Raw genomic sequence first — 111,071 nt, 5'->3', positions numbered from 1 at the left:
CGCACCGCCGCCGCCGGGATCGGCCGCACCGCGTACGCGGTCCTGCCCCTGCCCGACGGGGCCGACGAGTCCCGGGCCGTGCGGGTCGCCGCCAACCTCCTCGAACGGACCGGCCCGCTGAGCACGGCCATCGTCGGCGTCGGCCGGGCGGTCACCGGCTTGCCCGACATCGCCCGGTCCCGGGCCGACGCCGACCGCGTCCTGCGCGTCCTGCGCTCCCGGGGCGCGACCGGCACCGTGGCGGGCCGCGCCGACACCCACTTCGCGTCCCAACTGCTGCACCTCGCCGACCTGACCGCCGCCGACCCGCCCCCGGACGGCCCCTACCAGCGCCTCCTCGCCTACGACGCCGCCCACGACGCGGACCTGGCCCGCACCCTGGCGGCGTACCTCGACGCGTTCGGGGACACCCGGGTCGCCGCCGACGCCGTGCACGTGCACCCGAACACGTTCCGGTACCGGCTGCGCCGGCTCGCCGAGGTCGCGCGGCTCGACCTGACCGACCCGGAGGCGCGCCTCGCCGTGGCCCTCCAGATCCGCCTGCACCGGGAGAACCGGTGACCGCCCGGGTCCGGCGTCGCGGCGGGGACCGAGGTCCGAGCATGCTCGGTGGAACGCCGGGACCCGCCCGGGGCAGGTGTCGCGGCGGGGACCGAGGTTCGACCGTGACCGGTGGAACGCCGGTGACCGCCCGGGTCCTGCGTCGCCGGGACTGCCGATGACCGTCCAGATCCCGTGGGAGAACCGATGATCGACCTGTTGTTGCGCGGTGGCACCGTCCACGACGGACTCGGCTCGCCCGCCGTCACCGCCGACGTCGCGGTCACCGGCGACACCGTCACCGCCGTCGGCACGGACCTGGGCCCGGCCCGCCGCACCGTCGACGTCACCGGACTCCTCGTCACCCCCGGCTTCCTCGACCCGCACGCCCACTCCGACATGGTGCCGCTGATGGCCGACCCGCAGCCGTTCAAACTGCGCCAGGGTGTGACCACCGAGATCGTCGGCAACTGCGGCTACTCCTTCGCGCCGCTGTCCGCCGACGCAGCCCGGGAGGCGTCGGTACTGTTCGCCGACATCAGCGCCGGTGTCCCGGTGCGGGCCCGGACGTTCGCGGAGTACCTCGTGGCCGTCGCCGACGCCGGCCCCACCAACCACGTCGCCGCCCTCGTCGGCCACAACACCCTGCGCCTCACAGCCAACGGCATGGTCCGCAACCTGCGCCCCGGCGCCGCCGGGCACATGGCGCGCCTGGCCGCCGAGGCGTTCGAGGCCGGCGCGATCGGCCTGTCCAGCGGGCTCATCTACCCGCCCGGCTGCTACGCCGACACCGCCGAACTGACCGCCCTGGCCCGGGTCGCGCACCGCTGGAACCTGCCGTACGCCACCCACCTGCGCAACGAGGACAACGAACTCCTCGCGGCCGTCGACGAGGCGGTCACGATCGCCCGGGACGCCCGGGTCCGGCTCCAGGTGTCGCACTGCAAGATCGCGGGCCGACCGAACCACGGCACGGCCGGCGCGCTCCTCGACCGGCTGCGCGCCGCCCGGGCCGCCGGTGTCGACGTGCGGGGCGACCTCTACCCGTACCGGGCGGGAGGGACCTTCCTCGGCGCGCTCCTGCCCGCCGCCGCGCACGAGGGCGGGACCGGGGCGCTGCGCTCGCGGCTCCTGGACCCGGCCACCCGGGCGGCGTTGCGCGCGGCCGGCGGCCTGTTCGACCTCACCGAACCCGGGGACGTGCTCCTCACCGGCGGCCCGCACACCGGCCGCACCCTGGCCGACGTCACCGGGACCGGCGACGCCTGGGAGACGCTCTGCGACCTGGTCCTGGCCGACCCGGGTACCGGCATGGTCGTCACCCTGATGGCCGAGCGGGACGTCCGCGCACTGATGGCCGACCCGCTGGTGGCGATCGGCTCCGACAACGGCGTACCCGTCGGGCTCCAGCATCCCCGGACCTGGGGCTGTTTCCCGCGCTTCCTCGGCACCTACGTCCGCGACCTGGGCGTCGTCGACTGGCCGGAGGCGGTCCGCAAGTGCACGTCGGCGACGGCGGACCAGTTCGGGCTGGTCGGGCGCGGCTTCCTCGGCCCCGGCGCGGTGGCAGACCTGGCGGTGTTCGACCCGGACGCGATCGGGCACGGCGGCAGTTACGCCCAGCCGGACGTGACCCCGGGCGGGATGCGGTTCGTGGTGCTCGCCGGCCACGTGGTCATCGACGACGGCACCTTCACCGCCGAACGCCGAGGCCGGGTCCTACGCCCCGCCTAGCCCGTCCGCCGCACGGCCGGGAATCCGCCCCGCCGGCCCGGATGTCGGTCATCCCGTGCGCCGCGCTTGCCGAAAGCCCCGCGCATACCCGCTCCCGGGGCACACAGTGAAGGGGTGACCGCGCGACTGGACGCCTATGTCGCCGCCCTCGACCGGGCCGCCGCCCACGCCCGGGCCTGGCTGGCCTCGATGCCCGACCGCCCGGTCCCACCGAGGGCCACCGCCGACGAACTCCGCGAGGTACTCGGCGGCCCGCTGCCCGACGGCCCGACCGCCCCGGCCGAGGTCGTGGACCTGCTCGCCGAGCTCGCCGAACCGGGCCTGATGGCGATGCCCTCGGGCAGGTTCTTCGGCTGGGTGATCGGCGGGACGCTGCCGGCCGCCCTCGCCGCGGACTGGCTGGTCAGCGCCTGGGACCAGAACACCGGCATGCGGTACGCGACCCCGGGCACGGCGGCCCTGGAGGAGGTGGCCGCCGGGTGGATCCTGGAGGTACTCGGCCTGCCGGCCACCGCGGACGTCGGCTTCACCACGGGCGCGACGATGGCGCACTTCACGGCGCTCGCCGCCGCCCGCCAGCAGGTCCTGACGGCGGCCGGGTGGGACGTCGACCGGCTCGGGCTGACCGGGGCGCCCCGGGTGCGGGTACTCGTCGGGCGGGAGCGGCACGAGACGGTGGACCTGGCGCTGCGGTACCTGGGGCTCGGCGCCCCCGAGGTGGTGCCCTCCGACGGGCAGGGGCGGCTGCGGGTGGACGCGCTCGGGGACCTGCTCGGCGAGGGGCCGGCGATCGTGTGCCTGCAGGCGGGCAATGTCCACTCGGGAGCGTTCGATCCGGTGGGGGCGGCCACGGCGCTGGCCCACGAGCACGGCGCGTGGGTACACGTCGACGGGGCCTTCGGGTTGTGGGCCGCCGCCTCGCCGGGCCTGGCGCACCTGGTGGAGGGCCGGTCCGCCGTGGACTCGTGGACGACCGACGCGCACAAGACGCTCAACGTGCCCTACGACTGCGGCATCGCCGTCGTCGCCCGGCCCCGCGTCCTCCGCGACGCGATGGGCGTGCACGCCAGCTACCTGGTGCACGACGGCGGGGTGGGGGACCCCTTCGAACGGGTACCGGAGCTGTCCCGGCGGGCCCGGGGCGTCCCGGTGTGGGCGGCGCTGCGGTCCCTGGGCCGGTCGGGGGTCGCCGACCTGGTCGACGGGTTCGCCGGACACGCGCGGGCCATCGCGGCGGGGATCGCGGCCGTGCCCGGGGCGGAGATCCTCAACGACGTGGTGTTCACCCAGGTGTGCGCGGCGTTCGGGACCGACGGGCGGACCCGGGCGGTGACGGCGCGGCTGTTGGCGGACGGGGTCACGTGGATGTCGGGTTCGCGGTGGCACGACCGGGACGTGCTGCGGGTGTCGGTGAGCAACTGGTCGACGGACACCGCCGACGTGGCCGCGGCGGTGGACGCGGTCCGGCGCGCGGCAGGGGCCACGGGACCGTAGCGCGTCCGAGCGGCGGGCGGCTGGAAGGGTCGCTCGTGCGGCCAGGGCTCTCGAATCGTCCCGCGCAGGCGTCGTCGAGGACCTCGCACCTGCATCCGGGCAGGCCCTGGAACCCGGGCCGGGCCGTCGGACCTCAGGCGGTGTACCGGCGGAACAGGCGGATCGCCGGGTCGCCGCGCTCGCTGATCGCGGCGAGGCACCGCCCGGCCAGCTCCCGGCCCCGGGCCCCCACCCATGGCCGGGGCAGCAACTCGGGCGGCAGCAACGGATCGGGCTCCATCGCCCGGGTGTACGCGGCCGTCAGCTCCACGGCGGCCCCGAGCAGCTCCACCGGCGACCTCCCCCCGAGGCCGTCGAGCAGCCCCCCGGCGAGGTCGGCCAGTTCCGTGTACCGCCCGGCGATCTCCTCCAACGGCCACAGCCGGGCCGCCAACCGCCCGGGATCGCGCTCCCCGGCCACGCACAGGTCCGTACTCGTCAGCCGGGTGACCCCCGCCGCGACGCCCAACCGGTGCACCGTGGCGTCGACCAGGTCGTCCCAGTCGTGCGGGGACACGTACAGCCCGCCCTGGACCGCCGCGCCGCCCAGGTGGCCGAGGGCGTCGCGGAAGCTGTCGCGTGCGGCCCGGGACGTCTCCGGGATCGCGAACGCGACGAACCGCCAGCGCCCGTCCCACGGTTCCAGCCCCCGGTCCTGGCGGTGGGCGAACCGCACGAACCCGCTGTCGTCGCTGGTGGCGGCCGTGGCGCGCAGCAGGGCCCGGCGGCCCCGGCCCTCGTGGGTGTAGCGGCCCTCGGCGACGAGGCGCTTGACGCACAGCCGGACCTGCTGGTCGGTCATGCCGAGGGTGGCGGCCACCGCGTACAGCTCGCCGGCGTCGACCGTGTCGTCCTGTCGGACGAGCGCGTCGACGAGGGCCCGGGTCGCGATCACGGTCCGACCTTACGGCGCATCGTGGTCACGGCGCCGAATCCGAGGAGGCGGCGCAGGTAGGGGGTGTGTTCGGTGTGCCCGGCGACGAAGCCGTGCCGTTCGTAGAGGGCCCGGGCGCGGGGGTTGGCGTCGATCACGTCGAGGCGGATCCGGGTGTGGCCGAGGTCGCGGGCGACGGCGCCGATCTCGTCGAGCAGCAGGCCGCCGATGCCCTGGCCGCGCAGGGCGGGGTCCACGCAGATGCCGTCCATGACCAGCTCGCCGGGGGCGGCGTGGCGTTCGAGGACGGCGAGGAGCGCGACGCGGGGCAGGCCGCGCACCGGGCCGTACGCGCGGAGGACGTCCGGGGCGCCGCCGCCCAGCAGCGCCCGACCGCCGTGCTGGTAGCCGGCGACCGCGACGAGTGTCTCCCCGGCCATGACCGCCACCGCGCGGTCGGCGTGCAGGTGCGCGGCGAGGAACGCGGTGCCCCGGTCGGGCGGGGCGAGGGCGGGGCCGAGTTTGCGGCCGAACGCCTCCCAGTACAGCTCGGCGGCGCGGTGGCGGGTGTGGTCGGGCAGTACCCGGAGCAGCTCCATGCGTACAAGTCTAGTACGATCGTTTCCACAGCGATAGTTTTGGGGGCGCCATGTGGAAGAGAATCGTCCTCGGGGCGGTGGTCCTGGCGGTGCTCGTCGCGGGTGCCGTGGTCTACCGCAACACCTACGACCTGCGGGAGGAGAAGGTCACGATCGGCACCCTCGACGCTGTCCTCGCCCTGCCCACGAGCATCGACCGCCCCGTCGGCCTGGTGGTGTTCGTGCACGGCGACGGCCCGGTCGACGCCACCCACGACGGGTTCTACCGGCCGCTCTGGGAGGCCTTCGCCCGCGCCGGGTACGCCTCGCTGTCCTGGAACAAGCCCGGGGTCGCCGGCTCGGCGGGTGACTGGCTGGGGCAGACGATGGAGGACCGGGCCGCCGAGGTGGCCGGGGCGATCGCGTGGGCCCGGGCCCGCCCCGACATCGACGCCCACCGGATCGGCCTGTGGGGCGCGAGCCAGGCCGGCTGGGTCATGCCGAAGGTCGCCGCGCGTACCCCCGGGCTGGCGTTCGTGATCGCCGTGGCCCCGGCCGTCAACTGGCTCCAGCAGGGCAGGTTCAACCTGCTCGCCGAGCTGCGGGCCCGCGGCGCCTCCCCGGCCGAGGTCACGGCGGCCGTCGCGCGCAGCGACCGGGAACGCGCGCTCCTCGACGCGGGCGCCAGCTACGCCGACTACCGGCGCGAACCCGACGCCGACCCGGACCTCACGGCCGGCCGGTGGACGTTCATCACGCGCAACCACCGCTCCGACGCCACCGCCGACCTGACCGCCGCCGCGACGGTCCCGACCCTGCTCCTGCTCGGCGGCCACGACATCAACGTCGACGTCGCCGACACGGAGGCCGGATACCGCCGGACCCTGAAGAACCTTCAGGTCAGGCACTATCCGGACGCCACCCACGGCCTGGTCCCGAAGGCCCTGGAGGACTCCCCGGTCCGGCTGGTCCTCACCGGACTGTTCGCGCCCCGGTCGGTGTTCGCGACCGGCGTGCTGACAGACCAGACCCGATACCTCACAACCGTGACGGGTACCGGCTGAGCCGGGCCCGCACGCCGCGACCGGCCTCCGGACGGTGACCGGCCTCCGGACCGCGACCGGCCTCCGGACCGCGACCGGCCCTCGGCCGCGACGGCCCCCCTGACCGTGACCGCTCCTCGGCTCAGGTGTGGCCCTGCCGGAACCACGGCGGTCCCGGCGGGCTACGCGCGCACGAAGGCGCACAGCGGCGCGCGCACCCGCCAACCGAGCCTCAGGTACAGCGCGCGCCCGTCCCCGGTCGCGCCGAGCACGCCCCCGACGGCACCGCGTTCCATCGCGTGCCGGGCCAGGCTCGCCATCACGAGGCTGCCGAGGCCGCGCCGCTGGTGCGCCGGCTCGGTGACGATCTGGTCGAACACCACATTCCTCCGGGTACCGGCGACCTGCCCGCTCGCCGCCAGTTCCCCGGACGCGTCCAGCACCCGGGCGACGGTCACCGCCCCGGCCGGTTCGAGGTGCACCCGGTAGCCGGCCGGCGCGGGCGGCACGTCGGCGGTCAGCGTGGTACTCATCAGGTGGCACAGCTCGGCCTCCGCCCAGCGCGGCCCGAGGCTGGCCCGGACCTCGGCCGCCGGAGCGGACACCTTGACCCAGGTGCCGGGCTCGACGGGCGACGTGTCGATCGCCCGCAGCGCGGCCGGGTCGGCGGCGGGCAGCACGTAGCGCGCCACGTGGCCGGACAGGCCGACCTCGATCCGCTGGCCGCCGGGCACGGGCGTGACCGGCCCGACGCCACGGGAGGCAGCCCAGCCGTGCGCCCAGTCGCTCACCCAAGATTCGATCATGGCGCGATTGTAGGCACGGGTGGCCGTGCCGACCACGGCGGTGACCGACGCCCCGACCCGGCGGGCCGGCCGGTTCCGGGGCGGTGGGCGGGGGTCCACTCAGGGTCCGCGCCAGGGTTGTCCCGGATTTCCCGCAGCCCGGAACTCATAGACGATCTTGGCATGCGTTCACCACGAGCACTCTTCCTCGCCGCCCCGCTCCTCCTCGCCGGCTACGGCGTCGTCCGCCTGATCGGCCGCATGGACGACGCGTACGGCCCCGGCCCGGACTGGCAGGTCGCGCACGCCCTCGGACTGGCCGGGCTGCTGCTGTTCGCCCCGGTGGTCCTCGGCCTCGGCCGGATGCTGCCGGCCACCTGGTGGCGGACCGTCACCGTCGGCGTCACCCTGGCCGGGCTGGTCGCCATGGTCGTCCAGTTCGGGGTGGACATCGTGCAGGCGGCGCTGTCCGCCGACAAGGTGGAACTGACCGCGATGCAGCACGACTTCCAGGACCTCCCCGGCGTCGTGCCGGCCGTCTACTCCGTCGGTCCGCAGCTGTTCTTCCTCGGGCTGATCGCCCTGACCGTGCTGCTGGCCGTGGTCCGGCGCGCGCCCTGGTGGTGTCCGGTCCTGACGGTCGCCGGGGTCGCCCTGCCGCCGGTCAGCCTGGACCTGCTGCCGGTCTCGGGGCTGCTGTTCGCGGCCGCCCTGTTCGCGGTGGCCCACCGTAACCACCCGGCCGGCCACCGCGCCGGGCTCAGCACGTCGCGGCGGGCCTAGACCCCAGATGGTGGCGCGGTACGTGGGGACCGGTCAGCCGCCGACGTGGATCCCCGGCCGCCGCGCCTGGTCGGGTTCGCTGGACCGGATGATCTCGCGGACGACCGGGGCGGTGTCACCCCGGCCGAGGATGAGGTAGCGGAACAGGTGCCCGAGCGGGTTGCCCTCGGTCCACTCGAAGTAGGCGTGCGGCCGGACCCCGGTGGCGTCGCGGAGCGCGAGGAGGATCGCGGCGATGGCGTTGGGGGCGGCGGGGCTGTCGGCGCGCAGCACCCGGTACCCGTCGACGTCCACGCCACGGACCCGGAGCACGTCGCTGAACGTGGACGGGTCGATGACGTCGATCTCGAGGAACAGCACGTCGGCGGCGTGCGGCACGGGGTTCATGCCGCGTTGCGCGCCCTCCTTCTCGGAGTACTCGGCGACGTCGCCGGCCTGGCGCCGGTTCGCGATGACGTTGAGCTGGCCGTCGTGGGCGATGGAGTCGGTGACGAACTGCCGGGCGGCGTCGTCGAACTCGATCCGGTCGGCGCGCAGCTCGGTGGTGCGGGTGACCCGGGAGATCAGGGACACGACGATGATGCCGGCGATGAACACCGCCGAGATCGCGATCCCCGACGGCGCCTCGACGACGTTCTCCACCAGCGCGTACAGCAGGATCAGGGTCAGGGCGGTGAACGCGATCGCGGCCTTGACCTGGCGGCGCCGGGCGGCGGAGATGGTGACCGCGACAGCCCCGGAGACCATCATCGCGAGGATCCCGGTGGCGTAGGCGCCGGCCTGCGCGTCGACGTCGGCGCCGAACGCGATGGTGATCCCGACGCTGATCGCGGTGTAGACGATCACCACCGGCCGAACGGCCCGGCCCCATTCGGGGGCCATGCCGTAGGAGGGCAGGTAGCGGGGCACGATGTTGATCAGGCCGGCCATGGCCGACGCGCCGGCGAACCACAGGATCACGATGCTGCTGACGTCGTAGACGGTGCCCAGGCCCTCGCCGAGGAGTTCGTGCGCGAGGTAGGCCATGGCCCGGCCGTTGGCCTCGCCGCCCTTGGCGAACTCCTTGGCGGGGATGAGCACGGTGGTGAGGAAGCTGGTGGCGATCAGGTACACCGACATGATCAGCGCGGCGGTGGTCAGCAGCTTGCGGGTGTTGCGGATCCGCGCCTCCAGGCGCTCGGCGGCCGTCTCGCCGTCGGCGGCGACCAGGGGCATCATGCTCACCCCGGTCTCGAAGCCGGACAGGCCGAGGACCAGCAGCGGGAACGCGAGGATCGCCGGGCCGACGATGCCGCCGAACCCGCCGCCCGTGGAGGTGAGCGCGTCGGTCCACGCGGTCAGCGACGCCGGGTGCGCCACCAGGTGCACGACGCCGGCCACCACGACGACCGCGTTGAGGGCCAGGAAGACGGCGACCAGGGGGATCGCGACCCCGACGGCCTCGCTGAAGCCGAGCAGGAACACCCCGCCCAGGATCAACAGCAACACCACCGTGATGAGTACGGCGTGGCCGTGCAGGAACCCGGGCAGGTACGGGTTCTCCAGGGCGTGCACCGTGGCGTCGGCCGAGGACAGGGTGATCGTGATGATCCACGAGGTGGCGACGAAGCCGAGGAGTACCAGGACGAAGATCTTGCCGCGCCAGAACGGCAGCAGGTTCTCCAGCATCGACACCGAACCCTGCCCGTGCGGGCTCTCCCGGGCCACCCGCCGGTACATCGGCAGCATGCCGAACAGGGTCAGCGCCACGATCAGCAGGGTGGCCAGCGGCGAGAGGGCGCCGGCGGCGAGCGCGGCGATGCCGGGCAGGTAGGACAGGGTGGAGAAGTAGTCGACGCCGGTGAGGCACATGACCTTCCACCAGGCGTGCGGCTTGGCGTGGTCCTCGCTGGCCTCCGGGCCGACCGGCTGCACCCGGTGCTCCAGCAGCCACCGGCTCAACCGGCTCCCCGATCCGCCGTTGCGGTCCGGAAGATCCACCCGTGCCGGAATAGCGAACTCTGACCCGGTCTTCATGTGTCCCTCTCCCCAGCGTGCTCCGGCCGTAGACGGTAGCGCATACCGACCAGATCGGCGCCTGACCTGCACGGGTCGCGGGCGATCGGTGCGCCGTCGGGTGGTGGGAGTCGGCGCCGCCCGCCGCCGCGCGCCGGAGGACAGGTCCTGGCGCGGCGGCCGGCGCGGGTGTGGACGTCGCGGCGGAACACAATCGTGGTGGCCGCTCCCACCCGCTGTGCCCGGGTCACCCGCGGGGCGCGTACATGATGACGGCGACGCCGAGGAGGCAGATCGCCGCGCCGATCACGTCCCACCGGTCCGGCGCGAACCTGTCGACGACCATGCCCCAGGCGAGGGAGCCGGCGACGAAGATCCCGCCGTAGGCGGCCAGGATCCGGCCGAAGTGCGCGTCGGGCTGCAACGTGGCGACGAACCCGTACGCGCCGAGCGCCACGACCCCGGCGGCGATCCACAGCGCGCCCCTGTGTTCGCGCCACCCCTGCCAGACCAGCCACGCCCCGCCGATCTCGGCGAACGCGGCCAGGACGAACAGGAGCAGGGACCGGATGACCGTCACCCGTCCGACAGTATCCGCTGGCCCGGGCTCCGTCGGGTCAGCCGCGCAGGAGCCGGGCGAGGCGGTCCCAGGCCGGGGACGAGGCCTCCGGTTGGGCCGCCAGGCGGGCGATGGCCGGGTTGTGGACGGGCCGGGTCTCCGTCGCGCTGTGGTGCGCCGCGAACCAGGCGCGGGTCCGGTCGGCGAGGCCGGGGAGGCGGGGGTCGTCCGGCGACCAGTCGAAGGCGGCGTCGTGGTCGAGGTAGAGCGCGCGGAACCCGGGTTCGGCGAGCAGCCCGCGCTTCTCGGCGATCCACGCGTCGGCGTCGGCGGGGGAGGCGGTCCGCATCAGGATCCAACCGTCGCGTTCGAGGCGGAGCTGGCGCTCGCTGACGCCGAGTGCGCGCAGGTCGTCGAGGAAGGCGGCGACGTCCGGGGCGACGAAGAGCTGGTCGCCGCCGCGCAGCTGGGCGAGGTGGCCCCGGGTGCGCCGGAGTTCGGCGATGCGGTCCCGGAGGTCGCGGTCGATGGCGGTGATGGCCGAGGCGAGCGCGTCGGGGTCGGCGTCGAGAAGATCCCTGACCCGCGCGAGGGGTACGCCGGCCCCGGCCAACGTCCGAATCTTGACCAGGTCGACGGCGTGCCGGGCGGTGTACCGCCGGTAGCCCGACGCGTCGCGGTCGGGCTCGGCGAGCAGGCCGCGCTCGTGGTAGTGGCGGATGGCCTTGATGGTCACCCCGGCGTAGTCCGCGAGCCTGCCAATCGTGATCATGTCCGCCATCCTGCCACCCGGTTCAGGTCACCCGGAGACGCGCCGGGTGAGCCGGCCGCCGCCGTTGCGGAACCGGGCCCGGCCGTCGCGGAGGTCGTGGTAGGAGACGAGCAGCAGGCGCAGGTACCCGTCGAAGGTTTCCAGGGGGTATCCGGCCGGCGCGAACAGGCCGGGCCGGACCGGCACGTAGCGCTGTGGCGGGGCGGAGGTCTTGCCGCCGGCGAACTCCGTGAAGATCCGCTCCTGCGAGGCGTCCGCCGGCTCGTAGGTCATCCGCTCCTCGAGCTGGCCGTCCACGACGCTGACGTCGATCCGGAGCTGGTCGGAGCGGTAGGTACCCACGTAGGGACTGAGGTCGACCTCGGATTCCGACCCGGTGACCAGTGCGGGGATCTCGATGCCGAGGCGTTCGCGGAGTAGCCAGCACAGGAGCTGGTCCTGCAACAGGATCGCGCCCGGGGTGTTGCCGAACGCGGCGAAGACCAGGTCGTGTTCGGGTACGACGCACAGCAGGGAGACCCCGCCCGGGGAGGCGCCCGACATGGCCAGCACGGTGGTGTCGCCGAACGGGTACAGCACCCATCCCAGGCCGATCGGCGGGACGTTGGGGCTGGCCATGTCGAAGGCGACCTGCCGCATCAGCGCGGTCGACTCGGCGGACAGCACCCGCGTGCCGGTGGGGGACACGCCGCCGTCGAGGTGGGTGCGCCCGAAGGCGAGCAGGTCGGCGACGGTCCCGATCGGGGTGCCGCCCGCCGGACCCCACGTGTCGGGCAGCGTGAACATGCCGGTGGGCCGGGCGGCCATGGTCCCGGGGTCCAAGAAATGGCCGACGGCGGTGGACCGCAGGATGGCCTGGTCCGCCGAGGTGCCGGACCCGGTCATGCCGACCGGTGCGTAGACGTCGCGGGCCAGCAGGTCGGGGAACGCCAGGCCGGTCACCGCCTCCAGCAGGCGGCCGGCGATGATCATGCCGCCGTTGGAGTAGCTGAGCTGCTCGCCCGGCTCGAACAGGACGCCGTGGCCGGCCGCGAGACCCTCGACGTAGGACTTGAGGGCGCCGTGGCCCCGGGCGTCGGGGAAGTACAGGTCGGCGTCGATGCCGTTGGTATGCGCGATCAGGTGCCGGACCAGGATCCGCTCCGCCGCGCCCGGCACCGACAGCGCGAACTCGGGGAGGTAGCGCACGACCGGGGCGTCGAGGTCCAGCGCGCCCCGTTCGACCTGCCGCAGGACGAGGGTGGTGGTCATCACCTTGGTGACCGAGCCGTACAGGAACCCGGTGTCCTCGCGCATCGGCGCGCCCGTGGCCGTGTTGGCCACACCGTGCGCGACGACGACCCGCTCGCCGGCGTGGTGGACGCCGGCGACGAACCCGGGGACGTTGTCGGCCGCGCAGTAGGCGGCGACCTGCTGGCGGATCTGGGCTTCCACGGTGTGCAACGCGTTGTCGTTGTTCATGCGGACCATCGTCGAACCCTGCCCTTGGGGCAAGGTCAAGTCCCGCGTGCCGGCGGCGACCGACGGGTGCCATGGAGGCCGTCCGGCCCGCCGGGCTGTGTCGCCGCCGACATCCGACCGTCTTCACGTGAGGGACCTTCGGGTTGCCGTCGATATACTCATAATATCCGAATATATCGATTCAGATCGGAGGTCGAATATGGATCACTTTCCGGAAGAGCGGGAGAGACCGGACACTGAGGACGAGCTCAAGGAACAGCTGGTCACCCAGATCGACGCTGGATTCGCCGAACTGACCCGGAGGTACTGGCAGCGGCTGTACCGGCTGGCCCTGCGGATCGCGGCCAACCGGCACGACGCCGAGGACCTGGTCGCCGAGACCCTGCTGCGCACGTGGCGTTCACTGAGTACATATCCGGCCAGCCGGATCCGGGTGATGCGGATCTGGCCGTGGCTGGTGACCGTGTTGATGAACGTGTGGCGCAACGAGATCCGGCGCCGCAACCGCCGCCCGGCCGAGGTGCCGCTGGTGGTGAAGCTGCTCGACGTCAGGCCCGGCGCCCCGTGGCTGGTCGAGCAGGCGGTGCTGCGCGCCGAGGCGCACGAGGAGCTCGGCGAGATGTTGAGGACGCTGCCCACCGACCATCGTCGGGCGGTGGTGATGCGGTACGGCCGGGGCGACTCGATCGCCGACATCGCCGCGGCCCTGCGCTGCCCGGAGGGCACCGCCAAGTCGAAGGCGCTGCGGGGCCTGCACCGGCTCCGCCGACGGTACGCCGACCAGGCCGCCGGCGCCTGATCACAGCGAGACCTCGTCCCCGACGCGCAGGCCCCCCGGCCCGTCGGGGATCAGGTGTACGCCGAACAGCAGCTCCTGGTCGATGTTGCGGTGCCGGGCCAGTACCCGCAGAGGTTCGCGGCCCTTGATCCCGGTCTTCTGGTCGACCGTGGCGACCACGCAGCGCTCGGTGCGCCGCACCACCCGGAACGGCACGGTCCCGATCCGGACCGTCCGGCCGACCCAGGAGTCCTCGGCCCAGGGCTCGGAGCCGTCCAGCACGATGTTCGGCCGCATCTGCGCCATCCGGACCGCCTCGGCGGGGGTGCCGCGCGCGGCGATCAGCCGGTTCAGTTCGGCCAGCGAGGCCTCCGTGACCAGGTGCACCGGGAACGCGTCGGACAGGTTGATCCGGTCGGTGGGCAGGGAGAGTTCGGGGTCGGGTCGGCGCTGGTCGGGGTCCGCCAACCAGGCCAGGTCGACCGGTTCGCCGCAGAGCTTGCCGAACCAGGCCGCGGCGGGCTCGCCGGCCAGCAGCAGCCGCACCTCGCGCACCTCGGTCCTGATCAGGGCCGGCGCGCCGTCGCGGGGCGGGACGACCTCCAGGGGATCCAGGCCGGGCGCGGTCAGCGACAGCACCCCGTCGGCGCGGACCCGGACCCCGACGGTGGCGAGCGCGGGCACCTTGCGCTGGGTGACGAACTTGCGGTCGGGCGTGAGGACCATCCACCGCCGGTCGCCGGCCAGGCCCCAGGGCTCGACCTCCGCCGTCGACAGCGGCACCGCCCGGCAGGACTTGACCGGGTACACGAACAACGACGCGATCCGCAACACGAACCTCCATGGTCAGGCGAAGAGCAGGCGGACACCGAGGACGAGGAACAGCAGCGAGACCGCGAGCCGGGTCAGGTCGCCGACCGGCCCGCCGGTCAGCCCCGCCCGGACCCGCAGCACCAGTTCGGTCCACAGGCACAGCCAGACGGCCGCCAGGCCGAGGTGCACGGCGGCCAGCAGCGCGACCCGCCCGGTCTGACCCGGGCCGGGCGCGACGAACTGCGGCAGGAACACCAGCAGGAACAGCGCGACCTTCGGGTTGGCGAGCGTGGACAGCAGCCCCGCCGCCAACGGGGCCGCCGCCGGGAGCGGCCCCGCCGCCGGGGGCTCCGGGGCGCCCCGGCGGCGGGAGCGGACGAGTCCGTGCAGCCCCGACAGGCCCCAGAGCAGCAGGAGGACCGCCCCGCCGATCCGCAGGCCGGTCACCAGCGCCGAACCGCCCCGGGTCAGCAGGGCCAGTCCGGCGATGGCCAGCGTGGCGTGCACGACGCCGCCGGCGATCATGCCGACGGCGGCGAGCAGCCCCTCGCGGCGCCGGCCCGAACGGACCACCAGGCCGGCCACCAGGATGGTGTCCGGCCCCGGGGTCACGATTACCAGGCCGGACGCCGCGAGGAAGGCCGCAGTGATCACGACAGCTCCGACACCCTGCCGCTGGCGACGAACTCCCGCACGAGCCCGAGCACGGTGTCGGTCTCCTCGATGTGCCCGAAGGATCCGCTGCGTTCCAGCATCACCAGCCGCGCCCCGGGGGCGAAGTCGAGGAACTGGCGTTGCAGCGCCGGGTACAGCGCGCGGTCGAAGCGGCCGGCCAGGACCAGCAGCGGCACGGCCAGGTCGCCGAGCCGCCTGCGGAAGTCCGGGATCCGGGCCACCTCGCCCCCGACCATGAAGTCGACGTCCTCTCCGACGAAGACCGGATACAGCTCGGTGTTGCGGATGCCCGGCTCGTCGGGCAGCAGCGCCGCGTTGTCGGGATTGTGGAACCGGACCAGCCGGGCCGCCCGGCCGAACAGCGCTTGGAGCTCCGGATCCGTCGAGCGCAGACCACGGGCGCGGCCGGCCTGGATCTCGGCCCACGCCTCCGGGAACTGGGTGGCCAGTACCCGGTTGATGTTCGCGTGGTTGAGCTGCCACATCTCCGGGCTGTGCAGACTGTTGGCCAGGGTCAGCGTGCGGACCAGGTCCGGGTGGTCCAGCGCCAGGGCCTGGCCGAGCAGCCCGCCGTAGGAGAAGCCGTACACGTGCACCGGGCCGAGGCCGAGGGCTTCGACCAGCGCGGCGATGTCGGCGACGTCGTCGGCGAAGGTGATCTCGCGCGGGTCCCCGGGCCGGTCGGAGCGGCCCCGGCCGTGCAGGTCCACGTAGACCACCCGGTGGTCCGCCGCCAGCGGGGTGAAGAACGGGTGGAAGACCGCGTGCGAGCCGGCCGGGCCGAGGCCGGCCAGCAGCAGCACCGGCTCGCCCCCGCCCTCGGTCTCCACCCACAGCCGGTGCCCGCGGACCTCGACATGGGTACCGGGCGCGTGCGCGATGGCGGTCACGCCCGCCCCCCGACCAGGTCGTCGGACAGGGGACGGTACTCCACGGTGAACGGCGTCGAGTCGGGCAGGTCGAACACCGCGGTCACCCGCCGGCCGCACCGCACCGCCGGCACCCCGGCCCGCACGGCCCGGGTGACCGAGGTGGCCCGCTCGTGCCACGGGCACACCAGCCGGGTGGTGCCGGGCCGCAACGCCGCCAGGTGCAGCGGGCCGCCCCGGTGCGGGCAGGCGGCGGGCAGCACGAACTCGCCCGCCGTGGTCCTGGCGTACACATAGGGCTGTCCGTCGAGGACGACGCAGTTGCCCGCGCCGTCCGTCGACCAGGTCACGACAAGCACGCCCGGTAGTCTCCCACCGAGTGGATCTCGTAGACGCACTCCTCGGACTCGATGACGGCGCCGTGCAGCCGGTTGCGGTGGATCACGGTGCCCTGGCCGGCCTCCAGGATCTGGTAGGAGTTGAGGCCGCTGACGAAGCGCATCGTGCCGGACACGATGTGGCAGAGCTCGTCGCCGTCGTGCAGGTGGGTGTTGGACAGCTCGCCGCGCGGTTCCACCAGGTGCGCCACCGGCGCGCTGACCTTGCCGCTGGAGATCGCGGCCCACACCGGCTCGTGCAGGGCCTTGTTCGCCGGGCCGCCGTCCATCCAGCCGATCTGGGCGGCGAAGTCGGCGTCGGCGATCTCGTTGAGCACCTGGAACTCCTCGAAGCCCCGGACGATGTCGGCGATCACGCCCTCGCCGCACTGCTCGATGATCGGCCAGATCAGCTTCTCCAACGCCATCCGGCCGTGGTGCACGTCGATGTGCACGTGCTCGGAGAAGTACCGCACGTCCACGGTGTCGCCGAACACCTCGGTCAGCACCTCGATCGCCGACTCGCAGAAGTCGACCAGGGTGGTCTCGGTGTAGTACAGCGCGCCGAGGTACCGGAAGAAGTTCTCGTGGTTCTTGCCGAGGAAGTGGAAGTAGTTGTTCATCATCAGGCTGCTGTTCAGGTAGAACTGCCAGTAGTGGTGCGCGTCGGACCGTAGACCGACCGACTCTAGGGTGCGTTCGAACAGCTGGCTGTGCTTGGTGTCGTGCACGCCGTACCCGTACTCGTCAATGATGATCTTGAACCAGTCCGACTGCACGGCGCCGTAGTAGCCGAGCACGTTGCGGATCATGGGGGAGGCCTCGGACAGGAAGTCCGGCGCGAACTGGACCAGCCACATCTGCGCGGCCCGGACCGGATCCGTCGACTCCCGGATCGCGCGCGCCGCCGGCAGCGGCCCGGCCGGCTCCCGGGTCTCGAAGCGCTCCGTGAACGCGCGGAAGCTGTCCTTCGTCCAGGCCCCGGTGACCGCGACCTCCTCGTCGAGGAAGCCGAAGACGTGCTGCTCCAGGGCCGGCCGGATCAGCTCGCCGAGCTGGCGGTTGGAGGAACTGTAGAAAGCCGCGAAGTCGGCGCGCTTCTCGGCGAAACCGGACTTGGGCAGGAACATCAGGTCGGCCTCGTAGATCGAGGTGAGCAGCCGCTGGGCGGCGAGGCCGGAGTAGTCCAGGATCTCCGGCCGCGACAGCGTCGTGCTGAAGTCCAGGTGCGGCAGGACCTGCGGGCGCAGCTGGCGCCGGAAGGGGTTGTCCTCGTTGAGCCACTCCTCGTTGTCGAGGTACAGCGGGTTGACGGCGTAGCGGACCGTCATCTCGCGGAGCTGCTCAGCCGATAACGCGAACGGTTCGTAGGACGGCAGTTTGGAGGTCATGGGGCACTCCTCACGAAGTCGTTGGCCGGGCTGGCGGACAGGCTGGCGGACAGTCGCAGGTCGTCGGCGCACAGGGTCACGGACAGCTGGTCGCCGGCGGTGACCCGCACCGGGCTCGGGAACGGCACGAACGCCTGTTCCCAGTGCGAACTGCGGTTGTCGGGCGCGTTGGTGATGGTGACCCCCGAGCCCAGGTCCATCTCGAACCAGACCAGCAACCCGTGCGCCGGGCCGTCGAGGTCGGCGGTCAGCTCCACGGTCGCGGTGGGGTCGTCCGGCTTGCCGTCGAGCAGTTCGAGGGCCAGCAGCGCGGACGGCGCGGTGAGCTGGTGGAACGGCCGATCCCAGGCCCGCACCGGCACGTGCCGGCGGGAGGCGACCAGGTTCAGCAGCCGGATGTCGAAGCCGGCGACCGACTCCACGTGGTTCAGGCCGTACAGGGCCGGGCTGGACACCACCGTGCCGTGCAGGACACAGCGCGCCGGCAACAGGTCGCCGCCGGGGGCGAGCAGCACGTCCCGGGCGTGTGCCACGGTCGGCAGCAGGCCCTCGCCGACCAGACCGCAGTCGACGATCTCGGAGACGATCAGGTCGGCCCGCCGGGGCAGGTCCACACCGACCACCAGGTCCGTGGAGAACTTGGGCACCACCGTGATCCGGTGGCTCATGCCGGCCCGGGCGATGATCCCCCGGGCGATCTGGGCCAGCAGCGGGTTGGCCTCACAGGTGACGACCTGGCCCGCGCCGGCCCGCGCGGCCATCAATGCCAGCAGCCCGGTGCCGCTGCCGATGTCGAGCACGAGCGAGCCGGGCCGGACCCGCCGTTCCAGAGCCACCGAGTACGCCTCGGAGCGTTCCAGGTCGTTGAGCATCTCGAAATGCCAGCGGGGCAGGACGGACCCGCCGACCACGGCGATGACGTCCTCGATCGCCGTCTCGCCCCGGACGAGGCCGGCGAGGAGTGTGGTCATCTCGGCCGTCGAGGCCGCCAGGTGTGCCTGATGGGTTTGCAGAGCCGAGGCCAGTAGTCGGTCGGTCTCGGCCTCGTCTGCCGGAGAGGTACGGAAAGACGCCATGGGCTACTCACCTTCCTGTGGTCCGAGAGGCTCGGCCTGACAGACCACAGTGGAGGATGGTGATGTGCGTACAAGGATCAGAACCCCGAACCCCCGGCGGGGGATGCACCCGGGCCGGTAGCAAATCCGACCGACCCGGGCGCACGTCACCCGATGACGAGTTCCCGTTCCAGCTCGCGGATCGCCGCGTAGTCGGCCTCCAGCACCGCCGGCTCCGGGTGCGCCAGGACCACGAAGCCGAGCGCCAGACTGGCGAACAGGTCGTCGGTGGCCCGCACCAGGTCGCCGGTGCGCACCTCCACGGCGTGGAAGTGGTGACTGGGCAGGTCGGCGACCCGCTCCAGGATCTCCGCGTTGCGGACGACACCCGAGCGGGTGACCAGGAGGAACACCACCCGCATCTGCTGCCCCAGCGTGTATCCGAGGGGGATGTCGCCGCCGGCGCAGTAGCGGACCGTGCGGTCCACCTGGCTGTCCCCGGTGGCGACCCGGCAGAACCGGGGCTGCCCGCCGCCGTGCAGCCGCACCCCGGTCTCGATCAGCCGGGGCCCCTCGGCGGTCATCATCACCTCGGTGTGCGCCGCGCCGAAGCGGACGCCGAGCGCGTCGAGAGCCGCACTCGTGTAGTCGAGCAGCTCGGCGTCGCCCACCGGGTCGTACGGCAGCCAGTCCATGCTGTCGTAGACCGTGCCGCGCTTGCGGTACCGGCAGATGTCCACCACGGTGTGCCGGCCGTCGTGGCTGAACGTGTCCACCACGTGCTCGGTCCCGACCAGGTACTCCTGCACCAGCACCTGGTCGTTGACCAGGTCCAGCTTGTTGCGCTGGTGCAGCAGCCCGGAGAAGGCCCGCCGCCAGTCCCCGCCCGGACCGATCAGGGTCACCCCGTCGGTGCCGGCGCTCTTCGGCGGCTTGACGATCAGCGGCCGCCCGGCCAGGCCCTCGCGGGCGATCCAGGCCTCCGCCTCCTCCGCCGAGTCGGTGCAGATCTGCCGTACGGTCGGCAGGCCCGCCGCGACCAGCGCCTCCTGCATGGCGCCCTTGTGCCTGCGGGCAGCCGCGAGCTCCGGCGTGTTGCACCGCTCCGGCAGCACCAGCGGCGCCAGCAGGTCGGCGAGCTCCACCCCGCACTCGGTGCCGGGCAGCACGCACACCGGGTCCAGGCCGGCCAGCACCTCGGCGGTCCGGGCCACGTCGCCGTCGTGGGTGATGACGGCGTCGAAGTCCTCCGGCCGGTACGAGGCCGCGTACACCTCGGAGGGCTCCGGCGTCGACGTCACCGCGACCGGCATCAGGCCGGCCTCCCGGAACGCCGGGGCCAGCATGTTCCCCGAGGAGTACGGGTCGACGACCACCGCGACCTTCACCGCACCGCCCCCTCGGTCAGCAGCGCCGAGTGCGCGCAGAACCGGCGCCAGGCCTCCGCCGCGCCGGCACTGAGGCCCCGGGCCCGGATCGAGGAGTGCACCAGCCCGGGCTCCACCACCAGGGTGACCGGGATGCCCTGCTTCTCGAGCTGCTCGGCGTACTGCCGGGAGTCGACCAGCAGCGAGTCCAGCTCGGTGCCCATCACGTACGCGGGCGGCAGGTCGTGGAACTCGCCGTTGAGCAGCGGCGAGACGTACGGCTCCTCGGTGGTCGCCGGATCCGGGCAGTAGCAGGCGGTGTAGTACTCCATCTCGCCGCCGGTGAGCAGCGGCGCGTCCTCGCCGCCGGTCCGCCACCGGGCGAAGTTCAGCACCGGGCTGATCAGCGCGTGGCCCCGGATCGCGGGGCCGCCCCGGTCCCGGGACATCATGCACAGCACCACGGCCATGTTCGCCCCCGAACTCTCCCCGGTCACCACCACCTTGGCCGGGTCGAAGCCGTAGCGCTCCGCGCCCGCGACCAGTGCGACCAGCGCGCCGTAGCAGTCCTCCAGCGGCGCCGGGAACGGGTGCTCCGGCGCGAGCCGGTAGTCCAGCGCCACACTGATCAGGCCGGTGTTGGCGGCCAGTTCGGCGACCACCGAGTCGTGGGTCTCCAACGAGCCGACGACGAACCCGCCGGCCCGGATGTAGCAGATCACGCCGTCGCCGCGCAGGGTGTCGGGCCGGTAGATCCGGAACGTGTGCCCGTCGACGGTCTCGTCGACGCTGGTGACCCCGGCGGGCAGCGGGAACTCGAAGACGTCCTTCAGTCCGACGTACATGCTCCGCTGCTCGTCGAGGGGCAGCTTGTAGAAGTCCAACGGGATGGCGGCGTTGCTGCGGTCGATGAATTCTTCGATACCGGGCGCATACGTCATCTCAGCTCCATTGTCAGGCGATGGTTGAGGGTCAGACCCGGGTGAGGTCGCTGCGGTCGGCGTCGCGTCGCAGGCCCGCCCTGATGCCGCGCCGGACCAGCACCGGCACACACAGCGCGGTCCCCACGGCGCCGATCCACATCGCCGCCTCGAGTCCCCAGTTGGCGATGCTGAACGAAGCCAGCAGGCTCCCGACCGGGAGCATGCCCCAGACCAGGAACCGCTGGACAGAGTTGACCCGGCCGAGCAGAGCGGCCGGGGTGTGGGTCTGGCGGAGGGTGAGCGAGACCGGGCCGAAGGCCCCCTCGCCGATGCAGTGCACCACGCTGGCGACGACCAGCCCCACCGCGGAGCCCAGGCCGCCGAAGAGCGGCATGGCGATCAGGCCGGTGACCGAGGTAACCGTCCCGATCACGCAGGTGCGCGCCGTGCCCTGCCAGGCGACCAGCCGGACGGAGATCAGGTTGCCGATCGGGAACCCGAAGGCCGCCGCCCCGGCCACGATCCCGATGCCGACCGGGCCGAAGCCGAGCACGTCTTTGCAGTACAGCACCAGGATCGCCTCGACCATGCCGAGGAAGATCGTGTACGTCATGCCGCACAGGATCACCGGCTCCAGGATCGGGTTGGCGAACACGAAGGCCAGCCCCTCGCGCACGTCGCGCACCAGCCAGCCCCGGGCGCGCGGCGTCGGGTCGGGCCGGGGCTCGCGGTGCCGGATCAGCACCACGGCCAGCACGGAGACGGCGAAGCTGACCGCGTTGGCCAGCACCGCGCCCACCACGCCCAGGAACGCGATCACCGGGCCGCCGGCCATCGGGCCGAGCGTCTTGGAGACCGAGTCCGACAGGTACAGCTGCGTGTTGTGCTTGTGCAGCTCCTGAGGATCGGAGAACAGCGTCGGGGGGTACGAGGTGCACGCGACCTGGAAGAACACCGTCGCCGCGCCGGCCAGCAGTACCAGGCCGAGCAGCAGCGGGAACGTCAGCACGCCGGTCAGCGCCAGCACGCCGATCACCAGGAACGCGACGGTCTGCACCAGGTCGCAGCCGATCATCATCGAGCGCCGGCGCACCCGGTCCACGAAGGCGCCGGCCGGCAGACCGAAGAGGAGGAACGGAAGGTACAACGCGAACGGCAGCAGCGCGGCCTGGGCGACCGAGGTGTGCAGCACGGTGACCGCGAGCAGTGGTAGGGCCAGCACCATGAACTGGTCCCCGAACAGGCTGATCGACTGACCTGTCCACAGCAGTGCGAAATCCCGGCGGGCGCTCTGGGATGCCATAGAGATCCCTTCATCGGTCCAGATCGATGACAGGTTACCCTAGTCCGGACGTTTCGGGTCAGTCGAAAACAACGCGACACGCCCGGACTGACAGAAACTGGTCACCGTTGCCCGGCCGTCGGATGGCGTCGACCCTGCCGTCGACCGGAGTTCGTGCGGCCGCCACCGACCCGCCTGCGGGTTGTCGAGTGTGGCCCGATCGTCGTCGTGCCGGATGATCACAGGTACGCGGCCTCCGTCCACAGGTGCACCAGCGCGTAGGAACGGTACGGCGCCCACGCCCGGGCCCGGGCCGCCGCCGCTGCCTGGTCGAGTCCGAGGGCGCGTCGGGCGACGAGATCGCCGGGCGCGAAGGTGTCGGGATGCCGCAGCGCGCGGACGAGCAGGTAGTCGGCCGTCCAGGGGCCGATCCCGGGGATGTCGAGCAGCAGGCGCCGGGCATCGGCCACCGGGAGACCGTGCAGCAGCGGGCCGTCCGCCCACCGGCGCGACACCTCGTGGAGCGTCCGGGCGCGGGCCCGCGTGAGGCCGACGCACCGCTGGATCTCCTCGACGCCGAGCCGCGCCAGCCGTGCCGCGTCGGGAAAGGTCCTGAGGTCGCCGATCGGGTTGCCGTGGGCGGCGACGAGGCGGCCCGCGAAGGTGCGCGCGGCGGCCAGGGACACCTGTTGCCCGATGACGGTGGCGGCGACGGCCTCGAACTCGTCCGGATAGCCGACGATGCGCAGCCCCGGTCGGCGTTCGACCAGGGGCGCGAGGAACTGGTCGCCCGCCAGGGTCCGTTCGATCGCGTCCGTGTCCGTGTCGAGGTCGAACCACCGGCGGATCAGCGCCGCCGTGGCCCCGCCGTCCCCGACCGCGCGATCGGTGGTGACGGTCACCCCCTGCGGGTCGGGGACGACCGTGACCAGCACCGGCTCGCCGTCGATGGCGAGGGCACGCCGGTAGGCGGTGCCGTCGAGTACCTCCGCGCCCGGAATCGCGTGCGCCGCCAGCATGGCGAGCGCCGCCGTGTGGTGGAACGGCCCCCGTGCGGGGACGCGGAGGACGCTCATGCCGGCCAGACGCCGGAGCTACCACGGCGGTGGGAGCCGAGCAGGTGGGTGTCGACGATCCCGATCGCCTCCATCAGCGCGAACATCGTGGTCGGCCCGACGAACGCGAAACCCCGCCGCCGGAGCTCCTTCGACAGGGCGACGGACTCGGGCGAGGTGGTGGGAATGTCCTCGAACCGGTGCGGCCGGGGCGTCGACGTGGGTTGGAACGACCAGATCAGCGCCGACAGACCCATGTCCTGGCGGAGCTCGATGGTCGCCTGGGCATTGCGGATCGTGGCGACGATCTTCTGCCGGTTGCGCACGATGCCCGCGTCGGCGAGCAGCCGCGCCACGTCCTCCTCGTCGTAGCGGGCGACGGTGTCGGGGGCGAAGTCGTCGAACGCGGCCCGGAACGTCGGGCGCTTGCGGAGGATCGTCGCCCAGGACAGACCGGCCTGGAACCCTTCGAGACAGACCCGCTCGAACACCCCGCGTTCGTCGGTGACCGGCATGCCCCACTCGGTGTCGTAGTAGTCGCGGAGCAGCGGGTCGACGGACGCCCAGGCCGGACGGGCGCGACCGTCCTCGCCGAGGACGACGCCGGGGTCGACAGTGGTCTCAGTCATACAGGTCGCCGCTCTCTCAGTCGGTGATTCCGGTCATGCGCATCGTGATGTTGACGCGCCCGGTGTCCAGCCCGCAGCCGTCGGGCGCGGTGAAGGGGTGGATGCGGGTGACGCCGTGGTACGCCAGTCGGGAGGCACCACCGAAGACGAACAGGTCACCGGAGCGCAGTACCAGGTCGGTGTAGGGCTTTCCCCGGTTCTCGGTGTTGCCGAACCGGAAGGTGCACGCGTCGCCGATCGACAGGGAGACCACCGGCGCCAGGCTACGTTCGTCCCTGTCCTGGTGCATGCCGAGGCGGGCGGTGTCGTCGTAGTGGTTGACCAGCGCCGTGTCCGGCGTGTACGCCTCGACGTCCGCGCCGCTGTGGCCGGTCTCCTGTAGCGCGCGGCGGCCGAGCCGGACCATCCAGTCGGGGAACGGCAGCACCCGGGCCCCGTTGACGTCGGTGGCCTCGCGCGTGTATTTGTACGGCTGCCAGTGCCAGCCCAGACACACGGTGCGGACGGACATCTCGTGACCGCGGACCTTGGCCGCGCGGATCGGCACCGGCCCGAGGACCCAGTCCCGGAACTGGCCGACGATCCATGTCTGCTGGTCGAGGGTGAGCCAGCCGGGGATCAGGGTGGCACCTGGTCCGGGCTCGCTGGGCTCTCCCGGCTCGATGTCGGGTGTGAACAGCGTCATGCGGCCACGATCCGGCCGTCCGGGGCGAGGTGCCACGGGTGCCCGTCCCGGGTGACGCCGGCGATGCCCGACAGGTTGTGCGGCCCGACCAGGCCGAGTACGTCACTGTCGGAGACCGCGCCGGCGAGGAGTGCGCGGGCCGGTTTCCACGAGGTGGACCACAACAGCCGCCGGGTCATCTGCGCCCAGCCGACCGGCGGCCCGAGCATGATCCACAGGTCCGCCTCCGCCGCCGCGAAGCGGGTGGCCTGCCGGAGCCAGGAGGCCGCGACCTCGGGCCACGTGAGCCTCAGCGCGACGTCGCCTCCGGTACTTTCCCAGGCGTCCGCCAGGGTCCGCGCGGCGTCGAGTGTGCCCGGGTCGCGACCTGAACCGATCGCGATGGTCCGAGCACCACGGGCCCGGGCGGCGGCGACGAGGGCCGCCGTCTCCACGTCGGTGACCGATGATCGCGGCTGGACGTCGAGGTGGGAGCGCAGCAGGGGACTGGTCACGGCGTCCGCGCCTCCCCGCGTTCCGCCGCGAAGGCCGAGCTCACGCGGCGTCATGGAAGACGAGGGCGAGCGTGTGCCGCTCTCCCGACCGGATCGCGGAGACACCGTGCCGGACCGGGGCGGCGGACCAGCCCCGGGCCGACCGCACCGGACGGTCCCGGGTGGTGAACACGTAGCCGTGTCCGTGGGGGAGGAGGGTGGCCGTGCCCCGGGACTGCGCGCGGGGGCGCTGCTCCAGCAGCAGGAACTCGCCGCCGGTGTGGTCCACCCCGGGCTCGTTCAGGTTGATGACGACCTGGAGCGGGAACACGAGGTCGCCGTAGAGGTCGCGGTGCAGCGCGTTCCAGTCCTTCTCGCCGTACTTCAGCAGGATCGCCGTCGACTTGGTCTGGCCGGCGTCGTGGCACATCCGCAGCCACTCGTCCAGGGTGTCCGGCCACGGCGCCTTGCGGCCGAGCTTGGCCCACCAGTCGCGGGCGATCGGCAGCAGTCGCGGGTACAGCGCCTGCTTGAGTCGTTCGACCGGTACGGGATACGGGGCGTGGAAGTAGCGGTACTGGCCCTCGCCGAAGCGGTACCGGCCCATGTCGACCGTGCTGCGGAACAGCTCTCCGCTGTCGTAGAGCGCCCGGAACTCCACGGTCTCCTCGGGCGTCAGGAGCTGCGGCAGGAGCGCCCCGCCGTACTCGTTGATCTCCTCGGCGACGGCCGGCCAGTCGGCCGACTCGACGCGTCCGCGCCACGGGTCGGCCGACTGGTCCTTCCTGGTGGTCACGCCGCCGCCTCCAGTGCGAGCAGGGTGGTCTTGGCCTCCAGCCCGCCGAGGTAACCGCCCAGCGACCCGTCGGTGCGCAGCACCCGGTGGCAGGGCACCACGACCGGGAGCGGGTTGGTCGCGCAGGCGGTGCCGACCGCCCGGACGGCCTTCGGGTTACCGACCAGCTCGGCCATCTCGCGGTAGCTGAGGGTCCGGCCGTAGCCGATCTCCGGCAGGTGCCGCTGCACGAGCTGGCGGAATCCGCGGGACAGCGACAGGTCGAGGGTGAGGTCGAAGACCGTCCGCTTCCGGTCGAAGTACTCGGCCAGCTCGCGGGCCACGGGGTCGAGCCGCTGCGGGGAACGCAGGATGCGGGAGCTGACCTGGGCGGCCAGGGACTCCAGCACCCGGTCGTGGTCCTCCACGGCGAAGGCGACCCGGATCAGCCCTTTCGGGGTCGCGGCCAGGAGCAGCTCGCCGACCGGGCTGTCGACCGTCGTGTAGGCCACGTCGACCAGGCCCTCGGCCTCCGCCTCGGCCTCCAGTCGACGGTGCAGCATCGCCAGCTTCTCGGGGTCGATGGGCGCTGACAGGACGGCGAGGGTCTCGTCGGTGTTCGTGTCGTTCATGGTCCTGCTCCTTTCATGATCGCGCCCGGATAGTTCGTCTTGAGTTTCTTGAGGCCGTCCGCAGCGGCCCGCCGGGCCGCGTCGACGGTTCCGCCGAGGATCGCCGCGATCTCCGCGTAGGACATCCCGGCGAGATACCGGAAGGTGATCGCGTGCCGCTGCTTGTCCGGCAACTGACCGACGAACCCCCACACGTCGGCCTCGTCCGTGTCGGGGATCCCCAGCGCGGTCGGCGCGTCGGGAAGCTCGTCGACCGGCAGGGGGTTGCGCCGCGTCGCCCGGTGCACGTCGATCGCCTTGCGGCGGGCGATCGTGACGAGCCACGCTTCGACGTTCGCCGTGTCCGGCAGGTCCGGGTACGCGCGGAGCGCGGCGAGGAACGTCTCCGACCACGCGTCGTCGGCGTCGTGCACGCCCAGGACCGCACGGCAGACCCGCAGAACGGTGGCGCCGTGCCGCGCGACTACTGTCTCGAACGGTTGCTTCATCTTCATCCCATTGAGTACGGCCACGGTGAGTGCCACTGGAGGTCCGCTAGAACAATCTTCCCGCTCTGACCTGGGCGGGTTCCTCCAGTTCCAGCAGGGTCTGCTTCCGCTCCAGCCCGCCGGCGTACCCGGTGAGCTTCCCGGTGGCGCCGAGTACGCGGTGGCACGGGACGAAGACGCACAGCGGGTTGGCGCCCACCGCCTGGCCGACCCGTTGGGACATCGCCTTGTCGCCGAGGCGTTCGGCGATCGCGCCGTAGGTCGTGGTCTCGCCGAACGGGATCTCCGCCACCATGCCCCACACGGTGTGCTGGAAGGCGGCGCCGGCCGCGTGCAGCGGAAGGTCGAACTCGTGGCGCGTGCCGCCCAGGTACTCGTGGAGCTGCGTCGCCGCCATGGAGAGCAGCGCGTCGCCCTCGACGCCGACCTCGCGGCCGAACGCCTCCTGGCCGGGTCGGCGGGTGTGGTCCGGGAAGTACAGGCCGGTGATCGCGGTGTCGGAGGCGACGATCGTGACCTGTCCGAGCGTGGTGTCCACCACCGTGTGTCGCGCGTTCATTGCTCTTCCTTTCCTCCTGTGCCTGGAAGACGTCCCCGGAGCCCCGAACGTGAGACGAGCGCCGACATTCGTCGGGACGCTCGTCGGCGCGACCATGATCGGAGCCGGTCACGCTGGAAGGAGATCCCCCGAAGATCGCTCCCGGAGCACCGGTTTCCTCGCGGAGCACGTGATCTGCCATCAACGGTGAAATGCCCCACGAGGTTAGCAAGCGCCCACGCCGCGCCGAGGAGTCGACGACGCCTTCCTCGGCGGGGCGCCCATTGTGGTGCGGCGCGATTCGCCCGCCCGGCCGCCGATCGGAAGGATTAGGGTGGGCCCATGAGAGCGGTCGTGTACGACCACTACGGGCCGCCGGACGTGCTCCGGATCGAGAACATCCCCAAGCCCTCACCGAGCGCCGGCCAGGTGCTCGTCAGGGTCGCGGCGACCTCGGTCAACCTCAGCGACTGGGAGAACCTCCGGGGCACGCCGCTGTATGCGCGGATCGGCGGACTGCGCTCCCCGGCGCGCCGGATCCTCGGCTCGGACATCGCCGGTCGGGTCGACGCGGTCGGCCCGGACGTCACCCGGTTCCGGCCCGGCGACGAGGTGTACGGCGACAACCTGATGCTCAAGGGCGGCTTCGCCGAGTACGCGATCGCCCCCGCGTCGGCGCTGGCCCGCAAGCCCCCGGAGTTGACCTTCGCGGAGGCGTCGACGATCCCGCAGGCGGGTGTCATCGCGTGGCAGGGCATCGACGGCGTCACGGCCGGGCAGCGGGTCCTGATCAACGGTGCCGGCGGGGGTTCGGGTGCGTTCGCGATCCAGCTGGCCAAGCGGCTCGGTGCCGAGGTGACCGGCGTCGACAACGCGAACAAGCTCGAGTTCATGCGATCGGTCGGCGCGGACAGGGTGATCGACTACCGCAGCGAGGACTTCACCCGCTGCGGTCCGTACGATCTCGTCCTCGACATGGTCGCGCACCGGTCGGTGTTCGCCTACCGCCGGGCACTGGCCCCCGGCGGCCGTTACCGGTGCGTGGGCGGATCGGTGCGGACGCTGCTGCGGGTACTGACGGTCGGCTCGGTCGTCGGTCGGCTCACGCACCGCCGCCTGGGCGTGCTCGCCGTGAAGGAAGGTCCGGCGTACTTCGAACCGGTCGCCGAGCTCTGCGTGGCGGGTGAGCTCGACATCCACATCGACCGGACCTTCACCCTGGACGAGGTGCCCCGGGCGTTGGCCCGGGTGGGCGAGGGGCACGCCCTCGGCAAGGTCGTCGTGAGCGTGCACTGACCACGGGTCGGTAGGCGGGGAGACCGGCGCGGACCGGGGCTTCGGCGATGCCCGCCGGACGCCCGGCATATCCGTGTGCGGGCCAATTGTCGCACTATCAGTATTTCCTTCCTCCTGGAAGGCATTCCGGCGAGGGCCCCGTAGCGAAAACGTCAAGATTGCGGGCCGGGCCGTAGGGATCGCGTATGGACCCCTGTTTCGGGGTCCCACCAGGGGTTCTACTTCGTGGCGCGGTCGAAGGACGACCGTGGTCGGGCGGCGCTTCCGAGCTGCCGAGAACGACAAACTACGAAGAGGAGAAGCACGGTGCCTGATCTGGCGTACGTGGTGCTGACCGTGGCTGTGTTCGCGATCCTGGCGCTGGTGGTCAGGGGGGTCGAGAAGCTGTGAACGCTGTCAACCTCGTCGGCCTGGTCCTCGCTGTCGGGCTGGCCCTGTTCCTGGTGGCGGCCCTCCTGTTCCCGGAGCGTTTCTGATGGACACGACCACAGCCGGCGTGCTGTTCGTCGCCTCGCTGATCGCCGCACTGGTGATCTCCTACCGGTACTTCGGCGACTACATGTTCCGCGCCCTGACCGGCACGAAGCACAACGCGGTCGAGCGCGGCGTCTACAGGGCCATCGGCGCCGACCCCGCGAAGGAACAGACCTGGGGCACCTACGCCCGCAGCGTGCTGGCCTTCTCGCTGCTGTCGGTGCTGTTCCTCTACGCCTTCCAACGGATCCAGGACAAGCTGTGGCTGAGTCTGGGCTTCCCGCCGGTCAAGAGCGACCAGGCGTGGAACACCGCTATCAGCTTCATGTCCAACACCAACTGGCAGTCCTACTCCGGTGAGTCGACCATGGGTCACCTGGTGCAGATGTCGGGCCTGGCGGTGCAGAACTTCGTCTCCGCCGCCGTCGGCGTCGCGGTGGCCGTGGCCCTGGTGCGCGGCTTCGCCCGGAGCCGGTCGGACACCCTGGGCAACTTCTGGGTGGACCTGACCCGGGTCTGCCTGCGGGTCCTGCTGCCCGTGGCGGTGATCGGCGCGATCGTGTTCGTGGCCGCAGGCACGATCCAGAACTTCTCGACGGGTACCGACGTCACGACGCTCGCCGGTGCGACCCAGCACGTCACGGGCGGCCCGGTCGCCAGCCAGGAGGTCATCAAGGTACTCGGCACCAACGGCGGCGGCTTCTACAACGCCAACTCGGCGCACCCGTTCGAGAACCCGACGGCGTGGACGAACTGGCTGCAGATCTTCCTGATCCTGTTCATCCCGTTCAGCCTGCCCCGGGTCTTCGGCCGGATGGTCGGCGACCGGCGCCAGGGCCTCGCGATCGCGGCGGTCATGGGGATCATCGCGGTCGCCAGCACCGTCGGCGTCATGGCCCTGGAGACGCACGCCCCGGGCACCGTCCCGCAGGCGGTCGGCTCCTCGATGGAGGGCCGCGAGACCCGGTTCGGGGTGGCCAACTCGGCGACCTTCGCGGCGGCGACGACCCTGACCTCCACGGGCGCGGTGGACTCCTTCCACGACTCGTACTCCGCGCTCGGCGGCGGCATCCTGATGCTGAACATGCAGCTCGGCGAGGTCGCGCCCGGCGGCACGGGCTCCGGGCTCTACGGCATGCTCGTGCTCGCGGTCCTCACGGTGTTCATCGCGGGCCTGATGGTCGGGCGGACACCGGAGTACCTGGGCAAGAAGATCGGCGCCCGGGAGATCAAGTTCGCCTCGTTGTACTTCCTGGTCACGCCCTGCATCGTGCTGGTCGGCACCGCGCTGGCCATGTCCTCCCCGGAGCAGCGGGCGAGCATGCTCAACTCCGGGCCGCACGGCTACTCCGAGGTGCTCTACGCGTTCAGTTCCGCCGCCAACAACAACGGTTCGGCGTTCGCGGGCATCTCGGTGAACACGACCTGGTTCAACACCGCGCTGGGCCTGGCCATGGTCCTCGGCCGCCTGCTGCCGATCATCTTCGTCCTCGGCCTGGCCGGTTCGCTCGCGAGACAGAAGCCCACCCCGGCCTCCGCCGGCACGCTGCCCACCCACCGGCCGCTGTTCGTCGGCATGGTCGTGGGCGTGACCGTGGTGCTGGTCGCCCTGACCTTCCTCCCCGCCCTGGCGCTGGGTCCCATCGCCGAGGGGCTGTTCTAGACATGACAAGGACTCAGACACCCATGGCTGTCACCACTGCCGACGCGGCCCCGCACCAGGGGCGGGTCTCGGGCGGCCTGCTCGACCCGAAGCAGCTCTACAGGTCCCTGCCGGACGCGCTGCGCAAGCTCGACCCGCGCACCCTGTGGCGCAACCCGGTCATGCTCATCGTGGAGATCGGTTCCGTGTTCACCACGGTGCTGGCCATCACGGAGCCGAGCGTGTTCGCCTGGCTGATCACGATCTGGCTCTGGCTGACCGTGGTCTTCGCCAACCTGGCCGAGGCGGTGGCCGAGGGCCGGGGCAAGGCCCAGGCCGACACCCTGCGCCGGGCGAAGACCGACATGGTGGCCCGCAGACTGGTGGACTGGAGGCCCGGTGCGACCGCCGCCACCGAGGAGTCCGTCGCGGCGAATCTGCTCCAGCTCGGCGACCACGTCGTCGTGGAGGCCGGCCAGACCATCCCGGGCGACGGCGACGTCGTCGAGGGCATCGCCAGCGTCGACGAGTCGGCCATCACCGGCGAGTCGGCCCCGGTCATCCGGGAGTCCGGCGGCGACCGCAGCGCGGTCACCGGCGGCACCAGGGTGCTCTCGGACCGGATCGTCGTGCGGATCACCCAGAAGCCGGGGGAGAGCTTCATCGACCGGATGATCAGCCTGGTCGAGGGCGCGAGCCGGCAGAAGACCCCCAACGAGATCGCGCTGAACATCCTGCTCGCCTCGCTGACGATCATCTTCCTGATGGCCGTGGCGACCATGCAGCCCCTTGCGATCTTCGCCAAGGCCGCCTCCCCGGCCCTGGACTCCGCCGTCATCGACGGCGACGGCGTCACCGGCATCGTGCTGGTCTCGCTGCTGGTCTGCCTGATCCCGACCACGATCGGCGCGCTGCTGTCCGCGATCGGCATCGCCGGCATGGACCGCCTCGTCCAGCGCAACGTCCTCGCCATGAGCGGCCGGGCGGTCGAGGCGGCCGGCGACGTGAACACCCTGCTGCTCGACAAGACGGGCACGATCACGCTCGGCAACCGGCAGGCGAGCGACTTCGTACCCGTCGCGGGGGTTTCCTCCGAGGAACTCGCGGACGCAGCCCAGCTGTCGAGCCTGGCCGACGAGACGCCCGAGGGCCGTTCCGTGGTGGTGCTCGCCAAGACCCGGTACGGGCTGCGGGCGCGGGAGGAGGGGACCATGACCCACGCGACGTTCGTGGAGTTCACGGCGCAGACCCGGATGTCGGGGGTCGACCTGGCCGAGGACGCCGGGACCCGGCGGATCCGCAAGGGCGCGGCCTCGGCCGTGATGAAGTGGGTCCGCGACAACGGTGGGCACCCCACCGACGAGGTCGGCGCGGCCGTGGACGCGATCAGCGGCTCCGGCGGTACCCCCCTGGTGGTCGCCGAGTGCCGGCCGGGCCAGCACGCCCGCACCCTCGGGGTGATCCACCTCAAGGACGTGGTCAAGGCCGGGATGCGCGAGCGGTTCGACGAGATGCGCCGGATGGGCATCCGGACAGTGATGATCACCGGCGACAACCCGCTGACCGCGAAGGCGATCGCCGACGAGGCCGGCGTGGACGACTTCCTCGCGGAGGCCACCCCGGAGGACAAGCTCGCCTACATCAGGAAGGAACAGGAGGGCGGTCGGCTCGTCGCCATGACGGGGGACGGCACCAACGACGCTCCCGCGCTGGCCCAGGCGGACGTCGGCGTCGCGATGAACACGGGTACGTCGGCCGCGAAGGAGGCCGGCAACATGGTCGACCTCGACTCCGACCCGACGAAGCTCATCGAGATCGTCGAGATCGGCAAGCAGTTGCTCATCACCCGGGGCGCGCTGACCACGTTCTCGATCGCCAACGACATCGCCAAGTACTTCGCGATCATCCCGGCCATGTTCGCCGCCGTGTACCCGGGCCTCGACGCCCTCAACATCATGCGCCTGCACAGCCCGCTGTCGGCGATCCTGTCGGCGGTCGTCTTCAACGCCCTCGTCATCGTCGCGCTGATCCCGCTGGCGCTGCGCGGCGTGAAGTACGTCCCCGGCGGGGCCTCGAAGCTGCTCAGCCGCAACCTGCTGGTCTACGGCCTCGGCGGCATCATCGCCCCGTTCGTCGGCATCAAGCTCATCGACCTGCTCGTCCAGTTCATCCCGGGAATGTGACCATGAGACTGCCCACCTGGATCTCCGCCCACCTGGCGGCCCTGCGCGCCCTCGCGGTGTTCACCGTGGTGCTCGGCATCGCCTACCCGCTGCTGATCACCGCCGTCGCGCAGCTCCCCGGACTGAAGGCCAACGCCCACGGCTCGATCGTCGAACGCGACGGGAGGCCGGTCGGCAGTACCCTGCTCGGCCAGGCCTTCGACGGCCACCCCGGCTACTTCCGGTCCCGGCCCTCCGCCGCCGGTGCCGGCTACGACCCGACGGCCACCAGCGCCAGCAACCTGGGCCCCGAGAGCGTCGTGGACACCCTCGGCGACCCGGCGCTCGACCCGGACTCCACCGACGGCGACGGCGGCAAGCGGAGCCTGCTCACCCAGGTCTGCACCCGCAGCAAGGAGGTCGGCGAACGGGAGGGCGTGGACGGCTCCCGGCCGTTCTGCACCTCGGGCGGCCTGGGCGCCGTGCTCGCGGTCTTCCGGGCGGAGGGGCTCAACGGCCCGATCACCCGGGTCGTCAGCCTCAACGAGACCGCGACCCGCTACGACGCCGCGGCGAAGGCGCCGAGGAAGGACGAGGGCGTCAGGCCCTTCCTCGACACCTACCAGGGCGTCCGGGTCGAACTGGCCGTGTTCGGGGAGGACTACTCCAAGGGCGTCGTCACGCCGGTCCGGGGTGCGGCCCCGGACAAGCCCGCCGTGCCCGCCGACGCGGTCACCGCCAGCGGCAGCGGCCTCGACCCGGACATCACGCCGGAGTACGCGAAACTCCAGCTGGCGAGGGTCGCCAAGGCGCGCGACACCGACCCGGCGACCCTCGCCAAACTGGTCGACGAGCACACGACGGGCCGGGCACTGGGCTTCATCGGCGAGCCGGCCGTCAATGTGCTGGAGTTGAACCTGGCACTCGACCAGCGTTACCCGTGACGGAAGGGGGCGGCACCGTGACCCGCGGACAGCTACGCGTCTACCTCGGGGCCGCCCCCGGCGTGGGCAAGACCTACAAGATGCTCGAAGAGGGCCACCGCCGGCACGAACGCGGGACGGACGTGGTGGTCGGCTACGTCGAGACCCACGGCCGGGCGCTCACCGCGGCCATGGCGGAGGGCCTGGAGGCCGTACCCCGCAGGGACATGACCTACCGGGGCGCCGCGTTCACCGAGCTGGACCTCGACGCGGTCCTGGCCCGGGCCCCGCAGGTGGCCCTCGTCGACGAGATGGCCCACACCAACGTGCCCGGCTCGGCGCACGCCAAACGCTGGGCGGACATCGCGGCCCTGCTCGACGCCGGCATCTCCGTGATCACCACCGTCAACATCCAGCACATCGAGTCCCTCAACGACGTGGTCGAACAGATCACCGGCATCACGCAGCGCGAGACGATCCCCGACTCCGTCGTGCGCGCCGCCGAGCAGATCGAACTGGTCGACATGACCCCGGAGGCGCTGCGCCGCCGGATGGCGCACGGCAACATCTACCAGGCCGACAAGGTCGACGCCGCGCTCGGCAACTACTTCCGGCCCGGCAACCTGACGGCCCTGCGCGAACTGGCCCTGCTGTGGCTGGCCGACAAGGTCGACGACCAGCTGGAACGCTACCGGGCCGAACACGGCATCCAGCGCACCTGGGAGGCGCGGGAACGGGTGGTCGTCGCGCTCACCGGCGGCCCCGAGGGCGAGACCCTGGTCCGCCGGGCGGGGCGGATCGCCGACCGGACCAAGGGCTCGGACCTGCTGGGCGTGCACGTCACCCGGGGCGACGGCCTGACCGGCGCGGACCCGGCGCACCTCGCCCGGCAGCGCACCATGCTCGAGGACATCGGCGGCACGTACCACGGGGTCGTCGGCGACGACATCCCCCGGGCCCTGCTCGACTTCGCCCGGGGCGTCAACGCCACCCAGCTGGTCCTGGGCGCGAGCCGGCGCGGCCGGTTCGCCCAGATCCTGTCCCCGGGCGTCGGCGTCACCACCACGGCCGAGTCCGGCAGCATCGACGTGCACCTCGTCACGCACGAGCAGTCCCGGCGCGGCCGGCTCCGGTCCGCCCCCCGCGCGGGCGTGCCGACCCGCCGCCGGACCGCCGGCTTCCTGCTCGCCGCGATCGGGCTGCCGCTGATGACGGGCGGCCTGAGCCTCCTGCGCGACCAGCTCAGCCTGCCCAGCGACATCCTGCTGTTCCTCGCCGCCGTGGTCGGGGTCGCGCTCGTCGGCGGCCTGTGGCCGGCCCTCGCCGCCGCCGTGGTCGCCTCGCTCCTGCTGAACTGGTACTTCACCCCGCCGTTCCACGAGTGGACGATCTCCGACCGGGAGAACGTCCTGGCCCTCGTCGTGTTCCTGGTCGTCGCGGTCGCCGTCGCGGTCGCCGTGGAACTCGCCGCCCGCCGCACCACCGAGGCCGCCCGGGCCCGCGCCGAGGCCCAGATCCTGTCCACCGTCGCCGGCGGGGTCCTGCGCGGCGACCGGCCGCTCACCGCCCTGCTCGACCAGCTCCTGGAGGCCTTCACCCTGCGCGGCGTGACCCTGCTGGAACGCCGGCCGGACACCCCGCCGGGCCCGGACCGGCAACGCGACCCCGACGCCTGGCGGATCGTCGCCACCGTCGGCGGCCAGCCGTGCGGCGCGCCGAGCGAGGGCGATGTCGACGTCGTCGTGGACGACACCCTGTCCCTGGTTCTGTCCGGCCATCCCCTCGCGGCGTCCGACCAGCGGATCGTGGAGGCGTTCGCGGCCCAGGCGGCCGTCGCGCTGCGCCAGGAACGGCTCGCCGAACAGGCCGCCACCGCCGCCCCGCTCGCCGAGGTCGACCGGCTCCGGACCGCCCTGCTGCGCGCCGTCAGCCACGACCTGCGCAGCCCCCTGGCGTCGGCGACGGCGGCGGTCAGCAGCCTGCGCAGCACCGAGGTCGCGTTCAGCGAGGCCGACCGCGAGGAGCTGCTCGCCACCGCCGACGAGTCCCTCGAACGCCTCGGCCGGCTCGTGGAGAACCTGCTGGACATGAGCCGCCTGCAGGCCGGCGCGCTGGGCACGCGCCCGGAGGCCTTCGGGGTCGGCGAGGTGGTGCCCCGGGCCGTCGACGACCTCGGCGTGCGCTCCCTGGCCGTGGCGGTCCGCACCCCGCACGACCTGCCCGACGTGTACGCCGACCCCGCGCTCGTCGAACGCATCCTGGTGAACCTGCTCGCCAACGCCCTGCGGTACAGCCCGCCGGACCGGCCGCCGATGGTCACGGCGAGCGCGCACGCGGGCCGGGTGCAGATCCGGGTCATCGACCACGGGCCGGGTATCCCCGAGTCCGCCCGGGACCGGGTGTTCCTGCCCTTCCAGCGGTTCGGGGACCGCGACAACGCCACGGGGGTCGGCCTCGGGCTGGCGCTGTCGCGGGGGCTCGCCGAGGCGATGGGCGGGACCCTGGATCCGGAGACCACGCCGGGTGGCGGGCTGACGATGACCCTGAGCCTGCCCGCCGCCACGGCCGGGGGAGCCGCCGATCCGACCGGGTCCGGGGGGTCGGATGGCACTGTGCCCGGAGTCCCGGACGGCCCGGCCACGGCCGAGGGGCCCGCCTGACCCGGCCTGTCCAACTCGGCCCGCCTGTCCGCCGGGCCGGTCCTACCGGGGCGGCAGCAGCGAGAACCTGGTCCCGTCGGGATCGACCATCGCCACCCGGCCGGCCCCGTCCCGGCCGACACCGGCCCCCGCGCCGCCGTCCTTCGCGCCCAGCGACAGCAACCGGTCCACCTCGGCACGCTGATCCCCGCCGACCGGGGGAGCGAGGTCGAAGTACACCCGCTCGCGGCCCGTCCGGGGCTCCAGCGGCGGGCCGCCCCAGGTGACCTTCGGGCCGCCGTGCGGGGAGCGGATCGCGGTCTCCTGGTCCTGGTCCCAGACGAGCGGCCAGCCGAGCGCCCCGCTCCAGAAGTATCCGACGTCCTGGGAGCCGTCGCAGGCCAGCGCGCCGACGAACCCGCAGTCGGCGAGGAAGTTGTTGCCCGGTTCGATGACGCAGAACTCGTTGCCCTCCGGGTCGGCGAGCACCACGTGCCCCTCGTCCCCGGTCTGGCCGACGTCCGCGTGCTGTCCGCCGAGGTCGAGCGCCCGGGCGACCGTCTCGCGCTGGTTCTCCAGGGACGTACTCGTCAGGTCGAAGTGCATCTGGTTCTGGGTGACCTTGGGCTCTGTGGTCGGGACGAACCGGAGCCGGAACCCGGTGTCGTCGTTCGGCAGGAGCGTGACGCCGTCGGCCGGGTCCTCGGCCGGCTCCCAGCCCAGGAGCGCCGACCAGAACCGCGCGACCCGCGCGGGTTCCAGCGCGTCGAAGCAGACCGCGAACAGGTGACTCGTCATTCCCAACTCATTTCCGGACCGTCGAGGGTGCCTGGTCAGCCCCATGATCGGCAGCCTAGGGCGTGCCGGCGTCGCCCGCAGCCGAGTATCCGGCCGTTCACCATGGCCGGCTACCTTCGGCGCCATGGTCTTCCCGTACCGCGACCGTCCGCTGCAACTGGTGAAGGATCCCGACGGCAACAACTGGACCGTGGCCGTCGTGCGGGGCAACCAGTGGAGGTGCTGGCCCTGGATCCACGCCGCCTACCGGGATCCCGCCGACTCCGCGGTGGGGGAGCTGGGCTGCCTGTTCATGCCGCTGGCACTCCTCGGGGTGTTCCCGATGTGGGGCCGGTGGCTCTGGTACCACCTGACCTTCCGGACCCACCGGCTGGTGACCGTGCGGCCGGGCATCCGGGGCCGGACCGCGGCCCGGGAGGGCGCGGTCTTCGCCGACGTCTACCCGACCCGCGACCTGGCCAACCGCAGGGCCGACGCGCTCAGCGCCGACATCGAGGCCGGAAATCTCCCCGGGTGGTGGCCGGCCCGGTGACTGCCACTTGGTACCCAAAAAAGGGCTTTTGTCTGTCACGGCCACAGCGTCCTTGCCGGGCCAAACCCTGAAGCGCGAGCGGGGTACCCACCGCATCCGGCCCCCTGCCCCCGGGCCCGGCGGTAGCCTCGCAGGGGGGCCACGGGCATCGACGGTGCTGAGGAGACGCGACATGGACACCCAGAAGATCACCCCACATCTGTGGTTCGACACGGAGGCCGTCGAGGCGGCGGAGTTCTACTGTTCCGTGTTCCCGGACTCGAAGGTCACCCACGTGTCCACGCTGCACGACACGCCGTCCGGGGACTGCGACCTCGTCTCGTTCCGGCTGTGGGGCCAGGACTTCATGGCCATCAGCGCCGGGCCCGTGTTCCGGTTCAACCCGTCGGTCTCCTTCATCGTCGACTACGGCCCGCCGCACGTGGACCCGGCCGGGGCCCGGGAGCGGATCGACGTCGCGTGGGAGAGGCTGGCCGAGGGCGGCACGGTCCTGATGCCGCTGGACAAGTACCCGTTCAGCGAGCGCTACGGCTGGATCCAGGACCGCTACGGCCTGTCCTGGCAGCTGATGCTCACCGGCCCCGACGGCGACCCGCGCCCGCCGATCCTGCCGTCGCTGCTGTTCGTCGGCGACCGCTACGGCCAGGCCGAGGAGGCCGTCGGCTTCTACCTGTCCGTGTTCGGCGACTCCGAACAGGGCACGGTCGCGCGCTACCCCGGCGGCATGGAACCCGACCGGGAGGGCGCGCTGATGTTCGGCGACTTCCGGATCCTGGACCGGTGGTTCGCGGCGATGGACAGCGCGCACGAGCACGGCTTCACGTTCAACGAGGCCGTCTCGTTCATGGTCGACTGTGCCGACCAGGCGGAGCTGGACGGCTACTGGGCGAAGCTGTCCGCCGTCCCGGAGGCCGAACAGTGCGGGTGGCTCAAGGACAGGTTCGGGGTGTCGTGGCAGATCAGCCCCACGGAACTCGGGACCATGATGCGCGACGGCAGCCGGGAGCAGGTCGACCGCGTGACCCGGGCGTTCCTGCCGATGAAGAAGCTCGACCTCGAGGCCATCCGGCGGGCGTACCGGGGGGAGTGACCACGGGAGCGGCACTGGCTACGATGCGTGCCATGCTCCAGCCGCGCCACCTCCGGGAGAACGATCTCGTCGCGCTCGTCGCCCCCTCCGGCGCGGTCCCCGAACCCTGGGCCGTGGCGGCGGTCGAGGTGGTGCGGGGCTGGGGCCTGCGCGCCCGGCTCGGCGACAACGCGCTGAACCGCTGGACCCACCTGGCCGGTACGGACGCCGAGCGCCTGGCCGACCTGAACGCGGCGCTGCGGGACGAGGAGGTCCGGGGCGTGATCTGCCTGCGCGGCGGCTACGGTGTGCAGCGCATCGTGGACGGGGTCGACTACGCCGCGGTCCGGGCGGATCCGAAACTCGTGCTGGGCTTCTCCGACCTCACCGCCCTGCACGCCGCCCTGTGGCGCGAGGCCGGCGTGGCGAGCGTGCACGGCCCGACGGCCGCCCAGTTCGTCGAGGACGCCGACGCGCTCGGGGTCCGGGGCGCGCGGCGGGCGCTGATGTCGCCGGAGCCGGTCACCGTCGCGGCCGACGAGGCGGAGGACACCTTCGGGGTCCGGGTGGCCGGTACGGCGCGGGGCACGCTCCTGGGCGGCAATCTCACGATGCTGGCGGCGACGGCCGGTACCCGGCACGCGCTCGACCTGGACGGCGCGATCCTGCTGATCGAGGCGGTCGGCGAGGAGCCCTACCGGGTCGACCGGTCCCTCGTGCAGTTGAAGCGGGCCGGCTGGTTCGCCGGGATCCGGGGCGTCGCGGTCGGGCAGTTCGCCGGGTGTGTGGACGACGGAGGCCCGAGCGTCTCGGACGTACTCCTGGAGCAACTGGGTTCCCTGGGCGTACCCGTCCTGGGCGGCCTGCCGATCGGCCACGGCGACCAGCAGGTGGCGGTGGGGCTCGGGGTGCCGGCGGTGCTGGACGCGGGCGCCGGCACGCTCGTGGTGCGGGCCGCCGGCCGGTAGCACCGGCCATTGTGGACCGAATGGCCCGCGCCCCGGCCCGCGCTCCGGCATACTGATGGCAATCGATGACCGAGGTGAGGAGCTCCTGATGGGCAGAACCCTGGTACGCCTGCTGACCGTGACCCTGATTCTCACCGGACTGGCCACGCTGGGCGCGTCCGCCGTCCGTGCCGACCACCGGACCGTGGCGTACCCGAGCCAGGACTGCCAGGCCACGGAGGGGCCCATCCCGTTCTGGTGCTTCTGGGAGTAGCCGGCGCCGGGGTCCGGCGCCCGGGTGCCGGACCCTCAGGCCGCGAGCTGCCGCCGGTAGAACGCGATCTTGTCGTTCAGGTTGCGCTGCTGCCGGAGCAGGAGTTCCAGCTGCGCCTCGACCCCGCGCGCGTGTTCCTCCAGCAACCCGGTCCGCTCGGCGACCGTGTCGGCCCCGGCGCGCGCCAGCTCCGCGAACCGGCACATCCGGGCGATCGGCATCCCCGTGTCCCGCAGGCAGCGCAGCAGGCTGAGCCAGCCGAGGTCGTCGTCGGAGAAGACCCGCCGCCCGCCGCTGGTGCGGTCGATGTCGGCGAGCAGGCCGATCTTCTCGTAGTAGCGCAGCGTGTCCAGGCTGAAGCCGCTCTTCTCGGCGGCCTCCGAGGGCGAGTACCGGATCATGTGCCGGAGCCTACTTGACCTGGAGCGCGCTCCAGGTAGTTGGCTGGCGGACATGACACAGACGAGAACTCTCGGACGGAGCGGGATCGAGGTCTCCGCGGCGGGCTTCGGCTGCTGGGCGATCGGCGGGCCCTTCTGGGACGGCGAGCAGCCCCTGGGCTGGGGGAACGTCGACGACGACGAGTCGGTCCGCGCGGTCCGGCACGCCCTGGACCTGGGCATCACCTTCTTCGACACGGCCAGCGTGTACGGCGCCGGGCACAGCGAACGGGTCCTCGCCCGGGCGCTGCGGGGCCGGCGGGACGAGGTGGTGCTCGCCAGCAAGTTCGGGCCCAGGTTCGACGAGACGACCAAGCGGACGCTGGGGCAGGACGGCAGCGCGGAGTACATGCGGTCCTGCCTGGACGGGGTGCTCGCCCGGCTCGACACCGACCACCTGGACCTGTACCAGCTGCACATCAACGCCCTGCCCCTCGACGAGGCGCTCGACCTGGTCGACCCGCTGGAGGACCTGGTGGCCGCCGGCAAGATCCGCGCCTACGGCTGGAGCACCGACGACCCGGCCCGCGCCGCCGCGTTCGCCGGGGCCGGCCCGCACTGCGCCGCGATCCAGTTCGACCAGTCGGTGCTGCGCGACAACGCCGCGATGGTCGCGCTCTGCGAGGCGGCGGACCTCGGCGGCGTCAACCGGGGACCGTTGGCGATGGGGCTGCTCAGCGGCAAGTACCAGGCCGGGGCGGCGGTCGGGGCCGACGACATCCGGGGCCGCGCGCCGGAATGGCTCACGTACTTCGCCGACGGCGTGGCCGCCCCGGACTGGGCCCGCCGGGTCGACGCGATCCGCGACCTCCTGACCTCCGGCGGCCGGACCATGTCCCAGGGCGCCCTGGCGTGGCTGTGGGCGCGCAGCCCGCGGCTGATCCCGATCCCGGGGATCCGCACCGTCGCCCAGGCCACCGAGAACGCCGGCGCGCTCGCCCACGGCCCGATGGGCGGGGCCGAGTTCGCCCAGATCGAGGCCCTGCTCCGCCCGGACGACGGGCGGTGACCACCGCGCTCCTCGTCGTGGACGCCCAGAACGGGGCCCTCGACGCGACGTACGCGCGCGACGCGGTCGTGGCCAACATCGCCGACCTGGTGGCCCGGGCGCGCCGGGGGCGGGTACCCGTCGTCTGGGTCCGGCACTTCGACGCGCGGATGGTTCCGGGGAGCGCCGCCTGGCGGATCGTCCCCGAACTGGCCCCGCGCGACGGGGAACCGTCGGTGGACAAGGAACACGCCGACTCCTTCGACCGGACCACCCTCGACGCCGTGCTGTCCGGGCTCGGCGTCCGGCGGCTCCTCGTCGTCGGGGCCCAGACCGACGTGTGCGTGCGCGCGACGCTGGACGGCGCGCTGACCAGGGGATACGACACCCTCCTGGTCAGCGACGCGCACACGATGAGCGAACCGGCGGCCGGGAGCGCGCGCGAGGTCGTCGCGGCGACGAACCGCTCCCGTTCCCCCGCCACGGTCACCACCCGCGACACCCACTTTCCGGGTACGTGACGAGGCTGCCGGTACCCGTCTTCCCGGGTGTTGTGACAGGCCGAAATCGGTGGCGGCCAAGGCTTCGACCGCCTAACGTGGGCCGGGTCCGTCCAACCAGGAGGTAGAAGATGACGTGCATGGTCCTCGGCATGGTGGTTGTCCCGGCTACGACGTGCGGGCCGCACGCGATCTGATCTCCGCCACGTCCCGTGGCACCCCCGTCGGTTCCCCCGACGGGACGCGTGCGTTCGCCTCGTAGCGGTCCGCGGACCGGGTCCCCCGGTCTGCCCGTCGGCGCTGTTCCCAGCGCCACGTCACCGTGTACCGCACTCTTACGAGGAGCATTCGTGTCTTCCCCATCAGCCTTCCAGCCGCTCCCCGCGGCCGAGGGCGGACCCAGCAATGTCATCCGGCACAGCGGGACCGTTCTGCGTCCCGCGCAACCCTGGACCGCCACGGTCCACGCCCTGTTGCGGCACCTGGAGGACGTCGGCTACCCCGGCAGCCCCCGTGTGCTCGGCGGCGGCGTCGACGACCGCGGCAACGAGGTCCTGACCTTCATCGAGGGCGTCATCGAGCATCCGCGCACCTGGTCGGACGAGGCCATCTGGCTCGCGGGCGGCCTGCTGCGCGACCTGCACGCCGCCACCGCCTCCTTCCGGCCCCCGCCGGACGCGGCCTGGCAGCCGTGGTGGATGCACCGCGACGGACCGGGTGCCGTGATCGGGCACTGCGACGCCGGCCCGTGGCACACCGTCGTCCACGAGGGGCGGCCGGTGGCGTTCATCGACTGGACCCTCGCGGGCCCGGTCGACCCCCTCGACGAGGTCGCGATCTGCGCCTGGTGGCACGCCCAGTTGCACGGTGACGACGTCGCCGAACGCAACGACCTGCCCGACGCCGCCAGCCGCGCCCTGCACCTGCGGCTGTTCCTGGACGGGTACGGCCTGCCCGTGGCCGGCCGGGACGGGCTGGTCGACCGCATGATCGAACTGGCGATCCGGGACTGTGCCGCCGAGGCGACCCAGGCCCGGATCACGCCCGAGTCCGACGACCCGGCACCGCTGTGGTCGTTGGCCTGGCGGGCCCGCGCGGCGGCCTGGATGATCGGACACCGCACCATGCTGGAACGCGCGACCCGCGCGTAGCGCACCGTCGGGGCCGTCGACTCCACGTCGGCGGCCCCGACCATGCGTGGTTTCGGGGCAGCGGGCGGTGGTGGGTTCGGGCATCATGGTGCGGTGGCTGAGGTGTACCGGAACCGGTTCGAGGACGACCGCCTGTGGGACGACCAGGGCGTCGAGTGGTCGCGGGCACGCCCCCGGTGGATCCCCGAGCAGCGGATCCGGCAACTGATCCGCCGCGACCAGCGGGTGGCGGTTCTCGAAAGTGGTGGGGGCGAGGGTGTGTCCTGGCTGACCGCCGCCGAGGCGAAGGTCTTCTGGCACACCATCAAGGGGCACATCGAGGGACCGCCGGACGATCACGGGCTCGTCTACTCGGGGACGCTGTGGCGCTGTGAGGACCGGCTGCTGTTGGCCATCCAGGAATCCTGCTGAACGTCGGCCCGCCAGTCCGGTGCGCGGGTGTTCCACCGAACGTGGAGCCCACCAGTGCGGTGCGAACGCGTTCCGCTGAGCGTCGGCCCCGGGTGGCCCGGCTCGACTTCGCGCGGCCCAGCACGGCCCGGCGCTCCTCCGCGCGCCCCGGCGAAATCGGCTCGCCGGTCGGGCCGCCGTCGCCTACCGTGCCGGCATGGACATCCGCGAGTGCGCCGCCGAGGACGTCGACCGCCTGGAGGACTGGCGGCCCACCGGCCCGACCCGGGGGCACGCCGCCCGGTTCGCCCGGCACACGGCCGGGACCGGTACGTTCCTGGTCGCCTGGGCGGCGGACGGCCCGGTCGGCTCGTGCGAGGTGCTGTGGGACGGCCCCCGGGAGCCGGTGGTGCGCGCCGCGTTCGGGTGCCCGGAGGTCAACGGCCTGCAGGTCTGGCCGCCGCACCGGCAGGGCCACGGCGTCGGCACCGCCCAGGTCGCCGAGGCCGAGTCCCGGGCCCGGGGCCTCGGCCACCCCCTGATCGGCCTGGGTGTCGCCGACGACAACCCGCGCGCCGCCGCGCTCTACCTCCGGCTGGGCTACACCGTCACCGACCTCCGGTACGTGGACCACTGGCACTACCTGGACGACGCGGGGGTCCGCCACGACGAGGCCGATCCGTGCGGGTGGCTGGTCAAGCGCCTCTGACGGCCCCGGCGGCCACTCCCGGCCCCGGACCGTACCCGGCCTCCTCCACGGCCCGACAGGCTGGACGGAACCCGTGGCCACCACGCGGCGAGGGGCGAGCCGCCCGGCCCGCCCCCGTCTCAGTGTCTAACGCCCGCTCACGGCTCCAGGCCGAGTGCCAGGTACATCGTCGTCGGGTACTTCGGGTTGAACACGATCTCGTCCAACCGGTGGTACTGGTTGTGCGTGTGGGTCAGCGCGCCGGTGCCCGCGTGGTACCTGAACAGGTCCGTGCCGTAGTTGGCGTAGTTGTCGGCGTACACGAAGTACAGGACGTTGGCGTCCGTCGGGCTCGGGTACATCGGCACGTCGTTGGTGAGGAACACGCCCGTGGCCGGGTCGTGGTGCACGATGGCGGTGAAGTTGCGCCCGCCGTCGGTGGAGCGCCAGATCTGCCGGCCCTGGTCACCGTCGGAGTCGACCTGGCTGAGGTCGAAGCCCTGGGCGTAGACCACGTTCGGGTCGAGCGGGGAGACGGCGATCCGGTTGATGTTGACGCCGTAGAAGCTGTTCGGGTGGGTGGTGGCGTCCAGGGTCTGGACGTGGTTCCAGGTCACGCCGCCGTCGAAGGTGTTCCAGACACCCTCGCGGCTGACGCCGGCCACCGCGTGCAGCGGGTTCTTGACGTCGAACTCGACCTCGTTGACCGACTCGTTCAGGCTGAGGGCGATGGCCGAGCCGCGCGGGGTCCAGCTGTTGCCGCCGTTGGTCGACTCGAACAGCTGGCCGTCCTTGCGGGCGGCGTACACGTGCAGGCCGTTGGCCGGGTCGACGCCCAGCCCGATGAGCCCGATCTGGCCGTTCACCGGGGTCGACGCGGTCGGGTCGACGACCTTGGTGACGGTGGTGCCGGAGACCCGGTACACGGAGTCGTCGTTGCCCTGCGACCACAGGTACGCCCGGCCGCCCTTGGCCGCGGTGGCCTTGTGCATCCAGCCGTCGGCCAGGGTGTGGATCGCGGTCCAGGTACAGCCGGCGTTGGTGGACCGGTACACCTTCTTGGTCAGCGACCACGGGGACTGGACGGTCACCTCCTGGACCGCGATCAGCGTGTTCGCCGAGTCCAGGGCGGCGAGCCCCGAGGTGTACGTGATCGGGGTGGGCGCGGTGCTGGTCGCCTTGAGGGTGGTGCCCTCGTCGGTGGTGTAGGTCAGCGCGGCGGGGCCGGTGACCGTGGCGCAGGTCGGGTTGATCGTCCATGTGGTGGCCGCGGTGGCGGTCCCACCCGTCATGGACAGGATCGCCACGGCCGCGGTCAGCGTCGTGGCGAAGCCGGTCGCGAGCTTTCGCATCGGAATTTCCTACCCCCAGGTTGGTGGAGCGAGGCGTGGCCTCGTGGAACCATCCCAGTGTTGATCATGAAAAGCCGGGTGCACAGTGGACCGACCTCTTCAAGATCGTGATTGATCTCACGCCCGCCGGGGAATAGACGCACGCCAACGGTGACCGCACCAAAACCCTTACAGGACACCAGGTTGCGCCTCTGTTTCGGCACAAGTGGGCGCTGCCGGGAGTTCCGCGCGGAGCCCACGAACCATGATCTGAGGGGTACCGTCACCCGAGCGCCGCCGCCTTGCGCAGCAGCACCGCCCGCTCCCGCGCGTTGCCGCACAGCCGCGCCGCGAGCTCCAGCTCCGCCCGGGCCTCGCCGGTCCGCCCCAGCCGGGAGAGCAGCTCGCCCCGCACACTCGGCAGCAGGTACGACCCCGCCAGCCGGTCCGTGGCCACCAGCTCGTCCACCATGTCCAGCGCCGGCCCCGGCCCGTGCGCCATCGCGACCGCCACGGCCCGGTTCAGCTCGACGACCGGCGAGGGCGCCACCCGGCCCAGCGCCTCGTAGAGGAGCACGATCCGCTCCCAGTCGGTCTCCGGCACCGAGGCCGCCGTCGCGTGGCAGGCCGCGATCGCCGCCTGCAGCCCGTACGGGCCCAGGCCGCGCCCGACCGCCGTGGCCCGGGTGATCGCGGCCAGCCCCCGGCGGATCGCGGACCGGTCCCACCGCCGCCGGTCCTGGTCCTCCAGCAGCACCGCCTCGCCGTCGGGGCCGGTCCGGGCGGGGAAGCGCGCGGCCGTCAGCTCGAACAGGGCGAGCAGCCCGGACACCTCCGGCTCGTCCGGCTGCAACGCGGCCAGCATCCGGGCCAGCCGGATCGCCTCGTACGCCAGGTCGGTGCGCAGCAGGCGGTCGCCCGCCGTCGCCGTCGAGCCCTCCGTGAAGATCACGTACAGCACGCTCAGGACCCCGCCGAGCCGCTCGCGACGCTCCCCGGCGGGCGGCAGCTCGAACGGTACCCGCGCGGCGGCGATCGTCTTCTTCGCGCGGGTGATCCGCGCCTGCACGGTCGGCACGGGCACCAGGAACGCGCGCGCGATCTCCTCGCTGCCCAGGCCGCCGACCACCCGCAGCGTCAGGGCGACGCGGGCCTCGGGGGACAGTACCGGATGGCAGGCCACGAACATCAGCGCGAGGACGTCGTCGTCGACCCGGTCCGGATCCCACGGCAGGTCGGCCGACGGATCCGGCGGGGTCACGACGCCCGACGTCGCCCCACCCTCGCCGAGCTGCCCGGCGAGCAGGGCGTACCGCTCGTCGAGCGCCGACCGGCGGCGGAACCCGTCGATGGCCCGCCGCCGCGCGGTCGCGAGCAGCCAGCCCACCGGGCTCGCCGGCGCGCCCTCCCGCGACCAGGTGACCAGGGCCTCGGCCACCGCCTCCTGCGCGACGTCCTCGGCGAGTGCGAAGTCCCCGGTGTAGCGGGCCAGCGCGCCGACGATCCGCGCCGACTCGATCCGCCACACCGCCTCGACGGCCCGCCGCGCCGACTCGGCGCTCGGCGGGCCGCCCACGGCGTCGGGCATCAGAGCTGACCGGTCCGCTCGCGCCACGCCCGCTCCTTGATGATCCACTCGTTGTCCTGCGGGAACTCGTCGATGCTCGGTACCCGGCGGATCTCGGTCTTCGTGCCGGGGAAGGCCGGGATCCGCTTGGCCCACTCGACCGCCTCCTCCTTGGTGGCGACGTCGAGCAGGTAGAAGCCTCCGAACAGCTCCTTCGTCTCCCCGTACGGCCCGTCGGTGACCACCGGGGTCTCCCCGCTGTGGTCGACCACCACGCCCTGCGACGGGTCGTCCAGGCCCTCCGCCGCGACGAGGACGCCGGCCTTGATCAGCTCCTCGTTGAACCGGCCGATCGTGTTGAGCATCTCCTCGAACGGCGTCTCCATCATCTTCGCCATGGACTCGTCCGTGCCCCGCATGATCAACATGTACTTGGTCATCGTCGTTCTCCCTGTTCTCGTAGGTCGTCTCCCGACCTTCTCACTACCAGGTCGAACGGCGCCGCCCAGGATCGACACGACAGCCGAAATTTCTTTCGCGACCCTGTGACCAGCCATTCCGGCGCCCCGGCGCCCCGGTGGCCTGCCGGCCGGGTGGCCCGATGCCCCAGGCACGCGCGGGCTAGCGAGTCCGCCCAGGCAAGCGTCGACTACCGTGCCCCGTGCCCCGACGCCCCGACGCCCCGCGCGCTGAGGCGCGGACCAGGGCGACACGTTTGCCCCTCAGCCGCCCCGCGCGCGCAGGCGCGCATCCTTCAACCCCGAGCGTGAAGCACGAAGAAGCTCAGCCGCCCCGCGCGCGCAGGCGCGCAAAGAGGACGACGAGGCCGCACGTGATGAGCAGCTCAGCCGCCCCGCGCGCAGGCGCGCCGGCGGCTCGCGCCTCGACCCAGTGCCGGAGGTCGACATGTGACCCCTGCTCCCCGCGCACGCGAGCCTTCCGGGCACGCAGGGGCGTCGGGGACACGGGGTTACCCCTCAGCCGCCCCGGCGCCCCGCGCACAGGCGCGTAGTGCCATCGACACGGTGGGAGCGGGCCACGTGGCCCGGCGCCCCGCGCGTGCAGGCGCGGATCGGGCAGGCGGCGGAATGCGGCGACGGCCTTCCCCGGCGCCCCGCGCGCGGAGGCGCGGAGGCGGTCCGCACGTCGACCCGGTGCCGGAGGCCGACATGACCCTTGACCCCCCGCGCGCAGGCGACCCCCTTTCGAATGGTCGGGGGGCGCCGAGGTCTTCTTGACCCCCGCGCGCACAGGCGACCCTTCCGGGCACACAGAGGCGCATACTCGGAAACATGGACGAGAAGCAGCCAGGCGCCGCCCACGGGTACCCGGGTCTGCCCCAGACGCGGAACAGCGCGCTGACCCCGCTGGGCGAGATCGAACAGGCCGGCAAGATCGCCAGCGGCCTGTCCCGGACCTCCGGCTGGCGGAGGACGGTCGTGCGGATCGGGGTGATCCTGGCGATCCTCGCGATGCTGGTCCCCGCCGGCATCGGCGTCTACCAGGTGATCAGCCTCCGCTAACCGCCGCCCGGGCGCCGAGCCCGGCATCGAAGCGCCCCGTCGCGCCGTCGCCCCTGGGCATGAGGGGGCGTCCGGCGTCGTGTGCGGGCCCGGAGCCGTCCCGCCGTCAGTGCAGGAACAGGCACAGCGGATGCCCGGCGGGGTCGAGGACCACCCGCAGATCGGCCCGCCCCTGCGGCTCGGCCAACGTGCCGCCCACCGACAGGGCGAGCCGGACCGCGTGCTCCAGGGCGGCCTGGCCGTCCTCGTCGGAGTACCCCTCGTCGGTTTCCGCTCCGGGCGGGGTCACGCGCAGATCCAGGTGGATCATCTTCTGCTGCCGGTCGGGTTCCTCGGGCCACGTCGGGCGCTGGTAGCCGCCGGTCGCCTGGAACGACAGCCCGGTGCCGCCGCCCGGATCGCGCATCAGCACCCAGTCCGGTTCGACGTAGGTGGGCTCCCAGCCGAGGAGGCCGCCGTAGAACCGGGCCATCGCCCCGGCGTCGGGGCAGTCGAGATTCACGGTGCGGACGGCGATCGAGGGCGTCCCGGACATCGCTTCCTCCAGGCTGGGCGGCAGTCCTCCCGACCCTACGACAGACCTACGACACGCGCGGGCACCCGGGGCCGACCGCCCGCCACGACGGCAGGCGATCAGCGGGCCCCCATCCTCGGTGGCGACGGAACACCCCGGAAAGACCCATCAGAGGGGTACGCGGGCCGCGCGCGGCCTCCCCAGCAGCTCGCAGAACCGGTCGACCCCCACGTTCCCCCCGGAGATCACCACGCCGATCCGCCGCCCCGCCAGCGGCACCTTCCCGGCGAGCAGGGCCGCGACCCCGAGCGCCCCGGTGGGCTCGGCGACCAGTTTCATCCGGTCGAACAGGAATCCCATGGCCACCAGGATCTCCACGTCGTCGACCGAGGTCACGTCGTCGGCGAGCGCCCGGATGATCGGGAACGTCAGCTCCCCGGTGACCTCGCCCGTCACCCCGTCGGCGATGGTGCGCGGCACGTGGATCCGCACGGGCGTACCGGCGTCGAGGGATCTGCGGTTCTTGTTCCCGGCCAGCGACTCCACCCCGATGACCCGGATCCCCGGGGCCAGCGCCTTGACGAGGGTGGCGCAGCCGGCGAGCTGGCCGCCGCCCCCGAGGGGCAGGACGAGGGCGTCGAGCTCGCCGACCTGGTCGAGGAGTTCCACGGCCGTGCTGCCGGCCCCGGCGATCACGTCGGGATGGTCGTACGGCGGGATGACCGTGAGGTGCCGTTCGGCGGCGAGCCGCGCGGTGATCGCGAACCGGTCCTCGGTGTACCGGTCGAACGTCACGACCTCCGCGCCGTGGTCCTGGGCGGCCAGCAGCTTCAGTTCCGGGGTGTCGGTGGGCATCACGAGCACCGCGCGGGTGCCGACCATGGCCGCCGCCAGGGCCACCGCCTGGGCGTGGTTGCCGCTGGAGAACGCCACGACCCCGTGCCGCAGCGCCCCGGGCCCGAGCCGGGCGATCGCGTTGTACGCGCCCCGGAACTTGAACGACCCGGTGCGCTGGAGGTTCTCGCACTTGACGAACACCTCGGCGCCGACCCGTCCGTCGAGGGTGCGCGAGGTCGCCACCGGGGTGCGGTGCGCGACGCCGTGCAGGCGGCGGGCGGCGGCGTGGACGTGGTCGGCGGTGATGCTGACGCTCATCGGGTGGTGGCTCCGCTCGGGACAGGGGGACGGATGGTCGTGGCGAGTGCCCCGACGGCGGCGGTGCAGCCGACGCCGGTGACGATCAGCGCGACCCAGGGCAGGGCCGGCAGCCGCCAGTGTTCGGCGGCGCCCCAGAGGGCCCCGGTGCCGAGGTTGCCGAGGGTGATGCCGATGCCGGCCAGGGTGTTGTAGAGCCCGTAGTGGGTGGCGACGAGCCGGTCCCGGGCGAGGGCGACGATGGTGTCCATCTCGAACGGGTACGCCACGACGGTGCCCAGGGTCAGCACCACCGTGGCGGTGAGCAGCGGGACCACCGCCCACGCCTCGGACAGGTGCGCGGTCGCCGCGAGGGGCACGAACGCCGCGCCCATCAGCGCCAGCCCGAGGATCAGGGCCCGCGCGGACGTCATCCGCCGCCGGGCCCAGGCCGTGATCCGGACCTGTCCGGCGACCGCCACCACCGCGGACAGCGCGAACAATCCGCTGGAACCGAGGTCCCCGGCCGCCGGCCCGAGGACGTGCGCCGCCTGCAGGGGCAGGGCGAGGTAGATCTGCGAGGACAGCACGTAGGAGCCGATCATGGCCACGGAGAACAACAGGAAGGGCCGGTTTCCGAGTACCTGGCGCGCGTCCGCCCTGATCCCCACCCAGCCGGTCGCCCGGTCGGGGTTGGACTCCTCGCCGGCCCTCGACGGCAGGAAGCACACCTGCGCGACGGTCAGGGCGGCGAACACCAGGGCCGCGCCGAGACAGACGAGCCGGAAGTCCCCGAGGACGAGGGCGAGGCCGACCAGCGGCCCCGCGAGCATGCCGGCCTGGTAGAACACGTTGAACAGGGCGAACGCCTCGACCCGGCGGTCACCGGCCCCGGCGGCCACGTAGGCCCGGACCGACGGGTTGAACAGGGCCCCGGCCAGGCCGGTGAGCACCGAGGCCACCAGCAGCGGCGTCAACGTGTCCCCGAAGCCGAGCAGGGCGAAGCCGACGGTCCGCAGCACCAGGCCGGCGACGATCATCGCCTTGTAGCCGTACCGGTCGGCGAGCATGCCCCCGACGAGGAACATGCCCTGCTGGCTGAGGGTGCGCACGCCCAGTACCAGGCCGACGGTCCACGCCGCCATGCCGAGCCCCGAGGACAGGTGGTTGGCGAGGAACGGCATGAGCATGTAGAAGCCCAGGTTGATGCCGAACTGGTTGACCAGCAGCAGCGTGACGCACCGGTCGAACGACCGCACCTGCCGCCAGGTCCCCGTCACGGCCCACCCGGCGCCGCGACGGGGGCCGGTGGCCACGCGTCGGCGGCGCCGAGTCGCGGGTCGCCCACCGGGTCCACCACGGCGGCGCACCGCGTCCACCGGGTCACCTCCCGGTCGCCGGGATGCGCGATCTCCTCGGGCTCCGTCGCCGGTACGACGCCGAGCAGGCCGTGCCCGGCCGCGTACTCGTCGTTGTAGATCGTGTCCCAGTAGCGCTGCGGCCCGTCGGGGAAGACGGCCACGATCCGCTCGTGGGGCGGCCGGGTCCGGGCCAGCCAGTCGGCGACCAGCCCGACCGCGCCGACGCTCCAGCCGCCCGTCTCCCGCCGGGTCGCCGCGAGGTGCCGGCAGGTCCACACGGCCTCGGCGGGCGCCACCCAGTGCACCTCCGCGAAGTCGGGGTAGGCGACGTTGCGCGGGTAGATGCTGCTGCCCAGGCCCCGCATCAGCCGGCCGCGCGCGGGCTGGCCGAAAATGGTCGAGCCGACCGTGTCGACGCCGACGAGGCGCAGGTCCGGGAAGTACCGGCGCAGCACCCGGGAGATGCCGGCGCTGTGCCCGCCGGTACCGACGCTGCACACCAGGGTGTCGATCCGGCCGAGCTGGCCGACGAGTTCCAGGGCCAGCGCCTCGTACCCGGCGACGTTGTCCGGATTGTGGTACTGGTCGGGGCAGTACGCCCCCGGGTGCGCCGCCAGGTGCTCGCGGACCCGGTCGCGGCGCGCCTGCTGCCAGCCCCCGGTCGGGTGCGGTTCGGTGACGATGTCCACGGTGGCCCCGTACGCGCGCAGCAGGTGCCGCATCAGGGGTTCCATCCCCGGGTCGGCCACGAGGGTGACCGGGTGGTCGTGGACGATGCCCGCCAGGGCCAGTCCCAGTCCGAGGGTGCCGCTGGTCGACTCGACGATCGGCTGGCCGGGCGCCAGTTCGCCGCGCTCGCGGGCCCGGGCGACCATGTGCATGCCCGGCCGGTCCTTGATCCCGCCGGGGTTGTGCCCCTCCAACTTGGCCCAGAACCCCCGACCGGTGCCGGCCCGGAACTCCGGCACCCACAACACGGGCGTGTTGCCGACCAGCTCGGTCAACGACCGGCAGGCGGTACCCGTGACGATCCCGCCGACAGGCGGCACTGCTTCCACTGTGCTCATGACAAGGACGACCTTCCCCAGAACTCGCAACGGACGCGCGGACGACGGCGGGCACGGCGCACGGCCGCCCCGGGCCGTGTCACGTCCGCGACACGCAGCCGAGCGCGAGGGGGGAGGGTCGGTGCCGGATCCGGTGGTCGCGGACCGCCGCGCCGCACCGCCGGACGGCCGGGCCGTCGGCCACCGCCATCGCGACCGGTGCCGCGACGAGCCAGGGGGCGAGGTTGTGCGCCACGGCGGTGACGGCGACGACGGCTGCCGCGCCGCAGCTGTGCGGGGCGTGGTGATGCCCGACGGGTACGTGGTCGTGCGGCCCGCCCCGGGCGACCACGGCGCCGGTGGTGCCCCCGACGGACACGCCGCCGGGGGACCGAACGCCGGAGGCCGCGCTGCCGGACCCTGTGCCGGACCCGACGATGCCGGAGACGGTGGTGGACGGCGTGCCGACGGAGGAGGTGATGTCGGCGGACGTCGTGACCGGGGTGGACACGGCGCTGGACCCCGGATGGGGGAGGTCAGCCTCGACGTGCGCGCCGGGTGCGCACAGGACGGCGTACACCACGAAGAGCGCGCCCAGTATGCCCGCTCCTAGGCGGTATACGAAGGTCACGGAAGGGGACGTTACGGGACGCTTACATCACCGTCAATGGCTCATTGGCACGCGTGTCGCGATATGCCCGCCACAGCCTGACAGCGAGGGATAACCCTCGCCCGGACGCGTGGTCCACCGCACACCGACAAGGGGTGGGGCTCACCCCGGAGTACCCGCCTCCGGGGTGAGCTTTTCGGGGTCAGAGCCGGTCGAGGATCTTCTGGAGGGTGGCGATCTCCGCCGCCTGCGCCTTCTCGATCGTGGCCGCCAGGGCCTTCGCCTCGGCGTTGACCCCCTTGGCCTGCTCGTCCCTGGCCATGGCGACCGCTCCGTTGTGGTGGGCGATCATCCCCTTCGCGAACAGCCGGTCGAACGCGACCCCGGACGCGGCCGACAACGCGGCCAGCTCCTGCGGAGCGAGCATGCCCGGCATGCCGCCCATGTCGTGTCCGCCGGGGGCCGTCGTCGGCCGCTGCCACGCGGTCAACCAGCCGGTCATCGTGGTGATCTCCGGGGCCTGCGCGGCCTTGATCGCCGCCGCGACCTTCTTCAGTTCCGGGTCGCCGACCCGGGTCTCGGCCAGGCCGGCCATCGTGACGGCCTGCTCGTGGTGGGGGGCCATCATCTGCGCGAACGCCACGTCGGCGTCGTTGAACGTCGCGCCGGCCACGGAGCCGGTCGCGCCCGGCCGGGCGCCGTGGTCCATGCCGCCCATCGCGTCCCCGCCGCAGCCGGCGGCGAACGCGAGGACGGCGAGGGTGCCGACGCCGGCGAGGAACGCGCGGCTCGGGGTGGTGGTGCTCTTCATGACTCAGCCTTCTCGGTTCGGTACTACGGGAGAGTGGACTGTCTGTGACGGCCTGTCGTGGCCGCCGGGCAGACGGGTCCTATATCCGCAGTACCGAGAGATCGGCGAGGAGTAGCCCCCGGGGCTTCGGCGGCCCCCGACTGGAGCCCGCGTTCTCGGGGCTGACGAGCGTCGCGGCGTCGGCGGTCCGCGCGAGCCGGGAGGTGACGGCGAGGACGAGCAACAGGATGAGTGCGGTGAGGATCGCCAGACACACGCTCATCGGGTCGAGCCCCACGCCCAGGCCGACGATCGCGACCGCCCGGGCCGCGTCCCCGGCCACCGCCACGGCATGCCCTGTCCCGAACGTGGCCACGGCGACGGCATACCCGGTCCCGACAGCGGCCATCGCGACGGTCTCGCCCGGCTCGGCGCCCGCGTCCACGGCGACGGTCACCGCATCGTGCGGGTCATGCCCGACCGCGTGGTGCCCGGCAGCCTTCACGGCCCCGTGCCCGGCCGCCGGCATCGCCCCGTGCCCCTCGGCCGGATGCCCCAGCGTGTGCATCCCGAGGACCCCGAGGACGAGCAGCGCCAGCAGCAGCACCCGCGCCCCGCCCAGCCGCCCCGCCACCGCACCCCCTCGTTCGCCGGGCGCGCCGCCCGGACTGCGAACAATACCCCTCCTGGGTATAGCCGGCGACCCGGAGCCCGGTCGGCCGGAGAACTTCCCGCCGCCCGAACCAGGGCGTACAACGTTATCCAGTCACCCGACCAGGATTCGCTTCCCCGGACGGGCCGGTTCCGTTTGGGTGGTCGACATGATGCTGAACCGACGCAACGTACTCGCCGGCGGGCTCGCGGTCGCGGTCACCGGGGCCGTCGACCTGCTGTTCACCGGTTCGCCGGCCCTGGCCCACCCGGGGACCGGCTACGGCGACCTGGTGCCCGACCCCGCCGGCCTGCTCGACCTGCCGCGGGGCTTCCGGTACCGGGTGCTGTCCCGCGAGGGCACCCCGATGGCCGACGGCGCACCGGTACCCAGCAGGCCCGACGGCATGGCGGTGTTCGCCGACCGGCGGCACGGCAGCCGGCTGGTCCGCAACCACGAGAACCGGCCCGGGGTCGCCCATCCGGTCGCGGCGCCCGCGACGCACACGTTCGACCGGGCGGCGGCGGGCGGCACCACGACGCTCGTGGTGGGCGCGGACAACAGGCTCGTGGAGGAGTACGCGAGCCTGGGCGGCACGGCGGTCAACTGCGCCGGGGGCCCGACCCCGTGGGACACGTGGCTGACCTGCGAGGAGACGGAGGCCCGCCAGGGCGCCAACGGGTATGAGAAGGACCACGGCTGGATCTTCGAGGTGGACCCGCACCACCAGGGCCGCAACGCCGCGCCGGTCCCGTTGACCGCGATGGGCCGGTTCGCCCACGAGGCGACGTGCGTGGACCCGCACACCGGCGTCGTGTACGAGACGGAGGACGCCGCCGCGCCGTTCGGCGGCCTGTACCGGTTCCTGCCGAACAGGCCGCGCGGCGGACACGGCAGCCTGCGGGCCGGCGGCACGTTGCAGGCGATGCGGGTGCCGGACGTGCCGGACCTGTCGGTCGTCCAGGAGCCGGGCACCCGGTTCGACCGGGTCGAGTGGGTGACCGTCCCGGACCCGTTGGCCGTGACCACGTCCGTGCGCAAACAGGACTACGGGCCGGCCGGGATCACCCACGCGCAGAAGCTGGAGGGCGCGTGGTGGGGCGAGGACCGCGCGGTGTACTTCGTGTCCTCCTTCGCCCAGGTGTCCAGCGGGGCGGGCGGCGAGCACCGGGGCCAGGTCTGGCGGTACGACCCGGTGCGGCGCACCCTGACCCTGACGGTCGTGTTCCACGGCGAGGGGGACGCGGCGCACGAGTACCCGGACAACATCTGCATGACCCCGTTCGGGGGACTGATGCTGTGCCAGGACGGCGACGGCGAGAACTACCTGACGGGTACGACGCGCGCCGGTCGGCCGTACCCGTTCGCCCGCAACGCCCAGAACCTCGGTACCCCCACGGAGCCGGCGTTCGCCGAGTTCGCCGGGGTCGGGTTCAGCGCCGACGGCCGCACGATGTTCGTGAACTGCTACAGCCCCGGCACGACGTTCGCGGTGTGGGGGCCGTGGTCGCGGTGACTCACCAGTCCCAGGCGATGCCGTAGCGGCCCGGAGCGGGGTCGAGGACGATGGACTGCGCGGTCTCCCCGCCCAGTGCGATCCCGCTCCGCTGCCGCCCGGCCGGGTCGGGGCCCGGCTGCCGGTAGGCGTGACAGGACGCCGGCAGCCGGCCCGGGGCGAACGTCACCCGCAGCACCAGCTCCCGGGACGGGTGCGGGACGGCGACGACGACGTGCCGGTCGGTCTGCCCCGGCGGGAACCGCAGCCCGAACTCGACGGCCGCCAGCTCGCCGGCCCGCAGCGGACGGTCGAGGAGGAACTCGAAGACGCAGGTGGCCGTGGGCACGTCGGCGCGGAACCGGGCCGGCCGGCAGCCCTCGGTGTAGGTCACCGTGGGCGGCCGGGACAGGGGCCCGCACCGGGAGACGAACAGCAGCCGCGTGGTGTGGTCGCGTTCGGCCCGGACGATCCGGCGCACCCGGACGGACTCCTCCTGCCCGCCGCCGTCGATCCGGTAGGCGAGGTCCTGGGACACCGTGACCGGGTGCTGGAGGTCCGCCAGGCCGGCGTCCAGCTTGTCCAACGCCCGGGTGAGCGCCGTGGGCCGCGTCCACAACGGGTCGGCGGGCGGCGTGCCCCCCGGCCGGCGCCCGCGGGGGCGGCGCGGGCCGATCAGGGCGGCGAGTGCCCCGGGCGGCTCGCCGAGCAGGGTCTCCAGTTCGGTGACGGCGGCCAGCGAGGAGGTCCGTTCGGGCCGGGTGGCGCCGGTCTGCCAGTAGCTCAGGGCGCTGGCACTGACCGGGGTGTGCCGGGCGCGCAGCCGCCGGGCCACCTCGTCGAGGCTGAGCCCGCTGCGCCGGATCGCGTCCCGCAGGGCGGCGCCGAACGCGTCGGTCACGGCCGGACCCCGGGCCGCCCGGAGTCGTGGAGCCGTCGCGCCGCCGGGTACATCGGGCGATGCTATCCGGCCCGCGGGCTACCGCGCGGGGTTGGAATTCCAACCGGGAAGTGGCCGGGCCGCAACACGGTCGACCGGTCCGCTCGGTCCGTTCCGGGGACGGGGGTGCCTTCCGTATGGTGGTCGTGTCCGGCGACCGGGTCCGCCCTGCCCAGGGGTGGTCCAGAGGGCCGCCGCCTCGCCTGGGGGAGTGCGCATGGGTAAGAACAAGGACGGCGGCCAGCCGCAGCCCGCCGTACCGGGCGCGAAGGTCGGCATCGTCGACTGCGCCCTGTACGCCGGTGGCGAGCGCCAGGGCGGGAAGGTCCCCCTGGACATCGCCCTGGAGTCCGCCCAGGAGGCCGAGGACGGGTTCGTGTGGATCGGCCTGCACGAGCCGTCGGCCGCGCAGTTCGACGCGGTGACCGCCGAGTTCGGGCTGCACCCGCTCGCCGTGGAGGACGCGGTCGACGCCCACCAGCGGGCCAAGCTCGAACTGTACGGCGACATCGCGTTCATGGTGTTCAAGACCGTGCGCTACGTCGACCCCGAGGAGGTGATCGAGGTCGGCGAGATCATGGTGTTCCTCGGCCCGAAGTTCGTGATCACCGTCCGGCACGGCCAGGCCAGCCCGCTCGCGGAGGTCCGGCGCGCCCTGGAGGCGGACCCGGACCTGCTGCGGGCCGGGCCGAGCTCGGTGCTGTACGCGGTGGCCGACCACATCGTCGACGAGTACTCGCACGCGGCCGAGGGCATCAACAACGACATCGAGCTCGCCGAGTTCCGGGTGTTCGACACCAGCCGGTCGCGCTCGGACAACCCGACGGAACGGCTGTACAACCTCAAGCGCGAGGTGCTGGAGTTCCGCCGCGCGGTGCGCCCGCTGGCCGAGCCCCTGGGCCGGATCGTCCGGGGCGAGATCGGCCTGGTGGACCCGCGCACGAAGGAGTACTTCCGCGACGTCGAGGACCACCTGCTGCGCGCCGCCGACCGCGCCGACGGGTTCGCCGAGCTGCTCACGGGGACGTTGAGCGCGAACATGGCGCAGATCCAGAGCCGGGAGAACGCCGACATGCGCAAGATCACCGCGTGGGTGGCGATCCTGTCGACGAACACCCTGGTGGTGGGCATCTACGGCCAGAACTTCGTCTACATGCCCGAACTCCAGTGGAAGTTCGGCTACCCGGTCATGCTCACCGTGATGCTGTCCCTGTCGGTGTTCCTCTACCGGGGCTTCAAACGGAACCACTGGATCTGAGGAGCTCCAGAACAACCCTTTCACACAGTTCATGGGTACGCAGCGCGTCGCGCAGGTCGACGCGCCCGCCCGCGCGCACCGTGTCCAGGAACGCCGTGCAGATCTGCGCCATGCCGCGCTGGGTGGCCACCGGGGTCCAGCCGTCGACGGGCCGGCGCGCCCGGTACCCGTCGTGGTCGGTCACGTCGACCAGGTCCACGACCTCCCGCTTGGCGCCCCGGCCCATGATCTCGAGCCGTTCCTCCTTGGAGCCGCTGACCCGGTTCATGACGCCGATCGCCGTGCGGCCGCCGCCCGACAGCGTGAGCACCACGTGGTGCAGCTCCCCGCCCTCGACCCTGCCGGAGACGCGCACGTCCTCGGCCGGCCCGGGCAGGAGGAAGCGGAGCGTGTCCACGACGTGGATGAAGTCGTCGTAGACGACCTCGCGGACCGGACCCGTGCCCGCCGGCTGGTTCTTCTGCAGGACGATCAGGTCGCGGGGGTGGTCGAGCGCCCGGACGTAGGCGGGCGCGTACCGGCGGTTGAACCCCACCATCAGCGTCGTCTCGGTGTCCTCGGCCCGTTCCACCAGCGCGGTCGAGCCCTCCAGGGTGCTGTCGAGCGGCTTGTCGACGTACGTCGGGATCCCGGCGTCGAGCAGCCGGCCCACGACCGCCCGGTGCTGGTCGGTCGGCGCGTGCACGAACGCCGCGTCGAGGGGATGTGCGAGCAGGTCGCCGAGGTCGGTGAACCGGCGGTCGGCGGCCACCCGGTAGGTGTCGGCGATCCGGTCGAGCTTGTCGGGGTCGCGGGTCATCAGGTGCAGGTCCAGGCCCGGCCGCGCGCCCAGCGTCGGCAGGTACGCCTTCCGGGCGATGCCGCCGAGGCCGATCACGGCGACCCTGAGCCTTCCGTCGTCGCCCACCCGCGCCCCTTTCGCCGCCGCCCGCCCTGGTGCGTGGTCCGCCGGCCGGTCCACGAGGTGTGCGAGGCGGTCTCCCCGGTCGCCCGCCGGCCCGGGCGCGTCGGCTGAGCCTACCGGGACAGGCCCCGGCGGCGACTCCGGTGATCTGGTGGCGCCGATCATAGTTGAGCGTGCGCTCAAGTCCGCTATCCTTTGAGTTGAGCGAACGCTCAAACAGGGGAAAGGGGCTGGTCGGATGGCACGCCGCCCGGTGTACGAGGAGACCCTGGTCCGCGCCGACCTCGACGACCTCTGGCGGCACACCCAGGAACCTGACCGCCACCAGAGGTGGGACCTGCGCTTCACCTGGATCGAGTACCTGCCGCGCGCCGACGCCGACGCCCCGCAGGAGTTCCGGTACGCGGTCCGGCTCGCCCCGGGCGTGACCGTCGACGGCACGGGCGCCACGGTCGGCGACCGGCACGGGGCGGGCGGCAGCCGTACCTCCGCGCTGGTCTTCGGTTCCGACCACCCGCTCTCGCTGATCCGCTCCGGCTCGGGCTACTGGCGCTACGTGCCCACCCCCGACGGGATCCGCTTCCTCACCGGCTACGACTACCGCCCCCGCTGGGGCACGGCGGGCCGGCTGGCCGACGCGCTGTTCCGCCCGGTGATGGGCTGGGGGACAGCCTGGTCGTTCGACCGGCTCCGGCTCTGGCTGGAGAACGGCACCCCGCCGGAGACGTCCCTGCGCCGGGCGCTGCTGGACGTCGCAGGCCGGCTCGTGGCGGTCGGGGCGGCGTGGATGTTCGCCCCGTGGCCGGTCGCGGCGCTGGTGACCGTGGCCGCGTTCCTCGCCCCGCCCCTGCCGACCACCCCGGCCGCCCGGCGCTGCCGCCGCCGCCCGCCGGACCGCCGGAGCGCCACTCCGCCGGCCGCGTTGCCGGCCCTCCGGAACCGGCTGCCAGCCCCGGCTCCCCGGCGGCGGCCCACCCCGGCGCTCCGGAACCGGCGGCCCGCCCACCAGGACCAGACACCCCTCACCCCGCACCGGAGTACACGATGACCTCGATCTTCCAGCAGGCGCTCGGCGCCGACTTCGACCGGCTGCACCCCCAGCTGCGGCGCCGGTTCGGGTTCTCCAGCGCCGACGGACTGGCCTGCACCGGCACCGGCACGATGGACCGGGTCTGGCGGGGCGGCGGCTTCACCCGGCCGTTCCTCGCCCTCGGCGCCCGGCGGCACATCCTGGTGCCCGCCGAGGGCCGCGACGTGCCGTTCACGATCCGCAACTGCGCGTACCGCGACTCGCTGGGCCGCGAGACGGTCACGTTCGCCCGGACGTTCTGGCTCGGCGGGCCCCGGCACTGGGACGCGACCATGGTCTACAGCCCCGAACGCGGTGTGGTCGTCGACTACCTGGGCACCCACCAGCACCTGGCCGTGGACCTGCGCCTGTCGGTGGACGACCGGGGCGGCCTCGTGATCCGCTCCGGCGAGCAACGCCTGCACGAGGGCGCCCTGCACTGCCGGATCCCCGCCCTGCTCACCGGTGCCGCCGAGGTCCGCGAGTCCTACGACGAGGAGCTGGGCGGGTTCCGGATCCGGGTGTCGGTGACCAACCGCCGGTTCGGGCCGCTGTTTGGCTACCATGGCACCTTCACCGCCACCTACACCGAGGGCGATCCCGTGCCGGCCACCGTCCGACCGCTCCGCGAGACCGCGTCGGCGTGACCGACACCCGGACCCGGCTGCTCGACGGCGCCCTGGCGACGCTGCGGGACAAGGGCATCGCCGGCACCTCCGCCCGGACGATCGCGGCCGCCGCCGGGGTCAACCAGGCTCTGGTGTTCTACCACTTCGGCACGGTCGACGAGCTGCTCGCCGCCGCCTGCGCGCACGGGGCGACGGCCCGGGTCGCCGCCTACGCGGACCGCTTCGCCACCGTCACCTCGTTGGCGGAGCTGCTCCAGGTGGGCGTGGAACTGCACGAGGAGGAGCGCGCGGAGGGCAACGTCGTCGTCCTGGCCCAGATCCTGGCCGGCGCGCAGGCGGAGCCCAAGCTCGCCCCGGCGGCCGCCGCCGCGCTGAACCTGTGGATCGCCGAGATCGAGACCGTGCTGCACCGGGTCCTGGCCGACTCGCCCCTCGGTCCGGTGCTCGACGTGCCCGGCCTGGCCCGGTCCGTCTCGGCGGCCTTCATCGGCTTCGAACTCTACGACGGGGTGGACCCGGACGGCGCCGCCCGGGCGATGTCGGCCCTCGCCCAGCTCGGCGCGCTCCTCACCCTCGTCGAGGACCTCGGCCCGACCACCCGGCGGCTGCTGCGGTCCCGGATCCGCAAGGCGACGACCGGCTCCTGAGCCCCGGCCACCGTCGAAGAAGCCGGTGACCCGGCCCGTCAGTCGCGGGCCGGGCTGAGCGCGGCGGCGTGTCCGAGGAGTTCGTCGACGGACCACTGGTCGTACGCGTGGGTGCCGAGCCTGCTGGCCAGCACCGTGCCGTCCGGCGCGATCAGGAAGTCCGCCGGCAGCCCGAGCCGCCCGCCCGCCGGGCTGTTCGCCGGCAGGTGCTCCGTGCGCCGGACGACCGCGACCAGGCCGCCGAGGACGGCGCGGAGGACCGGCAGCCACACCCGGGGGTCGAGCAGCGCGCGCCGGCCGGACTCCACGCCGAACTCCCGGTAGAGCCGCTTGTCGGGATCGGCGACCACCGCGAACGGCAGGTCGGCCGCGTGCCGGGCGAGTTCGGCGGCGGGGGAGTGGAAGACGACGAGCTCGGTGATCCCGGCGGCCGTGATCTCGTCGTGGCGCACCACGATGGACCGCAGGTGCATGTTGCACACCGGGCAGCCGGCGAACCGGCGGAACTGCAGGTGCACGAGGCGGCCGCGGTCGTCGGGGAGGGCGGCGGGGGAGGCGTTGACGGTGTCGAGGAGCCGGGGGGTGACCATGGCTGTCCTTCCGTAGGGGTACGCCGTACGCTTACGACTATGCCACGGCCCCGCAGCCTCACCCACGCCGACATCGGCACCGCCGCGCTCGCCGTCCTCGACCGCGACGGCCCGGCGGCGCTGACCATGCGCGCCGTCGCCACCGAGCTCGGCGTCGGCACGATGTCGCTGTACCGGTACGTCACCGACCGCGAACAGGTCGAGTCCCTGGTCGTCGACGCCGTGCTGGCGGGCGTGGGCGACCGGCCGCCCCCGGGGGACTGGGCCGGGCGGGTGACCGCGCTCTGCGGCCGGGTCCGGGACGCCGTCGGTGCGCACCCGGCCGTGGTGCCCCTGATGCTGGTCCACCGGCACACGTCCGTCGGCACCGTCCGGTGGGGCGAGGCGGTGCTGACCGTCCTGACCGGGGCCGGGTTCGCCGGTGCCGCGCGGGTGACCGCGTTCCGGTCGGTGCTGAGCTACGTGCTCGGCGCGTTGCAGGTCGAGCACCTCAGCCCGTTGTCCGGCGGCGGCACGGCGGCGCTGGCCCGACTGCCCAGGTCCGCGTACCCGACGCTGGCCGCCACGGCCGCCGACGCCCGCGAGGTCACGGCCGACCAGCAGTTCGACGTGGGCCTGGCCGCCCTGCTGCACGGGCTCGACGCGCACCGGAGGTGAGAAGGTCTGCGGCCCCGGTCTGGGGCGAACCGACCGTCCGGACCCTGGGATTGCGGGCCGAGTTGATATCCGGGCGGTATTCCTCTGCTGTTCCGCTCGTGCATGATTCCCCTCATGACAAGGCCTTACTTAGTAAGGGATTCTGGGGTGCGAGCCAGGATCGTGGCGTCCGTGGGTGCGGGGAACGTGGTGAATCTGGTCGGCCCGCTCGGGGTCGGCAAATCGCGGATCCTCGCCGGGCTCGACGGCGCGGTGGTCGTGGACATGTCCCAGCGGTACGCGCCGTCGAGGCTGAGACGCGCGCTGTCCGCCGGGGTGGGCGTCGTGGTGGCCGACAGCGTCGACAGCCCACGGGCCGTGGCGGCGACCGCCCAGGCTGTCGGGCGGGCCGGGATCGCGGTCGTGGTGGTCAGCCGTCGGCGGCTGTGGTCCTGGGACGGGTGGACGGCCGGCGACGTCGTCACCGTCGAGGTCGAGCCGCGATCCGACGCCGACATCGACGCCCTGGCCGTCGGTTGCCAGGTCGCCGATCCCGCGCGCCGCGACCTCGTCGTGCGGCTGGCCATGGGGATCCCGCTTCTCGCCGAGGCCGCGTGCCGCGCGCTGCACGCCGGCTCTCCTGTGGACACCGCGGGTCCGGTCGCCGACCGGCTCTCGCGGGTCGTGCTCGACCGACTCGCGCGGGAACAACCGGACGGCCACCGGTGGCAGCGGGCACTGAACCTGCTCGCGGCCGTCGGTCCCGGAGACGACGAACTGCTGGCCGCGCCGCCGGAGGTCTTCGAGACGCTGGCGGGGCTGAGTGTCGTGACGCGCACCGAGCTGGGCCTCGGTGTGTCGGAGCCCTACAGGACGGTCCTGGACCTCGCCCACCGCTGGCGGCGACCCCTGGAACACCGCTCCGCCCTCACCGTGGCCGCCTCACACGGCCGCCGGCTGCTGGGCGTCACCCGCGACCAGCACCGCCGGGCGCGGCTCGTGGTCCAGGGACTGTTCCTCACCGACGAACCCCTCGTCCGGGACGCGGTCTTCCCGCCCGTCCGGCGACCGATGTCCGTCGAGCACGCCGCACCCGGCGACGGCGACACTGTCGAACGCCTGACCCGGCGGTGGGTGCGGTACAGGGGTCTCGACCTGGGGGGAACCGACCGGATCCTGGGCCTGTTGCTGGAGCAGGCGCCGGAGGCGTTCCTCCTCGCCCGCGACCCCGAAGGCCACCCCATCGGGATCGCCACGGCCGTTCCGATCCGGGAGGCGACCATCGCGAGTGTCGAACCACTGCTCCAGCAGCACACCGCGACCCTGCTCACCGGGCCGCCCGGCGTGCTCATCGCCAGCGCGTACTGCGAGCAGCCCGACGGCCACGCGGCCCTGCTGCGACGCATGATCACGCTGGGCGTCCAGTACGGGCGGGTCGTGGTCCGCACCCCGCACCTGCACTACCAACGCCTCGTGGCCGCCCTGGGATTCACCCACCACGGCACGCCCCGCGACGACGTGTACCGGTGCGGCCGCCCTCCGGAGATCTACAGCCACGACTTCACACCCGAGACGCTGCCCGGCTGGTTGGAGGCCCTCAGTCGAGCCACTCCGGGGCCGGGGGCCGTGGCCCGGCAGCTCGGGGACCTGGTCGGTGAGGCGTTCGACCAGCTCCACGACCCCGAGGCCCTGGCCCGCAGTCCGCTGTTGGCCTTCGAACACACTCCGAGCGCCCGTCGGCTGCGGGACTGGCTCCGGCACGCCGCGGAGACCCTCGCCGCCAGCGGTAGCCCGGCCGAGGCCGAGGCCGGCCAGATCCTCGTGCTCTACCACCTGCGGCGCGCGCCGGCCCACCACGTGGTGGCCCGGCAGTTGCACCTGACGCGGTCGACCTACTTCCGCCGCCGACAGCAGGGTCTGAGGACCGTGACCGGGTGGTTCCGGGCGGCGGTGGTCGAGTCGGCCGGGACGGTGTGACCGTGACGCTGACCTCGGCGGCAGGCACTACGGACTGTAGGTCCCTTCGGGAATTCCCGAAGGGACCTACAGCTCATACGTCGTCTCAGCGATGCTGTCGAGCGCCGAACTCAGGACCTATTCCTGGTTGGAGCCCCCGCCGCCCCCGCCCCCGCCGCCGCCCCCGCCGCCACCGGAGGCGGCGGTGAAGTGCCACCGCTGGCCCGGGAAGGCGCCGCAGGTGGTCTGGTCGAGCGGCTGCCCGCTCCAGGTCTTGCCCCAGGCGACCCCCATGCACAGACCGGTGGCCTGGTTCCTGAGCCGGTAGGTGTCGTCGCCGAGCGACTCGGCCGCCCACACCGCCAGGGGACCGCAGTTCCAGCTCGGCTGCTGAACGATCTCGGCGTGGTCGAACAGGGACTGCGGCATGATGCACATCCCCGTCGACCTGACCATGAAGGTGTACAGGTTGCCGCCGGCCGACGTACCCCTGAACTGCTTGTTGTTCATGCCGTTGCACTCGTACTGGATCAGACCGGCACCAGCCGCGTCCGAGTTGTCACCCACCGCGGCGCACATGCCCGACAGCGGACTGAACATGCTGTGGAAGGCCCCGTCGCCGGGGGAGGCCGCGCTCGCGGGGCTGGCCATCATGCCCAGCGATGCGAACACCGCGCAGGACAGGGCGGCGAGAGCCCGTGTCAGTTTCTTCAAGGATCACTCCAGATCGTGACGCTGTCGTTCACAGATGAATGGCGGTCGGGTACCCGATCCGTGGGAACAGTCAATGCGGGATCCGGACCGCCAACAAGGAAAGCCCGGGATTGTGGGACCGTTGTGGGACAGTCCCGAAAGCACCACTCCGGAACCGTCGTCCCGCGCCGGACGGCCCGCGGTCGCGAGTCCACCGGTCGACGGACCCCGGGTTCCACCGGTCGGGGCTCATGGCGGACCCCACCCCGCGACCAGCATGGACACCATGAGAAACCTGCCAGTGCGGGCCGCCCGGTGGAGCGCCGTACACCCCTGGAAAGCGATTGTCGGTTGGTTCATGTTCGTCGTTCTGTGCCTGGGCGCCGGGCTCGCGTCCGGCGGCAACCCGGCCACCACCGAGGACTACCGGATCGGCGAGGCCGGCCGGGCCGAGACCATGGCCGCCGAGGGCGGACTGCAACAACGACCCCTGGAACGGGTACTGATCACCGCCCGGCCCGGCGGCACCCTGGACGCGCGCGCCGACGCCGCCGCCCGCGACGTGGCCGACCGGATGCGCGCGCTACCCGAGGTGCGGTCGGTCGCCGCACCGGTGCGCTCGGCCGACGGCGCCGCGCTCCGGGTGGACGTGACCCTGCACGGCGCGGAACTCGACGGGAAGAAGCACGTCGCCCCGCTGCTGGCCCGGACGGCGGCGGTCCAGGCCGCGTACCCGGATCTCCTGGTGGAGGAGACCGGCGGCCCGTCGATCGGCGAGGGCATCGACCAGCTGCGCGGCGACGACCTCGCCCGGACCGAGCTGATCGCGCTGCCGGTCACCCTGGTCACCCTGCTGCTCGTGTTCGCCTCGATCGCGATGGCCCTGGTGCCGCTGGTCCTGGCCCTGTCCTCGATCGTCGCGGCGGTCGGCCTGTCGATGCTGGCCGCGCACGTCTTCCCCGACGCCGGGGTCGGCACGAACGTCATCCTGCTGATCGGGCTCGCGGTCGGCGTCGACTACACGCTGTTCTACCTGAAACGGGAGCGCGAGGAACGGGCCCGGGCGGCCGGCCGGCTCAGTACCCGTCAGCTGGTCGATCTCGCCTCGGCCACCTCCGGCCGGGCCGTCGTGCTCTCGGGCCTCGCGGTGATCGTCTCCAGCGCGACGCTCTACCTGGCCGACGACGTCATCTTCTCGTCCATCGCGACCGGCGCGATCGTGGTCACCCTGGCGGCGGTCGTCAGCTCCCTGACCGTCCTGCCGGCGCTGCTGGTGAAGCTCGGCGAACGCTCGGAGCGCCGCGCCGCCCGCGCGGGTGCCCGGACCCGGCGGGCGAGGACCGGCGGCGGCCGGATCACCGCCGCCGTGCTGCGGCCCGTCACGAGGAGGCCCGCCGCCACCCTGGCCGTGTCGGTACTGGCCCTGCTCGCGCTCGCCGCCCCGGTACTCGCCCTGAACCTGACCGACATGGGCCGCGAGACCCACTCGCGCGCCATCGGGGCGATGCGGACCTTCGACCGGCTGAACGCGGCGTTCCCCGAGCTCAGGGCCACCCACCAGGTTGTCGTCCGGGCCGAGCCGGGCCGGGCGGCCGAGGTGGCCGGCGCGCTGCGGGACCTCGCCGGGCGGGTGCGGGCCGACCCCCTGTTCGCGGGTACGGCCGGGATCCGCACCTCCGCGGACCACCGGATCAGCGTGCTGGATCTCGCTGTCGCGCACCACAGCGGCACCCCGGCGGCCAGGGACTCGCTCCGGCGGCTCCGCGTCGATCTCGTGCCCGCCACGGTCGGCACCCTGCCCGGGGTGGACAGCGCGGTCTCCGGCGACGTGGCCCGGGCCACCGACTACCCGGCGCACCAGAAGCGGAAGCTGCCGCTGATCATCGGGGCGCTGCTGCTCGTGACGTTCGGCATGACGGTGTGGGCGTTCCGGTCCGTGGTCCTCGGCCTGGTCGGCGTGGCCCTGAACCTGCTGTCGGCCGGCGCGTCGCTCGGCGTGCTCGTCCTGACTTTCCAGGGTGAATGGGCGGAGGGGCTGCTGGCCTTCGAGTCCACCGGTTCGATCGGCTCCCGGGTGCCGCTGTTCCTGTTCGTCATCCTGTTCGGGCTGTCCATGGACTACCAGGTGTTCGTGATCAGCCGGATCCGGGAGGCCGCGCTGCGCGGGGTGCCGACCCGGCAGGCGGTCGTCGAGGGGATCCGCGGCTCGGCGGGCGTCGTGACGAGCGCGGCCGTGGTGATGGTGACCGTGTTCGCCAGCTTCGCCGCGCTGCACCTGATCGAGATGAAGCAGATCGGCTTCGTGCTGGCCGTGGCGGTGCTCCTGGACGCGTTCGTGATCCGGCTCGTGGTGCTGCCCGCGCTGATGCTGCTGCTCGGGGAGGCGAACTGGTGGCCGTCGAGGGGTGTCCGCGCGGCCGGCGCCCCGGTCGGGGCCCTGCCCGTGACCGTAGGCTGAACCCATGATCACCGGGTCGGGGAGCGGGCACTGGGCGCCGACGCTGCACCGCTGGTACACCGTCGCCTGGATCGTCCTCGGCCTGGCGCCCACCGTGATCGGGCTCCGGGACGACGTGGGCCCCCGCAAGCACCTGTCGCTCGTCCTCGTGGTCGCGATCACCGTCGGCTACGGGGTGGTGCGGCTGTTCCCGGACAACCGGCTGCTGCGGCCGTACACCTATCTGGGTCTGCTGGTCGTCGCCCTGGGGGCGATGGCGGGCCTGCCGGGCGGCGGCGCGGCACTGTTCATCGTGTCGCTCCCGCAGTTCTGGATCTTCACCGCCGGTCCACGGGCCGCGATCCTCCTCAGCGGCGCCGCGGCGGGTGCGGCGGTGGCCGGCGGGGTCCTCCAGAGCGCGGAGCTCCCCGGCGGCAAGGTGTCCTTCATCGTGGCCGGGTACCTGGCGGCCGTGCTGCTCGGGCTGGGGATCCACCGGGTCCTCGAGGAGGGCGAGGCCCGGGCGGGCCGGCTCAGCGCCGAGCTGGCCGGTGCCGAGCGTCGCCTGGTGGAGGCGCACCGGCGCCAGGGGGCGGCCGACGAACGGGAACGGCTCGCGCGCGAGATCCACGACACCCTCGCCCAGGGGTTCGCCTCCATCATCGTGCTCGCGGAGGCGGCCCGCGCCGACCCGGCCGACAGCGCCGGCCAGCTGCTGTCGATCGAGCGGACCGCCCGGGAGAACTTCGCCGAGGCCCGGGCGCTGGTCACCGCCCCGCGGGAGGCCGGCCCGGTCGCCGCGACGCTCCGCCGGGTCCTCGACCGGTTCGCCGAGGACACCGGGCTGACCGTCGACGCGGACCTGCCCGACGTGGACTGCGACCAGCCGACCCGGATCGCGCTGCTGCGCTGCACCCAGGAGTCCCTCGCGAACATCCGGAGACACGCGGGGGCGTCGACGGTGGGGGTGGTGCTCGGCCGGTACCCGGGCGGGATCGAACTGGAGATCACCGACGACGGGCGCGGGTTCGCGGTCGCCGACTCCGAGGGCTTCGGCCTGCACGGCATGCGCGGCCGGGTCGCCGAACTCGGCGGCGCGCTCACCGTGACCAGCTCGGTGGGCGACGGCACCCGCGTCCACGCCCTGCTTCCCACGAACGGACAAGGAGTGACATGACCGAAGAACCGCTCAGGGTGCTCGTGGCCGACGACCACCCCGCGATGCGGGCCGGGGTCATGGCCCTGCTGGCCGCCGAGCCCCTGATCACCGTGGTCGGCGAGGCCGCCGACGGCGGGCGGGCCGTCGAGCTGGTGGAGTCCCTCACCCCGGACGTGGCCCTGATGGACCTGCGGATGCCCGTCCTCGACGGGGTCGCCGCCACCGCCCGGATCGTCGCCGGCCCGGCCGCGACCCGGGTGCTGATCCTGACCACCTACGACACCGACGTCGACATCGAGCGCGCGGTCGAGGCCGGCGCGATCGGGTACCTCCTCAAGGACACCACCCGCGAGCAGCTCGCCGCCGCGATCCGCGCGGCGGCCCGGGGCGAGACCGTGCTCGCGCCCCGGGTGGCGCAGCGGCTCGTGGCCCGGATGCGGCAACCCGCCCAGCCGGCGCTGACCCCGCGCGAGGTGGACGTCCTGGCCGCCGTCGCCGACGGTCTGTCCAATGCCGACATCGGCCGGCGGCTCGTGATCGCCGAGGCGACGGTGAAGACCCATCTGCTGCGGGTGTTCGCCAAACTGGACGTCAGCGACCGGACGCACGCCGTCGTCGTGGCGCTGGACCGGGGCCTGCTGCCCCGGCCATAGCTTGAAAGCTATGCCCATGTCGTATTTTTCACCGCACCGGAAACCTGTCAGGGTTCCTCCGACAGGGCTTGTGACAAGCCTCACAACGACTTCGGAGGCACCATCATGGACGACTCGGCATCCCGGCGCAGGATCCTCCAGGCGGGCGCGGCCGCGGGGCTCGCCGCCGTGGGCCTGGCGGTCACCGGCTCCGGCTCCCCGGCCAGCGCCGCCCCGCTGAAGCTGACCCAGAGCTGCCGCGACGGCGACCAGACGCCCAGCCAGATGGAGGGGCCGTTCTTCAAGCGCAACTCGCCCCAGCGGACCAACCTCGTGGTCGGCGGAGTGAGCGGCGTGCTGCTCAGCCTGCGTGGCACCGTCTACACCCAACGGTGCGTGCCGATCCCGGGCGCGCTGCTCGAGTTCTGGCAGGCCGACCGGTACGGCCGGTACGACAACGTCGGCTACACGCTGCGCGGGCACCAGTACTCCGCGGCCGACGGCACCTACTCGCTGGAGACCGTCGTGCCGAAGGACTACCGGGACGGCGCCACGTTCCGCACCTCCCACATCCACGTGAAGGTGCAGCGCCCCGGCGGCCGGATCCTGACCTCCCAGCTGTACTTCCCCTCCACCACCCAGGCGTACGGGATGAACGTGGGCCTGAACAACAGCCGCGACTCCCTCTACGCCCGGAGCCTGGAGATCGTCCTCGGCCCCCTGGCGAACAACCGCTATCCGGGTACGTTCGACTTCGTGATCCGGTGAACTCCGCCACCAGCGCCTAGGATGCGATGGTGGAGCTCGAAATCCGACATCTCCGGGTGGTCTGTGCCATCGCGGACGCGGGCGCGGTGAGCCGGGCGGCGGCGGCCCTCGGCGTGTCCCAGCCCGCCCTCGCCGCCCAGCTGCGCCGGATCGAGGACCAGCTCGGCGGCCCGCTGTACACCCGGGGCCGGTCCGGGGTCGTCCCCACCGAACTGGGCGAGTTCGTCCTCGCGCAGGCCCGCGACATCCTCGGCCGGGTCCGCGACCTCCAGGCCGCCTCCGTGTCGCTGGCCCGCGGCGGCCCCCGACCGTCCCGGGTCGGGGGCTCGCCCGGGGTCTTCTTCACGAGCATGCTCGACCATCTCCAGGAGGCCGACAGCGCCCGGCCGGTGGAGAGCAGGACCGAGCCGACGGTCGCCCGGCTCCTGGAACTCCTCGGGAGCCGGGCCCTCGACGGGATCATGCTGCACGAGTTCCCGGGCTCCCCGCCGACGCTGGGCGACCACGTCCTGCACCGCGCGGTCGCCGACTCGCCCGAGTTCGTCATCCTGCCCGCCGGGCACCCGCTCGCCGGGGAGCGCGAGGTGCGGCTGTCCGACCTCGCGACCGATCACTGGGTACTGCCGCCGTCCAGTGGCGACGGCCAGCGCGGCTACCTGCGGGCCACCTGCGAACGGGCCGGCTTCCTGCCCCGGGTCACGCACGAGACCGCCGACCCGGAGTCCGCGGTGGCCCTGATCCGGCGGGGCCAGGCCATCGGGATCGCGTCCGCCACGTTCCAGCCGCGTCCCGGGGTGGTGGTGCGGCCGTTGGAGGGGAACCCGCTGCGCTGCCGGTACCTGCTCGCGTGGTGGGCCGACCGCCCGCTCGCCCGGCACGTGGCCGGCCTCACCGACCGGGCCCGGCGGGACTACGCGGCCACGGCCCTGAGCCGCCCGTGCTTCGCGGACTGGCTGAAGCTGCACGACATCGACCGGGACCGGATCGTGGACCCGTGGGGCCAGCTCGCCGAACCCCTGCGGCCCTGACCCCGGCCGGTCGCCGAGTATCTGCCATCCCGGTCGGCGACCAGGATCGGCCTCTCGCGGCGCACACTCCCACCTGCTCCTATCCTGGTGCCATGGACCTGGAATTCAGTGGTGAGGTGTGGTTCTGGAAGGGCCCCGCGCCGTGGCACTTCGTGACCGTGCCGGAGGAGGAGTGCGGGGCGCTGGAGTCCGCGTCCGCGTCCGTGACCTACGGCTGGGGCATGATCCCGGTGACGGCCCGGATCGGCGACACCGCGTGGACGACGTCGCTGTTCCCGAAGGACGGGCGCTACCTCGTGCCGCTGAAGACCAGGGTCCGCGGGGCCGAGGCGATCGAGGTCGGCGACACGGTGACGATCCGCCTGACCGTGGACGTCTGACCGGCCCCGGGAAACTGTCGGTCCCTGCGGCTACGATCCGTGCGTGATCGAGGATCTGGTGCGCGCGGCCGCTGACGAGGACGACGACGCCCTGGAGGAGCTGGAACGGCTCGCGGGCACCGACCCGGCCGCCCTGACGCCGCACCTGGCGCGGCTGCTCGACAGTGGAGTGTCCTGGCCGCCGACCCTGTTCCGGGCCGCCGACCACCGGGTGGTCCAGCGGATCGTGGCCCGGGTCGACGCGGGCGCCCCGGACAACCTGAACCACCTGCTGCTGATCCTCGCCCACCACCGGGGCGAGGAGGCCACCGCCGCGCTGCGCCGCTGGCTGGGCGAGCCGCCGCCGGGCATGGACGCCCTGCCCGTCGACGTGGCGGAGTTCGTCCGGCAGGGTGGTCGGGTCCTCACGGACGTCACGGAACGCGACCTGTGCGGCCCGGTCGCCTACGCCCTGGAGTTGGCGGAGACGCCGCCCGTGGCCGGGGACGGCTGCCCGTGGTGCGCCTCCCCGCTGTGGACCGCCCTGGACCTCGACACCGCCCGCCCTGACGTCGGCGCGGCGCTCGCCCACACGGGCTGGTCGGGCCGGCTGCGGATCACGACGTGCTTCCTGTGCGCGAACGTCACGACGCTGTACACGGACGTGACCCCCGACGGCGGCGCGACCTGGTCGGCCCGCAACCACCAGCCGGACCACCTCCCGGGCCCCGCCGAGCCGCCGCCGGCCCTGCTGCCGGTGGTCGGGGAGCGCCGGCCCACGCCGTACCTGGCCAGCGCGTGGCACGAGGGGGGCTCGACCCTCGGCGGCGCGCCGGACTGGATCCAGGAGGCCGGCTACCCCGACTGTGCCGGCTGCGGCCGGGCCATGGACTACGTCGGGCTGATCGGCGGGGCCGACCTGACCTTCGGCGAGGGCGCCTACTACCTGTTCCTGCACGCCCCGTGCGACCTCGCCGCGGTCAACTACCAACAGAGCTAGGGGGGTACACCCGCCGGGGCACCCCGGGCCCGGTCACGCTCGGTACGCTGCCGGGATGTCGGACCCCACCGCGCGCCCGCCGCTGTCCCTGCCGGCCATGGTCCGCCTGCTCGCCGACCACGGGGTGGACTGGGTGCTCACCGGCTCCACGGTGCTGGCGCTGCACGGCGCGGACCTGGTCCCCGCCGACCTCGACGTCACCCCGGCGACGGACCAGGACAATCTGGACCGCCTGGCGGGGGCGCTGGTGGCGGCCGGGGCGGTGCCCGCGTACACGCCGGGCTGGCGCGAGGACTTCACCCTCGACACGTGCCGGGCGTGGCGGCCGGAGCCGGCGACCGAGGAGCGGCTGGAGTACCTGTACGTCACCCGGCACGGGATGCTGGACGTGCCGTTCCGGCTGTGCGGAGAGTACGGGGAACTGGCGCGGGGCGCCGAGACGGTGGACGTGGCGGGCGTACCCGTCGAGGTGTGTGCCCTGTCCGAGGTCCTGGACCGGGTCACGGCGCTGACCAGCCCGAAGCACCTGGCGCGGGCCGGGGTCTACGCCGGGCTCCGCGACCGGGCGGGGTCGGCGCGGGAGGGGGTCGGTCGACTGCTCGACCGGCTGCGCTGACCGCCGCCCGGAAGCCCTCGGGTCGCGGAATCGGCGACCCGACACGCACCGGGATCGGGAGACCCCGGCCGGCCGCGGCCACCAGGGCCTCGCCGGCCGGACGGGGGCACCCCGACGGTGGGTGCCCCCGCACGGAGCCGTCAGCGGCCCTGGAGGCCCCGGACGTTGTCGCCGAACGTCCAGTTCTTCGACCCGTCCCAGTTGATGGACCAGGTCATCAGCCCCTTGAGCTGACCGTTGTACGTGTTCCAGCTCTGCCCGACCAGCCCGGTCGACATGTAGCCGCCGCCCGCGCCCGGCTGGGCCGGCAGCCCCGGGACCTGCTTGTCGAACGGCACCTTGATGGTGACGCCCTGGATGACGAGCCCGGTGTTGAGGCAGTTGGTCTGGGCGACGAAGCCCGCGACCGTGCCGGCGGAGTACGAGTCGCCGGCGCAGCCGTACATGCTGCCGTTGTAGTACTGCATGTTGAGCCACCACAGCCGGCCGTTGTCGGCGTACTTCTTGATGATCGGCAGGTAGGAGCCCCAGATCGAGCCGTAGGTGACGCTGCCGCCGGTGACGTAGGCGGTCTCCGGGGCCATGGTCAGGCCGAAGTTCGACGGCATGGCCGCGAGCACCCCGTCGATGATCCGGATCAGGTTCGCCTGCGACGGGGACAGCGTGTTGATGTTGCCGCTGCTCGACAGCCCGGTCTCGATGTCGATGTCGATGCCGTCGAAGTTGTACTTCTTCAGCAGCGGCACCACGGTCGCGACGAACTTGTCCGCCACTGTGGACGAGCTCAGGTCGATGCCCGCGGTCGCGCCGCCGATCGACATCAGGATGGTGAGCCCGGCGGCCTTGGCCGCGCACATCTCGGCAGGGGTGGCGACCTTGACGGTGGCGTCCATGCCGTCCTGCCACAACACGGTGCCGTCGTTGAGGATCACCGGGAACGCCGCGTTGATCACGTTGTAGCCGTGCTGGCGGATCCGGGGGTCGGTGATCGGGGTCCAGCCGAACGGCGGGTGCACGCCGTTGGAGGCGCCGTCCCAGTTCTCCCAGTAGCCGTGCAGGACCTTGCCGGTCGGGCGGGACTTGACCGCGCAGGTCTCACCGCCCGGGTCGACGGTGGGGGAGACCGTCGGCGAGGCCGGGGGAGTCGTCGGAGGCCTGGTCGTCGGCGGGGCCGTCGTCGGGGGCCGGGTGGTCGGCGGCGCGGTCGTCGGGGGCCGCGTCGTCGGGGGTGCCGTGGTCGGGACGCCGTCGCAGGCGCCGAGGTCCTTCCACAGCGAGGCGGCGGCGACCGGGTTCCAGCCCGCGCCGACCGGGGCGGTGTGCGCGACCCGGGCCTCGTAGGTGCGGCCGAGGTAGCTCACCTTGGCGCCGACGGCGTAGGGGACGCCCTCCGCCCACGCCGGGGACGTACACGGCGCGGCGGCCACGAGCGTGCCGTTGAACGTGCCGGCCTGGCCGTTCGGTGCGATGACCAGCGCGCTCAGGGCGGTGACCGCGGCGCTGACGGCGAGGGCCACGGCCCAGCGTGGCGGCTTCACGACGTGCCTTCCTGGGCGTGGCGGGCGGCGGACTGTGGGCGCACTGCGGTGGTGCTCGAGGGGTATGTGTTCCACATCCCGTTATTGTTAAGAACGTTTGCTGTCAATGTCTACGGGTACGGGCGTGCCAACTTCCCCGCCGACGACCTGCGGGTTCGCTCCGGCGCGGGACCGCGCGGCGGTGCCCCTCCCCAAATTCAGGTCATATCTCTGCAGATTCGGGCACTCCATGACGTTGGGTGTGCGCACAATGTCGTCAGTGTCATGACGGTTGAGGAGGCTGGGTTGAACAAGGGTGAGCTGATTGAGGCCATGGCCCCGCGCCTGGGCAGTAAGGCTGCGGCGAGCGAGGCCCTGGAGGCGGTGCTGTCGGAGATCTCCGCGCAGGTGGCGCGGGGGGAGCGGGTGTCCCTGCCGAACTTCGGCTCCTTCGAGAAGCGCAAGCGCGCGGCCCGGACCGGGCGCAACCCGCAGACCGGGGCCGAGATCAAGGTGAAGGCCACCAACGTGCCGGCCTTCAAGCCGGGGGCCGGGTTCAAGGAGATGGTCGCCGCGGGCAAGGTCCCGAAGACCAAGCGCTGACGACGGACCCCGCCGGCCGGCCGCCACGGTGCCCGGCCGGCGGTGCCGTGCGGGCCGACCGGGTGGTCAAGCGACGTCCGTGGCCTCCAGTGCCGCCAACGCCCGCTCCAGCTGGGACGCCCGCCCCTTCTCCGTCCGCGCGGTCGCGAGCTTCAGCAGCACCGCGTACCGCTCGGTCCGGCCGAGCGCCTCGAACGCCCGCGCCGCCCCGGGACTCGCGGCCAGCGCGGCGGCCAGGTCCGGCGGGACGGTCGCGGTGCGCTGCGACTCGTACGCCGCCGCCCAGCGGCCGTCCGCCTTCGCGGCGTCCACCTCGGCCCATCCGGACGGCCGCATCCGCCCGGCCGCCTCCAGCTCGGCGACCTTGGCCACGTTGACCTGCGACCACCGGCTGCGCGGCCGGCGCGGCACGTACTTCTGCAGGTAGTAGGTCTCGTCCAGGGATCTGCGCTGGCCGGAGATCCAGCCGTAGCACAGGCCCACGTCGACCGCCTCGTCGCTGGTCAACGACGGGATGCCGGTGCCCGCCTTCGCGAGCTTCAGCCACACCCCGGCGCCGAGGTCGACGTGGTCGTCCAGCCAGGCCTCGAACGCGGCGGGGTCACGGAACGCGAGCACCTCGGCCTCCGGCGCGGCGGGTCCCGTCGGCACGGCTACCGTCCCGCGAGGATGTCGAGGTAGTGCTGGTTGTACATCACGCCCAGCACGTTGCCGAACGGGTCGACGACCGAGGCGGTGACGAACCCCGGGCCGCGCTCGGTGACCCCCTGGAGCTGCTTCGCGCCCAGCGACACCAGCCGCTCCAGCGCCCCCGCGACGTCGTCGACGTGCCAGTAGACGAGGGCGCCGCCCGGCGCGGTCGCCAGCTCCGGCGGGGCGAACCGGCGGTCGATGATGCCCAGCTCGGCCTGGTGGTCGCCGATCCGGAACTCGACGTAGCCGGGGCCGCGACCGGCGGCCTCGCTGGTGAAGTACGGCTCGACGCCGAGGAGGTCCGTGTACCACCGGGTCGCGGCGGGCAGGTCCTCCGCCCAGAGGTTCAGAGTGCTCAGTCCGCGCAGCATGGTGGTTCCCTCTCCTCGCGCCGTGATGATCACGTGCCCCGAACCTAACAGCCGCCCCTGACAGTTTTCCTACACGTTCCCATCGGGCGCCCCGGGGATTCGTACCCGTCGAATTGTCAGATTTTGTGGGGTGTCGCTGCCAGGATGATGCGGGGACAACTTCGGCCGCTCCCAACGGACGCGGGGCCTCGGCCCACGGCGCGGAGTGCCACGACGGGGGGACAGAGCAGTGGGGATTCGCAGCACGGCAGTCTCAGGGGTCCTGCTCGCCGCCGCGCTCGGCGCGCTCGCCGTGCCGGGGCCGGCGGCCGCCGAACCCGGTTCGCACTGCTGGCACGCGGTGCAGCAGACCAGGGCCGACCTGCGCGACGCCGGCGCGCCCAGCGACGCCACCGACTGGGAGGGCGTGCGCGACGACGCCCGCGGCTACCTCGACGCCCACCCGTCCGGCCCCCAGTCGGAGGCCCTGCGCGGGGACGTCAACAACCTGAACCACCACTGCGCCGCGTAGGACCGTCAGCGGGGCGCCACGATCGGGTACGGCGTCCCGGTGTGCCGCCGCTCGTCCACGGACAGCCGCCCCCCGGCCGGCGGGCGGGCCCGCTGGGCGCAGTCCCGGCGTTCGCAGATCCGGCAGCCCAGCCCGATCGGGGTGGCCGCGCGCGGGTCCTCCAGGGCCACGCCCTCGGAGTAGACGAGGCGGGCGGCGTGCCGCAGTTCGCAGCCCAGGGCGATGGCGAACGTGCTGCGCGGGGCGCGGTGGCCCCGGCCGCCCCGGTGGATGGTGCGCGCGAGCCAGAAGTACCGCTTGCCGTCGGGCATCTCGGCGACCTGGGTGAGGATCCGGCCCGGGGCGGCGAACGCCTCGTACACCGTCCACAGCGGACAGGTGCCGCCGAGCCGGGAGAAGTGGAAGTCCGTGGCCGACTGGCGTTTGGAGATGTTGCCGGCCCGGTCCACCCGCAGGAACGAGAACGGGACACCGCGCAGCCCGGGGCGTTGCAGGGTGCTCAGCCGGTGGCAGACGGTCTCGAAGCCGGTCCCGAACCGGTTGCCCAGCAGCTCGATGTCGTAGGCCAGCTCCTCGGCGGCCGCGTGGAACCGGGCGTAGGGCATCAGGAGGGCGCCCGCGAAGTAGTTGGCCAGGCCGATCCGGGCCAGCGCCCGGGTGGTGGGCGTGTCCAGGCCGGGCCCGGTGGCCAGGGCGCTGAGCGCCGAGCCGTGTTCGAGGAACGCGACCTGGGTGGCGAGCTGGAACGCCCGCTGGGCCTCGCTGAGCCGGGCGGACAGGAACACCGTGCCCCGCTCCGGGTCGTACCGGCGGCTGTCCCCGGCGGTGGCGGTCTGGCTGACCACGACCTGGACCCCGTGCAGGTCGGCCAGGTGCGCGGTGAGGGCGGCCGCGCTGCGTCCCGGGGCCAGGCCCAGGCGGTCGGCGGTCCGTTCTGCGACCGTGTCCAGGACGTCGAAGTAGTTGTGGTGCTCGTAGAAGAAGTCCCGGACGTCGTCGTGCGGTTCGCTGGCGGAGTACTCGCCGGTCTCACCCGGCCCGGCGAGCGCGGCGGCCTGCTCGGCGGCGTCGCGGTACCGGCGGTGCACGGCGACCAGCGCCCGGGCGATCGCCGGATGGTCCCGGACGATCTCGGCGATCTCCTCGGTGTCCACGTCCTCCCCGGCGGCCTCGTCGGCGAGCGCCGCGCGCACGTCGGTGGACAGGTGCACGGTCCCGGTGTCGGCGAAGTACGCCGGATCGGTGCCCAGCACCTCGGCGATCCGGACGAGCACGTTGGCGGTCAGCGGCCGCTGGTTGTTCTCGATCTGGTTGTAGTAGCTGGTGGACAGGTCGAGCCGGCGGGCCAGTTCGACCTGGCTGAGGCCGTGGTCCCGACGGAGCCGGCGTAGCCGGGCGTGCGCGTAGATCTTGGTCTTGTCCATGGCGTTCCCCAGCGGGTCGGGGCTGTGACTGTTGCGAACATAGCATTCGCAAATTCCGCAAAGTTTGCGGTTTCGCTGGCTCCGAAGGGTGAAAATCCGCAGATCCCGCCCCTCGACGGGGGACTGCCGGGCGCCGGATGCTGGCCCGGGCCGCACGCTCCGCCGGTACCCGACGAAGGGGTGTCGGTCCGGTCTGCGGCCGGCACCGGACACGGCCCGCCCGACCACGAAGGGTTCCACGATGGACCAGCTCACCCACTTCCTCGGCGGCAAGCGCGTCGCCGGCACCTCCGGCCGCTTCGGGGAGGTGTTCGACCCCAGCCGGGGACACGTCGCCCGCCACGTCCCGCTCGCCTCGGCCGAGGAGACCCGGACCGCGATCAGCGACGCCGAGGCCGCCCAGCCCGCCTGGGCCGCGCTCAACCCGCAGCGCCGCGCCCGGGTACTGATCAGGTTCCTGGAACTCCTGCACCGCGACGCCGACGAGCTGGCCGCCGTCCTGTCCGCCGAGCACGGCAAGACCGTCGCCGACGCGCACGGCGACCTCCAGCGCGGCATCGAGGTGCTGGAGTTCGCGATCGGCATCCCGCACCTGCTCAAGGGCGAGTTCACCGACAACGCGGGCACGGGCATCGACGTGTACTCCATGCGCCAGCCCCTCGGCGTCGTCGCCGGCATCACCCCGTTCAACTTCCCGGCCATGATCCCGCTGTGGAAGGCCGCCCCGGCCCTGGCCTGCGGCAACGCGTTCATCCTCAAGCCCAGCGAGCGGGCGCCGTCCGTGCCGCTGCGGATCGCGGAGCTGTTCGTCGAGGCCGGCGGCCCGCCCGGGGTGTTCAACGTGGTCAACGGCGACGCCGAGGCCGTCGACACCCTGCTGACCGACCCCCGGATCGCCGCCGTCGGCTTCGTCGGCTCCTCCGCCGTCGCCCAGCACGTCTACTCCACGGCCACCGCGCACGGCAAGCGCGCCCAGTGCTTCGGCGGCGCGAAGAACCACGCCCTCGTGATGCCCGACGCGGACCTCGACCAGGTCGTCGACGCCCTGATCGGCGCCGGCTACGGCTCGGCCGGCGAACGCTGCATGGCGATCTCCGTCGCCGTCCCCGTCGGCCGGGCCACCGCCGACGCCCTCGTCGCCAAGCTCACCGAACGCGTCGCCGGGCTGCGGGTCGGGGCCGCCGACGACCCGACCGCGGACTTCGGGCCCCTGGTCACCGCCGACGCCCGCAACCGGGTCCGCGACTACGTGGCGCTGGGCGTCACCGAGGGCGCCACCCTCGTCGCCGACGGCCGGGGCCTCGCCGTCGACGGCCACCCGGACGGCTTCTACCTGGGCGCGACCCTGTTCGACCACGTCACGCCCGAGATGCGGATCTACCAGGAGGAGATCTTCGGACCGGTACTGTGTGTGGTCCGGGCCGCCGACTACGAGGCCGGCCTGCGCCTGATCGACGGGCACCCGTACGGCAACGGGGTCGCGATCTTCACCCGCGACGGGGACACCGCCCGCGACTTCACCCACCGGGTGCGGGTCGGCATGGTCGGCGTCAACGTGCCGATCCCGGTGCCGATCGCCTACCACACCTTCGGCGGCTGGAAGGCGTCCGGCTTCGGCGACCTCAACCAGCACGGCCCCGACGCGATCCGGTTCTACACCCGGACGAAGACCGTGACCTCCCGCTGGCTGTCCCAGGGCGTCCGCGACGGGGCCAGCTTCGTGATCCCGACGATGGGCTGAGCGGCATGCGACTCACCGACGACCAGCGCGCCCTCGCCGACACGGCCGCCGGGTTCGCCGCCGAGTGCCTCGCCCCGCACGCCGTCGCCTGGGACCAGGAGAAGTACTTCCCCGTCGACGTCTTGCGCAAGGCCGCCGGCCTCGGACTCGGCGGGGTGTACGTGGCCGAGGAGCACGGCGGCAGCGGCCTCGGGCGGCTCGACGCGGCCCTGGTCTTCGAGGCCCTCGCGGGCGGCTGCCCGTCGATCGCCGCGTACATCTCCATCCACAACATGGTCGCCTGGCTGATCGACCGGCACGGCGACGACGCCCAACGGGCCCGGTACCTGCCGGGACTGTGCGCCATGGACGCCCTGGGCTCCTACTGCCTGACCGAACCGGGCGCCGGCTCCGACGCCGCCGCGCTGACCACCCGGGCCCGGCGCGACGGCGGCGACTGGGTCCTCGACGGGGTCAAACAGTTCATCTCCGGCGCGGGCGTCGCCGAGGTGTACGTGGTCTTCGCCCGCACCGGCGGCCCCGGAGCCGGCGGCATCTCCGCGTTCCTCGTCGAACTGGGCACCCCGGGCCTGTCCTTCGGCCCGAACGAGAAGAAGATGGGCTGGAACGCGCAGCCCACCCGCCAGGTCGTCCTCGACAGCGCCCGGGGCGAACTCCTCGGCGCGGAGGGCGGCGGGTTCCGGCTGGCCATGGCCGCGCTCGACGGCGGCCGGCTCAACATCGGGGCCTGCTCGCTCGGCGGGGCCCAGGCCGCCCTGGACCGGGCGGTCACGTACCTGCGCGACCGGCGCGCGTTCGGCCTGCCGCTCGCCGACGCCCAGGCGCTGCGGTTCCAGGTCGCCGACGCCCACACCCAGCTGGAGGCCGCCCGGCTGCTGCTCTGGCAGGCCGCCGACGCGCTCGACCAGGGCGCGACGGGGGCGGTCGCCCTGTGCGCGATGGCCAAGCGGCTGGCCACCGACACGGGCTTCGACGTCGCCAACACCGCGCTCCAACTGCACGGCGGCTACGGCTACCTCACCGAGACCGGGATCGAGAAGATCGTCCGGGACCTGCGGGTGCACCAGATCCTCGAGGGCACGAACGAGATCATGAGGGTCGTCATCGCCCGCGACATCCTGGGAGCCGCCGCATGAGCCTGCCACCCGTCCTCGCCCGCGTCACCGGTCGCCTCGGCCGGATCACCCTGAACCGGCCGCGCGCCATCAACGCGCTCACCACCGAGATGGTCCGCACCGTCCAGCACGCCCTCGACCTGTGGGCCGGCTCCGACCGGATCCGCACGGTGCTGATCACCGGCGCGGGGGAGCGGGGGCTGTGCGCGGGCGGGGACATCCGGGCCATCCACGGCGACGCGGTGTCCGGCGGCACGGCGTCGCTGGACTTCTGGGCCGAGGAGTACCGGCTCAACGCCCGGATCGCCGGGTACCCGAAACCGGTCGTCGCCTGGATGGACGGCCTCGTGATGGGCGGCGGGATCGGCATCGCCGCGCACGCCGCGATCCGGGTCGTCACCGACCGCTCCCGGCTGGCGATGCCCGAGGTCGGCATCGGCTTCCACCCCGACGTGGGCGGCAGCTGGCTGCTCGGCCACGCGCCCGGCCAGGTGGGGGTGCACCTGGCCCTCACCGGCGCGCCGATCGGGGCCGCCGACGCCCTGCACGCCGGCCTCGCCGACCACTACCTGCCCGCCACCCGGCTGGCCCACCTGTCCGCCGCCCTCGCCGTCGGCGAGGCGCACCAGGTCGTCGACGCCCTGGCCGAGAAGGCCCCGCCCGGGGAACTGGCCGACGCCCGGCACTGGATCGACGACTGCTACGCCGCAGCGACGGTGCCGGAGATCCTCGACCGGCTGCGCGCGCACCCCGACCCGGCCGCCCGGGCCACCGCCGAGGAGATCGCCGGCAAGTCGCCGACCTCGCTGACCGTGGCCCTGCGCTCGGTGCGGACGGCGCCCGCCCTGCCCGACCTGGAGGCGGCGCTCGCGCGGGAGTACCGGCTGTCGGCCGCCCTGCTGCGCTCGCCCGACCTCGCCGAGGGCATCCGCGCCCAGATCATCGACAAGGACCGCAACCCGCGCTGGTCGCCGGCCAGCCTCGCCGAGGTGCGCACGGCCGACATCGACGCCTACTTCGAACAGGAGCCACAATGACCGTCGTCGCATTCCTGGGCCTCGGCAACATGGGCGGCCCGATGGCCGCCAACCTCGTGAAGGCCGGACACACCGTCCACGGGTACGACCCGGCCCCCGCAGCCCTCGACACCGCGACCGCCGCCGGGGTACGCGCCACCGCCTCGGCCCTGGAGGCGACCGCGTCCGCCGAGGTGGTGGTCACCATGCTGCCCTCCGGCGGACACCTGCTCGACTGCTACGCCGCGATCCTCCCCGGGCTCGCCCCCGGCACCCTGCTGATCGACTGCTCCACGGTGGCGGTGCCCGACGCCCGCGCCGCCGCCGAACTGGCCCGCACCGCCGGCCACGTACCGGTCGACGCGCCCGTGTCCGGCGGGGTCGGCGGGGCCCGCGCGGGGACCCTGACGTTCATGGTCGGCGGCGGACCGGACGGCGTCGACCGGGCCGCCCCGCTGCTGGCCGAGATGGGCAGCCGCACCGTGCACTGCGGCGAACCGGGAGCCGGCCAGGCGGCGAAGATCTGCAACAACATGGTGCTGGGCGTGACCATGATCGCCGTCAGCGAGGCGTTCGTCCTCGGCCGGGCGCTCGGCCTGACCGACCAGGCGCTGTTCGACGTGGCGGCCACGTCCTCCGCCCAGTGCTGGTCGCTGACCAGTTACTGCCCGGTGCCCGGCCCGGTGCCGACCAGCCCCGCCAACCAGGACTACGCGGGCGGGTTCGCCAGCGGCCTGATGCTCAAGGACCTGCGGCTCGCGCACGACGCGGCCACCGGCACCGGGGTGGACACCGTGCTCGGCGCCAGCGCCGCCGGCCTGTACGCCCGGTTCGTCGACCTCGACGGCCCGGGGCGGGACTTCTCCGCGATCGTGACCGCCGTCCGCGACCGGCTGCTGGCCGGCGACCGTGAGGACCAGAGATGACCCAGGCCACCGACGAACGCACCGTGCTCGTCAGCCACCCCGCACCCGGCGTCGCCCAGCTCACCCTGCACCGGCCGAAGGCCCTCAACGCCCTCAGCCTCCAGTTGATGGCCGACCTCACCGCAGCTGCCGCCGCCCTCGACGCCGACCCGGCCGTCAAGGCGATCATCGTCACCGGCTCGGCGAAGGCCTTCGCGGCGGGGGCCGACATCAAGGAGATGCAGCCCCGGAGCTTCAGCGACATGTACGCGGCCGACTGGTTCGCCGGCTGGTCCGCCCTGACCGCCGTGCGCACCCCGCTGATCGCCGCCGTGGCCGGCTACGCGCTCGGCGGGGGCTGCGAGCTGGCCATGATGTGCGACATCCTGCTGGCCGCCGACACGGCGAGGTTCGGCCAGCCGGAGATCACCCTCGGGGTCATCCCCGGCATGGGCGGCTCGCAGCGCCTCACCCGCGCGGTCGGCAAGGCCAAGGCCATGGACCTGTGCCTCACCGGCCGGATGATGGACGCCGAGGAGGCCGAGCGCGCCGGCCTCGTGTCGCGGATCGTGCCGGCCGAGGACCTGCTCACCGAGGCGGTCGCCGTCGCGGAGCGGATCGCGGCCATGTCGGCGCCGGCCGCGCGGATGGTCAAGGAGGCGGTGAACCGGGCGTTCGAGTCCACCCTGGCCGAGGGGCTGCTGTTCGAGCGGCGGCTGTTCCACGCGACGTTCGCCACCGAGGACCAGAGCGAGGGGATGGCGGCGTTCGTGGCCAAGCGGCCCCCGCGGTTCCTGGACCGCTGACCGGGCCGGTCCACCTCCCCGTGGTGGGGTGGCGGTCGGCCGGCGCCGCCGGTGCCCGGTCGGGAACTCCTGGACCCCGGCGGGCCGGCCCGGGTTCAGGAGCCCGTCGGGCCCGACGCGCGCCCGGCGTCCGGTCGCCCGCCGTCGGCGAAGGCCACGACCTCCGCGAGTCCCGGGTCGTAACCGTCCGTGGTGTCCACCCGCAGGGTCGGCACGGCCAGCGAGATCGGGACGAACGCGGCCGGCGGCGGACTACCCAGCAGCCCGTTGTCGTCGTGCGCGGCCCGCAGCGGGTTGCCCTCCGCCCGCCGGGCGATCCGGGCGCGGGCCACACGGGGGTCCACCGCGCAGTGGACGACCCGGACCGACGCGAGGTCGGCGAGCCGGTCCAGGCCGGGTCGCCAGCGCATGTCCTGGAAGGCGGCCTCGGCGACCACGGTCACGCCCGCCGCGAGCAGAAGGCCGAGGACGTCGAAGAACGTCCCGAACGTCCGGCGGGTGAGCGGGTCGTCCGGGCCGGCGGTGAAGCCGGGCGTGGCGTGGACCATGCCCTCCTTGATCTCGTCCCGGCAGATCGCGGGGCAGCCGACCGCGCGGGCGATCGCGTGCGCGAGGGTGGTCTTGCCGGTACCCGGCGGGCCGCTGACGACGATCAGGGTGGGGCGGGACACGGGCACGGGTGCGACCTCCTGGCGGTGGACTCGGGGACCGGACTCCGGGCGCCGACCGGCCGAGTCTGCCATCCGGACACCGGCCTGTCCGACCCGTGCCCCACAGCCGCGACCCCCGCTCCGGAGCCGGCTGACGCCCCAGGCGGCCGGGCGCGGCCGGCGACGCGCCCCCGCACCGACGCCTTCAGGGCGGCCCGGCGCGGGAGCCTATTGCGGGGCGCGTTCCGTGCGCACCCCGACGGCCGCCGTCACCGCCAGGCACAGCGCGATGACCGCCTCCGCCCACAGGAACGCCGCGTAGTCCAGGACGGAGCCGATCGGGGGCAGTCCGGGCGCGGTGTTGCGGAACGCGGCGAGCGCGAAGAACGACGCTGCCATCCAGCCGAGCGCCGGCCAGACCAGTCCGCGCCGTTGGCTGACGATGATCCAGGTCCCGCCGAGCACGGCGAGGGCGAGCGCCCACATGCCCAGGATCATGAACCAGCCCATGATCAGGGAGCCGTAGGTCCGGCTGAACGACATCCTCACCGTGGACTCGTCGACCTTGCTGGCCACCCGGGCCCGGAACAGCGCGTCGTTGCTGAAGACCCGGACCGAGACGGGTACCGGCTCGCCGGCCACCTCCGCGTAGAACCCGATCTCCGCCTCGTACCCGTCGAAGGGGTACGCCGTGACCGCGTCCCCGGTCAGCCCCACCGTCAGGTCGGCGCTGGACACCCGCTGGCCGGCGGGGAACGTCAGGGAGCCGGGGCGCGACGCCGTGGTCTCGATCAGGATCTCCCGGCTGGGCGTGCCCGGGGAGCCCGGCTCGGCGTACCGGCCCAGCGGGGTGACGTCCACCCGGAGCACCAGGTCGCGGGCCGGCGCCTCGATCCGCTGCACCGAGGCGTCGATCTCGATCCGGTCGGCCGCGTCGGACTGCACGGAGAAGAGCCGGTCGCGGGCGTCGCGTTCGGTCGCGTAGAGCCAGGCGCCGACCGTGCCGGCCAGGGCCGCGACGACGAACACCGCGAGCCAGCGTACCCACCTGAACTGTCGCATTTATGCACTATATGTGGCCTTTGATCGTGCGCGGGGTAAACGGCGAGCGGTCCGGGGCGGGATCCGTTAACATCCCTTCCCGGCCCTCCGGCCAGGACTGACCATGACGCGCAGGCGTGGAGTTCGCCCATCCGCCCGCGTCGGAACCACCGTCCCGCCGGGCCATGCCGTGGGGAGACCACGCGTGAGAATTCTCCTGGACACCCGACCCCTGCGCGAGTCCCCGGCGTACCGCCGGCTCTGGATCGGCTCGGCGCTCTCCGCCGTCGGCGGCCAGATGACCGGCTTCGCCGTCGCGCTGCAGGTGTACGTCATGACCGAGTCCTCCGTGGCCGTCGGCGCCGTCGGGCTCGCCATGGCCGTGCCCTCGATCGTCGTCGGCCTGCTCGGCGGCGCGCTGATCGACGCCATGGACCGGCGCAGACTCGTCCTCATCACCAGCGGCTCCCTGACGGCCGTGTCCGTGCTGTTCGCCGTGCAGGCGTTCGCCGACCTGCGCCAGCTCTGGCTGCTCTACTGCCTCGTCGTGCTCCAGTCCCTGCTCAACGCCGTCGACGGACCCGCCCGCCGGACGTTCGCCCCCCGGCTGCTGTCCGCCGCGAGCCTGCCCGCCGGGGCCGCCCTCGGCCTGCTCACCATGCACGGCGCGGTCACGGCCGGCCCGCTGCTCGCCGGGGCGGTGGCCGCGGGCTGGGGCCTCAAGGCGTGCTACCTGATCGACGCGCTCAGCTTCACCGCCGCCCTCTACGGCGTCCTCCGGCTGCCCGCCATGCTCCCGGAGGGCGGCGCGGTCCGCCCCGGCCTGCGGGCAGTGGGGGAGGGCCTGCGGTTCGTCCGGGGCCACCGGGTCATCGCGGGCGCGTTCCTCGCCGACATGAGCGCCATGGTCCTGGGCATGCCGTTCGCGCTGTTCCCGGCGATCAACGCCGAGTACTTCGGCGGCGGCGCCGGCACCCTCGGCCTGCTCACCGCCGCCCCCGCCGTCGGCGGCATCCTCGGCTCCGCCCTGTCCGGACCGGTCGCGCACGTCACCCGCCAGGGCCGGGCCATCCTGATCGCGGGCGCGGTGTGGGGCGCGGCCCTCGCCGGGTTCGGACTGGCCAGGAGCCTGTGGCTGGCGCTGGGGCTCCTGGTCCTCGCCGGGGCCGCCGACGTGATCTCGGTGGTGTTCCGCACGGCCGTCGTGCAGGTGGCCACCCCCGACCGGTACCGGGGCCGGGTCAGCGCCGCCGAGTACGTCGTCGGGGTCGGCTGCCCGCAGCTCGGCAACTTCCGGGCCGGCGCCGTCGGGTCGCTCGTCTCGCCGGCCTTCAGCGCGGTCAGCGGCGGACTGGGGGTCGTGGTGGGGGCGGTGCTGATCGGGCTCGCGGTGCCGGAACTGCGGCGGCAGCGGGCGGAGGAGGTCGTGACGGCCAGCTGAGGCCGTGCGCTACCGGCGGTGGAACGCCACGTAGTTCTGCACCGTGGTCAGGCTCTCCAACGAGGTCATCCGGTCCAGGAACTCCACGCCGTCGAGGTGGTCCGCCTCGTGCTGGATCACCCGGGCCACGTACCCGGAGAACTCGCTCGCGACCCGCTTGCCGTCCGGCGACACGTACTCCACCGTGATGGTCTCCGCGCGCGGCACCTGGCCCATCAGCCCCGGGACGCCGAAGCAGCCCTCCCAGTCGACGATCGTGGCGTGCGAGCGGGCCACGATCACCGGGTTGACCATCTGGATCAGCGGACACTCGGTCCGGTCGGGGAACACGTCCGTGCGGCGGACCTCCACCACCATGACCTTGACGGACACCCCGATCTGCGGCGCGGACAACCCGGCCCCGTTGAGGGAGCGCAGCCGGTCCACGAGGGTGGTGAGCAGTTCGGCGACGTCGTCCACGTCGGCGACGCCCCGGGTGGGGGCCTTCATCCTCGGATCGCCGATGGTGACGATGCCCTCCCCGGCGGTGCCGGAGATCCAGCCACGGTCGCTCTGGGCAAGGGTCATGTGAACACTCCGAATCTCCCGGGGCGGGTCCGTCGAGGTCGAGGAAACGTGTGTCGCGCAGGGTTCATCTACAGTTCCATATGGACGGCCGAACGTCGAACGACACTTCTTGACGGGTACGCGACGCGCGCGGTCCACGGTGGTCCCACCGGCTCGGGGCGCCTGCCGGTCCCGGCTCGGCGGCCCCACTCCGGCCGCCTTGAGTGAACCTTGACCGGCCCCCGGCACTCTCAGCCTCAAGGACAGGGGCCCCACACCCGCCCGGCGGGCGACCGGCCCCGCCCCAGGTGTCCGACGGGACGCCGAGGACAGAGAGGCTGGACGGGATGAAACGGATACTGGTCGTGAGTTCGCTGACGTTCGCGCTGCTGACCGGGGGCGGCGCGGCGGTGGCGGCCCCGGCGGCGGCCCCCCGGCCGTACTGCGTGCTGCACCTCTCCCAGGGCGGCACCACCGACTGCTACCCGACCTTCACCGAGGCCATCGCCGACGGCACGGACGGCCGGGTCACCGACGCCCCGGCCACCACGGAGGCGGCCGGCGACGCGCTCGACCGCCGGCTCGACGCGGCGGCGGTCCCGGCCGGTTCGCCGGCGGCCCTGGCGGCGGCGGGCGGCACGGTGATCGGGATCCAGTACTGGCACATCGACTACGAGGGCGCGGCCTGGGTGGTGGAGGCCAACCACGCCTGCGACCGCGACAAGGGCTACGCCGAGTGGCAGTCCAGCTTCCCCGGCCACGCGTGGGACAACCAGATCTCGTCCGCGAAGGTGTTCGCCGGCTGCTACGCGTTCTTCTGGGACACCCCGAACTACGACGTGTACGGCGTCGCCATCGCCGGGGACACCTCGGACTTCCGGTCGATCGGCACGTGGAACCCGCGCAACTTCAACGACATGACCACCTCCATCTACTGGACCTGACCGGACCCGGGCCCCGCCGCGCGCACCGGCGGCGGGGCCCGGCACGGCGCTAGTGTGGGTGGTTTCCGAGAAGGGGGCAGCATGCCGCAGCGCACCTCGTACCCGCAGGGCACACCGAACTGGGCGGAACTCCGGACCACCGACCCGCGGGGCGCCCGCTCCTACTACGGCCGCCTGTTCGGCTGGGACTTCGCCGACACGCCGCAGGACGGGTACACCCTGGCCGTCCTGGACGGGGAGGTCGTCGCCGCGCTCACCACGGGCACCGGGCCGGCCTGGCACGTCTACCTGGCCGTGGACGACGTGGACACCGTGGCGGAGGCCGTCCCCGGCGCGGGCGGCATCGTCCTGGAGGCCCCGGCCGACGCCGGTCCGGCCGGCCGCGCCGCCGTCGTGCGGGACCCGACGGGCGCGGAGGTGGGGCTCTGGCAGGCCGGCCGGCGGCCCGGTGCGGGCCTCGTCGGCGAACCCGGCACGGTCGCCTGGAACGAACTGCTGACCGGCGACGTGGAGGCGGCCGTGCGCTTCTACCAGCGGATCGTGGGCCTCGCCCCGGAGGCCGTCGAGCTGGACCCCGCCCTCGGCGGCGTGCGGTGGAGCATGCTCAAGGCCGGCGGCGTGCCGGTCGCGGGCGTCGTGCCCGACCCCGCGCCGGAAGCGCCGGCCCGGTGGAACGTCTACTTCGGCACCGACGACATCGCCGCCTCCGCCGACCGCGCCACCGCCCTCGGCGGCACACTGCTGCTCGCGCCCACGGAGACCCCGATCGGCCCGATGGCCGGGGTCCGGGACCCGCAGGGCGCGCCCTTCAGCCTGTGGACGCCCAGGATCCCGGGCTGACGTCGGACGTGCGGGTCAGGACGCGTCGAGGTAGCTGGTGAGGTACTTCCACGACGCGGCGCTGTCCGCCGAATCCCGGTGCGGGCGGCGGAACCCGTCGACATAGACGGCGATGTCCGCCAGTTCCCACCACAGCCGGTACAGCGCCAGACCGGCCGGGTCGACGGCCCGCCCGGTCGCCCGGGTGTACCCGGCGAGGAGGTCCGCGTCGTCCGTGACCAGCCACAGGTCGCGCTCCGGCGGGCCGAGGCGCACCGTGTCCCAGTCGATGAGGTGCGGGCCGGCCGCGGTCCGCAGCACGTTGCCGGGGTGCGGTTCCCCGTGGGTGACGACCCACCGGTCCGGCGCGCCCAGCACCTGTCCGGCGAGCCGGTCGAGCTCGCCGAGCAGCCGGGTGACGTGGTCGGCGCGGGCGGCGAGCAGCGCCCGGGTCCGCTCCGCGTACGGCCCGCCGGTCCATGCCCGGTCCAGGTGCCGCAGCGCGTCCGCGAGCCGGTCCCTGCCGGGCAGTTCCCGGTCGGCCGGGGGAGGCGTGACGAGAGGGGTGGCGGCGTGCAGGGCGGCGAGGAGCCCGAGCACCTCGGCCCGGTCCTCCGCCGGGTGCGGGCCGAACCGCCCGGCGCGACCGTCGAGCAGGGGGAACACGGCGACGGCGTACCGCCCGGAGAGCCGCCACACCGTCGACCCCGTCCTGGCCGGGACCGGCGCCACCACGAATCCGAGGTCGGCGTCCCGGCGCAGCGCCACCGCGGTGTCCATGGCCAGCCCGAGCCGCCCGAACGCGGCGTCCGGATCGTCGTGTCCCAGGTCGTCGACCGTGACGAACAATGTCGGACCCTCCGCACCGGGCACTGCCGATGCTCCGGGCCGCGCGCTGGGAGCATCTGCCCCGGGAAGCGGGTCACCCGCCCTGGGCGGGCTGTCCGGCGCCCCGACCCGCGCCGCCCAGTGGTAGCTCCCGGCCCCGACCGGCAGGTATCCCACCGACCGGACCGTCACGCCCCACCCGTCGGCCAACGCCGTGACCAGCGCGGATTCCGTGACACCCTCGGGCCGGTCCTCCATGGGGCGTGATTATTCCCGACCGGCCGCCGGATCCGCCCCGCATTTCCGGCGACCGCCACCGCCTTCGTGCCCGGCGGGACGGCCACGGCCCCGGTACCCGGAGAAAGGTCCTGGGTTCGCGGGCGCCCGTGCCGCGCGGCGGACCGCCCGGTCAGGCCGCCCGCTGCTCCTCGGGCGCGGTGAGGGCCGCCAGGGTGCGCAGATCCAGGCCGAGCACCTCGGCGAGGGCCGCGACGGTGAAGAACGCGGGCGTCGCGATGGCGCCCCGCTCGATCTTGCGCAGGGTGTCCAGGGAGATGCCGGCCGCCAACGCGATCTCGGCGGCGCTGCGCCCGGCCCGGGCGACCTGGAGCGCGCGCCCCAGGGCCTGGCCGCGCCGGTGTTCCTCTGCCGTCAACGGGGTACGCACCATGCGAGTGATTGTAATCCTAGTATTATAATCTTCTCCATGGTGACCCTGAAGACTGAGAACGAGCTGGCCACGATGCGCGAGGCGGGCCGGGTCGTGGCCCGCACCCTGGCGGCCGTCGCCGACGCGGCCCGCCCCGGGACGACCCTCCTGGAACTCGACACCCTCGCCGCCGACCTGATCGCCAGCCTCGGGGCCGGATCCTCGTTCCGGGGGTACCGGCCGGCGTGGGCCCCGACCCCGTACCCCGGAGTGTTGTGTCTGTCCGTCAACGACGTGGTCGTGCACGGCATCCCCGACGGCCGGGTGCTCCGCGAGGGCGACCTGCTGTCCGTCGACTGCGGCGCGTACGTCGACGGCCTGCACGGCGACGCGGCGGTCACCGTGGCGGTCGGCGCCGTGGACGAGGCCGCCGAACGCCTGTCGCGGACCACGGCCGAGGCCCTGGCGGCCGGCATCGCCCAGGCCCGCCCCGGCAACCGGCTCGGCGACATCTCGCACGCCGTGCAGCGGGTGGCCCGCGCCGCCGGCTACGGCCAGGCCGACGGCATGGGCGGCCACGGGATCGGCTGGAAGATGCACGAGGCGCCGGACGTGCCGAACGAGGGCCGGCCCGGGCGGGGCATGCCGCTGCGCGCGGGGCTGGTGCTGGCCATCGAGCCGATGCTGATCGAGGGCGGCGGCGACGACCACCGGACCCTGGACGACGGCTGGACGGTGGCCACCCTGGACGGCAGCCGGGCGGCGCACTGGGAGCACACGGTCGCGATCACCGAGGCCGGGCCGGTGATCCTCACCCTGCCGTGAGAGGGCGACAACGCCCGGAACGCACGCCGTCAGTGCCGCGGCGCGCGCAGGGCCACGCCCCGGCTGCGGCTGCTGTGCAGGTAACAGGGCTGCTGGGCGGTCTCGCCGAGCTTGGCGCGGAGCCGGGACAGCAGGAAGTCGACGGACCGGGGCGCGGTGGCCGGCCGGCCGGGCCACAGCCGGGCGACGAGCGCGGCCCGGGACAGTTCCCGGCCGGGCCGGTCGCTGAGGCAGGCCAGCAGGTCGAACTCGGACTGGGTGAGCCGGACCGCCTCGCCGCGCAGGGTGACCTCCCGGGCGCCGGTGTCCAGCCGCAGCTGGCCCACGACCCGGGTGGCCGAGGGCGCGGGCCCCGGTACCCGGCGCAGGATCGCGGTGATCTGCGAGTCCAGGAGTTCCGGGGAGCACGGCTTGGCGGCGTAGCTGTCGGCCCCCGCGTCGAGTACCCGGGCGATCTGGGCGTCGGTCCGGCCGGCGGCGGTCACGACCACCGGCCGCCGGGCGCCCATCCGGAGGAGACGCAGGATCAGCAGGCCGTCCACGTCGGGCGCGTCGGGGTCGAGGACCACGATGTCGGGCCGGTCGTGGGTGTCGCGGGACAGGTCCGACAGCACCGCCCCGACCCGGCGCAACGGCAGGTCCTCGACCCGGTGCCCGAGGGCGGTCAGCCCCGCCGCCGTGGCCCGGCGGTCGGTGGTGTTCTCGTCGATGATCAGGATGTCCGCCATGGCGCCGTTCCCTCGGATGTGCCGCTGTCGATGACCTGAGGTTCACATCCTTCGCGCGCGGCCGGACATAACATTCGGTATAGCCTTGTGTTATGGATCTGGAGGTCCGCCACCTGCGGGCGATCTGCGCGCTCGCCGACGCGGGCAGCGTCTCGCGCGCGGCGACCCGGCTGGGCATCTCCCAGCCGGCGCTGAGCACCCTGCTGCAGAGAATCGAGAGATCCTTCGGGGGTACGTTGTTCCTCCGCAGCCGGACCGGCGTGCGCCCCACCCCGCTGGGCGAGCAGGCCCTCCGCCGCGCGCGCCTGACCCTCGCCGACCTCGACGGCTTCCTCTACGAACAGCCGGACGGCGACCGGTCCGCGCGCACGCTGCGCCTGGGTTCGGCGACGATGGCCTGCCTGGGCACCCTGCTCGCGCACGTGACGGCGGCCCTGCCCGGTACGGCCATCACGCTGCGGGTGGACTCCTCGGCCGTCACCCTGGCCCAGGCGCTCGCGCACGATCGGCTCGACGCGGCGGTGGTGCTGATGATGGACGACCACGACGTGCCGTTCGCGCCGGAGCTGGCGCAGCGCGCGCTGGTGCCCCGGGTGCCGATCTTCGTCGCGCTCGCCGAGGGCCACCGGCTCGCCGACCGGCCGGAGGTCGACCTGGCGGACCTGGCGGAGGACGCGTGGATCTCGCCGCCCGGGTCGGAGGACGGTTCGCTGGCGTCGCTGCGCGCGGCGTGCCGGCGGGCGGGCTTCGACCCCCGGGTCCGGTACGACGCGCCCGACGGCGCGGGCATCCAGCTGATCGCGGCCGGGCACGCGGTGCGCCTGGTCGAGCCGGGGGCGCCGAGCCACGCGGGGGTCGTGGTCCGCCGGCTGGCCGGGGACCCGCAGCGCGGCCGGCTGGTGTTCGGGTGGCGGCGGTCCCGGATCTCCGAACGGGACTCGGAACGGGTCTACCTGGCGGTGGCCCGGGCGTACACCGAGCACGCGGTGGCCAGCCCGACGTACGGGCCGTGGTGGGCCGCGCATCCCGAGGTGCACCCGAGGATCGAGTGAGCGGGGCCTGCCCGGCGCACTCCGGGCAGGCCCCCCTCGGGCCGGTGGGCACCCCGGCGCGCGTGCCGGGTGAGCCCGAAAGGTAGGGCGGCGCCCGCCACGCGGCAACCACGCTTAACGCGCCGCAGACCTCCTGGCCCCTCAACGTTGCCGAGGCCTTAAGGCCACATCTCTTCGCCGGGCCGAACTTGACACCGTAAAGACGCCGACCGTTGTCAGAGCCCGGAAAGAGCGGACCCCTCGACGGGTACCCACGGAATGTCGTGTTCTTCGGGGTTGTCCGGCGGTACATTTCGGTCTGGGTGACAGGGGGCAGGGATGGACGCGATCCGCCACGAGGTGTGGATCAACGCCGACCGGCCGACGGTGTTCGCCGCGCTGACGACCACCGCCGGCCTGGACGCCTGGTGGGGCCGGGCGGTGCGGGCCGAGCCGGCGGTCGGGTCGGTCACGGAGTTCGACCACGGGCTCGGCGCGCCGCTGCGGATGCGGGTCACCGACCTGGTGCCCGACCAGCGGCTGGAGTGGCGGTGCCTGTCGGCCTTCACCGAACCGGGCAACCCGGCGTCGGAGTGGCTCGGCCACCGGCTGGTGTTCGCGCTGGCCACCGTCCGGCGGGGCGACGTCGGGCCGCTCCTCGCGCCGCTGATCACCGGCGCGCGGGCCACGGTGCTGCGGTTCGAGCACGCCGGCTGGACCCGGGCCGCCCGGTGGTACCCGTTCTGCAACACCGCCTGGGGCCACGCCCTCGGCACCGATCTGCGGACCTACTGTGAGACCGACGCGGCCCCGTCGCCCTAGCCGCCGGCCGGGGAAGTCGCGCCACGCCGTGGGATCCGGTGGCGGCGGCGGCGCTCGACGGGTAGCGTCAGTTGCCAGGTCGAGAGGCGCTGCGACGGACGAAGGTCCGCCACGCTCGGCCGGTCCGGATCTCCAAGGGCGCCTCCCTACCTGGGAGGTGGACTGTTGGACAGGACTGTGACCGGCCGTGAGCAGGCACTACGCGACCTGCTCGACCAGCGGGTGGCCGTGCTCGACGGGGCCTGGGGCACGATGCTGCAGGGCGCGGGGCTGACCCCGGCGGACTACCGCGGCGACCTGCTCCCCGCGCACACCCACGACGTGACCGGTGACCCTGACCTGCTGAACCTCACCCGGCCGGACGTGATCCTGGACGTGCACCGGCAGTACCTGGCGGCCGGCGCGGACATCACCACCACGAACACGTTCACGGCCACCAGCATCGGCCAGGCCGACTACGGCCTCCAGCACCTGGTCCGGGAGATGAACCTGCGCGGGGCCCAACTCGCCCGGCAGGCGGCCGACGAGGCGGGCGGGAAGTTCGTCGCCGGGTCCATCGGGCCGCTGAACGTCACGCTGTCGCTGTCGCCCCAGGTGGAGGACCCGGCGTTCCGGGCGGTGACCTTCGACGAGGTGCGCGACTCCTACGTCGAGCAGATCCGGGCCCTGGCCGACGGCGGGGTGGACCTGCTGCTGATCGAGACGATCTTCGACACCCTGAACGCGAAGGCCGCCGTCGCCGCCGCCCGCGAGGCCGCCCCGCACCTGCCGCTGTGGATCTCGGTGGCGATCGTGGACCTCAGCGGCCGGACGCTCTCCGGGCAGACCGTGGAGGCGTTCTGGGCCTCGATCGAGCAGGCCGAGCCGCTGGTCGTCGGGGTGAACTGCTCGATGGGCGCCGAGCAGCTGCGCCCGCACGTGGCCGAGCTGTCCCGGCTGGCCGGCACGTACGTCGCCTGCCACCCGAACGCCGGCCTGCCCAACGCGTTCGGCGGCTACGACGAGACCCCGGAGGAGACGTCCGGGCTGCTGGCCGAGTTCATCTCCTCGGGCCTGGTCAACGCGGTCGGCGGGTGCTGCGGCACCAGCCCGGCGCACATCGCGCTGATCGCGGCCGCCGCGGCCGGCCAGCCGCCCCGGGTGGTGCCGGAGCTGACCCCGGAGACCCGGTTCAGCGGGCTGGAGCCGTTCTCGATCGGCCCGGACACCGGGTTCGTCATGATCGGCGAGCGGACGAACGTGACCGGTTCGGCCAAGTTCCGCCGGCTGATCGAGTCCGGCGACCACCAGAAGGCCGTGGACGTGGCCCTGGAGCAGGTCCGCGGCGGCGCGAACCTGCTCGACGTGAACATGGACGCCGACCTGCTCGACAGCGTCGCCGCGATGACGACGTTCCTGAACCTGATCGCGACCGAGCCCGAGGTGGCCCGGATCCCGGTCATGATCGACAGTTCGCGGTGGAGCGTGCTGGAGGCCGGCCTCAAGTGCGTGCAGGGCAAGGGCGTGGTCAACTCGATCAGCCTCAAGGAGGGCGAGGAGCAGTTCCTGGCCCAGGCCCGCACGATCCTGTCGTACGGGGCCGGCGTGGTCGTGATGGCCTTCGACGAGCAGGGCCAGGCCGACACCACCGAGCGCAAGGTGTCCATCTGCGGCCGCGCGTACGACCTGCTGACCGGGATCGGATTCCCGGCCGCCGACATCATCTTCGACCCGAACGTGCTGGCCGTGGCCACCGGGATCAGCGAGCACAACGGGTACGCGAAGAACTTCCTCGACGCGCTGCCCCTGATCAAGGAGCGCTGCCCTGGCGCGCACATCAGCGGCGGCATCTCGAACCTGTCGTTCTCCTTCCGGGGCAACGACATCGTCCGCGAGGCCATGCACTCGGCGTTCCTGTTCCACGGCGTCCAGCTGGGCCTCGACATGGGCATCGTCAACGCCGGCCAGCTCGCCGTGTACCAGGACATCCCCGCCGACCTGCTCGAACTCGTCGAGGACGTGCTGTTCGACCGGCGCGAGGACGCCACCGACCGGCTGGTGAGCTTCGCGGAGAACGTGAAGGGCTCCGGTACCCGTCGGGTGGTGGATCTGTCGTGGCGCGAGGCCCCGGTGGCCGAGCGGCTGTCCTACGCGCTGGTGCACGGCATCGTCGACTTCATCGAGGACGACACCGAGGAGGCGCGGCTCACGGTCGCCCGCCCCCTGGAGGTCATCGAGGGCCCGCTGATGGACGGCATGAAGGTCGTCGGCGACCTGTTCGGCGCCGGCAAGATGTTCCTGCCCCAGGTGGTGAAGAGCGCGCGGGTGATGAAGCGCTCCGTCGCCTACCTTGAGCCGTTCATGGAGGCCGAGCGGGAGGCCGACCGGCTCGCCGGCCGGGCCGACACCGGGCGCGGCCAGGGCAAGGTCGTGATGGCAACGGTCAAGGGCGACGTGCACGACATCGGCAAGAACATCGTCGGCGTGGTCCTGGGCTGCAACAACTACGAGGTGATCGACCTCGGCGTGATGGTGCCGGCGTCCGTCATCCTCGACACCGCCGTGGCCGAGCACGCCGACGCGATCGGGCTGTCGGGGCTGATCACCCCGTCGTTGGACGAGATGGTCACCGTCGCCGCCGAGATGCAGCGCCGGGGCCTCAAGCTGCCCCTGCTCGTGGGCGGCGCCACCACCTCCCGGCAGCACACGGCGGTCCGGATCGCCCCGGCCTACGACGGCGCCACGGTGCACGTCCTGGACGCCTCCCGGGTCGTCGGCGTCGTGTCCGACCTGATGAACCCCGAGCGGGCCGACGTCCTCGACGCCGAGAACCGGGTCGAGCAGGAACGGCTCCGCGAGCAGCACGCCAACCGGCAGCAGACCCCGCTGCTCACCCTGGAGCGGGCCCGGGCCAACCGGGAGGTCGTCGACTTCACGGACCTGCCGACGCCGGCCTTCACCGGTCTGCGGATCGTCGAGCCGCACCTGGACGAGCTGCGGGCGATGGTCGACTGGACGTTCCTGTTCCTGGCGTGGGAGCTCAAGGGCAAGTACCCGGCGATCCTGGAACGGCCCGAGGCCCGCGAACTGTTCGACGAGGCCAACACCCTCCTCGACCAGATCATCGCCGAGGGCTCCTTCACCGCGAAGGGCGCATACGGGTACTGGCCGGCGCACTCCGACGGCGACGACATCGTCCTCGACGGCGGCCCGGCCTTCCCGATGCTGCGCCAGCAGACCGCCAAGCCCGCCGGCCGGCCCAACCGCAGCCTCGCCGACTACGTCGCCCCCGCCGGCGACCACCTCGGCGGGTTCGCGGTCGCCATCCACGGCGCGGAGGAGCTGGCCGCCCGGTACGAGGCGCGCAACGACGACTACCGGGCCATCATGGTCAAGGCCCTGGCCGACCGGCTCGCCGAGGCGTTCGCGGAGTACATCCACCTCAAGGCGCGCCGCGACTGGTTCGAGCCCGACGCGCAGCCGGAGCTCGCCGACCTGCACGCCGAACGGTTCCGGGGCATCCGCCCGGCGCTGGGCTACCCGGCCAGCCCCGACCACAGCGAGAAGCGGGAGCTGTTCGACCTGTTGGGGGCGACGGACCTGGGCATGGCCCTGACCGAGTCGTTCGCGATGACCCCGGCGGCCAGCGTCAGCGGCCTGATCTTCGCCCACCCGGACGCGAAGTACTTCACGGTCGGCCGGCTCGGCCGCGACCAGACCGCCGACTACGCGGCCCGCCGGGGGCAGGACCTGGCGGAGGTGGAGCGCTGGCTGCGCCCGAACCTGGGCTACGAGCCCAGCTAGGGGCAAACCGCGGGGCCCCCGTCGGTTATCTTGGCCGGGACGGGACGGGGCCGGGATGGTCAGGCTGGGCGAGGAGGCTTTCGGGGCGCTGCGGCGGGCCTACCTCCGGGCGATGCGGGAGCCGCTCGTGACGGTCGGCACGGACCTGGTGCTGCTGGAGCTGCGGGGCCGCCCGGTGCTGGGCGGGGTCGGTCGGGAGGTGGCGGCGCCCGGTCCGCTGCCGGAGCCGGCCGGGTGGGCCACCGATCCGGAGCTCCACGAGGCCGCGTGGTCGGTGTACCGGGACATGGTCCGCGCCGAGGACAGCCCCTGGCCGATCGACGGACACCGGCGGCCGGTCTGGTCGGCGGAACTGGTCGAGGCCGTCGCGGTCGCCCGGGCGGTGGCGGCGGAACACGGGGTCGACCACGCCAACGAACGGCACCTCGTCCTGGGGCTGCTGACGGACACCGGCTCCCGGGCCTGCCGGCTGCTGGCGTCGGCGGGCGTGGACCGTGCGGGGTTGCTCGCGCGGATCCGCGACGACAGCCGGGGGACCCGTGCGGGCGAGCCGAGGCGGGAGGTCCACGATCGGTTCCGGGCTGCCGGGCTGCTGCTGTCCACGCACCCGAGGTGGTGGAACGGGGTCCAGCCGGCGGTGACCCGCACCGTGGCACGGCAGGCCGGCCTCAGTGCCGTGCTGTACAGCCTGGAGGGGGAGATGCTCCGACAGGCGGGCCGGACGGACAGCGCGGTCGTCATGACCGACCACGCGATCCTGGCGATCCTGGCCCTCGACGAGCAGCTCGCCGAGGTCGGCACCGGTTTCGGCGAGCGGGTCTGGAGCCTCAACCGGGCCGGGGAGGTGCTGGAACCGGCCGGGGTCACCCTCGACGCGGCCACCCCTGTGGCCGGGCGGGGCACGACGGGGCAGCTGACCGTCCCCGACGCGGAGTCGTCCCGGCTGCGCGAGTCCTGGCGGCCCGGGGACCCGCCGTGGGGTCGCGCGGTGGTGCGGGCGATGGAGCGGGCCCAGGAGGACGCCGAGCGGCGCGGCCACCGGGCCGCCGGCACGACGCATCTGCTGCTGGCCCTGGTGACGCCCGAGGTCGGAACCGCCGCCGAGCTGCTCCGGAACCTCGGCGTGGACCTCTCGGCCGTTGCCGCGCACGCCGAACGACTTCTCGGGGAGGTGCCCGCCGGCCGGCGGTGAGCCCCGAGCGTTTCGGTGATCTCCACCACTTCCACTCCGACAGTTAACTTTCCTCAGATTAACGTCCAAGCAGGACTGTCCTATCCAGAGGAAGGCAAACCATTCGATGAGTACGCGCACCGCCCTTGTCGGGCTCGCCGTGTCCGCTCTCGTCCTGTTCCCCGGAGTCGGCGCGACCGCCGCCCCGGACTCCCCGGCCGCCGGCACCGACGGCTGGTCCTCCGCTCCCTTCTTCGCCGAGCCGCTGCCGCCCGGCGCCACCCCCGTCGCCCCGCTCGCCCCCGCCGTCGCGCACGCCCAGATCGCCGCCAACCCGGTGGTCTGCGAGGGCGACGGGGTCACCGGCAAGCGGATCGAGGTGCTCTACGTCCGCGAGGCCAGCCAGCCCGACCGGTACGCGGCGGTCGTGCCCTCGTTGCAGGCCTACGCGGCCGGGGTCGACGACGCGTACAACGACAGCGCCGCGCAGACGGGTGGCAGCCGGCACGTCCGGTACGTGACCACGGCCGGCGCGGGCTGCCAGCTCACCGTCGGCAACCTCGTGGTGCCCGACGGCACGTACACGTCCGGCGCGATCCGGGACCGGGCCATCGACGCCGGCTACTACAACGCCGACCGCGACTACCTGATGTTCTCCGACAACGCCGGCACCTGCGGCGGCACCTGGGGCGACAACGACGACCAGCCGGGCCCGGCCAACGCGTTCAACAACGGCCGGCACTACTCGGAGATCGCCGTGCCGTGCTGGGGCGTCAACGCCACCGCCCACGAACTGGGCCACCAGCTGGGCGCGGTCCTGCCCGGCGCCCCGCACTACCAGGGCGGCGGGCACTGCTCCCAGGAGTGGGACCTGATGTGCTACGGCGACACCCAGTCCTTCGACTGCCCGCAGCGCGACGGCGACCGCCTGATGGACTGCGGCCACGACGACTACTACAGCACCAACCCGACCCCCGGCAGTTGGCTGGCCACGCACTGGAACGTCGCCAACAGCGCCTTCCTGATCAAGGCGAACACGCCCGACAACAACGACGGCCACGCCCAGGGCGGGAAGACCTACGTCATCACCAGCGCCGTCAACGGCGAGGCCATCGAGGTCGTGGGCGCGGGAACCGGCGGCCTGGTCGAACTCAGCCACCGGACCCGGGTCGACTCCGCGAGCCAGAAGTGGGTCCTGGGCTACGACTCCGGCCTGCAACTCGTCAACGCCAACAGCCAGCTGTGCGCCGACAGCGCCTACAGCGGGACGGCGCCGGGGACGCACATCATCCAGTACAACTGCAACGGTCAGAACGGCATGCGGTGGGCGTTCCGGCCGGTCGGCAGCGGCAAGGTCGCGATCTTCAACTATCTGACCGGGTACGCGGTCACCGACGGCGGCGCGTACCCGGCGTCCCTCGTCCAGCAGCCCTACACCGGCGCCACCAACCAGCAGTGGACCCTCAACGAGATCGCCGACCCCGGTCCGCAGCCGGCCACCAACTACTACCTGACCAGCGCTTCCAACGGGGACAGCGCGGCCGTGGTCGGCGGCTCGACCTCCTCCGGCGCGCAGGTCACCCACCTGGCCCGGCAGAACGTCGCCAGCCAGAAGTGGAAGCTCGTCGCCGTCACCGGCGGGTACTGGCGGATCGTGAACGTCAACAGCAACCTGTGCCTGCGGCCGGTCTCCGGCGGCACCACGGCCGGCGCGCTCCTCGAACAGTGGACGTGCGGCACGGCCACCAGCCAGCAGTGGACCCTGGTCCGCACCGCCGACACCCGGTACGGCCTGGTGAACCGGGCCAGCGGGCTGGCCGTGCGCGAGGTGGACAACGGCACGGCCTCGATCCTGGAGCAGCGGCCGTTCCTGGGCGGCTCCAGCGACGAGACGGTCTGGGGACTGGTGCCCGCGTGACGCCGGTGGGGCGCCCCCGGCGGGGCGCCCCACCGCAGGTCAGACCACCTGGAGGTACACGACCCGGTCGTGCAGGACCTGGCGCGTGGGCGTGAGGTAGGACGCGTCGACCAGGTACGTGCCGGGGGCGATGTCTGGGTTGATCCGCCAGGGGTTCGACTCCTGGCGGATCACGCAGTTGGAGCCGGCGGCCGTGGTGGTGTAGTTGAAGCCCAGCGCGTCGACGAAGACCGCCTGGGTGCCGGGGCGGACGCCGTTGCCGGCGAGCTGGACCCAGCTGCCCCGGGCGACGGTCAGCGTCGGCACGCCGAAGCGTTCGTCGCCCTCGTAGCCGGAGAAGTAGACCCGGCCCTGGTGGATCAGGTAGGCGTGGCCGGGCGTGTTGCAGCCGGCGGCCTGGGCGGGCGGCGCGCCGATGGTCGTGGTCACCAGGGCGGCGACGGCCAGGAGCACCGCCGCCAGGACCCTGCCGGCCCACCGGTGACGTCGGGGGGTACCTGCCATCATGAACGTCCTTTCTGGAGCGGGAAGGACATACGGGTCCATTAGAGTCCGGAGCGGTATGGAAGGACAAGGGGTCGGATTCCGTCAGCGGGGGCCGGGAAGTTGATCTAGACTGTGGCCGTGGATCTTCAGAACCTGGCCGACGAGGTGTGGGACGGCATCCTGGCCCGCGACCCGTGGGCGGCCGAACGCGCCGGCCGCGAGGTCACCGTCCTGCCCGACGGCGGCCCGGAGGCCGTGCACCGCCAGGCCGCGACCGCCCGGGCCACGCTCGCCCGCCTCGACGCGGTGCCCGTCGCGGACGCCGACCGGCTGACGGCCGCCTTCCTCCGCGACCACCTCGAACACGAGGTCGCCGAGACGGAGCGGTTCTGGTACCGGTTCCCGGTCACCGCGTACAGCGCGATGGCCCTCGCCGACCAGCGCACCAGCATGACCGGCGTCGACCTCGCCGCCCCCGAGGGGGCCGAGCGGCTCCGGGCGCTGTTCGACTCGCACGTCTGCGCGGTCGAGCAGCTCCGGGCCACCCTCGCCGGGCAGCGGGCCCGGGGCGTGCGCCTGCCCCGGTCGGCGGTCGGCCCGGCGCTGGACACGATGCGCGGCCACGCGGCCGCCGGAGCCCGCCTCCCCGTCCCCGCCGCCGCCCTCACCCGGCTCGGCGCGGCCTTCGACGCTCTGATCACGGACATCGCGGACCACGCCGCCGCCGGCCCCGCCGAGGGCGGCATGCACCACTACCCGGGCGGCGACGAGTGCTACGCCGGGCTGATCCGCCTGCACACCGGGCTGGACCTCACCGCCGAACGGATCCACGAGATCGGCCTGTCCGAGGTGGACCGGCTGACCGCCCGGATCGGCGACGAACTCGGCATCACCGACGAGGCCGCGCACCGGGCGCGGCTCAACGCCGACCCGGCGACGTTCGCGGCCGATCCGGCCGAGGTGGAGCGGCGGCTCCAGGGGCACCTGGACCGGGTGCTGCCGATGCTCGCCGGGCAGTTCGCGAAGCTGCCCGCCGCGCCGTTCCGCCTGAAGCGGCTCGACGCGTCGCTGGAGGCCGACATGACGTGGGGGTACTACGACGTGCCCGGCGCCGACGGCTGCGGGTACTACTACTACAACGGCTCCGACCTGCCCAACCGGCCCATGGTGCAGGCGGCGAGCCTGATCCTGCACGAGGCCCTGCCCGGCCACCACCTCCAGATCGGCCGCCAGTTGGAGAACGACCGCCTGCACCCGCTGCGGCGCGAGTTCACCGCGCAGCGGACATTCGCCATCGGGGGGTACTGCGAGGGCTGGGCCGAGTACGCCGCCGGCCTGGGCTACGACTGGGGGCTCTACGAGGACCCGGTGGACCGGTACGGGCGGCTGTGCTCGGAGCGGTTCCACGCGGCCCGGCTCGTCGTGGACACCGGACTCAACGCGCTGGGCTGGACGTTCGAGCGCGCCGGGGCGTACCTGCGCGGGACCGGTTTCCTGTCCGAGGTGGAGATCGGCACGGAGCTGGTCCGGTACGCGGTGGACGATCCCGGGCAGGCCCTCGGCTACCACCTGGGGCACTGGTACCTGCGGGAACTGCGCGGGACCACCGACGCGCTGACCTTCCACGAGGCGGTGCTGGACGAGGGGCCGCTGCCGTTGTGGCTGCTCGGCGAGCACCTCGGGGGCGCGCCGGTCCGCTAGCGCCGCTAGGGGCCGTGGCCGGGCGTACCCGTCGGGGCCCGGGTTTGTCGGGGGTCGGTCGTAGTCTGTGCGGCGTGACCGGAACAGACGACATCCCCTGGCCGTCCCTCGACCACGCCTACGGCAGCGCCCGCGACGTGCCCGCGATGCTGCGCGCCGCCGCCCAGCCCCGCCGGGACCGCGCGCACCGGGGGGTCCAGAACCTGCACGCCAGCGTCCTGCACCAGGGCAGCCTCTACTCGGCCACCGCCCCGGCCGTGCGGCACGTCGCCACCCTGGCCCTCGAACCCCGGGTCAAGGTCCGGGCGGCGCTGGCCGCGTTCGTCGGCACGGCCGGCGCGTCGGCCGCGATGCTCTACGACGACGAGATCGTGCTCGCGACCCGCGAAGCCGTCACCGCCGCGGCCCTCGTGCTGCTGCCCCTGTTGTCGGACCCGGATCCGGAGGTGCGCGCCTCGGCCGCGTTCGCCGTCGGCCACGGGCCGGCGGAGGCCCGCGACGCGGTGGCGGCGGCCTACGCGGCCGAGGAGCACCCGGCCACCCGCGCCTCGCTGCTGATGGCCCTCGCCCGGCTCGACCCGGACCACGGCCCCCGGGCGGTCACCGCCGCCTGCGCCGCCCCGGAGCCCCCGGCCGTCCGCGCCGCCGCCGGGTACGCGCGGGCGGTCCTCGACCTGGGCTGGGATCCGCTGGCCACCGCCGCCGTGGTCGACGCGTGGACGGAGGCCGATGGCGACGGCCCGCTGCCCGACTGGCCCTGGTCGTACCGCCCTCTCGACGACCTGACCGAGGTCCTCGGCACCCGGGCCGTGCCCGTGGCCCTCGGCCTGCTGGCCAGCCCGAACCCGGCCGCGCGGGCCGCCGGCGGGTCGATGGCCGAGGCCCTGTGCACGGCGTACCGGTCGGCCCCGCCCCTGCTCGTCCCCGCGATGGCCGCCGCGCTGGCCGACGAGGACCCCGACGTCCGGCGGCGGGCCGTGGCCGTCGTGCGCGTCTCCGGCGCCGCGCACCTGGCCGCCGACGCGCTGTACGCGGTGGCCGCCCGCCCGCCGGGTCCACCGGAGCGGGAGCCCAGTCTCGTGCCGGAGGACCCCTCCGAGGCGGCGCTGTGCCTGCTGGCCACCACCGGGCACCCGGCGCTCGGCGACCTGGTCCGGGCCGCGCTCGACCGGAACCGGATCCCGATGGAACTGCCGCGCCTGCTCGCCCGGGCGGGCCTGCCGTTCTCCGCCGACCTGCTGGCCCGGGTCCGCGCCCGGCTCACCGTGCTCGCGGGCACTCCCGACGTGCCCGCCAACGAACGGGCCGGCTGGTCCGCGCTGCTCGCGTCCTGGGGGACCGCCGGGTCCGCCGCCCTGCCGGAGATCCTCGCCGCCGGGCCCCTCGCCGGGGTGTGGGCGGCGGACGCGCTGGTCACGTTCGGCGGCCCGGAGGCGGTGGCGGCCCTGGCCGTGGCGGCGGCCGAGGCCAACCCGTACAGCAGGGTGGCGCTGGCCCGGGCGCACTGGCGGGTGAGCGGCGACCCGTCGGTGGCCCGCGCGGTCGCGGAGGACCTGTTCACCCTCGACAAGGACACGCCCGGCGCCGTCGCGCTGTGGCGGGACCTGGACGCCGGTCCGCTGCCCGCCCAGGTGCTCCGCCAGTTCGACCGCGACGCCGCACGCTGGTCCGTCGACCGCGACACCCAGGTCGCCGTCGCCCGGCACGTGTACGGGACGACGGGCGACGCCGCCCGCGTCCTGCCGACCCTGGTGGCGGTCGTGCGGGCCGGCGACCAGCCTGCGGGGCCGGCCGCGACGCTGCTCGGCGAGATCGGGGATCCGTCGGTGCTCGACGACCTGAGGGCGCTGCTCGACGACCGGTGGGCCGCCGTCGGGGCCGCCGGGGCGATCCACGCCCTGACCGGCGACCGGGCCGGCCTGATGGAGCCGCTGGTCGCCGCGGTGGCGTCCGGGTCCGGGGTCGGCTGGCGGCCCGCCCTGGAACTGCTGGTCCGGTGCGGCGCGGTGGAGGCCGTGCCGGGGCTCGCCGAGCTGGCCGACCGCGACGAGCGGGTCGTGGCCTTCGGGGTGATGCACGGCGGGGTCTGCGCCGAGGACGACGCGCTGGTCGTCGCGCTGCGAGCGGCGGTCCGGGACCTGACGGGGGTCACCGGCGGTGGGGCCGTCGACTGACCGGTGCGCGGGGGCGTCGGTTGACCGTGGAGCTGGGCGGATCGGGAGTAATGGGCGGTTATGGGCGACCGGGCGGCCCCCATCATGGCGTGTCCGAAATGGACTGGCGATACCGCGTTCGTAGTATGCGCGGCTCGCATTTCCGTGGTCCGGGCGTCCGCCGGTACCGCCGGGGGTGCAGCCCGCCGCCCGGCGTACCGCCACATTCACGGCCCATTCTCCAACATCGATGGGATGTCGGGACATCCGCTGGTCCGTAGCGTCGCTCTCGGCAACGGAAGCACCCGATCAAGGAGTTGACCAGCGATGAGAAGTGCTCTGCGCAAGGCTGCTGTGATCGCCGTCGGTATCGCCGCGCTCGCCATGACCCCCGCCCCCGCCAACGCGGCGGCGGGCGGTGACCCCGCCGGGCTCCTCGGCGGCGGTTGCACCACCCTGAGCGCCCCGGGCGGCGGCACCGCCCACGTCTGCCGGACCTGGAACGCCAACAGCAACGGCACCTACTGGGGCGAGCTGTCGGTCGACAGCGCGTCCAGCCGGGTCTACACCCAGGCGTCCCGCGACGGCTCCGTCGTGGGGGTCTCCGGGCGAGGCCAGAACGGCTACGTCCAGTACAACGGCTACAAGAAGGTCTACCAGCGCGCCTGCAACACCAGCTGCGGCGCCTGGTGGTAGCCGGGCCGGCTCACCGCGGCGGTCGCCGTCGCGTCCCCTGAGCACCGAGGCGCCGGGACCCGACGGGTTCCGGCGCCACCCTGTGCCCCGCGCGGGACGGGTCAGCCGACCCGCATCAGCCGGTAGCCCAGCGGCTCGGAGGGGTCCTCGATCGCCAGGACGTGCACGCCCCGGTCCGGCCGGACCCGGCGCAGCACGTCGCCGAGCGCCTCGTGCACGCCGGCCGGGATCAGGTGCGCGGGCCGCCCGCCGGACAGTTCCCGGACGGCGCGGCGCAGGAGCGGGTTGTCGAGCGCCCGGGCCATGCGCGCGGACGCCGCCCGGTGCGGGGCGTCGGGATCAGCCGGGTCTGTGCTCACGGGACGAGCCTAGTCAGGACCGACCGGTACCGGGGCGACGGGTTTGCCCGGGCACCCGTCCGCGACCCGGAGCGACCGGCGGGGCCGACAGCGGCCAGCGGGCGCGGGGTCCGTCCGCGACCCGGGTCAGTCGGCGGGGGAGTCCGCGAGCAGCAGGACGGCCGTCACCGTCGAGCCCTCGATCCGCAGGTGGTCGCTGAGCTGACGGATGATCCACAGTCCCCGGCCACCCTCCGCGTGCAGGGACACCAGACGGGTACCGGCGCGCGCGGGGTCGGCGATGCCCCGCCCGGGGTCTGCGACCTGGCAGAACAGCGCGGAGCCCGTGCGCCACAACCGCAGCCGGCCCGACCCGCCGCCGTGCCGGACCGCGTTGGTGGCCAACTCGCTCGCGAGGACGACCAGCCCGCCGATCCGGTCGTCGGGGAGCCCCAGCGCACCGGCGTGCGCGGCGACGGCGGCCCGCAGCACGTGCAGGCCGTCCGTGCCGAACGCCTGGTCCAGCGCCACCTCGGCCGGGCTCCACACGGAAGCGCCCGCGGACCGCCCGTCGTCCGTACCGTCCTCAGCCCCGACCATGGACCTGTCCTACCCCGGACCGGGCCGTCCCATGCGCGCCGAGCAGGGGAAACCGGCCCGGGATTCCGGTCGGGGTGCCGCGACTGTTTGACGTGCCGCGCGCCGGGGTACCTGTACGGCAGGGGGAAGGGCGCTCCGGCTGTCGCATGTCGGGGCGTGGCGGGGATGGACCGGGGTTGGTGGGTGGCCCGCACCCACGTGGCGCGCATGGAATCCGCCAGCCCCGGCGTCCGCCGCCGAGGCGTGGGGCCGCCCGGTCCCGGTGCGCCGGCGGTGGTGTCGATCACCGGATCGTTGTCGGGGCCCGCCGGCGGTTGTAGTGTTCGGGGCGTGACTGCCGGGTCGGCCTCGTGCCGTGAACAGACGGGCCATCCGGCTGCGCCGTGATCGCCCGGCGGGCCCGTGGTCCGCCCCAGCTCCACCCCAGCTCTACGTCGGGTCCGCCCCGCTCCAGGTCGACCGCCCACCGGGCCCTACCTGTCGAGCACCGTGGCGGACGACCCCGCGTAGAACGACGCGACGGCAGGCCGCGCGTCCAGCACCTCCCGCACGGGTGTCCGAGGCGTGTCCCGGGCACGAGCCGTGCGCTTCCCCCAGGTACCACATCGTCTGCTTTGGAGATCTTTTTGCCCATCCACCTCAACCACACCATCGTCGCCTCCACCGACCGGCGGGAGGCCGCCGAGTTCTTCGGCCACATCTTCGACCTGGCCGTCGGCGCGCCCGCCGGCTTCTTCATCCCGGTCCAGCTCGGCAACGGCGTTACCCTCGACTTCGCCACCATGCCCGACGGCGCCCCGGTCCCGCCCCAGCACTACGCGTTCCTGGTGTCCGAGACCGACTTCGACGGCGTGTTCGCCCGGATCCAGGCCGCCCGCGTCGACTTCTGGGCCGATCCGCGCCAGAGCGAACCCGGTCGGATCAACCACAACGACGGCGGCCGGGGCGTGTACTTCCTGGACCCCAGCGGCCACTACCTGGAGGCCATCACCCGGCCCTACGGCGGCGGGGATCCCCTGTAGACGGATGACGGGCCCCGTCCCCGGCCGGAGGCACCAACTCCGGCCGGGGACGGGGCCGCGCACCATGCGGCGGACCCGACCGGATCGGGCGCGGCGGGAGGATTTCCGGTTCCCGCTGGCCTGATCCGGCCCGTTCGGGGCAGACTCAGCCCATGGAGGACGCGCCGGAACTGCTGGGCCGCCGGGCCGCGCTCGCCCGGTGCGAGGCCGGGCTCGCCGAGACCGGGGGCGTGCTCGTCACCGGGCCGGCCGGGATCGGCAAGTCCGCGCTGCTGGCGGCCGTGGCGCGCGCCGCCGCCGACTCCGGAGCGCTGGTCCTGCGCAGCGGCTCGTCGCCGACCGAGGCCGCGCTGCCGTACCTGGCCGTGTTCGACCTGTTCTCCGCCCTCGCCGACGAGGAGACCGGGCTCCTCACGCCCCGGCTGCGCGCCGCCCTCGACGGGGCGATGCTGCGGACCGTCCCCGCCGACGGCGCGCCCCCGGAGCGGCTGGCCGTCCGGGTCGCGGTGCTGCACCTGCTGCGCGGGGCGGCGCGGCGCGGGCCGGTGCTGGTCGTCGTGGACGACGCGCAGTGGCTGGACGCGGAGAGTACGGAGGCGTTGGCGTTCGCGGCCCGCCGACTGGCCGACGCGCCGGTGCGGTTCCTGGTCGCCGAGCGGGTCGAGGAGGACGCCGAGCCGCGCTGCCAGGGCCTGGTGCCCGCACCCGGCAGGGAGGTGGCCCTCGACCGGCTGCCCGACGCGGTCCTCGCCGAGCTGTTGTCCCGGCAGTTCGACCTGGGCCCGACCAGCCGGATGTCGGCGCGGATCCGGTCCGTCAGCGCCGGCAACCCGCTGTTCGCGCTGGAACTCGGCCGGGCGCTGCGCCGGGGCCAGCCGGTCGGCGACGCCGGACCGCTGCGGGTCCCCGAACGCCTGCGCCGGCTGCTGGCCGACCGGATCGGCGCCCTCCCGGACCTCGCCCGCGCGTCCCTGCTGGTCCTCGCGGCGGCGGCCCGTCCGACCAGGGCACTGCTGCCGCCCGACGACGCCGGCCTCGCGGCCTGTGTGGACGCCGGGGTGGTCGTCGGCGGCCCCGACCTGCGCCTCAGCCACCCGCTGATCGGCGAGATCGTGTACGCCGACGCCTCCACCAGCCAGCGCCTGTCCTGCCACGCGCACCTCGCCGCCGTGCTCCCCGACCCGGTCGAGCGGGCCGGACACCTCGCGCTCGCCACCCCCGGGGCCGACGCCGCGGTGGCCGACGAGCTGGCCGCGACGGCCCGGGTGGCCCTGCTGCGCGGCGCGCCGGGCACCGCCGCCGACCTGTACCGGCTCGCCGCCGCCCGCACGCCCGAGGACCCGCACCGGGAGGCCGAGCGCCGGCTCGCGGGCGCCTGGCACGCCTTCGAGGCCGGCCGGCCCGACCTCGCCCGGGACTGCTGCGCGCACGTGCTGCGCGGCCCGAACGCCGCCGCCCGGGTCGAGGCCCGCCTGCTGCTGATCGAACTCGGCGGCCGCGACCACGCCGGGTCCGACGCGCTGCTCGACGAGGCGGAGACCGACGCGGGCGACGACCAGCACCTGCTCGCCCGGGTCGCCCTGTACCGCGCCGACCTCGCGTTCCAGCACGGCCACCTCGCCGAGAGCCTCGCCGCGCTGGACCTCGCGGAGGAGCTGACGACGGCGACCGGCGACGTGGACCTGCGGATCGAGATCCTGGCCCTGCGCGCCCCGGTGACGATGCAGTACGCGCCGCGCGACGCCGACGCGCTGCTCGCCCGGGGCGCGGCGCTCGCGGCGGGCCGGCCGCTCACCGAGTCCTCCGTGCTGCTGCGCCGGGTGTCCGTGGCGGCGCTGCTGCGCTCCGGCGAGATCGACGCGGCGGTCGACGAGGTGTCCCGGCTGCGGCTGGACGTGGAGCGCGCCGGCCGGATCAACGACCTGGCCGAGGTCATGCGGCTGTCCACGGCCGTGTACGAACGCGCCGGCCGGTGCACGGAGGCCTACGAGTCCGGCCGGCACGCCGGTCGGCTGCGGACCGAGATCGAGGCCACCCCGGGCCCGGGCCTGGTGCTGTGCGGGATGGCCGAACTCAACGGCGGCACCGCCGAGGAGGCCGCCCGGTTCGCCGACGAGGCCGTGGCCGCGTGCGAACGGCCCCAGGACACCGAATGGCTCGCCTACGCCCACGGACTGCGGGGCAGGGCGGCGGTCCTGCTCGGCCGGACGACCGACGCGGTCCGGGCCCTGAGCCGCGCGCACGGGCTGCTGCTCGGCCTCGGGTTCGTCGACCCGGCCCTGTTCCTGATCCACGCCGACCTCGCCGAGGCGCACGCCCGCAACGGCGACGTCGACAGCGCCCGCGCCGTGCTCGCCGAGGCCACCCGCCAGGTCGAGTACCTGGACCGGCGCGTCGTCGGACTGGGGCTGGTCCGGGCGGCCCGGCTCGCCGACGCCGTGGTCGGGGACGCGCACCT

At 73.4% G+C, this 111,071-nt stretch carries 111 protein-coding genes and 1 pseudogene (2 of these 112 running past the window's edge); 58 read left to right on the top strand and 54 right to left on the bottom strand.

The features are described 5' to 3' along the window. The 3 genes from AB0M43_RS10795 to AB0M43_RS10785 all read left to right on the top strand — a co-directional run. Positions 1-561, top strand: partial view of a helix-turn-helix domain-containing protein gene (locus tag AB0M43_RS10795; protein ID WP_363723227.1) — the 3' end only. The gene continues 1,014 nt to the left of window position 1, outside the view; the window shows 561 of its 1,575 coding nt (coding positions 1,015-1,575); the start codon falls outside the window, past its left edge; its stop codon occupies positions 559-561. 186 nt (positions 562-747) lie between these two features. Further along, positions 748-2,274 (top strand): amidohydrolase family protein, encoded by a 1,527-nt coding sequence (locus AB0M43_RS10790; protein ID WP_363723226.1) that lies wholly within the window; start codon positions 748-750, stop codon positions 2,272-2,274. A 189-nt stretch (positions 2,275-2,463) separates the two neighbouring features. Then, positions 2,464-3,768, top strand: a complete 1,305-nt coding sequence (locus AB0M43_RS10785; RefSeq protein WP_363723342.1) for an aminotransferase class V-fold PLP-dependent enzyme — start codon at positions 2,464-2,466, stop codon at positions 3,766-3,768. 133 nt (positions 3,769-3,901) lie between these two features. Here AB0M43_RS10785 and AB0M43_RS10780 read toward each other — a convergent pair whose 3' ends face one another. Together AB0M43_RS10780 and AB0M43_RS10775 are read right to left on the bottom strand one after the other, a co-directional pair. Next, positions 3,902-4,702 carry a PaaX family transcriptional regulator C-terminal domain-containing protein gene (locus AB0M43_RS10780; protein ID WP_363723225.1) on the bottom strand — a complete coding sequence of 267 codons (801 nt, stop codon included), beginning with the start codon at positions 4,700-4,702 and terminating at the stop codon, positions 3,902-3,904. Next, positions 4,699-5,280: a GNAT family N-acetyltransferase gene (locus AB0M43_RS10775; protein ID WP_363723223.1), complete on the bottom strand. Its 582-nt coding sequence runs from the start codon at positions 5,278-5,280 to the stop codon at positions 4,699-4,701. Before AB0M43_RS10775 ends, AB0M43_RS10780 begins: the two co-directional genes overlap by 4 nt. Before the next feature lie 50 nt (positions 5,281-5,330). On the opposite strand from AB0M43_RS10775, the gene AB0M43_RS10770 reads away from it, so the two are divergent. After that, positions 5,331-6,323, top strand: a complete 993-nt coding sequence (locus AB0M43_RS10770; RefSeq protein WP_363723222.1) for an alpha/beta hydrolase — start codon at positions 5,331-5,333, stop codon at positions 6,321-6,323. A 161-nt stretch (positions 6,324-6,484) separates the two neighbouring features. On the opposite strand, the gene AB0M43_RS10765 is transcribed toward AB0M43_RS10770, so the two are convergent. Next, positions 6,485-7,108, bottom strand: a complete 624-nt coding sequence (locus tag AB0M43_RS10765; RefSeq protein ID WP_363723220.1) for a GNAT family N-acetyltransferase — start codon at positions 7,106-7,108, stop codon at positions 6,485-6,487. A 162-nt stretch (positions 7,109-7,270) separates the two neighbouring features. Between AB0M43_RS10765 and AB0M43_RS10760 the strand changes: the two genes are divergently transcribed. Continuing rightward, positions 7,271-7,870 carry a hypothetical protein gene (locus AB0M43_RS10760; protein ID WP_363723218.1) on the top strand — a complete coding sequence of 200 codons (600 nt, stop codon included), beginning with the start codon at positions 7,271-7,273 and terminating at the stop codon, positions 7,868-7,870. 33 nt (positions 7,871-7,903) lie between these two features. On the opposite strand, the gene AB0M43_RS10755 is transcribed toward AB0M43_RS10760, so the two are convergent. The 4 genes from AB0M43_RS10755 to AB0M43_RS10740 form a co-directional block, all read right to left on the bottom strand. After that, positions 7,904-9,886, bottom strand: coding sequence for an amino acid transporter (locus AB0M43_RS10755; RefSeq protein ID WP_363723216.1), 1,983 nt, complete (start codon positions 9,884-9,886; stop codon positions 7,904-7,906). A gap of 226 nt (positions 9,887-10,112) precedes the next feature. After that, entirely contained in the window at positions 10,113-10,445 is a 333-nt protein-coding gene (locus tag AB0M43_RS10750) for a YnfA family protein (RefSeq protein ID WP_363723214.1), read from the bottom strand. Between the two features lie 37 nt (positions 10,446-10,482). Further along, positions 10,483-11,196: a MerR family transcriptional regulator gene (locus AB0M43_RS10745; protein ID WP_363723213.1), complete on the bottom strand. Its 714-nt coding sequence runs from the start codon at positions 11,194-11,196 to the stop codon at positions 10,483-10,485. 27 nt (positions 11,197-11,223) lie between these two features. Next, a complete protein-coding gene (locus tag AB0M43_RS10740; RefSeq protein ID WP_363723211.1) occupies positions 11,224-12,657 on the bottom strand; it encodes a serine hydrolase domain-containing protein in 1,434 nt (477 codons plus the stop codon). A gap of 199 nt (positions 12,658-12,856) precedes the next feature. On the opposite strand from AB0M43_RS10740, the gene AB0M43_RS10735 reads away from it, so the two are divergent. Further along, positions 12,857-13,456, top strand: a complete 600-nt coding sequence (locus AB0M43_RS10735) for a sigma-70 family RNA polymerase sigma factor (RefSeq protein WP_363723209.1) — start codon at positions 12,857-12,859, stop codon at positions 13,454-13,456. Here the strand turns inward: AB0M43_RS10735 and AB0M43_RS10730 are convergent, their stop codons facing one another. The 17 genes from AB0M43_RS10730 to AB0M43_RS10650 form a co-directional block, all read right to left on the bottom strand. Next, entirely contained in the window at positions 13,457-14,269 is an 813-nt protein-coding gene (locus AB0M43_RS10730; RefSeq protein ID WP_363723208.1) for an MOSC N-terminal beta barrel domain-containing protein, read from the bottom strand. A gap of 12 nt (positions 14,270-14,281) precedes the next feature. Then, positions 14,282-14,902 (bottom strand): LysE family transporter, encoded by a 621-nt coding sequence (locus tag AB0M43_RS10725; protein ID WP_363723206.1) that lies wholly within the window; start codon positions 14,900-14,902, stop codon positions 14,282-14,284. Further along, a complete protein-coding gene (locus tag AB0M43_RS10720; RefSeq protein ID WP_363723204.1) occupies positions 14,899-15,813 on the bottom strand; it encodes an alpha/beta hydrolase in 915 nt (304 codons plus the stop codon). Before AB0M43_RS10720 ends, AB0M43_RS10725 begins: the two co-directional genes overlap by 4 nt. Then, positions 15,810-16,151 (bottom strand): Rieske 2Fe-2S domain-containing protein, encoded by a 342-nt coding sequence (locus AB0M43_RS10715; RefSeq protein ID WP_363723202.1) that lies wholly within the window; start codon positions 16,149-16,151, stop codon positions 15,810-15,812. The genes AB0M43_RS10720 and AB0M43_RS10715 overlap by 4 nt, the downstream gene beginning before the upstream one ends. Beyond that, complete coding sequence (locus AB0M43_RS10710; RefSeq protein ID WP_363723200.1) at positions 16,139-17,560, bottom strand: iron-containing redox enzyme family protein; 1,422 nt, start codon at positions 17,558-17,560, stop codon at positions 16,139-16,141. The genes AB0M43_RS10715 and AB0M43_RS10710 overlap by 13 nt, the downstream gene beginning before the upstream one ends. Continuing rightward, the gene (locus AB0M43_RS10705; RefSeq protein WP_363723198.1) at positions 17,557-18,636 is read right to left on the bottom strand and encodes a 50S ribosomal protein L11 methyltransferase; all 1,080 of its coding nucleotides are present in this window, start codon (positions 18,634-18,636) and stop codon (positions 17,557-17,559) included. Before AB0M43_RS10705 ends, AB0M43_RS10710 begins: the two co-directional genes overlap by 4 nt. A 146-nt stretch (positions 18,637-18,782) precedes the next feature. Further along, positions 18,783-20,003, bottom strand: coding sequence for an ATP-grasp domain-containing protein (locus tag AB0M43_RS10700; protein WP_363723195.1), 1,221 nt, complete (start codon positions 20,001-20,003; stop codon positions 18,783-18,785). Then, the gene (locus AB0M43_RS10695) at positions 20,000-20,923 is read right to left on the bottom strand and encodes an alpha/beta hydrolase (protein ID WP_363723193.1); all 924 of its coding nucleotides are present in this window, start codon (positions 20,921-20,923) and stop codon (positions 20,000-20,002) included. Before AB0M43_RS10695 ends, AB0M43_RS10700 begins: the two co-directional genes overlap by 4 nt. A gap of 31 nt (positions 20,924-20,954) precedes the next feature. Further along, on the bottom strand, positions 20,955-22,208 hold the full coding sequence (locus AB0M43_RS10690; RefSeq protein WP_363723191.1) for an MFS transporter: 1,254 nt from the start codon (positions 22,206-22,208) through the stop codon (positions 20,955-20,957). Between the two features lie 218 nt (positions 22,209-22,426). Then, a complete protein-coding gene (locus AB0M43_RS10685; protein ID WP_363723189.1) occupies positions 22,427-23,263 on the bottom strand; it encodes an AlkA N-terminal domain-containing protein in 837 nt (278 codons plus the stop codon). Beyond that, a complete protein-coding gene (locus AB0M43_RS10680) occupies positions 23,260-23,871 on the bottom strand; it encodes a DNA-3-methyladenine glycosylase I (RefSeq protein ID WP_363723187.1) in 612 nt (203 codons plus the stop codon). The genes AB0M43_RS10685 and AB0M43_RS10680 overlap by 4 nt, the downstream gene beginning before the upstream one ends. Positions 23,872-23,887: 16 nt before the next feature. After that, on the bottom strand, positions 23,888-24,556 hold the full coding sequence (locus AB0M43_RS10675; protein ID WP_363723186.1) for an alpha-ketoglutarate-dependent dioxygenase AlkB: 669 nt from the start codon (positions 24,554-24,556) through the stop codon (positions 23,888-23,890). Beyond that, the gene (locus AB0M43_RS10670; protein ID WP_363723185.1) at positions 24,553-25,050 is read right to left on the bottom strand and encodes a hypothetical protein; all 498 of its coding nucleotides are present in this window, start codon (positions 25,048-25,050) and stop codon (positions 24,553-24,555) included. Before AB0M43_RS10670 ends, AB0M43_RS10675 begins: the two co-directional genes overlap by 4 nt. Positions 25,051-25,090: 40 nt before the next feature. Continuing rightward, positions 25,091-25,825: a 2OG-Fe(II) oxygenase gene (locus tag AB0M43_RS10665; protein WP_363723184.1), complete on the bottom strand. Its 735-nt coding sequence runs from the start codon at positions 25,823-25,825 to the stop codon at positions 25,091-25,093. Further along, on the bottom strand, positions 25,822-26,436 hold the full coding sequence (locus AB0M43_RS10660; RefSeq protein ID WP_363723182.1) for a methylated-DNA--[protein]-cysteine S-methyltransferase: 615 nt from the start codon (positions 26,434-26,436) through the stop codon (positions 25,822-25,824). The genes AB0M43_RS10665 and AB0M43_RS10660 overlap by 4 nt, the downstream gene beginning before the upstream one ends. After that, entirely contained in the window at positions 26,433-26,930 is a 498-nt protein-coding gene (locus tag AB0M43_RS10655; RefSeq protein ID WP_363723180.1) for a sigma-70 family RNA polymerase sigma factor, read from the bottom strand. Before AB0M43_RS10655 ends, AB0M43_RS10660 begins: the two co-directional genes overlap by 4 nt. Before the next feature lie 40 nt (positions 26,931-26,970). After that, positions 26,971-27,483 (bottom strand): methylated-DNA--[protein]-cysteine S-methyltransferase, encoded by a 513-nt coding sequence (locus AB0M43_RS10650; protein ID WP_363723178.1) that lies wholly within the window; start codon positions 27,481-27,483, stop codon positions 26,971-26,973. 321 nt (positions 27,484-27,804) lie between these two features. On the opposite strand from AB0M43_RS10650, the gene AB0M43_RS10645 reads away from it, so the two are divergent. The 6 genes from AB0M43_RS10645 to AB0M43_RS10620 all read left to right on the top strand — a co-directional run bounded on the left by AB0M43_RS10645 (position 27,805) and on the right by AB0M43_RS10620 (position 36,619). Next, on the top strand, positions 27,805-28,758 hold the full coding sequence (locus tag AB0M43_RS10645) for an NAD(P)-dependent alcohol dehydrogenase (protein ID WP_363723176.1): 954 nt from the start codon (positions 27,805-27,807) through the stop codon (positions 28,756-28,758). A 386-nt stretch (positions 28,759-29,144) separates the two neighbouring features. Further along, a complete protein-coding gene (kdpF, locus tag AB0M43_RS10640; protein ID WP_363723174.1) occupies positions 29,145-29,234 on the top strand; it encodes a K(+)-transporting ATPase subunit F in 90 nt (29 codons plus the stop codon). Beyond that, the gene (kdpA, locus tag AB0M43_RS10635; RefSeq protein WP_363723172.1) at positions 29,234-30,895 is read left to right on the top strand and encodes a potassium-transporting ATPase subunit KdpA; all 1,662 of its coding nucleotides are present in this window, start codon (positions 29,234-29,236) and stop codon (positions 30,893-30,895) included. The genes kdpF and kdpA overlap by 1 nt, the downstream gene beginning before the upstream one ends. 23 nt (positions 30,896-30,918) lie before the next feature. After that, positions 30,919-33,057, top strand: coding sequence for a potassium-transporting ATPase subunit KdpB (gene kdpB / locus AB0M43_RS10630; protein ID WP_363723170.1), 2,139 nt, complete (start codon positions 30,919-30,921; stop codon positions 33,055-33,057). 2 nt (positions 33,058-33,059) lie between these two features. After that, entirely contained in the window at positions 33,060-33,980 is a 921-nt protein-coding gene (locus AB0M43_RS10625; protein ID WP_363723168.1) for a potassium-transporting ATPase subunit C, read from the top strand. Between the two features lie 17 nt (positions 33,981-33,997). After that, a complete protein-coding gene (locus AB0M43_RS10620; RefSeq protein ID WP_363723166.1) occupies positions 33,998-36,619 on the top strand; it encodes a DUF4118 domain-containing protein in 2,622 nt (873 codons plus the stop codon). A gap of 42 nt (positions 36,620-36,661) precedes the next feature. On the opposite strand, the gene AB0M43_RS10615 is transcribed toward AB0M43_RS10620, so the two are convergent. Beyond that, complete coding sequence (locus tag AB0M43_RS10615) at positions 36,662-37,396, bottom strand: VOC family protein (RefSeq protein WP_363723164.1); 735 nt, start codon at positions 37,394-37,396, stop codon at positions 36,662-36,664. Between the two features lie 124 nt (positions 37,397-37,520). Here AB0M43_RS10615 and AB0M43_RS10610 point away from each other — a divergent pair, with 124 nt between their 5' ends. The 4 genes from AB0M43_RS10610 (at position 37,521) to AB0M43_RS10595 (ending at position 40,218) form a co-directional block, all read left to right on the top strand. Then, positions 37,521-37,928, top strand: coding sequence for a hypothetical protein (locus tag AB0M43_RS10610; RefSeq protein WP_363723162.1), 408 nt, complete (start codon positions 37,521-37,523; stop codon positions 37,926-37,928). 172 nt (positions 37,929-38,100) lie between these two features. Further along, entirely contained in the window at positions 38,101-39,018 is a 918-nt protein-coding gene (locus AB0M43_RS10605; protein ID WP_363723160.1) for a VOC family protein, read from the top strand. Positions 39,019-39,050: 32 nt separating this feature from the next. Then, complete coding sequence (locus tag AB0M43_RS10600; protein ID WP_363723158.1) at positions 39,051-39,965, top strand: LD-carboxypeptidase; 915 nt, start codon at positions 39,051-39,053, stop codon at positions 39,963-39,965. An 88-nt stretch (positions 39,966-40,053) separates the two neighbouring features. After that, on the top strand, positions 40,054-40,218 hold the full coding sequence (locus AB0M43_RS10595; RefSeq protein ID WP_363723156.1) for a hypothetical protein: 165 nt from the start codon (positions 40,054-40,056) through the stop codon (positions 40,216-40,218). Positions 40,219-40,253: 35 nt separating this feature from the next. Here AB0M43_RS10595 and AB0M43_RS10590 read toward each other — a convergent pair whose 3' ends face one another. Continuing rightward, on the bottom strand, positions 40,254-40,619 hold the full coding sequence (locus tag AB0M43_RS10590) for a MerR family transcriptional regulator (RefSeq protein ID WP_363723154.1): 366 nt from the start codon (positions 40,617-40,619) through the stop codon (positions 40,254-40,256). A gap of 52 nt (positions 40,620-40,671) precedes the next feature. Between AB0M43_RS10590 and AB0M43_RS10585 the strand changes: the two genes are divergently transcribed. The 5 genes from AB0M43_RS10585 (at position 40,672) to AB0M43_RS10565 (ending at position 44,396) form a co-directional block, all read left to right on the top strand. Further along, positions 40,672-41,667, top strand: a complete 996-nt coding sequence (locus AB0M43_RS10585; RefSeq protein ID WP_363723152.1) for an aldo/keto reductase — start codon at positions 40,672-40,674, stop codon at positions 41,665-41,667. Then, positions 41,664-42,167: an isochorismatase family protein gene (locus tag AB0M43_RS10580; protein WP_363723150.1), complete on the top strand. Its 504-nt coding sequence runs from the start codon at positions 41,664-41,666 to the stop codon at positions 42,165-42,167. The genes AB0M43_RS10585 and AB0M43_RS10580 overlap by 4 nt, the downstream gene beginning before the upstream one ends. Positions 42,168-42,496: 329 nt before the next feature. Beyond that, positions 42,497-43,297, top strand: coding sequence for a phosphotransferase (locus AB0M43_RS10575; protein ID WP_363723148.1), 801 nt, complete (start codon positions 42,497-42,499; stop codon positions 43,295-43,297). Between the two features lie 93 nt (positions 43,298-43,390). Beyond that, positions 43,391-43,708: a hypothetical protein gene (locus AB0M43_RS10570; protein ID WP_363723146.1), complete on the top strand. Its 318-nt coding sequence runs from the start codon at positions 43,391-43,393 to the stop codon at positions 43,706-43,708. 196 nt (positions 43,709-43,904) lie between these two features. Beyond that, complete coding sequence (locus AB0M43_RS10565) at positions 43,905-44,396, top strand: GNAT family N-acetyltransferase (RefSeq protein ID WP_363723144.1); 492 nt, start codon at positions 43,905-43,907, stop codon at positions 44,394-44,396. A 137-nt stretch (positions 44,397-44,533) separates the two neighbouring features. Here the strand turns inward: AB0M43_RS10565 and AB0M43_RS10560 are convergent, their stop codons facing one another. The 3 genes from AB0M43_RS10560 to AB0M43_RS10550 form a co-directional block, all read right to left on the bottom strand. After that, the gene (locus AB0M43_RS10560) at positions 44,534-45,727 is read right to left on the bottom strand and encodes a hypothetical protein (protein ID WP_363723143.1); all 1,194 of its coding nucleotides are present in this window, start codon (positions 45,725-45,727) and stop codon (positions 44,534-44,536) included. Positions 45,728-45,989: 262 nt separating this feature from the next. Continuing rightward, on the bottom strand, positions 45,990-47,294 hold the full coding sequence (locus AB0M43_RS10555) for a DUF6596 domain-containing protein (RefSeq protein WP_363723340.1): 1,305 nt from the start codon (positions 47,292-47,294) through the stop codon (positions 45,990-45,992). Then, entirely contained in the window at positions 47,294-47,713 is a 420-nt protein-coding gene (locus AB0M43_RS10550; RefSeq protein ID WP_363723141.1) for a YciI family protein, read from the bottom strand. Before AB0M43_RS10550 ends, AB0M43_RS10555 begins: the two co-directional genes overlap by 1 nt. An 852-nt stretch (positions 47,714-48,565) precedes the next feature. Here AB0M43_RS10550 and AB0M43_RS10545 point away from each other — a divergent pair. Then, the gene (locus tag AB0M43_RS10545) at positions 48,566-48,796 is read left to right on the top strand and encodes a hypothetical protein (RefSeq protein WP_363723139.1); all 231 of its coding nucleotides are present in this window, start codon (positions 48,566-48,568) and stop codon (positions 48,794-48,796) included. Between the two features lie 106 nt (positions 48,797-48,902). On the opposite strand, the gene AB0M43_RS10540 is transcribed toward AB0M43_RS10545, so the two are convergent. The 7 genes from AB0M43_RS10540 to AB0M43_RS10510 all read right to left on the bottom strand — a co-directional run bounded on the left by AB0M43_RS10540 (position 48,903) and on the right by AB0M43_RS10510 (position 54,885). Then, positions 48,903-49,331, bottom strand: a complete 429-nt coding sequence (locus AB0M43_RS10540; protein ID WP_363723137.1) for a VOC family protein — start codon at positions 49,329-49,331, stop codon at positions 48,903-48,905. A gap of 147 nt (positions 49,332-49,478) precedes the next feature. After that, positions 49,479-50,465, bottom strand: coding sequence for a pyridoxal-phosphate dependent enzyme (locus tag AB0M43_RS10535; RefSeq protein WP_363723135.1), 987 nt, complete (start codon positions 50,463-50,465; stop codon positions 49,479-49,481). Continuing rightward, complete coding sequence (locus AB0M43_RS10530) at positions 50,462-51,724, bottom strand: MFS transporter (protein ID WP_363723133.1); 1,263 nt, start codon at positions 51,722-51,724, stop codon at positions 50,462-50,464. The genes AB0M43_RS10535 and AB0M43_RS10530 overlap by 4 nt, the downstream gene beginning before the upstream one ends. Beyond that, a complete protein-coding gene (locus AB0M43_RS10525) occupies positions 51,721-52,872 on the bottom strand; it encodes a PLP-dependent cysteine synthase family protein (RefSeq protein ID WP_363723131.1) in 1,152 nt (383 codons plus the stop codon). Before AB0M43_RS10525 ends, AB0M43_RS10530 begins: the two co-directional genes overlap by 4 nt. Positions 52,873-52,951: 79 nt before the next feature. Continuing rightward, positions 52,952-53,482, bottom strand: a complete 531-nt coding sequence (locus AB0M43_RS10520; RefSeq protein ID WP_363723129.1) for a hypothetical protein — start codon at positions 53,480-53,482, stop codon at positions 52,952-52,954. A 181-nt stretch (positions 53,483-53,663) separates the two neighbouring features. After that, complete coding sequence (locus tag AB0M43_RS10515; RefSeq protein WP_363723127.1) at positions 53,664-54,272, bottom strand: DUF305 domain-containing protein; 609 nt, start codon at positions 54,270-54,272, stop codon at positions 53,664-53,666. 79 nt (positions 54,273-54,351) lie between these two features. Continuing rightward, a complete protein-coding gene (locus AB0M43_RS10510; protein WP_363723125.1) occupies positions 54,352-54,885 on the bottom strand; it encodes a hypothetical protein in 534 nt (177 codons plus the stop codon). 187 nt (positions 54,886-55,072) lie between these two features. On the opposite strand from AB0M43_RS10510, the gene AB0M43_RS10505 reads away from it, so the two are divergent. Beyond that, on the top strand, positions 55,073-56,419 hold the full coding sequence (locus AB0M43_RS10505) for an alkaline phosphatase PhoX (protein WP_363723123.1): 1,347 nt from the start codon (positions 55,073-55,075) through the stop codon (positions 56,417-56,419). A gap of 1 nt (position 56,420) precedes the next feature. Here AB0M43_RS10505 and AB0M43_RS10500 read toward each other — a convergent pair whose 3' ends face one another. Further along, the gene (locus AB0M43_RS10500) at positions 56,421-57,299 is read right to left on the bottom strand and encodes a helix-turn-helix transcriptional regulator (RefSeq protein WP_363723121.1); all 879 of its coding nucleotides are present in this window, start codon (positions 57,297-57,299) and stop codon (positions 56,421-56,423) included. A gap of 256 nt (positions 57,300-57,555) precedes the next feature. Between AB0M43_RS10500 and AB0M43_RS10495 the strand changes: the two genes are divergently transcribed. Further along, on the top strand, positions 57,556-58,596 hold the full coding sequence (locus AB0M43_RS10495; protein WP_363723119.1) for a magnesium and cobalt transport protein CorA: 1,041 nt from the start codon (positions 57,556-57,558) through the stop codon (positions 58,594-58,596). Here AB0M43_RS10495 and AB0M43_RS10490 read toward each other — a convergent pair. Then, positions 58,574-59,503, bottom strand: a complete 930-nt coding sequence (locus tag AB0M43_RS10490) for a Gfo/Idh/MocA family oxidoreductase (protein ID WP_363723117.1) — start codon at positions 59,501-59,503, stop codon at positions 58,574-58,576. The genes AB0M43_RS10495 and AB0M43_RS10490 overlap by 23 nt on opposite strands. Before the next feature lie 235 nt (positions 59,504-59,738). Between AB0M43_RS10490 and AB0M43_RS10485 the strand changes: the two genes are divergently transcribed. From AB0M43_RS10485 to AB0M43_RS10475, 3 genes are read left to right on the top strand one after another with little or no spacing between them, the layout of a single operon-like run. Then, positions 59,739-60,548, top strand: a complete 810-nt coding sequence (locus AB0M43_RS10485) for a hypothetical protein (RefSeq protein ID WP_363723115.1) — start codon at positions 59,739-59,741, stop codon at positions 60,546-60,548. Next, entirely contained in the window at positions 60,545-61,216 is a 672-nt protein-coding gene (locus AB0M43_RS10480) for a DUF4166 domain-containing protein (protein WP_363723113.1), read from the top strand. Before AB0M43_RS10485 ends, AB0M43_RS10480 begins: the two co-directional genes overlap by 4 nt. Continuing rightward, positions 61,213-61,845: a TetR/AcrR family transcriptional regulator gene (locus AB0M43_RS10475; protein WP_363723111.1), complete on the top strand. Its 633-nt coding sequence runs from the start codon at positions 61,213-61,215 to the stop codon at positions 61,843-61,845. The genes AB0M43_RS10480 and AB0M43_RS10475 overlap by 4 nt, the downstream gene beginning before the upstream one ends. A 38-nt stretch (positions 61,846-61,883) precedes the next feature. Here the strand turns inward: AB0M43_RS10475 and AB0M43_RS10470 are convergent, their stop codons facing one another. Beyond that, a complete protein-coding gene (locus AB0M43_RS10470) occupies positions 61,884-62,435 on the bottom strand; it encodes a peroxiredoxin-like family protein (protein ID WP_363723109.1) in 552 nt (183 codons plus the stop codon). Between the two features lie 39 nt (positions 62,436-62,474). Between AB0M43_RS10470 and AB0M43_RS10465 the strand changes: the two genes are divergently transcribed. Then, positions 62,475-63,092, top strand: a complete 618-nt coding sequence (locus AB0M43_RS10465; RefSeq protein WP_363723107.1) for a TetR/AcrR family transcriptional regulator — start codon at positions 62,475-62,477, stop codon at positions 63,090-63,092. Positions 63,093-63,239: 147 nt separating this feature from the next. Beyond that, positions 63,240-65,048 carry a hypothetical protein gene (locus AB0M43_RS10460; RefSeq protein ID WP_363723105.1) on the top strand — a complete coding sequence of 603 codons (1,809 nt, stop codon included), beginning with the start codon at positions 63,240-63,242 and terminating at the stop codon, positions 65,046-65,048. Between the two features lie 117 nt (positions 65,049-65,165). Here the strand turns inward: AB0M43_RS10460 and AB0M43_RS10455 are convergent, their stop codons facing one another. Then, positions 65,166-65,741, bottom strand: a complete 576-nt coding sequence (locus tag AB0M43_RS10455) for an RICIN domain-containing protein (RefSeq protein ID WP_363723103.1) — start codon at positions 65,739-65,741, stop codon at positions 65,166-65,168. A gap of 228 nt (positions 65,742-65,969) precedes the next feature. Beyond that, positions 65,970-66,080 (bottom strand): hypothetical protein, encoded by a 111-nt coding sequence (locus AB0M43_RS10450; protein WP_363723102.1) that lies wholly within the window; start codon positions 66,078-66,080, stop codon positions 65,970-65,972. Here AB0M43_RS10450 and AB0M43_RS10445 point away from each other — a divergent pair. The 8 genes from AB0M43_RS10445 to AB0M43_RS10410 all read left to right on the top strand — a co-directional run bounded on the left by AB0M43_RS10445 (position 66,079) and on the right by AB0M43_RS10410 (position 73,719). Beyond that, positions 66,079-68,178 (top strand): MMPL family transporter, encoded by a 2,100-nt coding sequence (locus tag AB0M43_RS10445; protein WP_363723101.1) that lies wholly within the window; start codon positions 66,079-66,081, stop codon positions 68,176-68,178. The two genes, AB0M43_RS10450 and AB0M43_RS10445, sit on opposite strands and share 2 nt — an antisense overlap. A 4-nt stretch (positions 68,179-68,182) precedes the next feature. Then, the gene (locus AB0M43_RS10440) at positions 68,183-69,334 is read left to right on the top strand and encodes a sensor histidine kinase (protein WP_363723099.1); all 1,152 of its coding nucleotides are present in this window, start codon (positions 68,183-68,185) and stop codon (positions 69,332-69,334) included. Next, a complete protein-coding gene (locus AB0M43_RS10435) occupies positions 69,331-69,969 on the top strand; it encodes a response regulator transcription factor (RefSeq protein ID WP_363723097.1) in 639 nt (212 codons plus the stop codon). The genes AB0M43_RS10440 and AB0M43_RS10435 overlap by 4 nt, the downstream gene beginning before the upstream one ends. A 105-nt stretch (positions 69,970-70,074) precedes the next feature. Next, on the top strand, positions 70,075-70,716 hold the full coding sequence (locus AB0M43_RS10430; RefSeq protein WP_363723095.1) for a dioxygenase: 642 nt from the start codon (positions 70,075-70,077) through the stop codon (positions 70,714-70,716). 29 nt (positions 70,717-70,745) lie between these two features. Beyond that, positions 70,746-71,744, top strand: coding sequence for a LysR family transcriptional regulator (locus AB0M43_RS10425; protein WP_363723093.1), 999 nt, complete (start codon positions 70,746-70,748; stop codon positions 71,742-71,744). Between the two features lie 92 nt (positions 71,745-71,836). Continuing rightward, positions 71,837-72,124, top strand: a complete 288-nt coding sequence (locus AB0M43_RS10420; protein ID WP_363723091.1) for a DUF1905 domain-containing protein — start codon at positions 71,837-71,839, stop codon at positions 72,122-72,124. Between the two features lie 43 nt (positions 72,125-72,167). Then, positions 72,168-73,103 carry a hypothetical protein gene (locus tag AB0M43_RS10415; RefSeq protein ID WP_363723089.1) on the top strand — a complete coding sequence of 312 codons (936 nt, stop codon included), beginning with the start codon at positions 72,168-72,170 and terminating at the stop codon, positions 73,101-73,103. A 55-nt stretch (positions 73,104-73,158) separates the two neighbouring features. Continuing rightward, positions 73,159-73,719, top strand: coding sequence for a hypothetical protein (locus AB0M43_RS10410; RefSeq protein ID WP_363723087.1), 561 nt, complete (start codon positions 73,159-73,161; stop codon positions 73,717-73,719). A 140-nt stretch (positions 73,720-73,859) separates the two neighbouring features. On the opposite strand, the gene AB0M43_RS10405 is transcribed toward AB0M43_RS10410, so the two are convergent. Beyond that, the gene (locus tag AB0M43_RS10405; RefSeq protein WP_363723338.1) at positions 73,860-75,188 is read right to left on the bottom strand and encodes a glycosyl hydrolase family 18 protein; all 1,329 of its coding nucleotides are present in this window, start codon (positions 75,186-75,188) and stop codon (positions 73,860-73,862) included. Between the two features lie 354 nt (positions 75,189-75,542). Here AB0M43_RS10405 and AB0M43_RS10400 point away from each other — a divergent pair. After that, a pseudogene (locus AB0M43_RS10400) lies at positions 75,543-75,827 on the top strand (HU family DNA-binding protein); the annotation flags it as partial. 78 nt (positions 75,828-75,905) lie between these two features. On the opposite strand, the gene AB0M43_RS10395 reads toward AB0M43_RS10400, so the two are convergent. Next, on the bottom strand, positions 75,906-76,490 hold the full coding sequence (locus AB0M43_RS10395; protein ID WP_363723085.1) for a YdeI/OmpD-associated family protein: 585 nt from the start codon (positions 76,488-76,490) through the stop codon (positions 75,906-75,908). Between the two features lie 2 nt (positions 76,491-76,492). Further along, positions 76,493-76,903: a VOC family protein gene (locus tag AB0M43_RS10390; RefSeq protein WP_363723084.1), complete on the bottom strand. Its 411-nt coding sequence runs from the start codon at positions 76,901-76,903 to the stop codon at positions 76,493-76,495. 229 nt (positions 76,904-77,132) lie between these two features. Here AB0M43_RS10390 and AB0M43_RS10385 point away from each other — a divergent pair, with 229 nt between their 5' ends. Continuing rightward, positions 77,133-77,414 carry a hypothetical protein gene (locus tag AB0M43_RS10385; protein WP_363723082.1) on the top strand — a complete coding sequence of 94 codons (282 nt, stop codon included), beginning with the start codon at positions 77,133-77,135 and terminating at the stop codon, positions 77,412-77,414. A 5-nt stretch (positions 77,415-77,419) separates the two neighbouring features. Here AB0M43_RS10385 and AB0M43_RS10380 read toward each other — a convergent pair whose 3' ends face one another. Beyond that, on the bottom strand, positions 77,420-78,838 hold the full coding sequence (locus tag AB0M43_RS10380) for a short-chain fatty acyl-CoA regulator family protein (protein ID WP_363723080.1): 1,419 nt from the start codon (positions 78,836-78,838) through the stop codon (positions 77,420-77,422). Positions 78,839-79,079: 241 nt separating this feature from the next. Here AB0M43_RS10380 and AB0M43_RS10375 point away from each other — a divergent pair, with 241 nt between their 5' ends. Genes AB0M43_RS10375 through AB0M43_RS10355 form a run of 5 tightly spaced genes read left to right on the top strand, consistent with a single transcriptional unit; the run spans position 79,080 to position 84,421 of the window. Next, positions 79,080-80,579, top strand: coding sequence for a CoA-acylating methylmalonate-semialdehyde dehydrogenase (locus AB0M43_RS10375; RefSeq protein ID WP_363723078.1), 1,500 nt, complete (start codon positions 79,080-79,082; stop codon positions 80,577-80,579). Between the two features lie 5 nt (positions 80,580-80,584). Beyond that, positions 80,585-81,715, top strand: a complete 1,131-nt coding sequence (locus AB0M43_RS10370; RefSeq protein ID WP_363723076.1) for an acyl-CoA dehydrogenase family protein — start codon at positions 80,585-80,587, stop codon at positions 81,713-81,715. After that, a complete protein-coding gene (locus tag AB0M43_RS10365; RefSeq protein WP_363723074.1) occupies positions 81,712-82,731 on the top strand; it encodes an enoyl-CoA hydratase/isomerase family protein in 1,020 nt (339 codons plus the stop codon). The genes AB0M43_RS10370 and AB0M43_RS10365 overlap by 4 nt, the downstream gene beginning before the upstream one ends. Next, positions 82,728-83,636, top strand: a complete 909-nt coding sequence (gene mmsB / locus AB0M43_RS10360) for a 3-hydroxyisobutyrate dehydrogenase (protein ID WP_363723072.1) — start codon at positions 82,728-82,730, stop codon at positions 83,634-83,636. The genes AB0M43_RS10365 and mmsB overlap by 4 nt, the downstream gene beginning before the upstream one ends. Next, the gene (locus AB0M43_RS10355; protein ID WP_363723070.1) at positions 83,633-84,421 is read left to right on the top strand and encodes an enoyl-CoA hydratase; all 789 of its coding nucleotides are present in this window, start codon (positions 83,633-83,635) and stop codon (positions 84,419-84,421) included. Before mmsB ends, AB0M43_RS10355 begins: the two co-directional genes overlap by 4 nt. A gap of 95 nt (positions 84,422-84,516) precedes the next feature. On the opposite strand, the gene AB0M43_RS10350 is transcribed toward AB0M43_RS10355, so the two are convergent. Next, positions 84,517-85,098: an AAA family ATPase gene (locus tag AB0M43_RS10350; RefSeq protein ID WP_363723068.1), complete on the bottom strand. Its 582-nt coding sequence runs from the start codon at positions 85,096-85,098 to the stop codon at positions 84,517-84,519. Between the two features lie 201 nt (positions 85,099-85,299). After that, positions 85,300-86,133 (bottom strand): DUF4436 family protein, encoded by an 834-nt coding sequence (locus tag AB0M43_RS10345; RefSeq protein WP_363723066.1) that lies wholly within the window; start codon positions 86,131-86,133, stop codon positions 85,300-85,302. 184 nt (positions 86,134-86,317) lie between these two features. Here AB0M43_RS10345 and AB0M43_RS10340 point away from each other — a divergent pair, with 184 nt between their 5' ends. Next, positions 86,318-87,553, top strand: a complete 1,236-nt coding sequence (locus AB0M43_RS10340; protein ID WP_363723064.1) for an MFS transporter — start codon at positions 86,318-86,320, stop codon at positions 87,551-87,553. A gap of 9 nt (positions 87,554-87,562) precedes the next feature. On the opposite strand, the gene def is transcribed toward AB0M43_RS10340, so the two are convergent. Then, complete coding sequence (gene def / locus AB0M43_RS10335) at positions 87,563-88,120, bottom strand: peptide deformylase (protein ID WP_363723061.1); 558 nt, start codon at positions 88,118-88,120, stop codon at positions 87,563-87,565. A 326-nt stretch (positions 88,121-88,446) separates the two neighbouring features. Here def and AB0M43_RS10330 point away from each other — a divergent pair, with 326 nt between their 5' ends. Both AB0M43_RS10330 and AB0M43_RS10325 read left to right on the top strand, forming a co-directional pair. Further along, entirely contained in the window at positions 88,447-89,043 is a 597-nt protein-coding gene (locus AB0M43_RS10330) for a hypothetical protein (protein ID WP_363723059.1), read from the top strand. A gap of 81 nt (positions 89,044-89,124) precedes the next feature. After that, on the top strand, positions 89,125-89,883 hold the full coding sequence (locus AB0M43_RS10325) for a VOC family protein (RefSeq protein WP_363723057.1): 759 nt from the start codon (positions 89,125-89,127) through the stop codon (positions 89,881-89,883). A gap of 15 nt (positions 89,884-89,898) precedes the next feature. On the opposite strand, the gene AB0M43_RS10320 is transcribed toward AB0M43_RS10325, so the two are convergent. Further along, on the bottom strand, positions 89,899-90,948 hold the full coding sequence (locus AB0M43_RS10320; RefSeq protein WP_363723055.1) for a phosphotransferase: 1,050 nt from the start codon (positions 90,946-90,948) through the stop codon (positions 89,899-89,901). Positions 90,949-91,099: 151 nt separating this feature from the next. Continuing rightward, positions 91,100-91,360 (bottom strand): helix-turn-helix transcriptional regulator, encoded by a 261-nt coding sequence (locus AB0M43_RS10315; RefSeq protein WP_363723052.1) that lies wholly within the window; start codon positions 91,358-91,360, stop codon positions 91,100-91,102. A 36-nt stretch (positions 91,361-91,396) separates the two neighbouring features. Here AB0M43_RS10315 and map point away from each other — a divergent pair, with 36 nt between their 5' ends. Continuing rightward, positions 91,397-92,164 carry a type I methionyl aminopeptidase gene (gene map / locus AB0M43_RS10310; RefSeq protein ID WP_363723050.1) on the top strand — a complete coding sequence of 256 codons (768 nt, stop codon included), beginning with the start codon at positions 91,397-91,399 and terminating at the stop codon, positions 92,162-92,164. A 29-nt stretch (positions 92,165-92,193) separates the two neighbouring features. On the opposite strand, the gene AB0M43_RS10305 is transcribed toward map, so the two are convergent. Further along, on the bottom strand, positions 92,194-92,892 hold the full coding sequence (locus AB0M43_RS10305) for a response regulator transcription factor (protein ID WP_363723048.1): 699 nt from the start codon (positions 92,890-92,892) through the stop codon (positions 92,194-92,196). A 92-nt stretch (positions 92,893-92,984) separates the two neighbouring features. Between AB0M43_RS10305 and AB0M43_RS10300 the strand changes: the two genes are divergently transcribed. The 5 genes from AB0M43_RS10300 to AB0M43_RS10280 all read left to right on the top strand — a co-directional run bounded on the left by AB0M43_RS10300 (position 92,985) and on the right by AB0M43_RS10280 (position 101,617). Continuing rightward, positions 92,985-93,944: a LysR family transcriptional regulator gene (locus AB0M43_RS10300; RefSeq protein ID WP_363723046.1), complete on the top strand. Its 960-nt coding sequence runs from the start codon at positions 92,985-92,987 to the stop codon at positions 93,942-93,944. Between the two features lie 318 nt (positions 93,945-94,262). Then, the gene (locus AB0M43_RS10295) at positions 94,263-94,745 is read left to right on the top strand and encodes an SRPBCC domain-containing protein (RefSeq protein WP_363723045.1); all 483 of its coding nucleotides are present in this window, start codon (positions 94,263-94,265) and stop codon (positions 94,743-94,745) included. Between the two features lie 165 nt (positions 94,746-94,910). Then, on the top strand, positions 94,911-98,528 hold the full coding sequence (gene metH / locus AB0M43_RS10290; RefSeq protein ID WP_363723043.1) for a methionine synthase: 3,618 nt from the start codon (positions 94,911-94,913) through the stop codon (positions 98,526-98,528). A 55-nt stretch (positions 98,529-98,583) separates the two neighbouring features. Next, on the top strand, positions 98,584-99,720 hold the full coding sequence (locus AB0M43_RS10285) for a Clp protease N-terminal domain-containing protein (RefSeq protein WP_363723041.1): 1,137 nt from the start codon (positions 98,584-98,586) through the stop codon (positions 99,718-99,720). Positions 99,721-99,826: 106 nt separating this feature from the next. Next, positions 99,827-101,617, top strand: a complete 1,791-nt coding sequence (locus tag AB0M43_RS10280; RefSeq protein WP_363723039.1) for an RICIN domain-containing protein — start codon at positions 99,827-99,829, stop codon at positions 101,615-101,617. Between the two features lie 39 nt (positions 101,618-101,656). Here the strand turns inward: AB0M43_RS10280 and AB0M43_RS10275 are convergent, their stop codons facing one another. Next, positions 101,657-102,124, bottom strand: a complete 468-nt coding sequence (locus tag AB0M43_RS10275) for a hypothetical protein (RefSeq protein ID WP_363723037.1) — start codon at positions 102,122-102,124, stop codon at positions 101,657-101,659. 117 nt (positions 102,125-102,241) lie between these two features. Between AB0M43_RS10275 and AB0M43_RS10270 the strand changes: the two genes are divergently transcribed. The 3 genes from AB0M43_RS10270 (at position 102,242) to AB0M43_RS10260 (ending at position 106,653) form a co-directional block, all read left to right on the top strand. Beyond that, the gene (locus tag AB0M43_RS10270; protein WP_363723035.1) at positions 102,242-103,804 is read left to right on the top strand and encodes a DUF885 domain-containing protein; all 1,563 of its coding nucleotides are present in this window, start codon (positions 102,242-102,244) and stop codon (positions 103,802-103,804) included. A gap of 74 nt (positions 103,805-103,878) precedes the next feature. Beyond that, complete coding sequence (locus AB0M43_RS10265; protein WP_363723033.1) at positions 103,879-105,978, top strand: HEAT repeat domain-containing protein; 2,100 nt, start codon at positions 103,879-103,881, stop codon at positions 105,976-105,978. 306 nt (positions 105,979-106,284) lie between these two features. Beyond that, positions 106,285-106,653 carry a hypothetical protein gene (locus AB0M43_RS10260; RefSeq protein WP_363723031.1) on the top strand — a complete coding sequence of 123 codons (369 nt, stop codon included), beginning with the start codon at positions 106,285-106,287 and terminating at the stop codon, positions 106,651-106,653. A gap of 101 nt (positions 106,654-106,754) precedes the next feature. Here the strand turns inward: AB0M43_RS10260 and AB0M43_RS10255 are convergent, their stop codons facing one another. Further along, complete coding sequence (locus AB0M43_RS10255; RefSeq protein WP_363723030.1) at positions 106,755-107,012, bottom strand: hypothetical protein; 258 nt, start codon at positions 107,010-107,012, stop codon at positions 106,755-106,757. A gap of 126 nt (positions 107,013-107,138) precedes the next feature. Beyond that, positions 107,139-107,591, bottom strand: coding sequence for an ATP-binding protein (locus tag AB0M43_RS10250; protein WP_363723029.1), 453 nt, complete (start codon positions 107,589-107,591; stop codon positions 107,139-107,141). A gap of 626 nt (positions 107,592-108,217) precedes the next feature. Between AB0M43_RS10250 and AB0M43_RS10245 the strand changes: the two genes are divergently transcribed. Both AB0M43_RS10245 and AB0M43_RS10240 read left to right on the top strand, forming a co-directional pair. Continuing rightward, positions 108,218-108,613 (top strand): VOC family protein, encoded by a 396-nt coding sequence (locus tag AB0M43_RS10245; protein WP_363723027.1) that lies wholly within the window; start codon positions 108,218-108,220, stop codon positions 108,611-108,613. A gap of 152 nt (positions 108,614-108,765) precedes the next feature. Further along, on the top strand, positions 108,766-111,071 hold the 5' portion of the coding sequence (locus AB0M43_RS10240; protein ID WP_363723025.1) for an AAA family ATPase. The gene runs 430 nt beyond the window's last position; the window shows 2,306 of its 2,736 coding nt (coding positions 1-2,306); its start codon is at positions 108,766-108,768; its stop codon lies off the right edge, out of view.

The organism is Longispora sp. NPDC051575, from assembly GCF_040681875.1.
Classification (GTDB): domain Bacteria; phylum Actinomycetota; class Actinomycetes; order Mycobacteriales; family Micromonosporaceae; genus Longispora.
This window is presented reverse-complemented; position numbering and strand designations above follow the sequence as displayed.

What these genes read in the sequence shown, in the direction of transcription:
- AB0M43_RS10790 (WP_363723226.1), top strand. Translation starts at nt 748, where the DNA reads ATGATCGACCTGTTGTTGCGCGGTGGCACCGTCCACGACGGACTCGGC.
- AB0M43_RS10785 (WP_363723342.1), top strand. Translation starts at nt 2,464, where the DNA reads ATGCCCGACCGCCCGGTCCCACCGAGGGCCACCGCCGACGAACTCCGC.
- AB0M43_RS10775 (WP_363723223.1), bottom strand. Translation starts at nt 5,280, where the DNA reads ATGGAGCTGCTCCGGGTACTGCCCGACCACACCCGCCACCGCGCCGCC.
- AB0M43_RS10770 (WP_363723222.1), top strand. Translation starts at nt 5,331, where the DNA reads ATGTGGAAGAGAATCGTCCTCGGGGCGGTGGTCCTGGCGGTGCTCGTC.
- AB0M43_RS10765 (WP_363723220.1), bottom strand. Translation starts at nt 7,108, where the DNA reads ATGATCGAATCTTGGGTGAGCGACTGGGCGCACGGCTGGGCTGCCTCC.
- AB0M43_RS10760 (WP_363723218.1), top strand. Translation starts at nt 7,271, where the DNA reads ATGCGTTCACCACGAGCACTCTTCCTCGCCGCCCCGCTCCTCCTCGCC.
- AB0M43_RS10755 (WP_363723216.1), bottom strand. Translation starts at nt 9,886, where the DNA reads ATGAAGACCGGGTCAGAGTTCGCTATTCCGGCACGGGTGGATCTTCCG.
- AB0M43_RS10745 (WP_363723213.1), bottom strand. Translation starts at nt 11,196, where the DNA reads ATGATCACGATTGGCAGGCTCGCGGACTACGCCGGGGTGACCATCAAG.
- AB0M43_RS10740 (WP_363723211.1), bottom strand. Translation starts at nt 12,657, where the DNA reads ATGAACAACGACAACGCGTTGCACACCGTGGAAGCCCAGATCCGCCAG.
- AB0M43_RS10735 (WP_363723209.1), top strand. Translation starts at nt 12,857, where the DNA reads ATGGATCACTTTCCGGAAGAGCGGGAGAGACCGGACACTGAGGACGAG.
- AB0M43_RS10710 (WP_363723200.1), bottom strand. Translation starts at nt 17,560, where the DNA reads ATGACCTCCAAACTGCCGTCCTACGAACCGTTCGCGTTATCGGCTGAG.
- AB0M43_RS10705 (WP_363723198.1), bottom strand. Translation starts at nt 18,636, where the DNA reads ATGGCGTCTTTCCGTACCTCTCCGGCAGACGAGGCCGAGACCGACCGA.
- AB0M43_RS10695 (WP_363723193.1), bottom strand. Translation starts at nt 20,923, where the DNA reads ATGACGTATGCGCCCGGTATCGAAGAATTCATCGACCGCAGCAACGCC.
- AB0M43_RS10690 (WP_363723191.1), bottom strand. Translation starts at nt 22,208, where the DNA reads ATGGCATCCCAGAGCGCCCGCCGGGATTTCGCACTGCTGTGGACAGGT.
- AB0M43_RS10685 (WP_363723189.1), bottom strand. Translation starts at nt 23,263, where the DNA reads ATGAGCGTCCTCCGCGTCCCCGCACGGGGGCCGTTCCACCACACGGCG.
- AB0M43_RS10680 (WP_363723187.1), bottom strand. Translation starts at nt 23,871, where the DNA reads ATGACTGAGACCACTGTCGACCCCGGCGTCGTCCTCGGCGAGGACGGT.
- AB0M43_RS10675 (WP_363723186.1), bottom strand. Translation starts at nt 24,556, where the DNA reads ATGACGCTGTTCACACCCGACATCGAGCCGGGAGAGCCCAGCGAGCCC.
- AB0M43_RS10660 (WP_363723182.1), bottom strand. Translation starts at nt 26,436, where the DNA reads ATGAACGACACGAACACCGACGAGACCCTCGCCGTCCTGTCAGCGCCC.
- AB0M43_RS10655 (WP_363723180.1), bottom strand. Translation starts at nt 26,930, where the DNA reads ATGAAGATGAAGCAACCGTTCGAGACAGTAGTCGCGCGGCACGGCGCC.
- AB0M43_RS10650 (WP_363723178.1), bottom strand. Translation starts at nt 27,483, where the DNA reads ATGAACGCGCGACACACGGTGGTGGACACCACGCTCGGACAGGTCACG.
- AB0M43_RS10645 (WP_363723176.1), top strand. Translation starts at nt 27,805, where the DNA reads ATGAGAGCGGTCGTGTACGACCACTACGGGCCGCCGGACGTGCTCCGG.
- kdpA (WP_363723172.1), top strand. Translation starts at nt 29,234, where the DNA reads ATGGACACGACCACAGCCGGCGTGCTGTTCGTCGCCTCGCTGATCGCC.
- kdpB (WP_363723170.1), top strand. Translation starts at nt 30,919, where the DNA reads ATGGCTGTCACCACTGCCGACGCGGCCCCGCACCAGGGGCGGGTCTCG.
- AB0M43_RS10625 (WP_363723168.1), top strand. Translation starts at nt 33,060, where the DNA reads ATGAGACTGCCCACCTGGATCTCCGCCCACCTGGCGGCCCTGCGCGCC.
- AB0M43_RS10615 (WP_363723164.1), bottom strand. Translation starts at nt 37,396, where the DNA reads ATGACGAGTCACCTGTTCGCGGTCTGCTTCGACGCGCTGGAACCCGCG.
- AB0M43_RS10610 (WP_363723162.1), top strand. Translation starts at nt 37,521, where the DNA reads ATGGTCTTCCCGTACCGCGACCGTCCGCTGCAACTGGTGAAGGATCCC.
- AB0M43_RS10605 (WP_363723160.1), top strand. Translation starts at nt 38,101, where the DNA reads ATGGACACCCAGAAGATCACCCCACATCTGTGGTTCGACACGGAGGCC.
- AB0M43_RS10600 (WP_363723158.1), top strand. Translation starts at nt 39,051, where the DNA reads ATGCTCCAGCCGCGCCACCTCCGGGAGAACGATCTCGTCGCGCTCGTC.
- AB0M43_RS10595 (WP_363723156.1), top strand. Translation starts at nt 40,054, where the DNA reads ATGGGCAGAACCCTGGTACGCCTGCTGACCGTGACCCTGATTCTCACC.
- AB0M43_RS10590 (WP_363723154.1), bottom strand. Translation starts at nt 40,619, where the DNA reads ATGATCCGGTACTCGCCCTCGGAGGCCGCCGAGAAGAGCGGCTTCAGC.
- AB0M43_RS10585 (WP_363723152.1), top strand. Translation starts at nt 40,672, where the DNA reads ATGACACAGACGAGAACTCTCGGACGGAGCGGGATCGAGGTCTCCGCG.
- AB0M43_RS10565 (WP_363723144.1), top strand. Translation starts at nt 43,905, where the DNA reads ATGGACATCCGCGAGTGCGCCGCCGAGGACGTCGACCGCCTGGAGGAC.
- AB0M43_RS10560 (WP_363723143.1), bottom strand. Translation starts at nt 45,727, where the DNA reads ATGCGAAAGCTCGCGACCGGCTTCGCCACGACGCTGACCGCGGCCGTG.
- AB0M43_RS10555 (WP_363723340.1), bottom strand. Translation starts at nt 47,294, where the DNA reads ATGCCCGACGCCGTGGGCGGCCCGCCGAGCGCCGAGTCGGCGCGGCGG.
- AB0M43_RS10550 (WP_363723141.1), bottom strand. Translation starts at nt 47,713, where the DNA reads ATGACCAAGTACATGTTGATCATGCGGGGCACGGACGAGTCCATGGCG.
- AB0M43_RS10545 (WP_363723139.1), top strand. Translation starts at nt 48,566, where the DNA reads ATGGACGAGAAGCAGCCAGGCGCCGCCCACGGGTACCCGGGTCTGCCC.
- AB0M43_RS10540 (WP_363723137.1), bottom strand. Translation starts at nt 49,331, where the DNA reads ATGTCCGGGACGCCCTCGATCGCCGTCCGCACCGTGAATCTCGACTGC.
- AB0M43_RS10535 (WP_363723135.1), bottom strand. Translation starts at nt 50,465, where the DNA reads ATGAGCGTCAGCATCACCGCCGACCACGTCCACGCCGCCGCCCGCCGC.
- AB0M43_RS10525 (WP_363723131.1), bottom strand. Translation starts at nt 52,872, where the DNA reads ATGAGCACAGTGGAAGCAGTGCCGCCTGTCGGCGGGATCGTCACGGGT.
- AB0M43_RS10515 (WP_363723127.1), bottom strand. Translation starts at nt 54,272, where the DNA reads ATGAAGAGCACCACCACCCCGAGCCGCGCGTTCCTCGCCGGCGTCGGC.
- AB0M43_RS10505 (WP_363723123.1), top strand. Translation starts at nt 55,073, where the DNA reads ATGATGCTGAACCGACGCAACGTACTCGCCGGCGGGCTCGCGGTCGCG.
- AB0M43_RS10495 (WP_363723119.1), top strand. Translation starts at nt 57,556, where the DNA reads ATGGGTAAGAACAAGGACGGCGGCCAGCCGCAGCCCGCCGTACCGGGC.
- AB0M43_RS10485 (WP_363723115.1), top strand. Translation starts at nt 59,739, where the DNA reads ATGGCACGCCGCCCGGTGTACGAGGAGACCCTGGTCCGCGCCGACCTC.
- AB0M43_RS10480 (WP_363723113.1), top strand. Translation starts at nt 60,545, where the DNA reads ATGACCTCGATCTTCCAGCAGGCGCTCGGCGCCGACTTCGACCGGCTG.
- AB0M43_RS10470 (WP_363723109.1), bottom strand. Translation starts at nt 62,435, where the DNA reads ATGGTCACCCCCCGGCTCCTCGACACCGTCAACGCCTCCCCCGCCGCC.
- AB0M43_RS10465 (WP_363723107.1), top strand. Translation starts at nt 62,475, where the DNA reads ATGCCACGGCCCCGCAGCCTCACCCACGCCGACATCGGCACCGCCGCG.
- AB0M43_RS10445 (WP_363723101.1), top strand. Translation starts at nt 66,079, where the DNA reads ATGTTCGTCGTTCTGTGCCTGGGCGCCGGGCTCGCGTCCGGCGGCAAC.
- AB0M43_RS10450 (WP_363723102.1), bottom strand. Translation starts at nt 66,080, where the DNA reads ATGAACCAACCGACAATCGCTTTCCAGGGGTGTACGGCGCTCCACCGG.
- AB0M43_RS10440 (WP_363723099.1), top strand. Translation starts at nt 68,183, where the DNA reads ATGATCACCGGGTCGGGGAGCGGGCACTGGGCGCCGACGCTGCACCGC.
- AB0M43_RS10435 (WP_363723097.1), top strand. Translation starts at nt 69,331, where the DNA reads ATGACCGAAGAACCGCTCAGGGTGCTCGTGGCCGACGACCACCCCGCG.
- AB0M43_RS10430 (WP_363723095.1), top strand. Translation starts at nt 70,075, where the DNA reads ATGGACGACTCGGCATCCCGGCGCAGGATCCTCCAGGCGGGCGCGGCC.
- AB0M43_RS10420 (WP_363723091.1), top strand. Translation starts at nt 71,837, where the DNA reads ATGGACCTGGAATTCAGTGGTGAGGTGTGGTTCTGGAAGGGCCCCGCG.
- AB0M43_RS10410 (WP_363723087.1), top strand. Translation starts at nt 73,159, where the DNA reads ATGTCGGACCCCACCGCGCGCCCGCCGCTGTCCCTGCCGGCCATGGTC.
- AB0M43_RS10390 (WP_363723084.1), bottom strand. Translation starts at nt 76,903, where the DNA reads ATGCTGCGCGGACTGAGCACTCTGAACCTCTGGGCGGAGGACCTGCCC.
- AB0M43_RS10380 (WP_363723080.1), bottom strand. Translation starts at nt 78,838, where the DNA reads ATGGACAAGACCAAGATCTACGCGCACGCCCGGCTACGCCGGCTCCGT.
- AB0M43_RS10375 (WP_363723078.1), top strand. Translation starts at nt 79,080, where the DNA reads ATGGACCAGCTCACCCACTTCCTCGGCGGCAAGCGCGTCGCCGGCACC.
- AB0M43_RS10370 (WP_363723076.1), top strand. Translation starts at nt 80,585, where the DNA reads ATGCGACTCACCGACGACCAGCGCGCCCTCGCCGACACGGCCGCCGGG.
- AB0M43_RS10365 (WP_363723074.1), top strand. Translation starts at nt 81,712, where the DNA reads ATGAGCCTGCCACCCGTCCTCGCCCGCGTCACCGGTCGCCTCGGCCGG.
- mmsB (WP_363723072.1), top strand. Translation starts at nt 82,728, where the DNA reads ATGACCGTCGTCGCATTCCTGGGCCTCGGCAACATGGGCGGCCCGATG.
- AB0M43_RS10355 (WP_363723070.1), top strand. Translation starts at nt 83,633, where the DNA reads ATGACCCAGGCCACCGACGAACGCACCGTGCTCGTCAGCCACCCCGCA.
- AB0M43_RS10345 (WP_363723066.1), bottom strand. Translation starts at nt 86,133, where the DNA reads ATGCGACAGTTCAGGTGGGTACGCTGGCTCGCGGTGTTCGTCGTCGCG.
- def (WP_363723061.1), bottom strand. Translation starts at nt 88,120, where the DNA reads ATGACCCTTGCCCAGAGCGACCGTGGCTGGATCTCCGGCACCGCCGGG.
- AB0M43_RS10330 (WP_363723059.1), top strand. Translation starts at nt 88,447, where the DNA reads ATGAAACGGATACTGGTCGTGAGTTCGCTGACGTTCGCGCTGCTGACC.
- AB0M43_RS10325 (WP_363723057.1), top strand. Translation starts at nt 89,125, where the DNA reads ATGCCGCAGCGCACCTCGTACCCGCAGGGCACACCGAACTGGGCGGAA.
- AB0M43_RS10320 (WP_363723055.1), bottom strand. Translation starts at nt 90,948, where the DNA reads ATGGAGGACCGGCCCGAGGGTGTCACGGAATCCGCGCTGGTCACGGCG.
- AB0M43_RS10315 (WP_363723052.1), bottom strand. Translation starts at nt 91,360, where the DNA reads ATGGTGCGTACCCCGTTGACGGCAGAGGAACACCGGCGCGGCCAGGCC.
- map (WP_363723050.1), top strand. Translation starts at nt 91,397, where the DNA reads ATGGTGACCCTGAAGACTGAGAACGAGCTGGCCACGATGCGCGAGGCG.
- AB0M43_RS10305 (WP_363723048.1), bottom strand. Translation starts at nt 92,892, where the DNA reads ATGGCGGACATCCTGATCATCGACGAGAACACCACCGACCGCCGGGCC.
- AB0M43_RS10300 (WP_363723046.1), top strand. Translation starts at nt 92,985, where the DNA reads ATGGATCTGGAGGTCCGCCACCTGCGGGCGATCTGCGCGCTCGCCGAC.
- AB0M43_RS10295 (WP_363723045.1), top strand. Translation starts at nt 94,263, where the DNA reads ATGGACGCGATCCGCCACGAGGTGTGGATCAACGCCGACCGGCCGACG.
- AB0M43_RS10285 (WP_363723041.1), top strand. Translation starts at nt 98,584, where the DNA reads ATGGTCAGGCTGGGCGAGGAGGCTTTCGGGGCGCTGCGGCGGGCCTAC.
- AB0M43_RS10280 (WP_363723039.1), top strand. Translation starts at nt 99,827, where the DNA reads ATGAGTACGCGCACCGCCCTTGTCGGGCTCGCCGTGTCCGCTCTCGTC.
- AB0M43_RS10275 (WP_363723037.1), bottom strand. Translation starts at nt 102,124, where the DNA reads ATGATGGCAGGTACCCCCCGACGTCACCGGTGGGCCGGCAGGGTCCTG.
- AB0M43_RS10260 (WP_363723031.1), top strand. Translation starts at nt 106,285, where the DNA reads ATGAGAAGTGCTCTGCGCAAGGCTGCTGTGATCGCCGTCGGTATCGCC.
- AB0M43_RS10250 (WP_363723029.1), bottom strand. Translation starts at nt 107,591, where the DNA reads ATGGTCGGGGCTGAGGACGGTACGGACGACGGGCGGTCCGCGGGCGCT.